Annotated in this window: 89 protein-coding genes and 2 pseudogenes; 55 read left to right on the top strand and 36 right to left on the bottom strand. The window is 44.7% G+C overall.

Annotation, left to right across the window (positions count from 1 at the left end):
- Positions 1-109: 109 nt before the first annotated feature.
- From hemG to OW495_RS19980, 3 genes are read right to left on the bottom strand one after another with little or no spacing between them, the layout of a single operon-like run.
- On the bottom strand, positions 110-637 hold the full coding sequence (gene hemG, locus OW495_RS19990; protein WP_065104235.1) for a menaquinone-dependent protoporphyrinogen IX dehydrogenase: 528 nt from the start codon (positions 635-637) through the stop codon (positions 110-112).
- 9 nt (positions 638-646) lie between these two features.
- Positions 647-2,104, bottom strand: coding sequence for a TrkH family potassium uptake protein (locus OW495_RS19985; protein WP_012602960.1), 1,458 nt, complete (start codon positions 2,102-2,104; stop codon positions 647-649).
- Between the two features lie 34 nt (positions 2,105-2,138).
- Positions 2,139-2,762: a YigZ family protein gene (locus OW495_RS19980; RefSeq protein ID WP_102514250.1), complete on the bottom strand. Its 624-nt coding sequence runs from the start codon at positions 2,760-2,762 to the stop codon at positions 2,139-2,141.
- A gap of 227 nt (positions 2,763-2,989) precedes the next feature.
- Here OW495_RS19980 and fadB point away from each other — a divergent pair, with 227 nt between their 5' ends.
- The 3 genes from fadB (at position 2,990) to OW495_RS19965 (ending at position 7,574) form a co-directional block, all read left to right on the top strand.
- A complete protein-coding gene (gene fadB / locus OW495_RS19975; RefSeq protein ID WP_102514251.1) occupies positions 2,990-5,161 on the top strand; it encodes a fatty acid oxidation complex subunit alpha FadB in 2,172 nt (723 codons plus the stop codon).
- Positions 5,162-5,187: 26 nt separating this feature from the next.
- Positions 5,188-6,351, top strand: coding sequence for an acetyl-CoA C-acyltransferase FadA (fadA, locus tag OW495_RS19970; protein ID WP_009848166.1), 1,164 nt, complete (start codon positions 5,188-5,190; stop codon positions 6,349-6,351).
- A gap of 242 nt (positions 6,352-6,593) precedes the next feature.
- Complete coding sequence (locus tag OW495_RS19965; RefSeq protein ID WP_017103120.1) at positions 6,594-7,574, top strand: MDR family oxidoreductase; 981 nt, start codon at positions 6,594-6,596, stop codon at positions 7,572-7,574.
- A gap of 103 nt (positions 7,575-7,677) precedes the next feature.
- Here the strand turns inward: OW495_RS19965 and OW495_RS19960 are convergent, their stop codons facing one another.
- Together OW495_RS19960 and OW495_RS19955 are read right to left on the bottom strand one after the other, a co-directional pair.
- The gene (locus OW495_RS19960) at positions 7,678-8,619 is read right to left on the bottom strand and encodes a LysR family transcriptional regulator (RefSeq protein WP_004736673.1); all 942 of its coding nucleotides are present in this window, start codon (positions 8,617-8,619) and stop codon (positions 7,678-7,680) included.
- 156 nt (positions 8,620-8,775) lie between these two features.
- Positions 8,776-8,961, bottom strand: coding sequence for a hypothetical protein (locus OW495_RS19955; RefSeq protein ID WP_004736674.1), 186 nt, complete (start codon positions 8,959-8,961; stop codon positions 8,776-8,778).
- A 149-nt stretch (positions 8,962-9,110) separates the two neighbouring features.
- On the opposite strand from OW495_RS19955, the gene tusA reads away from it, so the two are divergent.
- The gene (gene tusA, locus OW495_RS19950; protein ID WP_017055492.1) at positions 9,111-9,362 is read left to right on the top strand and encodes a sulfurtransferase TusA; all 252 of its coding nucleotides are present in this window, start codon (positions 9,111-9,113) and stop codon (positions 9,360-9,362) included.
- Between the two features lie 83 nt (positions 9,363-9,445).
- Here tusA and OW495_RS19945 read toward each other — a convergent pair whose 3' ends face one another.
- Positions 9,446-9,700 (bottom strand): hypothetical protein, encoded by a 255-nt coding sequence (locus OW495_RS19945; RefSeq protein ID WP_004736676.1) that lies wholly within the window; start codon positions 9,698-9,700, stop codon positions 9,446-9,448.
- Positions 9,701-9,851: 151 nt separating this feature from the next.
- Positions 9,852-10,406, bottom strand: a complete 555-nt coding sequence (locus tag OW495_RS19940) for a TMEM165/GDT1 family protein (RefSeq protein WP_009848160.1) — start codon at positions 10,404-10,406, stop codon at positions 9,852-9,854.
- Positions 10,407-10,826: 420 nt separating this feature from the next.
- On the opposite strand from OW495_RS19940, the gene glyQ reads away from it, so the two are divergent.
- The 4 genes from glyQ (at position 10,827) to OW495_RS19920 (ending at position 17,609) form a co-directional block, all read left to right on the top strand.
- Positions 10,827-11,741 (top strand): glycine--tRNA ligase subunit alpha, encoded by a 915-nt coding sequence (gene glyQ / locus OW495_RS19935; RefSeq protein ID WP_009848159.1) that lies wholly within the window; start codon positions 10,827-10,829, stop codon positions 11,739-11,741.
- 2 nt (positions 11,742-11,743) lie between these two features.
- Positions 11,744-13,810, top strand: a complete 2,067-nt coding sequence (glyS, locus tag OW495_RS19930; RefSeq protein ID WP_102514252.1) for a glycine--tRNA ligase subunit beta — start codon at positions 11,744-11,746, stop codon at positions 13,808-13,810.
- A 202-nt stretch (positions 13,811-14,012) separates the two neighbouring features.
- Positions 14,013-16,100, top strand: coding sequence for an alpha-amylase (locus OW495_RS19925; RefSeq protein ID WP_102514253.1), 2,088 nt, complete (start codon positions 14,013-14,015; stop codon positions 16,098-16,100).
- Positions 16,101-16,355: 255 nt separating this feature from the next.
- On the top strand, positions 16,356-17,609 hold the full coding sequence (locus tag OW495_RS19920; RefSeq protein ID WP_102514254.1) for a valine--pyruvate transaminase: 1,254 nt from the start codon (positions 16,356-16,358) through the stop codon (positions 17,607-17,609).
- Positions 17,610-17,738: 129 nt separating this feature from the next.
- Here the strand turns inward: OW495_RS19920 and OW495_RS19915 are convergent, their stop codons facing one another.
- From OW495_RS19915 to dnaA, 5 genes are all read right to left on the bottom strand, one after another.
- Positions 17,739-18,173, bottom strand: a complete 435-nt coding sequence (locus tag OW495_RS19915; RefSeq protein WP_017107513.1) for an Hsp20 family protein — start codon at positions 18,171-18,173, stop codon at positions 17,739-17,741.
- Between the two features lie 505 nt (positions 18,174-18,678).
- The gene (gene gyrB / locus OW495_RS19910; RefSeq protein ID WP_017081727.1) at positions 18,679-21,096 is read right to left on the bottom strand and encodes a DNA topoisomerase (ATP-hydrolyzing) subunit B; all 2,418 of its coding nucleotides are present in this window, start codon (positions 21,094-21,096) and stop codon (positions 18,679-18,681) included.
- Positions 21,097-21,113: 17 nt separating this feature from the next.
- A complete protein-coding gene (gene recF, locus OW495_RS19905; RefSeq protein ID WP_017080844.1) occupies positions 21,114-22,193 on the bottom strand; it encodes a DNA replication/repair protein RecF in 1,080 nt (359 codons plus the stop codon).
- Positions 22,194-22,275: 82 nt separating this feature from the next.
- Positions 22,276-23,376 (bottom strand): DNA polymerase III subunit beta, encoded by a 1,101-nt coding sequence (dnaN, locus tag OW495_RS19900; RefSeq protein ID WP_017107516.1) that lies wholly within the window; start codon positions 23,374-23,376, stop codon positions 22,276-22,278.
- An 81-nt stretch (positions 23,377-23,457) separates the two neighbouring features.
- The gene (dnaA, locus tag OW495_RS19895) at positions 23,458-24,879 is read right to left on the bottom strand and encodes a chromosomal replication initiator protein DnaA (protein ID WP_289887917.1); all 1,422 of its coding nucleotides are present in this window, start codon (positions 24,877-24,879) and stop codon (positions 23,458-23,460) included.
- 309 nt (positions 24,880-25,188) lie between these two features.
- On the opposite strand from dnaA, the gene OW495_RS19890 reads away from it, so the two are divergent.
- The 23 genes from OW495_RS19890 to glmU all read left to right on the top strand — a co-directional run bounded on the left by OW495_RS19890 (position 25,189) and on the right by glmU (position 45,372).
- Positions 25,189-25,938, top strand: a complete 750-nt coding sequence (locus OW495_RS19890) for an amino acid ABC transporter substrate-binding protein (RefSeq protein WP_065104230.1) — start codon at positions 25,189-25,191, stop codon at positions 25,936-25,938.
- 129 nt (positions 25,939-26,067) lie between these two features.
- Entirely contained in the window at positions 26,068-26,739 is a 672-nt protein-coding gene (locus tag OW495_RS19885) for an amino acid ABC transporter permease (protein WP_004735796.1), read from the top strand.
- Positions 26,736-27,473, top strand: coding sequence for an amino acid ABC transporter ATP-binding protein (locus tag OW495_RS19880; RefSeq protein ID WP_017111750.1), 738 nt, complete (start codon positions 26,736-26,738; stop codon positions 27,471-27,473). Before OW495_RS19885 ends, OW495_RS19880 begins: the two co-directional genes overlap by 4 nt.
- 206 nt (positions 27,474-27,679) lie before the next feature.
- A complete protein-coding gene (gene rpmH / locus OW495_RS19875) occupies positions 27,680-27,814 on the top strand; it encodes a 50S ribosomal protein L34 (protein WP_004735800.1) in 135 nt (44 codons plus the stop codon).
- 45 nt (positions 27,815-27,859) lie between these two features.
- Entirely contained in the window at positions 27,860-28,183 is a 324-nt protein-coding gene (gene rnpA / locus OW495_RS19870) for a ribonuclease P protein component (protein WP_017055478.1), read from the top strand.
- Positions 28,150-28,407, top strand: a complete 258-nt coding sequence (gene yidD / locus OW495_RS19865) for a membrane protein insertion efficiency factor YidD (protein WP_004735802.1) — start codon at positions 28,150-28,152, stop codon at positions 28,405-28,407. Before rnpA ends, yidD begins: the two co-directional genes overlap by 34 nt.
- 2 nt (positions 28,408-28,409) lie before the next feature.
- Positions 28,410-30,029, top strand: coding sequence for a membrane protein insertase YidC (yidC, locus tag OW495_RS19860; RefSeq protein WP_065104229.1), 1,620 nt, complete (start codon positions 28,410-28,412; stop codon positions 30,027-30,029).
- A gap of 130 nt (positions 30,030-30,159) precedes the next feature.
- Positions 30,160-31,521: a tRNA uridine-5-carboxymethylaminomethyl(34) synthesis GTPase MnmE gene (gene mnmE / locus OW495_RS19855; protein ID WP_289887915.1), complete on the top strand. Its 1,362-nt coding sequence runs from the start codon at positions 30,160-30,162 to the stop codon at positions 31,519-31,521.
- A gap of 48 nt (positions 31,522-31,569) precedes the next feature.
- On the top strand, positions 31,570-32,004 hold the full coding sequence (mioC, locus tag OW495_RS19850; protein WP_017111747.1) for an FMN-binding protein MioC: 435 nt from the start codon (positions 31,570-31,572) through the stop codon (positions 32,002-32,004).
- A 480-nt stretch (positions 32,005-32,484) separates the two neighbouring features.
- Complete coding sequence (gene mnmG / locus OW495_RS19845) at positions 32,485-34,380, top strand: tRNA uridine-5-carboxymethylaminomethyl(34) synthesis enzyme MnmG (protein WP_289887912.1); 1,896 nt, start codon at positions 32,485-32,487, stop codon at positions 34,378-34,380.
- Positions 34,380-35,012, top strand: a complete 633-nt coding sequence (rsmG, locus tag OW495_RS19840) for a 16S rRNA (guanine(527)-N(7))-methyltransferase RsmG (RefSeq protein ID WP_017107525.1) — start codon at positions 34,380-34,382, stop codon at positions 35,010-35,012. Before mnmG ends, rsmG begins: the two co-directional genes overlap by 1 nt.
- A 14-nt stretch (positions 35,013-35,026) precedes the next feature.
- Positions 35,027-35,800, top strand: coding sequence for a ParA family protein (locus OW495_RS19835; RefSeq protein ID WP_017111746.1), 774 nt, complete (start codon positions 35,027-35,029; stop codon positions 35,798-35,800).
- Positions 35,801-35,823: 23 nt separating this feature from the next.
- The gene (locus OW495_RS19830) at positions 35,824-36,705 is read left to right on the top strand and encodes a ParB/RepB/Spo0J family partition protein (protein ID WP_017111745.1); all 882 of its coding nucleotides are present in this window, start codon (positions 35,824-35,826) and stop codon (positions 36,703-36,705) included.
- Between the two features lie 191 nt (positions 36,706-36,896).
- Positions 36,897-37,286 (top strand): F0F1 ATP synthase subunit I, encoded by a 390-nt coding sequence (locus OW495_RS19825; RefSeq protein ID WP_004735732.1) that lies wholly within the window; start codon positions 36,897-36,899, stop codon positions 37,284-37,286.
- Between the two features lie 8 nt (positions 37,287-37,294).
- Entirely contained in the window at positions 37,295-38,092 is a 798-nt protein-coding gene (gene atpB, locus OW495_RS19820) for a F0F1 ATP synthase subunit A (RefSeq protein ID WP_004735733.1), read from the top strand.
- 50 nt (positions 38,093-38,142) lie between these two features.
- The gene (gene atpE / locus OW495_RS19815) at positions 38,143-38,400 is read left to right on the top strand and encodes a F0F1 ATP synthase subunit C (RefSeq protein ID WP_004735734.1); all 258 of its coding nucleotides are present in this window, start codon (positions 38,143-38,145) and stop codon (positions 38,398-38,400) included.
- A 58-nt stretch (positions 38,401-38,458) separates the two neighbouring features.
- Entirely contained in the window at positions 38,459-38,929 is a 471-nt protein-coding gene (gene atpF / locus OW495_RS19810; protein WP_017077303.1) for a F0F1 ATP synthase subunit B, read from the top strand.
- A 15-nt stretch (positions 38,930-38,944) separates the two neighbouring features.
- On the top strand, positions 38,945-39,478 hold the full coding sequence (gene atpH, locus OW495_RS19805; protein WP_017107529.1) for a F0F1 ATP synthase subunit delta: 534 nt from the start codon (positions 38,945-38,947) through the stop codon (positions 39,476-39,478).
- Between the two features lie 13 nt (positions 39,479-39,491).
- Complete coding sequence (atpA, locus tag OW495_RS19800) at positions 39,492-41,033, top strand: F0F1 ATP synthase subunit alpha (protein WP_004735737.1); 1,542 nt, start codon at positions 39,492-39,494, stop codon at positions 41,031-41,033.
- 48 nt (positions 41,034-41,081) lie between these two features.
- On the top strand, positions 41,082-41,948 hold the full coding sequence (gene atpG / locus OW495_RS19795; protein WP_017107530.1) for a F0F1 ATP synthase subunit gamma: 867 nt from the start codon (positions 41,082-41,084) through the stop codon (positions 41,946-41,948).
- A 34-nt stretch (positions 41,949-41,982) separates the two neighbouring features.
- Positions 41,983-43,386 carry a F0F1 ATP synthase subunit beta gene (gene atpD, locus OW495_RS19790; RefSeq protein WP_017107531.1) on the top strand — a complete coding sequence of 468 codons (1,404 nt, stop codon included), beginning with the start codon at positions 41,983-41,985 and terminating at the stop codon, positions 43,384-43,386.
- 18 nt (positions 43,387-43,404) lie between these two features.
- Entirely contained in the window at positions 43,405-43,827 is a 423-nt protein-coding gene (locus OW495_RS19785; protein WP_017107532.1) for a F0F1 ATP synthase subunit epsilon, read from the top strand.
- A gap of 183 nt (positions 43,828-44,010) precedes the next feature.
- On the top strand, positions 44,011-45,372 hold the full coding sequence (glmU, locus tag OW495_RS19780) for a bifunctional UDP-N-acetylglucosamine diphosphorylase/glucosamine-1-phosphate N-acetyltransferase GlmU (RefSeq protein WP_102514349.1): 1,362 nt from the start codon (positions 44,011-44,013) through the stop codon (positions 45,370-45,372).
- Positions 45,373-45,492: 120 nt separating this feature from the next.
- On the opposite strand, the gene punC is transcribed toward glmU, so the two are convergent.
- Positions 45,493-46,704 carry a purine nucleoside transporter PunC gene (gene punC, locus OW495_RS19775; protein ID WP_076669272.1) on the bottom strand — a complete coding sequence of 404 codons (1,212 nt, stop codon included), beginning with the start codon at positions 46,702-46,704 and terminating at the stop codon, positions 45,493-45,495.
- Between the two features lie 163 nt (positions 46,705-46,867).
- Here punC and punR point away from each other — a divergent pair, with 163 nt between their 5' ends.
- Positions 46,868-47,782, top strand: coding sequence for a DNA-binding transcriptional activator PunR (gene punR / locus OW495_RS19770; RefSeq protein WP_012605101.1), 915 nt, complete (start codon positions 46,868-46,870; stop codon positions 47,780-47,782).
- A gap of 100 nt (positions 47,783-47,882) precedes the next feature.
- Here punR and ilvA read toward each other — a convergent pair whose 3' ends face one another.
- From ilvA to ilvG, 5 genes are read right to left on the bottom strand one after another with little or no spacing between them, the layout of a single operon-like run.
- The gene (ilvA, locus tag OW495_RS19765) at positions 47,883-49,427 is read right to left on the bottom strand and encodes a threonine ammonia-lyase, biosynthetic (protein WP_102281297.1); all 1,545 of its coding nucleotides are present in this window, start codon (positions 49,425-49,427) and stop codon (positions 47,883-47,885) included.
- A 2-nt stretch (positions 49,428-49,429) separates the two neighbouring features.
- Complete coding sequence (gene ilvD, locus OW495_RS19760; protein ID WP_017107537.1) at positions 49,430-51,271, bottom strand: dihydroxy-acid dehydratase; 1,842 nt, start codon at positions 51,269-51,271, stop codon at positions 49,430-49,432.
- A 33-nt stretch (positions 51,272-51,304) separates the two neighbouring features.
- Complete coding sequence (locus OW495_RS19755) at positions 51,305-52,273, bottom strand: branched-chain amino acid transaminase (RefSeq protein WP_102361773.1); 969 nt, start codon at positions 52,271-52,273, stop codon at positions 51,305-51,307.
- 12 nt (positions 52,274-52,285) lie between these two features.
- A complete protein-coding gene (gene ilvM, locus OW495_RS19750; protein WP_017111739.1) occupies positions 52,286-52,570 on the bottom strand; it encodes an acetolactate synthase 2 small subunit in 285 nt (94 codons plus the stop codon).
- A 1-nt stretch (position 52,571) separates the two neighbouring features.
- Complete coding sequence (gene ilvG / locus OW495_RS19745) at positions 52,572-54,218, bottom strand: acetolactate synthase 2 catalytic subunit (protein ID WP_289887903.1); 1,647 nt, start codon at positions 54,216-54,218, stop codon at positions 52,572-52,574.
- A 471-nt stretch (positions 54,219-54,689) separates the two neighbouring features.
- Between ilvG and OW495_RS19740 the strand changes: the two are divergent.
- From OW495_RS19740 to OW495_RS19720, 5 genes and pseudogenes are all read left to right on the top strand, one after another.
- Positions 54,690-55,334: pseudogene (locus OW495_RS19740) on the top strand (magnesium chelatase domain-containing protein); the annotation flags it as partial.
- An 84-nt stretch (positions 55,335-55,418) separates the two neighbouring features.
- Entirely contained in the window at positions 55,419-57,089 is a 1,671-nt protein-coding gene (locus tag OW495_RS19735) for a recombinase family protein (protein ID WP_289887901.1), read from the top strand.
- Positions 57,090-57,182: 93 nt separating this feature from the next.
- Positions 57,183-58,205 carry a hypothetical protein gene (locus OW495_RS19730; RefSeq protein ID WP_289887899.1) on the top strand — a complete coding sequence of 341 codons (1,023 nt, stop codon included), beginning with the start codon at positions 57,183-57,185 and terminating at the stop codon, positions 58,203-58,205.
- A gap of 5 nt (positions 58,206-58,210) precedes the next feature.
- Positions 58,211-58,675 (top strand): hypothetical protein, encoded by a 465-nt coding sequence (locus tag OW495_RS19725; protein ID WP_289887898.1) that lies wholly within the window; start codon positions 58,211-58,213, stop codon positions 58,673-58,675.
- A 188-nt stretch (positions 58,676-58,863) separates the two neighbouring features.
- Positions 58,864-59,439 (top strand): recombinase family protein, encoded by a 576-nt coding sequence (locus OW495_RS19720; RefSeq protein ID WP_108151497.1) that lies wholly within the window; start codon positions 58,864-58,866, stop codon positions 59,437-59,439.
- Between the two features lie 13 nt (positions 59,440-59,452).
- On the opposite strand, the gene OW495_RS19715 is transcribed toward OW495_RS19720, so the two are convergent.
- Positions 59,453-60,577 (bottom strand): hypothetical protein, encoded by a 1,125-nt coding sequence (locus tag OW495_RS19715; RefSeq protein ID WP_289887897.1) that lies wholly within the window; start codon positions 60,575-60,577, stop codon positions 59,453-59,455.
- 262 nt (positions 60,578-60,839) lie between these two features.
- Here OW495_RS19715 and OW495_RS19710 point away from each other — a divergent pair, with 262 nt between their 5' ends.
- The 7 genes from OW495_RS19710 to OW495_RS19680 all read left to right on the top strand — a co-directional run bounded on the left by OW495_RS19710 (position 60,840) and on the right by OW495_RS19680 (position 65,704).
- Positions 60,840-61,103, top strand: coding sequence for a hypothetical protein (locus tag OW495_RS19710; protein WP_108151493.1), 264 nt, complete (start codon positions 60,840-60,842; stop codon positions 61,101-61,103).
- A gap of 159 nt (positions 61,104-61,262) precedes the next feature.
- Positions 61,263-61,793, top strand: coding sequence for a hypothetical protein (locus tag OW495_RS19705; protein ID WP_108151491.1), 531 nt, complete (start codon positions 61,263-61,265; stop codon positions 61,791-61,793).
- Positions 61,794-61,868: 75 nt separating this feature from the next.
- On the top strand, positions 61,869-63,392 hold the full coding sequence (locus OW495_RS19700) for a hypothetical protein (RefSeq protein ID WP_289887896.1): 1,524 nt from the start codon (positions 61,869-61,871) through the stop codon (positions 63,390-63,392).
- Positions 63,385-63,711: a hypothetical protein gene (locus tag OW495_RS19695; protein ID WP_280555603.1), complete on the top strand. Its 327-nt coding sequence runs from the start codon at positions 63,385-63,387 to the stop codon at positions 63,709-63,711. The genes OW495_RS19700 and OW495_RS19695 overlap by 8 nt, the downstream gene beginning before the upstream one ends.
- Before the next feature lie 352 nt (positions 63,712-64,063).
- Complete coding sequence (locus OW495_RS19690; RefSeq protein WP_289887890.1) at positions 64,064-64,723, top strand: hypothetical protein; 660 nt, start codon at positions 64,064-64,066, stop codon at positions 64,721-64,723.
- A 164-nt stretch (positions 64,724-64,887) separates the two neighbouring features.
- Complete coding sequence (locus OW495_RS19685; protein ID WP_108151483.1) at positions 64,888-65,160, top strand: hypothetical protein; 273 nt, start codon at positions 64,888-64,890, stop codon at positions 65,158-65,160.
- Between the two features lie 64 nt (positions 65,161-65,224).
- Complete coding sequence (locus OW495_RS19680) at positions 65,225-65,704, top strand: hypothetical protein (RefSeq protein ID WP_108151481.1); 480 nt, start codon at positions 65,225-65,227, stop codon at positions 65,702-65,704.
- A gap of 88 nt (positions 65,705-65,792) precedes the next feature.
- On the opposite strand, the gene OW495_RS19675 is transcribed toward OW495_RS19680, so the two are convergent.
- Positions 65,793-66,764, bottom strand: coding sequence for a DUF4917 family protein (locus OW495_RS19675; RefSeq protein WP_108151479.1), 972 nt, complete (start codon positions 66,762-66,764; stop codon positions 65,793-65,795).
- 206 nt (positions 66,765-66,970) lie between these two features.
- On the bottom strand, positions 66,971-67,123 hold the full coding sequence (locus OW495_RS19670) for a hypothetical protein (RefSeq protein WP_181360267.1): 153 nt from the start codon (positions 67,121-67,123) through the stop codon (positions 66,971-66,973).
- A 1,479-nt stretch (positions 67,124-68,602) separates the two neighbouring features.
- Between OW495_RS19670 and OW495_RS19665 the strand changes: the two are divergent.
- Positions 68,603-69,496, top strand: a pseudogene (locus tag OW495_RS19665) (YifB family Mg chelatase-like AAA ATPase); the annotation flags it as partial.
- Positions 69,497-69,623: 127 nt separating this feature from the next.
- Here OW495_RS19665 and OW495_RS19660 read toward each other — a convergent pair.
- The 6 genes from OW495_RS19660 to OW495_RS19635 form a co-directional block, all read right to left on the bottom strand.
- Positions 69,624-70,580: a DUF2860 domain-containing protein gene (locus OW495_RS19660; RefSeq protein ID WP_289887889.1), complete on the bottom strand. Its 957-nt coding sequence runs from the start codon at positions 70,578-70,580 to the stop codon at positions 69,624-69,626.
- A 236-nt stretch (positions 70,581-70,816) separates the two neighbouring features.
- The gene (locus tag OW495_RS19655) at positions 70,817-71,416 is read right to left on the bottom strand and encodes a thiol:disulfide interchange protein DsbA/DsbL (RefSeq protein ID WP_017109674.1); all 600 of its coding nucleotides are present in this window, start codon (positions 71,414-71,416) and stop codon (positions 70,817-70,819) included.
- Between the two features lie 55 nt (positions 71,417-71,471).
- Positions 71,472-72,458, bottom strand: coding sequence for a serine/threonine protein kinase (locus OW495_RS19650; RefSeq protein WP_289887936.1), 987 nt, complete (start codon positions 72,456-72,458; stop codon positions 71,472-71,474).
- 74 nt (positions 72,459-72,532) lie between these two features.
- Positions 72,533-73,951 (bottom strand): cytochrome c oxidase accessory protein CcoG, encoded by a 1,419-nt coding sequence (gene ccoG / locus OW495_RS19645; RefSeq protein ID WP_289887887.1) that lies wholly within the window; start codon positions 73,949-73,951, stop codon positions 72,533-72,535.
- A 300-nt stretch (positions 73,952-74,251) separates the two neighbouring features.
- Positions 74,252-74,515 (bottom strand): YihD family protein, encoded by a 264-nt coding sequence (locus tag OW495_RS19640; protein WP_017109664.1) that lies wholly within the window; start codon positions 74,513-74,515, stop codon positions 74,252-74,254.
- A gap of 131 nt (positions 74,516-74,646) precedes the next feature.
- Positions 74,647-74,814 carry a hypothetical protein gene (locus OW495_RS19635; protein WP_004735761.1) on the bottom strand — a complete coding sequence of 56 codons (168 nt, stop codon included), beginning with the start codon at positions 74,812-74,814 and terminating at the stop codon, positions 74,647-74,649.
- Positions 74,815-75,097: 283 nt separating this feature from the next.
- On the opposite strand from OW495_RS19635, the gene OW495_RS19630 reads away from it, so the two are divergent.
- On the top strand, positions 75,098-75,889 hold the full coding sequence (locus OW495_RS19630; protein WP_289887886.1) for a sporulation protein: 792 nt from the start codon (positions 75,098-75,100) through the stop codon (positions 75,887-75,889).
- A gap of 143 nt (positions 75,890-76,032) precedes the next feature.
- Complete coding sequence (locus OW495_RS19625) at positions 76,033-76,686, top strand: hemolysin III family protein (RefSeq protein ID WP_289887885.1); 654 nt, start codon at positions 76,033-76,035, stop codon at positions 76,684-76,686.
- On the opposite strand, the gene OW495_RS19620 is transcribed toward OW495_RS19625, so the two are convergent.
- The 6 genes from OW495_RS19620 to def form a co-directional block, all read right to left on the bottom strand.
- Positions 76,683-77,255 carry a DUF3157 family protein gene (locus OW495_RS19620; RefSeq protein ID WP_289887884.1) on the bottom strand — a complete coding sequence of 191 codons (573 nt, stop codon included), beginning with the start codon at positions 77,253-77,255 and terminating at the stop codon, positions 76,683-76,685. The genes OW495_RS19625 and OW495_RS19620 overlap by 4 nt on opposite strands.
- Before the next feature lie 26 nt (positions 77,256-77,281).
- Positions 77,282-78,727, bottom strand: coding sequence for a TrkH family potassium uptake protein (locus OW495_RS19615; protein ID WP_017109660.1), 1,446 nt, complete (start codon positions 78,725-78,727; stop codon positions 77,282-77,284).
- Between the two features lie 81 nt (positions 78,728-78,808).
- A complete protein-coding gene (gene trkA, locus OW495_RS19610) occupies positions 78,809-80,215 on the bottom strand; it encodes a Trk system potassium transporter TrkA (RefSeq protein WP_122056048.1) in 1,407 nt (468 codons plus the stop codon).
- A gap of 80 nt (positions 80,216-80,295) precedes the next feature.
- The gene (gene rsmB / locus OW495_RS19605) at positions 80,296-81,576 is read right to left on the bottom strand and encodes a 16S rRNA (cytosine(967)-C(5))-methyltransferase RsmB (protein ID WP_009848098.1); all 1,281 of its coding nucleotides are present in this window, start codon (positions 81,574-81,576) and stop codon (positions 80,296-80,298) included.
- A gap of 118 nt (positions 81,577-81,694) precedes the next feature.
- Positions 81,695-82,660, bottom strand: a complete 966-nt coding sequence (gene fmt, locus OW495_RS19600; RefSeq protein ID WP_289887881.1) for a methionyl-tRNA formyltransferase — start codon at positions 82,658-82,660, stop codon at positions 81,695-81,697.
- A gap of 38 nt (positions 82,661-82,698) precedes the next feature.
- Complete coding sequence (def, locus tag OW495_RS19595) at positions 82,699-83,211, bottom strand: peptide deformylase (protein ID WP_004735769.1); 513 nt, start codon at positions 83,209-83,211, stop codon at positions 82,699-82,701.
- A 140-nt stretch (positions 83,212-83,351) separates the two neighbouring features.
- Here def and OW495_RS19590 point away from each other — a divergent pair, with 140 nt between their 5' ends.
- Genes OW495_RS19590 through OW495_RS19575 form a run of 4 tightly spaced genes read left to right on the top strand, consistent with a single transcriptional unit; the run spans position 83,352 to position 86,614 of the window.
- Positions 83,352-84,443 carry a LysM peptidoglycan-binding domain-containing protein gene (locus OW495_RS19590; protein WP_289887880.1) on the top strand — a complete coding sequence of 364 codons (1,092 nt, stop codon included), beginning with the start codon at positions 83,352-83,354 and terminating at the stop codon, positions 84,441-84,443.
- Positions 84,440-85,552 carry a DNA-processing protein DprA gene (dprA, locus tag OW495_RS19585; protein WP_289887879.1) on the top strand — a complete coding sequence of 371 codons (1,113 nt, stop codon included), beginning with the start codon at positions 84,440-84,442 and terminating at the stop codon, positions 85,550-85,552. Before OW495_RS19590 ends, dprA begins: the two co-directional genes overlap by 4 nt.
- Before the next feature lie 3 nt (positions 85,553-85,555).
- Positions 85,556-86,032 (top strand): DUF494 family protein, encoded by a 477-nt coding sequence (locus tag OW495_RS19580; protein ID WP_009848094.1) that lies wholly within the window; start codon positions 85,556-85,558, stop codon positions 86,030-86,032.
- Positions 86,033-86,044: 12 nt separating this feature from the next.
- Complete coding sequence (locus OW495_RS19575) at positions 86,045-86,614, top strand: topoisomerase DNA-binding C4 zinc finger domain-containing protein (protein ID WP_289887878.1); 570 nt, start codon at positions 86,045-86,047, stop codon at positions 86,612-86,614.
- Between the two features lie 68 nt (positions 86,615-86,682).
- Here the strand turns inward: OW495_RS19575 and OW495_RS19570 are convergent, their stop codons facing one another.
- Both OW495_RS19570 and purE read right to left on the bottom strand, forming a co-directional pair.
- Entirely contained in the window at positions 86,683-87,813 is a 1,131-nt protein-coding gene (locus OW495_RS19570; RefSeq protein WP_102513663.1) for a 5-(carboxyamino)imidazole ribonucleotide synthase, read from the bottom strand.
- 5 nt (positions 87,814-87,818) lie between these two features.
- Entirely contained in the window at positions 87,819-88,304 is a 486-nt protein-coding gene (gene purE, locus OW495_RS19565) for a 5-(carboxyamino)imidazole ribonucleotide mutase (RefSeq protein ID WP_004735777.1), read from the bottom strand.
- A 195-nt stretch (positions 88,305-88,499) separates the two neighbouring features.
- Here purE and OW495_RS19560 point away from each other — a divergent pair, with 195 nt between their 5' ends.
- The 4 genes from OW495_RS19560 (at position 88,500) to OW495_RS19545 (ending at position 91,189) form a co-directional block, all read left to right on the top strand.
- Positions 88,500-89,057, top strand: coding sequence for an L-threonylcarbamoyladenylate synthase (locus tag OW495_RS19560; RefSeq protein WP_289887876.1), 558 nt, complete (start codon positions 88,500-88,502; stop codon positions 89,055-89,057).
- A 19-nt stretch (positions 89,058-89,076) separates the two neighbouring features.
- Positions 89,077-89,994, top strand: coding sequence for an oxygen-dependent coproporphyrinogen oxidase (hemF, locus tag OW495_RS19555; RefSeq protein WP_102513661.1), 918 nt, complete (start codon positions 89,077-89,079; stop codon positions 89,992-89,994).
- A 77-nt stretch (positions 89,995-90,071) separates the two neighbouring features.
- On the top strand, positions 90,072-90,902 hold the full coding sequence (gene aroE, locus OW495_RS19550) for a shikimate dehydrogenase (RefSeq protein ID WP_102513660.1): 831 nt from the start codon (positions 90,072-90,074) through the stop codon (positions 90,900-90,902).
- A 17-nt stretch (positions 90,903-90,919) separates the two neighbouring features.
- The gene (locus OW495_RS19545) at positions 90,920-91,189 is read left to right on the top strand and encodes a DUF1488 domain-containing protein (protein ID WP_065104207.1); all 270 of its coding nucleotides are present in this window, start codon (positions 90,920-90,922) and stop codon (positions 91,187-91,189) included.
- Here OW495_RS19545 and OW495_RS19540 read toward each other — a convergent pair.
- A complete protein-coding gene (locus tag OW495_RS19540) occupies positions 91,186-91,731 on the bottom strand; it encodes a gamma carbonic anhydrase family protein (protein ID WP_012605080.1) in 546 nt (181 codons plus the stop codon). The two genes, OW495_RS19545 and OW495_RS19540, sit on opposite strands and share 4 nt — an antisense overlap.
- Positions 91,732-92,315: the final 584 nt, after the last annotated feature.

Raw genomic sequence — 92,315 nt, 5'->3', positions numbered from 1 at the left:
GCATTATAGAGATTTCGATCACACTGGCAAGCCCTTTTTGAAGTTTTTCTCGTTTTTTTATTCGTTCGATTAAAAAGAGCACAAAACGCCTCAAAAGTAGGCTTTTCTCTTACATCTCTTGCAGTTTCTTAGAGAATAAAGAGACTTTTTCCCAGTTCGTGTACTCAACTTCCTTGGTTGTATCCGTTTCTCCACCTGTCATATTCATAATGAAACGAATCATGGTTTTATCGAACCAGTTATAACGAGGGTAATAGAGGGCGCCAGCAAACACACCGATCAAAGTAGGTTGCCACGGGGACTTAAGAAGGAACTTCTTAATATAGGCGCTACCTTCAGGAGTATCTTTGCCTTGGTCTTCTTTACGAGCTGTTAAGTTAACGCAAAAGAAAGCAACCTTGTTTGATTGCAACTGAGCAAGGTTGGCATCAATAAACTGATATAGCTTCTTATTAAGGTGGCCGTAACGAATAGATGCGCCAATCAAAACTCGGTCGTATTGAGCAAAGTCGACATTACTAACGGTGTGCAGATCTTGAAGCTCACATTCGAACTCATTCATTTCTTCTTTTATATAGTTCAAGATTTTCTTGGTCTGCCCTTCACGGCTTGAATACAAAAATAGAGCTTTTGCCACAATATGTCCTTAGCTACGCCAAAACGTAGGGGTCAATAAAATTAATAAGGTGAATATCTCTAAACGGCCAAACAGCATGGATACGATCAACACCCATTTAGCCTTGTCATTCACATCGCCGAAGTGCATTGCCACTTCACCTAAGCCTGGACCAAGGTTATTCAATGTTGCCGCTACAGCAGAGAAAGCGCTTAGCTCATCCATCCCCGTAGCAATAAGAGCCAACATACAAACCACAAAAACCAATGCGTATGCAGAGAAGAAGCCCCAAACCGCATCAACGACACGTTGTGGTAGTGCCGAACCACCAACCTTGATGGTATAGACAGCACGCGGGTGAACAAGACGCTTCATTTCACGAGCACCCTGTAAGGTAAGTAGTAATATTCGAATGACTTTCATACCACCACCCGTTGAACCTGCACAACCCCCTATAAAAGAAGAGAACAAAAGCAGCACAGGTAAGAATAACGGCCATTCAGAAAAACCGGTGGTGGTGAAGCCTGCGGTTGTTGAAATTGATACTGTCTGGAACAACGCTTGATCGAAAGCATCATAATACGAATCGTAAGAGTGATGATTCAGTAGTAACAAGAAACAAACTAAAAACAGCACGACCTGAATAAAGATAAAGGCGCGGAACTCAGGATCTTTCCAGTAATACTTAGGATGCACACCACCAGAAGCAAAGGCCGCAAAGTGAAGAGAATAGTTACACGCAGATATAAGAAGGAACACGACCGTAATCATGTTGATAGCAGGGCTATTGAAGTAGCCCATACTTGCATCGTGAGTCGAGAATCCACCAATAGCAATGGTTGAGAAACTATGGCTGATTGCATCAAAGAAACTCATGCCAGCAAGCCAAAACGCCACCGCACAAGCAATAGTTAAGCTGAGATAGATGTACCAAAGCGCTTTTGCCGTTTCAGCAATACGCGGAGTCATCTTGCTATCTTTTACTGGACCCGGGATTTCAGCACGATATAGCTGCATACCACCGATACCCAGAACAGGAAGGATGGCTACCGCCAATACGATGATACCCATACCACCAAACCATTGCAGGAACTGGCGGTAAAATAGAATTGCCTTAGGTAGGTCATCGAGTCCAACAATAACCGTTGCACCTGTCGTCGTTAATGCAGAAAACGATTCAAAAAAGGCATCAGTAACGGAAACGCTCGGATTATCCGCAATCAAAAACGGCAATGCGCCTGCACTGCCGATTACCGTCCAGAACAACACCACAATGAGAAAGCCATCTCGCGCCTTCAATTCATGTTTATAGCGTCGGTTTGGAAACCAGCAAGTTGCTCCACAAAATAATAGAACGAAGAAAGTCGTCACAAATGGCACACCCGCACCATCTCTATAGATCAGTGCGACGAGCGCAGGTGCGAGCATTGATACACTAAAAAGTGCTAATAATAATCCGACGATTCGAATAATTGAGCGAAATTGCATGAGCTATTGAACGAAGCGAAATGCTTCACACTTCCTAGTTGTCTTTGACTTTCGTTACCAGTGCCTTGGCACCGCTTTTATTGATCATGGTTTGGGTAAACGAATCTACCTGAAGGAGCTCTATTTCAATAATAAGCTCAACTTGAACACCATAATCCGCTTGGACTTCAACAGCCTGATGCTGAGCCATGATGGATTGCGCAATTGGCACAAAGCCATAGTCTAACTCTAGCCGTAATTTTGTGGTTATTTTTTTCTCGATTGTTTGAAGCAGCTTGAGAGCTTGTTGCACTCCTCCGCCATAGGCCTTAACTAAACCACCCGTTCCAAGCTTAATTCCACCTGAATAACGAGTCACCACAGCCGTTAACTCACCCACACCAGAACCAGACAGTTGTGCCAAGATCGGCTTACCCGCTGTACCTGAGGGTTCACCATCATCGCTAAAACCCCAAAGCATTGAATCTTCAGGTCGCCCTGCCACAAAACCCCAACAATTATGTCGCGCTGAAGAATGCTCTTTTTTTACCTGCTCTACGAACTGTTTGGCAGCTTCTACACTTGAAGTATGAGCAAGATGAGTAATAAAGACGCTCTTTTTTATCTCTTCTTCAAACAGAGCCGACGCAGACGGTATTAAATAGGGCTGTTCATTCATATCGTTAACTTAATTAATAAGAGCGGCGAAGTGTATCACGCGTGAATAATAAGGGTTAGAGGATCTGTGCTATCGCACAATGTTAAACAATTGTTTAAAAAATGTATTGAAATTCACCAAGCAGAGGTACAGACTAGAATAACTGGTCTTACCAGGTGTTCTACAATAATAGAAAGATAACAAGATTCTCTCAAACAATCGTGGATTGTATGTCATGGAGATAGACAATGATTTACCAAGCTAACACCCTACAGGTAAAGGAATTACAAGATGGTATTGCGGAATTAAGCTTCTGCGCTCCGGCCTCTGTAAACAAACTCGACCTTGCTACTTTAGAATCACTAGACAAAGCGTTAGACGCTCTTAATGCTCACGCAGGATTACGTGGTTTAATCTTAACTTCAAACAAAGACGCGTTCATTGTAGGCGCAGACATCACTGAATTTCTTGGCCTATTCGCTAAGCCAGAAGCAGAACTTGATGAATGGTTAAGATTCGCGAATTCAATCTTCAGCAAGCTCGAAGACCTTCCTGTCCCAACTCTTTCAATGATGCGTGGCCATGCCCTTGGCGGCGGCTGTGAATGTGTACTGGCTACCGATTTCCGTATCGGTGACAAGACCACCAGCATTGGCCTACCTGAAACCAAACTTGGCATAATGCCAGGCTTTGGTGGTTGTGTGCGCTTGCCTCGTGTTATCGGTGCTGACAGCGCAATGGAAATTATCACTCAAGGCAAAGCATGCCGTGCTGATGAAGCGCTTAAGGTTGGCTTGCTAGATGCCATTGTAGATACAGACCAGTTATTAGAATCGGCGATCAACACCGTTTCTCTGGCAGCCAATGAAAAACTCGATTGGCAGCTACGCCGTAAACAAAAAACATCAGCACTTTCACTAAGCAAACTAGAAGCGATGATGAGCTTTACCATGGCTAAAGGCCTAGTCGCTCAAAAAGCAGGACCTCATTACCCAGCGCCAATCACTTCTGTGATTGCGATTGAAGAAGCAGCACGTAGCGATCGCGATGCAGCACTCGACATCGAACGTAAGCACTTCGTTAAGCTAGCGAAATCGGAAGAAGCAAAAGCATTGGTTGGCTTATTCTTGAATGACCAGTACATCAAAGGCCTAGCGAAACAAGCGGGTAAGTCAGCAAACAAAGCAACTGAGCGTGCAGCCGTACTTGGCGCAGGTATCATGGGCGGCGGTATTGCTTACCAATCAGCATTGAAAGGCGTGCCTGTGATGATGAAAGACATCGCACAAGCATCGCTGGATCTAGGCATGAACGAAGCATCTAAGCTATTGAATAAACGCTTATCACGCGGTCGCCTAGATGGATTCAAGATGGCAGGCATTCTGTCTTCTATTACTCCAAGTCTGCATTATGCAGGTGTTGAACAATCAGATGTGATTGTGGAAGCCGTTGTAGAAAACCCTAAAGTAAAAGCAGCAGTATTAAGCGAAGTGGAAGGTTTGGTGGGTGAAGACACAGTTCTTACATCAAACACCTCAACGATTCCGATCAACCTGTTAGCGAAATCTCTAAAACGCCCAGAAAACTTCTGTGGCATGCACTTCTTTAACCCTGTACACCGTATGCCTCTGGTTGAGATCATCCGTGGCGAGCATACTTCAGAAGAAACCATTAATCGCGTAGTCGCTTACGCAGCGAAGATGGGTAAATCTCCTATCGTTGTTAACGACTGCCCAGGCTTCTTCGTTAACCGTGTACTTTTCCCTTACTTTGGCGGTTTCAGCATGTTGCTACGTGACGGTGCTGACTTCACGAAGATCGATAAAGTCATGGAGCGTAAGTTCGGTTGGCCAATGGGCCCTGCTTACTTGCTAGACGTTGTGGGTTTAGACACAGCACATCATGCACAAGCAGTAATGGCGCAAGGTTTCCCAGAGCGTATGGGTAAAGAAGGCCGTGATGCAATTGACGCACTTTACGTCGCTGAAAAATACGGCCAGAAGAACGGCAGTGGTTTCTACACGTACAGCGTAGACAAACGTGGTCGCCCGAAGAAAACCTTCTCTGAAGACATTCTTCCTATCTTGGCTGACGTATGCCAACAGCCACAAGACTTTGATGACCAGACAATTATCCAACGTGTGATGATTCCTATGATCAATGAAGTGGTGCTTTGTTTAGAAGAAGGCATCATCGCAACACCGCAAGAAGCGGATATGGCACTGGTTTACGGTTTAGGCTTCCCTCCATTCAGAGGCGGCGTATTCCGCTACTTAGACAGTGTGGGTATTGGTAACTTCGTTGAAATGGCGAAGAGCTACCAAGACTTAGGTGCAATGTACCAAGTTCCTCAACTATTGCTTGATATGGCAGCGAAAGGCGAAAGCTTTTACGACGGCCAACAAGCCAGTTCTCTGTAACCCACATTTGGAAAAGGAATAGCAAAATGAATAATGTAGTTGTTGTTGATTGCCTTCGTACCCCAATGGGACGTTCCAAAGGTGGAGCTTTCCGTCACACTCGTGCTGAAGATCTGTCGGCACATTTGATGAAAGGCATTTTAGAGCGCAACCCAGAAGTAAACCCTGTCGAGATTGAAGACATTTACTGGGGTTGTGTGCAACAAACACTAGAGCAAGGCTTCAACGTGGCTCGTAACGCCGCTTTACTTGCTGGCCTACCGATTGAGATTGGTGCAGTAACGGTGAACCGTTTATGTGGTTCATCTATGCAAGCTCTGCATGATGCAACCCGCTCTATCATGGTTGGTGATGCTGAAATCTGCCTGATTGGTGGTGTCGAACACATGGGTCATGTACCAATGAACCACGGTGTTGATTTTCACCCAGGCATGTCTAAGCACGTAGCGAAAGCGGCGGGTATGATGGGCCTAACGGCTGAGATGCTAGGCAAAATGCACGGTATCAGCCGTGAAGACCAAGATGCCTTCGCCGCTCGTTCACACGCTAGAGCACAAGCTGCAACAGTAGAAGGTCGCTTCAAAAACGAAATCCTACCAACAGAAGCTCACGCGGCAGACGGCTCGCTGTTCACTCTGGATTACGATGAAGTTATTCGCCCAGAAACAACAGTTGAAGGTCTATCTCAGCTGCGTCCTGTATTCGACCCAGCAAACGGAACGGTAACAGCAGGTACTTCATCAGCACTGTCTGATGGTGCATCGGCAATGCTTATCATGAGTGAAGAGAAAGCCAACGCACTTGGCCTTAAGATTCGCGCTCGCGTGAAGTCGATGGCTATCGCAGGCTGCGATCCTTCAATCATGGGTTACGGCCCAGTACCGGCCACCCAAAAAGCTCTTAAGCGTGCAGGCCTAACCATTGAAGATATGGGTGTAATTGAGCTTAACGAAGCGTTTGCAGCTCAATCTCTTCCATGTGCTAAAGATCTCGGTCTATTGGATGTAGTTGACGAGAAAGTTAACCTTAACGGCGGTGCGATTGCACTCGGTCACCCACTGGGTTGTTCTGGCTCTCGTATCTCAACAACCCTAATCAACCTAATGGAAGCACAAGACGTGAAATACGGCTTAGCGACCATGTGTATTGGTTTAGGCCAAGGTATTGCAACGGTATTTGAACGCCCTTAGCGCTCTTTGGTTGTAAAACTTGTCGGGTAATCTTATGTGCAGCTATCTTTATATAGCTGCACTTTTTATATCTGACTATAACGTCATGTACAGATTCGTTCAGCAAGTCTAGTCAAAGAAAAGCACCCAATGACATGTATGCATAGAACGCATAGATTCAATGTTGATGTTTCATTATTTTTTCTCGGATGATTCAACTAAAGTTACTTCAGTTTCCTAATATTCCTCCTACGGAGCAGATCATGTTTAAAGCACTTGTACTAAACCAAGAAGACAAAAAAACTATCGCATCAGTTTCTCAAATTGATGAGTCTCAATTACCAGAAGGTAACGTGAAGGTTGATGTGAGCTACTCTTCTTTGAACTACAAAGATGGTTTGGCGATAACAGGTAAAGGGCGCATTGTTCGCAACTTCCCTATGGTTCCTGGTATCGACCTTTCTGGTGTGGTTTCACAATCTGATGACCCGCGCTACAAAGCAGGCGACGAAGTTGTTCTGACGGGTTGGGGTGTTGGTGAAGGCCACTGGGGCGGTATGGCTGAGAAAGCGAGCCTAAATGGTGACTGGTTAGTGCCAATGCCTGCAGGTCTTGACGCTAAGAAAGTCATGGCGATTGGTACAGCTGGTTTCACTGCAATGCTTTGTGTGCAAGCTATCGTAGATGCAGGCATCAAACCAGAAGACGGTGAAATCCTAGTAACGGGTGCAAGTGGCGGCGTAGGCAGCGTGTCTATTACGCTACTAAACCAACTCGGCTACAAAGTAGCAGCGGTTACTGGCCGAGCTTCAGAAAATGGCGAGCTTCTAAAATCACTAGGTGCAACACGCATTGTAGAGCGTGCTGAACTAGAAGAACCAGCGAAACCACTTGAGAAACAACTGTGGGCTGGTGCTATCGATACAGTAGGTAGCAAAGTACTTGCGAAAGTATTGGCACAAATTGATTACAACGGCGCGGTTGCAATGTGTGGCCTAGCAGGTGGTTTTGATTTACCAACTACAGTAATGCCATTCATTCTGCGTAACGTTCGCCTACAAGGTGTGGATTCAGTAATGTGCCCTCGTGAAAAACGTATTAAAGCGTGGGAACAACTGGCTGAATTACTACCTGAGTCTTTCTACGGCCAAGCGACTAAAGAAGTGTCTTTAGATGGCGCAATTCAAGCTGCAGAAGATATCACTAACGGTCAAATTACTGGTCGCGTAGTTATTAAACTGTAATTGTGAATTAAACTTCCGTAACCCTGAATAACAAAGGGCTGATAGTAATCAGCCCTTTTGCATTTTTGTCATTTGGATCGAGTAAACTAAAGCGAGATCTCAGTTAACCCAAGCCAACATCCGCAATACGCTTCTGGATCAACTCACCACACTCCTCTTTTACCACTCTTCTTAACCATTGTTGCGAGGCAGAAGAATCACAGCGCGAGTGCCAGATCAATGAGTAATCAAACGGCATAAACTCGAATGGCAGCGGTTTAACGACTAAGTCATAACGCTCAGCCACCAAATAAGCCAAATCAGCAGGTACAGTAATCACCAACGGCATTCTATCGACAATCGCCAATGCAGCTTCAAGGTGATAAGCACGCAACACCATTTTGCGAGGCTGTTGATTGGCTAACGCGTTGTCTAATAAAGCCTTAACACCATCACTGATCGCAATCATCGCATGCGGGAGTGAAACATAGTCTTCAAGGCTTAAAGGTTGATCCGCCAACGGGTGGTTTTTAGATAACAGACACGACACACCAACCGGCCCCAAGACCTCTTGATGAAGTGGTGCAATGCTGCCACTCGGGCGACAAATCGCCATATCCACACGTTCGGTGCTGAGCTGTTTAAACAAATGCTCATGCTGCAACGGAGCAAACTCCAAAGAGATATTAGGAGCTTGTTCATAAATCTTCGGCAGAGCATAAGGCAAGATGGTTTGCATCGCGTAGTCAGTGGTCGCAATTAAAAAACGCTCACTGCAATAGTAAGGATCGAAATCACTCGGACTAAGCAACTGACGGAATGATTCTAAAGGCTGATCAATGCGCTGGCTGATCTCGAGTGCTTTTTTGGTGGGAATAAGATGCTGACCTTGACGTGTAAACAGGGGATCGTTGAGTAGTTCTCTTAAGCGCCCTAATACTCGGCTAGTTGCCGATTGACTTAGGTTAAGACGAAGCGCAGCCTGGCTTACACTTCCTTCTTCAATCAATACCTTTAAGGCGACCAGTAAATTCAGGTCTCTACGATAGATGTCTTCTAATTCCACGCCACTTACCTAGCTGTATACAATTATCATTGGTCACTAAGTTGTTTATAGCATGCTTTAGATAAAAAAAATCCCGCAATTACGCGGGGAAGCCCAAGAAAATCTGGGGATAGTGTCGGAATGTTGTCGTATTGGAATTTGCTTGTTGTATTCGGGTTAGTGCTCTTGCTCCTCGGCTATGCCTTGCCAACGGCGCATCTCTACCCAAATACCAATAATCGTTGCTACTATGCCAAAAATTGGCATTAGAGAGGTCTCTGTCGATGAGCGTAGTACTAACGCACAAAAAGAAATAAAACAGAGAACTGAATAAATTGTTAATCTATCTAATCCTGTCAACATCGCCACTCCTTAGCTAGTTGCCTTTGTTACAAGTTGTTATCAACTTGTAAACTAAGTTATAGGAAATGATTCTGTTTGCCAAGCACTTATTGCATATTTTTTCTGCAGACGTATTATTCACTCGTTAGATAGATATAGAGATACAAACCATGACATTCAAACCTGAACTGGCAACCCACACTTTAGAAGCTGAAGGCCTGCGTTGCCCAGAGCCAGTAATGATGGTCAGGAAGACAATTAGAAACATGCAGGATGGCGATGTGTTACTGGTAAAAGCTGACGACCCTTCTACAACTCGCGATATTCCGAGCTTTTGTCGTTTTATGGATCATCAGTTAGTCGGCCAAGCGACTGAAGCTTTGCCTTACCAATATTTGATAAGAAAAGGGTTGGAGGCATAAGCCTCACCTAAATATCAAGCATCAAAAAAGCCGCTCGTACCTTATGTTCTTCAACAGAACTCAGAGTACGAGCGGCTTTTTGTTTATTCGTTTCTAGATTTATTTTGCAGATGCTCAAGCTGATGCTGAATTTCTCGGATATCTTTTCGCATAGGAATAATATGCGCAACCCGAATCCAAGCCTCTACCGCAAGCCCAGTCATGATCATCGAACCAGCCACCATTGGTAGCCACATGTCCGTCAACACCATGCCTAATAGTGTAAGTGCAAGACCAAAGGTAAATAGATAACTTTGGCTTTGTGGAGTAATACCCATATAACGCGTCAACATAATCATGCCCTCGTGTTCTTAACTCACAAGGTTAAAATATCATGACAAGTATGACAGTTATATGTCCATTTGCTCGATAAACCCCACAATACTGTAAGAGTATGACCTACAACACATTACTCCACTGGTTGAGTATAATGAAACTCAATACTACCGCTTAATAGAAAGCCGCTGCGATAGCCAAACCCACGAATAACAAGGCTGTGATCTTGCGAATCAGGTCAAGTGGCATCTTATCTGCTGATAGCTTACCAATGATCACCACAGGCACATTCGCCAACAACATACCAATGGTAGTACCGAGAATGACCCACGTTAATGCATCCGAATATTGAGCCCCTAGAATCGATGTTGCAATCTGAGTCTTATCACCGATCTCAGCAATGAAGAAAGCGATAAAACTGGCGACAAACGGCCCTCGGTTCGAGATCTGCTCATCATCGTCTAATTTATCAGGAATCAGAATCCAACCCGCCATCGCAATGAAACTGACCACCAGCACCCACTTAAGCACTTCGGGAGATAAATAATCGGCGACCACAACCCCAAGCCACGCAGCAAGGGCATGATTGGCAATGGTGGCAAAGAAAATAGCCGCAATGATAGGTAACGGTTTTCGATATCGACTGGCTAATAAAAGGGATAGCAACTGAGTCTTATCACCGATCTCGGCTAAGGCGACAGTTGTAATTGAAATTGCTAAAACGCTCACGACATGCTCATTTGGGATGAGGATTATTATATTTAACCAAAGACAAACCTCGCGCCCCATCCCGGTTCACGATGCTTGTCTAAGGTCTTGCTAGGCGCCACCAAGGTGGTGGTTGCCTCGAACGCCATGATGATTTTGCATCAATTATGTTGACGAACGAACTCATTCAATAGGATATGAATAAGCAAGCTACTCCCCAAAGACCGCGAGATTTTAATCACCCATGCTTTCAAACACAAGTGTCAAAGTTATCAAAATATCTACTTGTACCGAAAAACAAACATTAAAGGCAAAAAAATCCACTAAACGATATTTTAGACCACTAATTAAACAAGATTACCCCTACTCGCTTTACCAATATCTCGGTATACTCAGAGGTTATTTTTATCATTCATTTAAAAGAATCGCGCGAACCTGACTATGCAAAAATACGATATCAAAACCTTCCAGGGAATGATCCTCGCGCTGCAGGATTACTGGGCACAAAACGGTTGTACCATTGTTCAACCACTAGATATGGAAGTAGGTGCTGGCACCTCTCACCCAATGACATGTCTACGTGCACTTGGCCCAGAGCCAATGTCTACGGCATACGTTCAACCTTCTCGTCGTCCGACCGATGGTCGTTACGGTGAAAACCCGAACCGCCTGCAGCACTACTATCAATTCCAAGTAGCCCTAAAACCTTCTCCAGATAACATCCAGGAGTTGTACTTAGGCTCGCTTGAAGTTCTTGGTGTCGACCCACTTGTTCACGATATTCGCTTCGTAGAAGACAACTGGGAAAACCCAACGCTAGGCGCATGGGGTCTTGGTTGGGAAGTATGGCTAAACGGTATGGAAGTGACTCAATTCACTTACTTCCAACAAGTTGGCGGTCTTGAGTGTAAGCCTGTAACGGGTGAGATCACTTACGGTATCGAGCGTCTAGCAATGTACATCCAAGAAGTAGACTCCGTTTACGACCTTGTATGGAATGTAGCACCAGACGGTTCTAACGTGACTTACGGTGACATCTTCCACCAAAACGAAGTTGAGCAATCAACATACAACTTCGAGCACGCAGACGTAGATTTCCTATTCACTTTCTTCGACCAGTGCGAAAAAGAGTGTAAAGAGCTACTTGAGCTTGAGAAGCCACTGCCGCTTCCAGCTTACGAGCGCATTCTAAAAGCAGGTCACGCATTCAACATTCTTGATGCGCGCAAAGCTATCTCTGTAACAGAGCGTCAACGTTACATCCTTCGTATCCGCAACCTGACTAAAGCTGTTGCAGAGGCGTACTACGCGTCACGTGAAGCGCTTGGCTTCCCAATGTGTAAGAAGGATAAATAATCATGGCGAAGAATTTTCTAATTGAACTGGGTACGGAAGAGCTTCCACCAACGGCACTTCGTTCTCTAGCAGAAGCCTTTGCTTCTAACTTTGAAGCGGGTCTTAAAACGGCTGAGCTTTCTCACGAAGGCATCAAGTGGTACGCAGCACCTCGTCGTCTAGCACTTAAAGTGACTGCACTGGCTGAAGGCCAAGCAGACAAAGTAGTTGAGAAGCGCGGTCCTGCAATTTCTGTCGCATTCGATGCTGAAGGCAACGCGACTAAAGCTGCACAAGGTTGGGCTCGTGGTAACGGTATCACTGTTGAGCAAGCTGACCGTCTGAAAACAGACAAAGGCGAGTGGCTTCTTTTCAAACAAGAAGTAGCTGGCAAACCTGTTCAAGAATTGGTGATGGACATCGCTGCAAAAGCTCTCGCTGGCCTACCAATTCCTAAAGCAATGCGCTGGGGTAACTCCGACATTCAATTTATCCGTCCAGTGAAAACACTGACAGTACTACTAGGTGATGAGCTTGTTGAAGGCAAAATCCTAGGCGTAGCTTCTGCTCGTACTATCCGTGGCCACCGTTTCATGGGCGAACAAGAGTTCACAATCGACTCTGCTGACCAATACCCTGCGATCTTAGAAGAGCGCGGTAAAGTAATGGCAGATTACGATGCGCGTAAAGCGATCATTCTTGCTGATGCTAAAAAAGCAGCAGACGCGGTTGGCGGTATTGCTGACCTAGAAGATGACCTTGTTGAAGAAGTTACCTCTTTGGTTGAATGGCCAGTGGTGCTTACTGCTAAGTTTGAGCAAGAGTTCCTAAAAGTGCCTTCTGAAGCATTGGTTTACACCATGAAAGGCGACCAGAAGTACTTCCCAGTGTATGACGCTGATAAGAACCTTCTGCCAAACTTCATCTTCGTTTCGAACATCGAGTCTAAAGAGCCTCGTCACGTAATCGAAGGTAACGAGAAAGTTGTACGTCCACGTCTTGCTGATGCTGAGTTCTTCTTCAACACAGACCGTAAGCGCCCGCTGATCGACCGTCTTGCTGAACTAGACCAAGCTATCTTCCAGAAGCAGCTGGGCACGATCAAAGACAAGACAGACCGCATCACAGAACTTGCTGGCTACATTGCTGAGCAAATCGATGCTGACGTTGAGAAATCTAAGCGTGCAGGCCTACTGGCTAAGTGTGACCTAATGACATCAATGGTATTCGAATTTACGGATACTCAAGGTGTGATGGGCATGCACTACGCGACTCACGATGGTGAAGACGAGCAAGTAGCACTAGCACTTTACGAGCAGTACATGCCTCGTTTCGCGGGTGACACACTGCCAAGCACTGGTATTTCATCAGCAGTAGCAATGGCAGACAAGCTAGACACTATCGTAGGTATCTTCGGTATTGGCCAAGCTCCAAAAGGTTCTGACCCATTCGCTCTACGTCGTGCATCACTCGGTGTGCTACGTATCATCGTTGAAAACGGCTACAACCTAGACCTAACCGATCTAATCGGTAAAGCGAAAGGGCTACTAGGCGACAAGCTAACTAACGACAACGTAGAAGCTGATGTTATCGACTTCATGTTAGGTCGTTTCCGCGCATGGTACCAAGATGCTGGTTTCAGCGTTGATATCATCCAAGCGGTACTAGCACGTCGTCCAACTAAGCCTGCTGACTTTGACCAACGTGTTAAAGCAGTTTCTCACTTCCGTGAACTGGAAGCAGCAGAAGCACTAGCTGCAGCGAACAAGCGTGTAGGTAACATCCTTGCGAAATTCGATGGCGAACTACCAGCAGAAATCGACCTAACTCTTCTTCAAGAAGACGCAGAGAAAGCACTGGCTGAGAACGTTGAAGTCATGACGGAAGCACTAGAACCAGCATTCGCAACAGGCAACTACCAAGAAGCCCTAAGCAAGCTTGCCGATCTACGTGAACCAGTAGATGCATTCTTCGATAACGTAATGGTTATGGCTGATGATGAAGCGCTTAAGAAGAACCGTCTAACGCTACTGAACAACCTACGTAACCTGTTCCTACAGATTGCTGATATCTCTCTACTGCAAAAATAAGCACGAGTGAGACTGTTGCTCTAATTCATGTTCTGAGCAACAACAGGTAAACACCCAAAGGGAAGCGAAAGCTTCCCTTTTTGTTTTTGTGAACCAAGCATTTGTTTGTAGAGGTGTTATTGATTAACTGAATGAATCAGCACTCAGACTGTAGAGGGCATTGTTTGCTATAACTGACCTGTTTATTCAGGGGAAGGGAACAATGAAAAAAACAGTACTCGCGCTTTCAATACTCGCACTCAGCGCATGCAGCCAAACCAGTGATGACAGCTTATTACTGACGATTGATAACAACACTGTCGTATTTGAATCGACAGGAAAAGGCACTGTTATCGCTGAACAGGAACTCGCTAAAGGTAGCTATACCTTCTCTATCAGCGATACTAAAAATACCTGTGGCACCAACTATGCGCTGGCTGAAGAAAACCGCATCAAATTCAATAAACCCCTTCGCCTAGACGACTGCGCCGAGAAGTCTGAATTAGATATCAAGGTCTTTCGCGCTAACACCTATCAGTTTACGCTCAACCCACAAACCAATGAGCTGACGGTTCAAATAAAGCCGAAGCAACAACAAGTACAAAGTTTTGCTTGTCCGATTCCTAGTGACGAGCCAACGACCATCGACGTTGCTCAAACCTTTGATGATGGCACCGTGGTAAGAGACGCTCTTTCAGGCAAACAAGCCACAGTAACTAATGGCAGCGTCACCATGCAGCCAGCAGAAAATAGCCAAGGTGTCTTGTTGCTAGAAAAGGTTGAGCCCGAAACCAAAGCTGAATTTAGTTGGGATAACGCCACGGTTTATTTCGTGATGACCGACCGCTTCCACAACGGCAACCCTGACAACGACAACAGTTACGGTCGCAGCCAAGACGGACAAGACGAAATCGGCACCTTTCATGGTGGCGATTTAGCAGGCTTAACCGAAAAGCTCGATTACATCGAATCACTCGGTGCTAATGCTATCTGGATAACGTCTCCGTTAGAACAGATCCACGGCTGGGTTGGCGGTGGTGACAGAGGTGATTTCAAGCATTATGGCTACCATGGTTACTACCACCAAGATTGGACCAAGCTTGATGACAACATGGGTACCGAAGACGAGCTGAAAACCTTCATCGATACCGCGCATAGCAAAGGCATTCGTGTCGTCTGGGACGTGGTAATGAACCACACTGGTTACGCTACCCTTGCCGACATGCAAGAGTTCGACTTTGGTAAGCTCAACCTCACCGATGAAGAAGCAACAAAAACACTTGGCGAAAACTGGACTGACTGGCAACCCGCTAAAGGTCAAAACTGGCACTACTTCAACAACTACATCTCTTACAGCGATAAAGAAGCGTGGGAGAAGTGGTGGGGCAAAGCATGGCTACGCAGCGATATCGGCGCTTATGATTCTCCGGGTTATAACAACCTGACCATGTCTTTAGCGCACCTGCCCGATTTCAAAACAGAATCGACAGAAACCACTGGGCTACCGAACTTCTATCGCAACAAATCCACCAGCGCGACCGATGAACTTAAAACACCTCGTGAACATCTGATCACTTGGTTGTCTGATTGGGTGCGCGAATACGGTGTGGATGGCTTTAGGGTTGATACCGCCAAGCACGTTGAGTTAGATGCGTGGGCAGAGCTTAAAGAGAGCACTAACCAAGCGCTTGCAGAATGGAAGCAAAACAACCCAGACAAAGCGTTGGATGACCTACCATTCTGGATGACGGGTGAAGTATGGGCACACAGCGTAGTGAAATCAGACTATTTCGCTAACGGGTTTGATTCGATCATCAACTTTGAATTCCAGAGTGATATCGCCCCCAAAGCACTTAAGTGTCTATCCGATCTCGATGCTGACTACCTGCGCTACGCAGACAAGATCAACAATGACAGCGAGTTCAACGTGTTGAGTTACCTATCGTCTCACGACACCTCGCTATTCTGGACGCAGCACGGCAGTGACTTTGCTCAACAGGCCAAAGCAGCGAATGCATTAATGCTGGCTCCCGGTGCAGTTCAGATCTATTACGGTGATGAAATCGCTCGTGATTTCGGCCCAACAGGATCAGATCCGATGCAGGGCACCCGTTCAGACATGCCTTGGGATCAAATCACAGGCGAACGAGCGCAACTGTTAGAACACTGGCAGACCCTTGGCCAATTCCGCCAACGCCACCCTGCCGTTGCCCAAGGTAAGCACATCATCCGCAACAGCAAGGGCTACTATGCGTTCGAACGACAATACCAAGATGACAAGGTATTAGTCGTTTATACCGGCTCAAAGTAAGCGCTGATTGAAATAACCCGCAGAAATTAAAAGGAGAAGCTTAGGCTTCTCCTTTTTTGATCACGAAACACTCGTCCAATAAGAAAGCAGACACTCATTAGTTAAACTTTATAGAAGTTTTTTTCGTGTTAGAGCATTTGGCGCTATGCGTCGCAAAAACATTGCGGTATGTTCAAGGAACACACTGATGGTAGACATAAGGTCTGCCTTAATGACACATAACAAGCAATCACAATGAATTAGGTAAAATAAGTAATGCAGTTCTCTAAGTTTGGTGAAAAGTTTAATCGATACTCTGGAATCACTCGTTTAATGGATGATTTGAATGATGGCCTGCGCACTCCTGGCGCAATCATGCTCGGTGGTGGTAACCCAGCCGCTATCCCAGCCATGCTCGATTACTTTAACCAAGCCAGTGCCGACATGCTCGCCAGTGGAGAACTCATTGCCGCCCTCGCCAACTACGATGGTCCACAAGGTAAAGACAGCTTCATTAAATCATTAGCGGCGATGCTAAAAGAGACCTATGGCTGGGACATCAGCGAGAAGAACATCAGCCTGACTAATGGCAGTCAGAGCGGCTTCTTTTACCTATTCAACCTGTTAGCGGGTCAACAGCCAGACGGTTCACACAAGAAAATCCTACTGCCGATCGCACCGGAATACATCGGTTATGGCGATGCAGGCATTGACGACGATATCTTTATCTCTTACCACCCAGAGATCGAGCTGCTTGAAAACAGACAGTTCAAATACCACGTCGATTTTGAACAGCTAAAAGTTGATGACTCGGTTGCCGCTATCTGCGCCTCTCGTCCAACCAACCCAACGGGTAACGTACTGACCGACGAAGAAGTGCGTAAACTGGATAAGCTGGCGCGTGAAAACAACATCCCACTGCTGATCGACAATGCTTACGGCCTGCCGTTTCCAAACATCATCTTTGAAGATGTCGAACCATTCTGGAATGAAAATACGATTCTGTGCATGAGCTTATCTAAGCTTGGTTTGCCGGGTGTGCGTTGCGGTATCGTAATTGCGAGTGAAGAAGTAACACAAGCATTGACCAACATGAATGGCATCATTAGCTTAGCGCCAAACAGTGTTGGCCCTGCAATTGCCAATCACATGATTGAAAAAGGCGATTTACTGCGCTTGAGTAGCGAGGTAATCAAACCTTTCTATAAAGACAAATCTCTACGTGCGGTTGAGCTTTTACAAGAAGCGATCGATGACCCTCGTTTCCGTATCCACAAGCCTGAAGGTGCGATTTTCTTATGGCTATGGTTTGATGAGCTGCCGATTACCACCATGGAGCTGTACGACCGCCTCAAAGCTCGTGGCGTATTGATTGTTCCGGGTGAATACTTCTTTATCGGCCAAGAAGACGAGTGGGATCATGCCCATCAATGTCTACGCATGAACTATGTGCAAGATGATGAGGCGATGCAGAAAGGCATTAATATTATTGCAGAAGAAGTGAAAAAGGCTTACAGCGAAAGTAAATAGAGATTCCCTACTCGGTCGTTCCTCCCTCTATGGAATGACGGTGATAGGACAAACAAAAAAGAGCACCTCATGAGGTGCTCTTTCACTTTTACTTCCCGATATTTATTAGCTCAAATGAGCTAATAACGCTTAACCTTCTAGAAGACTATTACCATTAATAGCAATCTTACGTGGTTGCATCGCTTCTGGAATTTCACGTTCTAGGTCGATGTGAAGAAGACCATTTTCCATGCTTGCGCCCACCACCTTTACATAGTCAGCCAGTTGGAATTTACGCTCGAAATCGCGCTCTGCAATACCTTGGTATACGAAAGTTTTCTCGGCTTCAGCTTTACGCTCACCTTTAACAATTAGCATGTTCTCTTTTTGAGTAAGGTCTAATTGATCATCTGCAAAACCAGCGACTGCCATAGTAATACGGTAGTTGTTCTCGTCTTTCTGCTCGATATTGTAAGGAGGGTAACCGCCAGAAGTATTTTTCGACGTGTTCGATTCCATCATGTTGAATAGACGATCGAAGCCGATTGCGTTGCGGTAAAGTGGAGTGAAATCTACAGTTCTCATAATGCTATCCTTTTAGTAAGCAATAGTCTTAGCTGTAATTTTTACTGAGATCGAACCTGTGAATGATTCAGTAAACAGCTAAGGGATTCAATTCGCATTCCACGGGTTTCACCTCGTTTGGCGACAACTCTGGGACATGACAATGAATCAATTCTTAAATTGTGTGCTGCCAAAGTTATCCTCTATTGAGCGATACTCTAGCAACGATTATGAAGGTTCTGTTTCTTCTCTTGTAGAGCAAGACAGTCATCCTCTTCATAACTAGATATGTGGATTGAGCAAATCAGTTTCAAGCGTTTATTTTCAATTATTTTTCCAATCCAATATTTTTCAATCACTTAAAAATAAAAAAAGACCGTCATTTCTGACAGTCTTTTCAATAAGATATTGAGTTTTTTGAGACGAAGCTATTTCGTTTTAGTTCAAAGAAGAGACGCGGAGCATACGAATGTATGTGAGCACCTCTGACACAGAAATTAAGCGAAAGAGCGAAGTATCAAAGGTACTAAACGTCTAGGTTAGCTACTTTAAGTGCGTTTTCTTCGATGAAGTTACGACGCGGTTCTACTTGGTCGCCCATCAACGTTGTAAACAACAGATCAGCACCAACAGCATCTTCAATCGTTACTTGCATCATACGACGAGTTTCAGGATCCATTGTTGTTTCCCAAAGCTGATCAGGGTTCATCTCACCTAGACCTTTGTATCGTTGTAGGCTCAGGCCACGACGAGACTCTTTCACTAACCAGTTCAGAGCTTCAACGAAGCTAGACACTTCTTGAGTACGCTCGCCACGCTTAATGTAAGCACCTTCTTCAATCAGGCCATCAAGTGCTTCAGAAAGATCCGCTAGCTTGCCAAACTCTTTCGAGTTGATAAGGTCAATGCTCAGTACGTGCTCATGAGTTACACCATGAGTACGAACCACAATCTTAGGAACGCTTAAACCTAGCTCTTCGTGTTTTTCAACTTCAAGAGAATATTGGCTCGCACCCGCTTCTTTACCGTTTAACTGCTCTACAAGCTGCTTACCCCAAGCTTCAACTACCGCGTCATCATGACACTGCTCAGCGGTTAGGCGAGGAACGTAAATCAGTTCGTGAACCAATGCGCGTGGGTAGCGGCGGCTCATACGGTCAACTAGCTTGATGCCTGCATTGTATTGCTGAACAAGCTTCTCTAAGCCTTCACCAGCAAACGCAGGTGCTTCAGGATTTACGTGCAGTTCTGCATTGTCTAAAGCCAAAGATACTTGATACTGGTTCATCGCATCTTCATCTTTGATGTACTGCTCTTGCTTACCCTTCTTCACTTTGTAAAGTGGCGGTTGAGCAATGTAGATGTAACCACGTTCAATCAACTCTGGCATTTGACGGTAGAAGAACGTCAGTAGCAGAGTACGGATGTGAGAACCATCGACATCGGCATCGGTCATGATGATGATGTTGTGGTAACGCAGTTTATCTGGGTTGTATTCATCACGGCCAATACCACAACCAAGGGCTGTGATTAGCGTTGCGACTTCTTGAGAAGACAGCATTTTATCGAAACGCGCTTTCTCTACGTTAAGGATTTTACCTTTAAGCGGTAGGATTGCTTGGTTCTTACGGTTACGCCCCTGCTTAGCTGATCCGCCAGCAGAGTCTCCTTCCACAATATATAGTTCAGACTGTGCAGGATCTTTTTCCTGACAGTCAGCTAGTTTACCTGGAAGACCTGCTAAATCTAATGCGCCTTTACGACGAGTCATCTCACGAGCTTTACGCGCTGCATCACGAGCACGCGCTGCATCGATAATTTTAGAACAAACGATTTTAGCTTCACCTGGGTTCTCAATTAGGAACTCAGATAGCTTCTCACCCATCGTAGACTCAACGGCAGACTTCACTTCTGAAGAAACCAGCTTGTCTTTAGTTTGGCTTGAGAACTTAGGATCTGGCACTTTCACTGAAACAATCGCCGTCAAACCTTCACGAGCATCATCACCTGATGTTGAAGTCTTCGCTTTCTTCGAAAAGCCTTCTTTATCCATGAAGCTGTTCAAGGTACGCGTTAATGCAGCACGGAAACCCGCTAAGTGAGCACCACCATCGCGTTGAGGGATGTTGTTGGTGAAACAGTAGATGTTTTCTTGGTAACCATCGTTCCACTGCATTGCAACTTCAACGGTAATGCCGTCATCACGCTCTGAATCAAAGTGGAAAATCTTTTGGATGATTGGTGTTTTGTTGGTATTAAGGTGTTCAACAAACGCTTGGATGCCGCCTTCGTATTCGAAGTGATCCATTTTGTCTTCTTCGCGCTTATCAATTAGCTTAATTGATACACCTGAGTTCAAGAATGATAGCTCGCGTAGACGCTTAGCTAAAATATCGTAATGGAACTCGATGTTAGTGAAGGTTTCTTCACTCGGCCAGAAACGAATCTCTGTACCTGTTTTGTCCGTATCACCCACAACCGCTAGTGGCGCTTGAGGCTCACCGTGGCAGTATGTTTGAGTGTGGATTTTGCCACCGCGGTGGATAGTAAGAGTAACTTGCTTAGAAAGTGCGTTAACTACTGAAACACCAACACCGTGCAAGCCACCAGATACTTTGTACGAGTTATCATCGAACTTACCACCAGCGTGAAGAACCGTCATGATTACTTCTGCTGCTGATACTTTTTCTTCTGGGTGCAATTCTGTTGGAATACCACGGCCGTCATCGCTTACTGACACAGAACTATCTTCGTGGATAGTTACAATGATGTCATTACAGTGACCAGCGAGTGCTTCATCAATAGAGTTATCTACCACCTCAAAAACCATGTGGTGCAGACCGGTACCATCATCCGTGTCGCCAATGTACATTCCAGGACGCTTACGTACCGCATCCAGACCCTTCAGTACTTTAATACTCGATGAATCGTAATTATCTGACATAGTTACTCTCTGACTAATTATCCTTGCTCTATTTTGCCATGTTCCACATGAAACATCCTGCTATTTTCGTCATGCATATCTGCAATCTGATCAGCGGTAATAGAGCTTACAAAAACTTGAGCCTGGGTCGCCTTTAAACACTCAGCAAGACGTGCTCGGCGTTGGCTATCTAATTCGGAAGCGAAGTCATCTATCAAATAGATGCACTGCTTACCTGTCATTTGAGTGAGGTGTTGCCCTTGTGCTACTCGCAACGCGCACACCATCAACTTCAACTGACCTCGTGACAAGACATCTTCCACTGGAGTGCCGTTCACTTTTATCTTTAGATCCGCTTTGTTTGGCCCACTAAAGGTGTAACCAAGCTGCTGATCCCTTTCAAAATTCTTTTCTAAAATCTCAGCGTATGGGGTGTCTTTATCCCAGCCACGATAATAGTTAATCTTTATCTCAAACTCAGGTAAGAAGGTCGCGCAGATTTCTTCAGCGACTTCTTTTAGTTGTTCAACGTAAGTGGCACGCCACTGGCTGATGCTTTCCGCTAAACGGGCCAATTCTTGATCCCAATAGCTCAGCTCTCGATAGTTCGTCGCCGTTTTCAATAATGCATTACGCTGTTTATTGAGGCGCTTTACCCTGCCCCAAGCATCATAAAAACCCGACTCACTATGGAAGACTCCCCAATCAATGAATGCGCGGCGATGCTTAGGTCCATCGGTTAGTAAATCAAACCCTTCCGGGTGAATCAACTGCAAAGGTAAGACTTGAGCTAACTGAGCCAATTTTTGCCCAGTTTGACCGCTTATTTTAACCTCTGTGGTGCCATCGCGCTGCTTATTAATGCCAATTGGCAGCTCAAATTGATCCGAGGTCATAAAACGGCCATGGACAAACAGTTCGCTACACTCATTTTGAATGATACGACCGGTTAAGGAGCTTTTGAACGAGCGACCATGTCCGAGCAGATACACCGCTTCAAGGACACTGGTTTTGCCGCTTCCGTTAGCCCCTATAAGAAAGTTAAAGCCTGATGACGGTTGAATGTCACAGGCTTCAATATTTCTAAACTGCTTTACGATTAAGCGCGATAAAGGCATAACGTCTTCATATTAATCTTCAATCACGGCTCGATAGACAAACGTTGTTGATAAGCAAACATAATGTATAAACAAACACGGCTTACAAACGAATCGGCATAACAACGTACATCGCGCTGTCATCTTGTGCATTCTCAATCAAGGCACTCGCATTCGCGTCTGACATTGAGATACGAACTTGTTCACAACGCAGCGTATTCAATACATCCAATACGTAGCTTACGTTAAAGCCAATCTCTAGTGCGTCACCATCAAAGGTTACGTCTAACACTTCTTCCGCTTCTTCTTGCTCTGGGTTGTTCGCGGTAATACGCATCTCGCTATCTACAAGATTAACGCGAACACCACGGAATTTTTCATTCGAAAGAATCGCAGCACGAGAAAACGCTGAACGTAACTCATCACAGCCAGCTTCTAATGTCTTGGTGGTATTTTGCGGCATTACGCGGCGATAATCAGGGAAACGACCATCAACGAGTTTAGAAGTGAATACATAGTTGTTCACTTCAGCGCGCACATTAGAGTTACCAATTTGCAGCGTTACTGGCTGTTCAGGTGCATCCAGTAGCTTTACTAGCTCTTGAACCCCCTTACGAGGAACAATGATCTGCTTTTGAGCAAAATCGGCACCCAGTTGCGCTTGTGATACCGCCATACGGTGACCATCAGTTGCGACACTACGTAGGATAGAACCTTCAATCTCAAACAACATACCGTTGAGGTAGTAACGAACGTCTTGGTTCGCCATTGAGAATTGTGTTTTCTCGATCAGACCGCGCAATTCAGCTTGTGTCACTGACACTTCAACTTCACTGCTCCAGTCTTCAATGTTTGGAAAATCTGCCGCAGGTAATGTTGCCAATGAGAAACGGCTACGACCAGAACGAACCTGAACACGGTCACCATCCAATACCACGGTAATCACTGAGCTGTCTGGCAAGCCACGACAAATATCTAGGAACTTACGTGAAGGTACGGTAATGCTGCCCGCTTCGAAATCACCTTCAAGCGTTACACGGCTGATCAATTCAACTTCTAGATCCGTCGCTGTCATCGACAACACGTTATCTTCTACTTTAATCAGTAGGTTTCCTAGAATTGGAAGCGTTGGCCTGCCACCGAGTGCGCCAGATACTTGTTGTAATGGCTTTATCAGGTGACTACGTTCAATGGTAAATTTCATATCTTGCTCTTACGGTCTAATTGGCACTGCGTAATAGTACGTGGCCAAGATTCTGCTTATTAAGGTTAAGAATACTGTGTATTAAGAAGAAAGGGTACGAATCAAGTTCGAATAATCTTCTTTAATGTCGTGGCTCTCTTCACGCAGCTGAGCAATCTTACGACAAGCGTGCAACACGGTCGTGTGGTCACGGCCACCGAATGCATCGCCAATCTCAGGCAAGCTGTGGTTAGTCAGCTCTTTAGCCAATGCCATCGCCAGTTGGCGTGGACGAGCAACAGAGCGAGAACGACGTTTAGATAATAGATCAGCAACTTTGATTTTGTAGTATTCAGCGACTGTCTTTTGAATGTTATCAATGGTGACCAGTTTTTCTTGCAGAGCAAGTAAGTCACGCAGTGCTTCACGCACGAAATCGATCGTGATCGGACGGCCAGTGAAGTTTGCATTCGCAATAACACGGTTCAATGCGCCTTCAAGCTCACGAACGTTAGAGCGTAAACGCTTAGCAATAAAGAATGCCACTTCATCCGCAAGATGAATTTGGTGGTCTTCTGCTTTCTTCATCAAGATCGCCACACGAGTCTCAAGCTCTGGTGGCTCAATCGCAACCGTCAAACCCCAACCGAAGCGAGATTTAAGACGATCTTCTACCCCGTTGATCTCTTTTGGATAACGGTCAGACGTTAGGATGATCTGTTGATTGCCTTCAAGCAGCGCGTTAAAGGTATGGAAGAACTCTTCTTGAGAACGCTCTTTATTCGCGAAGAATTGGATATCATCGATAAGCAAGGCATCAACACTACGGTAGTAGCGCTTAAATTCTTCAATCGCGTTATTTTGTAGCGCCTTCACCATATCCTGAACAAAACGCTCAGAATGCATGTAAACCACTTTCGCATTCGGTTTGTTGTCAACAATGGCATTACCCACCGCATGCAACAAGTGCGTCTTACCTAAACCAGTTCCACCGTATAAAAACAACGGGTTATAGGCTGTTCCTGGATTATCAGAAACCTGACGTGCCGCCGCTAAACCCAATTGGTTTGATTTACCCTCAACAAAGTTATTGAACTTATGTTTTGGGTTTACGTTTGAACGGTGGTTAAGGTCAACCGCTACAGGCTCTTCATCACGCCATATATTGTGAACAGGCTTACGAGCTTGTAACTGCGCAGGTGCTGACGATTCAGCGGCCACATCAGCGGCTGTACGTGTACGAGCTGGGGCGATAGTCTCAGGTTTTGGAGCAGTAACTCGTTTACTTCCAATCTCAAAATGAAGATGTGGAATATCATTACCACAATATTCTTGTAGCAAACGGTTGATGCTATTTAGGTACTTATCGCGCACCCAATCGAGTACAAATCGGTTTGGTGCAAATAGAGTTAGAGTATTACCATTGAGCTCCGCTTGTAACGGACGTACCCACATACTGAATTCTGTAGCTGGTAATTCTTCTTGAAGCTGTTGCAAGCATTGCAACCAAAGCGAAGATGACACGGTGCCCCACTCTATTTAAGTTATATGAAATGACCGCTAATTTTACCTGTTGATAAGTCAGATCACCAGCAATTGATCACAGATCCAGTGAATAAGATCCAAGTTATTCACAATAAATAGGGCAAAATTGGCTGGATCCACACATCTTGCCCCTACTTTACTCACACAACGATCCACTTATGCCCGGATCCTTGCTAGTTATCCCCAAATCGAGAATGCGATCTGGTTATGGTTAATAACATCTGGTTATTTATTCTATTGAGCAATTTCCCAGTAACATCCAACCCTATAAATATAAGGAGTTACCAAATGAATAACTGGATTAAGGCTGCAATTGCGGCTATCGCACTCTCTGCTGCTACTGTTCAAGCTGCGACTGAAGTTAAAGTCGGCATGTCTGGTCGCTACTTCCCATTCACTTTCGTAAAACAGGACCAACTACAAGGTTTTGAAGTGGATTTATGGGATGAGATCGGTAAACGTAATGACTATAGCGTTGAATACGTGACTGCAAACTTCTCTGGTCTGTTTGGTCTTCTTGAAACGGGTCGAATCGATACGATTTCAAACCAAATTACAATCACGGATGCACGTAAAGCGAAATACCTATTCGCAGACCCATACGTAGTAGACGGCGCACAAATTACCGTTCGTAAAGGTAATGACAGCATTCAAGGCATCGAAGACCTTGATGGCAAGACGGTTGCAGTAAACCTTGGTTCAAACTTTGAGCAACTATTACGCAGCTACGATAAAGATGGCAAAATCAATGTGAAAACCTACGATACGGGTATTGAGCATGATGTTGCACTGGGTCGTGCCGATGCATTCGTTATGGATCGCCTATCAGCACTAGAGCTTATTAAGAAGACTGGTCTACCATTACAGCTAGCAGGACAACCATTCGAGACTATCGAGAATGCATGGCCTTTCGTAAACAACGACAACGGCAAAAAACTGCAAGCTGAAGTAAACCAAGCACTCGCAGCAATGCGTGAAGATGGTACGCTAGAGAGCATCTCTCAAAAATGGTTCGGTGCGGACATTACTAAGAAGTAATTACTCACTCAACGCATTCAGAGCCCACTGCTTATACAGCGGTGGGCTTTTTGCTTTTGTGTACTGATTAAAAAGCCTGATATAACAGTATTTCCAAACAATACTTCCAATAAAAATATGAGATAGATTATGGGATTTGACTTTAACTACATGCTAGGTCTGTTGCCAATACTGCTGAAGTATTTAGGCACCACTATGGAGATGGCAATCTGGGGCTTATTTTTCGCTCTGATTCTATCTTTGATACTGGCGAACATTCGTGTATTCAAAATCCCAGTACTCGACCAACTGAGTCAGCTGTATATTAGCTTCTTCCGAGGCACGCCACTGCTGGTACAACTGTTCCTTCTTTATTACGGTCTACCCCAGGTATTTCCGTGGATGGTTGGACTCGATGCGTTTGGCGCTGCGGTTATCGGCTTAACCTTGCACTTTGCTGCCTACATGGCTGAAAGTATTCGTGCTGCCATAATCGGTATCGATCGTAGCCAAATGGAAGCCAGCCTCTCAGTCGGTATGACAACCAGCCAAGCGATGCGTCGAGTGATCTTGCCGCAGGCTACCCGTGTGGCACTGCCGTCTTTGATGAACTATTTCATCGACATGATCAAGTCAACTTCCCTTGCCTTCACCTTAGGTGTGGCTGAAATCATGGCCAAAGCTCAAATGGAAGCATCTTCAAGTTTCCGCTTCTTTGAGGCTTTCCTAGCGGTTGCGCTGATTTATTGGGGCGTGGTGGTTATCCTCACTCGCATTCAAATCTGGGCCGAAGTAAAACTGAATAAGGCATATGTACGATGATCAAATTAGAAAATATCCACAAGCAGTTTGGTGACACCGAAGTTCTTAAAGGGATCGACCTAGAAATCAATCAAGGTGAGATAATTGTCATCATAGGTTCAAGTGGTACGGGTAAGTCTACACTGCTGCGCTGCGTTAACTTTCTCGAGCAAGCTGATCAAGGCAAGATTTCCATCGATGATATTAACGTCGATGTAAAAAAACACACCAAAGCCGAGGTACTCGCACTACGTCGTAAGACCGGTTTTGTGTTCCAAAACTACGCGCTGTTTGCTCACCAAACGGCAAAGCAGAATATTGCCGAAGGCTTGATTACCGTTCGTGGTTGGAAAAAGCAGCAAGCTCATGAAAAAGCACAACAAATATTAGATGATATCGGTTTAGGTGACAGAGCAGATAGCTACCCAGCAGCGCTTTCTGGTGGGCAGCAACAACGTGTTGGTATTGGCCGAGCAATGGCCCTTCAACCGGAGCTTTTATTGTTCGATGAGCCGACTTCAGCGCTCGATCCTGAGTGGGTTGGTGAAGTACTTAACCTAATGAAAAAATTGGCAAATCAGCATCAAACCATGCTGGTGGTCACCCATGAAATGCAATTTGCTAAAGAGGTTGCTGACCGAGTGATCTTCATGGCTGATGGCCATATTGTCGAACAGGGATCTCCACAGGATATTTTTGGTAATCCACAGGATCCTAAATTACAAAAATTCTTAAATAAGGTCGGGATCGACTAAGGATCCTTGTGATTTTAGTTATTCTACGTATAATCCCCCGACCGGAATTTTAGTTAACCCAATCATTGACACTTTTTGTGACAGTGATTACAATTCCGCCTCTTTGTTGAGAGGCGTCGGTTTTCCTTTCTTATATAAAGAAGAGAAAAAATGCCCACGCCGGGTTTAACAAAAACCTAAAACTACTGATCAGTAAGGTAATTACAATGAAACGCACTTTTCAACCTACAGTTCTAAAGCGTAAGCGTACACACGGTTTCCGTGCTCGCATGGCTACTAAGAACGGTCGCGCAACAATCAATGCACGTCGTGCAAAAGGCCGTAAGCGTCTTTCTAAGTAATCTTTGATTATTTTGAATAAGCTAGCCTTCGGTCGGGAGTTACGCTTGTTAACTCCCGAACATTATCAGAATGTCTTCAAGCAAGCTCATCGAGCCGGCTCCCCTCATTTCACCATCATTGCCCGAAATAACTCTCTTTCAAATCCTCGCCTTGGATTAGCTGTTCCGAAAAAGCAGATTAAAACCGCCGTGGGTCGTAACCGATTCAAGCGTCTTACTCGTGAAAGCTTTCGTAACACTCAACACAAACTTCCTAACAAAGATTTTGTTGTAATCGCTAAAAAGAGCGCGCAAGATTTAAGCAATGAAGAAATGTTCAAGCTACTCGACAAATTATGGCTTCGCCTGTCTCGCCCTTCGCGTGGATAGCGCTAATACCCATCTATTTTTATAGATGGTTTATTAGTCCACTCATCGGCCCACGCTGCCGATTTACTCCAACCTGCTCTTTATATGCGATAGAAGCGTTGAAAGCTCACGGTTTTGTAAAAGGGTGTTGGTTATCAGGCAAACGTCTATTAAAATGCCATCCTTTGAACGAAGGGGGCTTCGACCCCGTTCCACCGGTCCAAAAACAAGACAGAGATAAATAACGATGGATTCTCAACGTAATATCCTGTTAATCGCACTGGCATTGGTTTCTTTTCTACTGTTCCAACAATGGAACGTAGCTCAGAACCCAGCACCACAAGCGGTTGAGCAGGCACAATCTGGCAGCACCCTACCAGCGCCATCTTATGCAGATGATCTAGACCCAACTCCGGGCCAAGTTGCTTCTGCAAAAACTATCACAGTAACAACTGATGTACTGACTCTGTCAATTGATACGGTTGGTGGTGATGTCGTTAAAGCAAATCTAAATGATTACTCTGCTGAGTTTGATTCTGAAGATACGTTTGTTCTTCTTAAGAACGAACCAGGTCACCAATTTATCGCACAAAGCGGTCTAGTGGGTCCTCAAGGTATCGACCTAAGCAGCACAAACCGCCCAAGCTACTCAGTTTCAGCAGACAGCTTCACGCTTGCTGATGGTCAGGATGAACTACGCATCCCGATGACTTACCAAGCGAACGGCCTTGATTACACGAAAACATTCATCCTTAAGCGTGGCAGCTACGCAATGGATGTTGAATACGATGTAGTCAACAACTCTGGTAACAACGCGACATTCGGCATGTACGCTCACCTACGTCAGAACGTAATGGATGACGGCGGTAGCTTAACAATGCCAACTTACCGTGGTGGTGCTTACTCTACGGAAGATACGCGTTACAAAAAATACAGCTTCGACGACATGCAAGATCGCAACCTGTCTCTTAACCTAGCAAATGGTCAAGGTTGGGCAGCGATGATTCAGCACTACTTTGCAAGTGCATGGATCCCACGCGACGAAGCAGGCAGCAACCTTTACACTCGTGTAATTGGTAACCTTGGCGACATTGGTGTTCGTATGCCGAACAAAACCATCGCTACTGGCGACGAAGCAAGCTTTAAAGCAACGCTTTGGGTTGGTCCTAAACTTCAAGACCAAATGGCTGCTGTTGCACCAAACCTAGACCTAGTAGTTGACTACGGTTGGTTATGGTTCATTGCGAAACCACTTCATACTCTGCTTTCGTTCATTCAAGGCATCGTTGTGAACTGGGGTCTGGCAATCATCTGTCTAACGTTTATCGTTCGTGGTGCTATGTACCCACTAACGAAAGCTCAGTACACGTCTATGGCGAAAATGCGTATGCTTCAGCCTAAGCTGACAGCAATGCGTGAGCGTATTGGCGACGACCGTCAACGCATGAGCCAAGAAATGATGGAGCTGTACAAGAAAGAGAAAGTAAACCCACTTGGTGGCTGTTTACCTATCGTCTTGCAAATGCCGATCTTCATTTCGCTATACTGGGCACTAATGGAGTCTGTTGAACTGCGTCACTCACCGTTCTTCGGTTGGATTACTGACCTTTCAGCACAAGACCCGTACTACATCTTGCCACTTCTGATGGGTGCTTCAATGTTCCTAATCCAGAAGATGAGCCCGACAACTGTAACGGATCCAATGCAGCAGAAAATCATGACCTTTATGCCGGTTATGTTTACTTTCTTCTTCTTGTTCTTCCCTTCAGGTCTGGTTCTTTACTGGCTAGTATCGAACATCGTAACTCTGATTCAGCAAACGCTTATCTACCGCGCGCTGGAAAAGAAAGGCTTACACTCTAAGTAAGTTCGATAACAGAAAGAGATAAAAGAAAGGCGACCAAAAGGTCGCCTTTTTGTTTTGAGCTGATTACAATTCAGCTAATTGATTAATCGTGAACGCCCCCTTTGGCCTTCACATGCTAGCAGGCACAACTATGACTACAGATACGATTGTTGCTCAAGCGACTGCGCCAGGGCGTGGTGGCGTCGGTATTATCCGCGTTTCAGGCCCACAAGCTGCTCAAGTCGCGCTTGAAGTAACAGGCAAAGTACTAAAACCGCGCTATGCCGAGTACCTGCCTTTTAAATCTCACAACGGCACCGAACTCGACCAAGGCATTGCACTTTACTTCCCTAACCCACATTCGTTCACTGGCGAAGATGTGTTAGAGCTGCAAGGCCACGGTGGTCCTGTGGTTATGGACATGCTGATCAAACGTATCCTATCCATCTCAGGTGTACGTGCCGCGCGTCCTGGTGAGTTCTCTGAACGTGCGTTCTTGAACGACAAGATGGACTTAACACAAGCAGAAGCGATTGCCGACCTGATTGACGCAAGCTCAGAAGAAGCGGCGAAATCTGCATTACAATCCCTGCAAGGTGAATTCTCTAAACGCATTAATACACTGGTAGATTCTCTGATTTACTTAAGAATCTACGTTGAAGCGGCGATTGATTTCCCAGAAGAAGAAATTGATTTTCTGGCTGACGGTAAAGTAAGTACTGACTTACAAGCTATCATTGATAACCTAGAAGCTGTGCGCCAAGAAGCCAATCAGGGCTCCATTATGCGTGAAGGCATGAAGGTCGTGATTGCAGGCCGCCCAAATGCGGGTAAATCAAGCCTATTGAATGCGCTGTCGGGTAAAGAGTCTGCCATTGTGACCGATATTGCGGGAACGACACGTGATGTACTGCGTGAACATATCCATATTGATGGCATGCCACTGCACATTATTGATACCGCAGGCCTGCGTGACGCCTCCGATGAAGTAGAAAAAATCGGTATTGAACGCGCTTGGGAAGAAATTGCACAAGCAGACCGCGTATTATTTATGGTGGATGGCACAACAACAACGGCAACGGACCCCAAAGAAATTTGGCCAGATTTCGTTGATCGTCTACCCAATAACATAGGTATGACGGTGATCCGCAATAAAGCGGATCAAACCAGTGAAGATCTCGGGATCTGCCATGTAAATGATCCGACTCTCATCCGCCTATCTGCAAAAACTGGTGAAGGTGTCGATGCCCTACGTAGCCATCTTAAAGAGTGCATGGGCTTTGCTGGTGGCAACGAAGGTGGCTTTATGGCACGTCGCCGCCACTTAGATGCCCTAGAACGCGCATCAGAACACCTTGATATTGGGCAAAAACAACTTGAAGGCTACATGGCCGGAGAGATATTAGCGGAAGAGCTTCGAATCACCCAACAGCACCTCAATGAGATCACTGGCGAGTTCAGTTCAGATGATTTATTAGGTCGTATATTTTCTTCATTCTGTATCGGTAAATAACCATAAAGGCTGGCTTACGCTGGCCTTTTCTTTTGTAAGGACAGCTTAATGATCCACATTATTACTGGCAGCACCTTAGGTGGCGCTGAATACGTTGGCGATCACCTTAACGATCTTCTAGAGGCTCAAGGGCACGAGATCGAGCTTCATAATCAGCCTGAATACGACAATATTCCGCAGCAAGGTACTTGGTTATTGGTGACATCGACGCATGGTGCGGGTGAGTTTCCTGATAATATCCAGCCTTTGATCAAGTCATTGAACCAAGAGTCTCCCGATTTAAGCGCGATTCGCTTTGCTGTGGTTGCTCTTGGTGACTCAAGCTACGACACCTTCTGTTCTGCAGGCCAGTCTGCTTATTCGCTTCTAGAAAAGCTTGGAGCTCAGCCTATTTCAGCGTGTTTTACCATCGATGTTCTGGAAACACCGGTTCCTGAGGATGCTGCAGAGGATTGGTTTAACGATCATAGTGACCAGTTTTAACACCTTAATCTTCTAAAAAGCGGCTTATGCCGCTTTTTTTGTCTCTGAATATCGTGATTGTGAATAACTTTTTTGAAAATAAATCGAAATACATGTCATTTTTTTCAATTTTCTCTGTGGATAAGATCATACATATACGGTGATTAACCTATAGTTATCCAAATAACAACTTTCTAGGTAATTTCCCCTTGTGTATAAGTAGCCATTTTGATCCCAGCTAATCCTCATCATGATCAAAGTTAGATCACATCCTTTGATCCAAAAAAGATCCATGATCTTGTTGATCATTTTTGACTTATCCACAGATGACCTCGATCCTAATAATAGATCTAATAAAAGATCTCTTTAAAGATCTTATCTATATTAATTAAAAACAGCTTTCTCGAAAAATTCCAAAAACGTTTTCTCAAGCTATGAAAACAGGTAGAATATCGCTCCTTTTTATCAATCTAGAAACGTTTGAGTACCTGAGGTCGGTTCATGCTTTATCACGAAAAATTTGACGTCATCGTTGTTGGTGGTGGCCATGCAGGAACGGAAGCCGCACTCGCATCTGCACGTACTGGTCAAAGTACGTTATTACTAACTCATAATATCGATACGTTGGGACAGATGTCCTGCAACCCAGCCATTGGCGGGATCGGTAAGGGCCACTTGGTAAAAGAGGTCGATGCTATGGGTGGATTAATGGCGCAAGCTATTGATCATGCAGGTATTCAGTTCAGAACATTAAACGCATCAAAAGGCCCTGCGGTACGTGCAACTCGTGCACAAGCTGACCGCGCACTTTACAAAGCCTTTGTCCGTAATGTTCTTGAAAACACACCAAACCTAACTCTGTTCCAACAGTCGGTTGATGACTTGATCGTTGAACAAGATCAAGTGGTGGGTGTGGTTACGCAAATGGGCCTCAAATTCCGCGCTAACGCTGTGGTCTTAACGGTAGGCACATTCCTAGGCGGTAAGATCCATATTGGTATGGAAAGTTCATCGGGTGGACGTGCGGGTGATCCACCATCGATCGCGCTTGCTGACCGTCTTCGTGATCTTCCATTTCGTGTTGATCGCCTGAAAACGGGTACACCTCCTCGCATCGATGCACGCAGCGTTGATTTTTCTGAGCTTGAGGTTCAACACGGCGATAACCCGACTCCGGTTTTCTCATTCATGGGTAACCGAGCTCAGCAGCCGCGTCAGATTCCATGTTACATCACGCACACTAACGAAAATACGCATGACGTTATTCGTGCCAATCTCGATCGCAGCCCGATGTACGCTGGTGTGATTGAAGGTATTGGCCCTCGTTACTGTCCGTCGATTGAAGACAAAGTGATGCGCTTTGCTGATAAAAACAGTCACCAAATTTTCATTGAGCCCGAAGGCCTAACGACGCACGAGTTATACCCGAATGGTATTTCAACCAGTTTGCCGTTTGATGTTCAGGTAAAAATCGTTCACTCAATGAAAGGTTTTGAGAACGCACACATCGTTCGTCCTGGCTACGCGATTGAGTACGATTTCTTTGACCCTCGCGATCTCAAGCTGACTTACGAGACCAAATTTATTAAGGGTTTGTTCTTTGCGGGGCAAATCAATGGCACCACTGGTTACGAAGAAGCTGCAGCACAAGGCTTAATGGCCGGTTTGAATGCGAGTTTGTTTACGCAAGGCAAAGAGGGCTGGAGCCCACGCCGCGATCAAGCTTACATGGGTGTACTTATCGATGACTTGTCGACAATGGGTACCAAAGAACCGTACCGCATGTTTACATCTCGCGCCGAATACCGCTTGTTGCTACGTGAAGACAACGCCGATATCCGTTTGACTGAAAAGTCACGTGAACTTGGCTTGGTCGACGATGCTCGTTGGATGCGATTCAACGAGAAGATGGAAAACATGGAGAAAGAGCGTCAACGTCTTAAAGAAACATGGATTAATCCAAAATCTGAAGATATTGATCAATTGAACCAGATCCTTAAAACACCTATGTCTCGTGAAGCGAGTGGTGAAGATCTTCTTCGTCGTCCTGAAATGACTTATTCACAGCTAACGTCGTTGGATCGTTTTGGTCCTGCACTGGAAGATCAACAAGCCTCAGAGCAAGTTGAGATTCAAGTTAAGTACGACGGCTATATCCAGCGTCAACAAGATGAAATTGAAAAATCACTGCGTCATGAAAACACCAAACTGCCGGCTGACATCGATTACAGCAAGGTAAAAGGACTTTCTAACGAAGTGGTTCTAAAACTAACTACCGCTAAACCTGACTCGATCGGTATTGCATCGCGTATCTCTGGTATTACGCCTGCTGCAATCTCGATTTTGTTGGTTTATCTGAAAAAGCACGGCCTATTGAAAAAAGGTGAGGAAGCATAATGAGCGTATTACGCGAAAAACTGGATCACCTGATTGGCCAGACTGAACTTGAAGTATCGGAAAAACAACGTGGCCAATTAGTGGGCTACGTTGAGTTACTCAATAAATGGAACAAGGCTTATAATTTAACGTCTGTTCGTGACCCGCAAGAAATGATGGTGAAACATATCTTAGATAGCATCATTGTTAGCACTCACTTACAAGGCAAGCGCTTTATTGATGTAGGTACAGGCCCTGGTCTTCCTGGGATTCCGCTCTCAATCATGAACCCTGACTGCGAGTTTTACTTGCTCGATAGCCTAGGCAAGCGTATTCGTTTTATTAAACAAGTGATTCACGAATTGGGCATCGACAACGTTGTTCCAGTACAAAGCCGTGTTGAAGAATTTCAACCAGAAGAAAAGTTTGATGCAGTGCTCAGCCGTGCGTTTGCTTCAATGACAGACATGGTAGAGTGGTGTCATCATTTACCTAAAGAGCAATCCGGTGTATTTTTGGCTCTTAAGGGACAACATCCTAGAGACGAAATCGACCTGTTACCTGAATGGTGTTCAGTGACAGACATCAAAGCTTTGCAAGTGCCAGAGCTTGATGGAGAGCGTCATTTAGTTACTTTATCGCGTCAGGGATAATCAGCGAGGCCATAGTGGGTAGAATTGTAGCAATTGCCAACCAGAAAGGTGGCGTAGGAAAAACAACAACTTGTGTTAACTTAGCAGCATCAATGGCGGCAACTAAACGCAAGATATTGGTTGTTGACCTCGACCCTCAAGGTAATGCCACTATGGCGAGTGGTGTCGACAAATATCAGGTTGAAGCAACTGCTTACGATTTGCTAGTTGAAGACAGCCCATTTGATGAGGTAGTTTGCCGAAGTACATCTGGTAATTACGATCTCATCGCCGCAAACGGTGACGTTACGGCAGCAGAAATTAAGCTAATGGAAGTGTTTGCTCGCGAAGTTCGCCTAAAGAATGCGCTGGCATCCATTCGCAGTAACTATGATTTCATCTTTATTGATTGCCCACCGTCATTGAATCTTCTTACAATCAATGCGATGGCTGCGGCCGATTCCGTTTTGGTTCCTATGCAATGTGAATACTTTGCTCTAGAAGGTTTGACTGCATTGATGGATACCATCAGTAAACTTGCAGCTGTAGTAAACGAGGATCTGAAGATCGAAGGTCTTCTACGTACAATGTATGATCCTCGTAACCGCTTATCGAATGAAGTCTCTGATCAACTCAAAAAACACTTCGGTAATAAAGTCTACCGAACTGTGATCCCTCGTAATGTGCGTCTGGCAGAAGCGCCAAGTCATGGCAAGCCAGCAATGTACTACGACAAATATTCCGCAGGTGCTAAAGCATACCTTGCTCTGGCAGGCGAAATGTTGCGTCGTGAAGAAGTCCCAGTATAAGTCTAACCAAAGGAATTCGCTCAATGTCTAAGCGTGGTTTAGGAAAAGGGCTAGATGCATTGCTTGCAACTAGCTCGTTGGCTCGTGAAAAACAACAAGTTGCTTCTCATAGCCAGGCTTTGTCTGCTGATGGAGAACTGATCGAGATTGCTGTTGGTTGTTTAAAGCCAGGTGTATATCAACCGCGTAAGGATATTGCGCCAGAAGCGCTAGAAGAGTTGGCTGCTTCAATCCAATCTCAAGGCATTATTCAGCCGATTGTTGTGCGTCATTTAACGCAGGACCAGTTTGAGATTATCGCTGGTGAACGCCGTTGGAGAGCCGCTCGTCAAGCTGGTCTTAAGCAGGTTCCATGTCTGGTCAAGAAAGTTGCAGACAAGGCCGCTATTGCTATGGCATTGATCGAGAATATTCAGCGTGAAGACCTGAATGTGATCGAGGAAGCGCAGGCTTTAGAACGTTTACAGAATGAATTTGAACTGACGCACCAGAAAGTAGCTGATGTGATAGGTAAATCTCGCGCAACCGTGAGTAACCTACTGCGTCTTAACCAATTGGCTGAGCCGGTAAAGGCGTTGGTCGTGTCAAAGCAGCTTGAAATGGGCCATGCTCGTGCATTACTAGCACTTGAAGGCGATGTTCAGGTAGAAGCGGCTAACACCGCGGCAAGCAAACAAATGACCGTGCGTCAAACTGAGCAACTCGTCAAAAAGTGCTTAAAACCAGAGGTTGAGTCTGAATCGAAGCCCGAGGACAAAGAAGCCATCGAACTTTCACGAAGACTCACGGAAAAATTGCAAGCAAACGTTTCAGTTACTCGTTCTGTTAGCGGTAAGTCAAAAGTAACAATTACTCTTGATGAGCCTCACAAATTAGAGCAACTTATTGCTAAACTAGAGTACTAAATGAGATAATTGATTTAGGTCAATTATGTAATAAACAAGTAATTTCGTACAAAAGTTGTCGGTTTGTATGCAAAAATGTAAATGATTGCTGCATTGTGATTGCAATCAATTTGGCTGAACGTATAATTTTCGCCAATTTCTCAGCACGCTTTGAAGCGAGTGGTAAAGTGGGCTTAAAGAGGAACGAATACATGGTAGCGGCGTTAGCAAGACCAGGACGAGTGCTTGCAAAGCAAATGTTATTGATCGAGCTTAGCGCGGTTATATTAGTGGCGATAGGGTTAGGTTTAGCTGTTAATCCTGATTGGGGTTTTGCTGCATTAATCGGTGGCGGTATTTTTGTCATCGCGAATGTAGTTTTTTGTGTGTGTGCTTTCCTATTTTGTGGAGCTCGCGCAACTAAGTTAGTTGCGGCGTCGTTCTATGCTGGTGAAGTGCTCAAAATCTTAATCACAGTTTTACTATTCTCTATTGTCTACATGTATATGCAGGTGGAATTAATTCCCCTCAAACTGACCTATTTACTGGTTCTAGGTATTAATATCTTTGCGCCAGTGCTTTTCATTAACAATAAAAAATAGGATGAGTTATGGCTGCGCCAACAGCATCCGGATACATTGAACACCATTTACAAAACCTTTCTTTAGCTAAGTTTGGTCTTGTAGAGGAAACAAGTTTCTGGAACGTACATATAGACAGTCTGTTTTTTTCTGTGCTGACAGGGGTGTTATTCCTTTGGGTTTTTCGCTCAGTCGCTAAGAAAGCAACAGTAGGTGTACCTGGTAAGCTTCAGTGTTTTGTTGAAATGGTAGTGGAATTCGTTGGCGACAACGTTAAAGAAACTTTCCATGGCCGCAATCCTCTGGTAGCTCCATTAGCACTGACTATATTCTGCTGGATTATCATAATGAACTTGATGGACTTAGTGCCTATCGATTTCTTACCGTATCCTGCAGAGCATTGGCTAGGTATCCCTTACTTGAAAGTGGTTCCTACAGCTGATGTAAATATAACAATGGCAATGGCTTTAGGTGTTTTTGCTCTGATGATCTACTACAGCATCAAAGTGAAAGGCTTGGGCGGATTTGCTAAAGAATTGGCACTGCATCCATTTAATCACCCAATCATGATTCCATTTAACTTGGTACTTGAGGTAATTTCGTTATTAGCGAAGCCACTATCTCTAGGTATGCGTTTATTTGGTAATATGTTTGCGGGTGAGGTGGTGTTTATTCTTATCGCGGCAATGCTACCGTGGTACTTACAATGGGTAGGTGCACTACCTTGGGCTATCTTCCATATCTTGGTTATTTTGATTCAAGCGTTTGTTTTCATGATGTTGACAATCGTTTATCTATCAATGGCCCATGAAGATAGTGATCACTAAAAAAATTTTTAAGCTTTATTCTAACTATTAATGTTAATCGGAGAACGTAAATGGAAACTGTACTAAGTTTTTCAGCAATCGCTGTTGCTATCATTGTTGGTCTTTGTGCCGTAGGTACTGCAATTGGTTTTGCTATTCTTGGTGGTAAATTCCTAGAAGGCGCTGCGCGTCAACCTGAAATGGCTCCAATGCTACAAGTTAAGATGTTCATCATCGCTGGTCTACTGGATGCTGTTCCAATGATCGGTATCGTAATCGCACTACTATTCACGTTTGCTAACCCATTTGTAAGTCAGCTAGCAGGCTAATTAACTCTCAATAGTTAATTAAATTTTTGTAGTTGATTCTTAACGAGGAGTAGCTGTTGTGAATATGAACGCAACTCTGTTAGGTCAAGCAATTGCTTTTTCGCTGTTTGTTTGGTTCTGCATGAAATATGTATGGCCACCAATTATGCAAGCAATTGAAGAACGTCAGAAAAAAATTGCTGACGGTCTTGTAGCCGCTGAACGCGCTGCTAAAGACTTGAACCTGGCACAAGCCAACGCTTCTGAGCAAATGAAGGAAGCGAAGCGCACTGCAACTGAGGTTATTGATCAGGCAAACAAACGTAAAGCTCAGATTATTGATGAAGCGCGCGAAGAGGCTCAGGCAGAACGCCAGAAGATCTTAACGCAAGCTGAAGCTGAAATTGAAGCTGAACGCACACGTGCCCGTGATGACCTGCGCAAACAAGTCGCAACTCTGGCTATAGCTGGTGCTGAGAAAATCCTTGAGCGTACTATCGATAAAGATGTACACAATGATCTTCTTAACAACATTACTGCAAAACTTTAAAGCAAGGGGCTGTATATGTCTGATTTGACTACAATCGCACGCCCCTATGCTAAAGCAGCGTTTGACTTTGCGGTAGATAAAGGTGAGCTAGACCAATGGGGTCAAATGCTTACTTTTGCTGCCGAAGTGGCACAAAATGATGATGTTCATAATTTATTAAGCAGTTCTATGACTGCTGAAAAGTTAGCTGAAGTATTCATTGTAATTTGTGGCGAACAATTTGATGAATTCGGTCAGAACTTGATTAAAGTGATGGCAGAGAATGGTCGTTTAATGGCCTTTCCTGATGTTTGCAAACAGTTCTTATTGCTTAAACAAGAGCATGAGAAAGAAATCGACGTTGAAGTAACTTCAGCCGTTGAGCTTTCTGAAGAACAACGTTCAAGCATCATCAGCAAATTGGAACTGCGCCTAGCGCGCAAAGTTCAGCTGAATTGCAGTATAGATGAGACTCTACTTAGTGGAGTTATTATTCGAGCCGGAGACCTAGTCATCGATAACTCAGCGCGCAGTCGTTTAGACCGCCTGAGCGATGCATTGCAGTCTTAATGGGGATTGGAGCATGCAACTTAATTCCACTGAAATTAGCGATCTAATTAAACAACGTATTGAATCTTTCGACGTTGTTAGTGAAGCTCGCAATGAAGGTACTATCGTTTCTGTAAGCGATGGCATCCTTAGCATCCACGGCCTAGCGGACGTGATGCAAGGTGAAATGATCGAACTACCGGGTGGCCGTTACGCGCTAGCACTAAACTTGAACCGTGATTCGGTTGGTGCTGTTGTAATGGGCCCGTATGCTGACCTACAGGAAGGCATGAAAGTTACAGGTACTGGTCGTATTCTTGAAGTACCAGTAGGTCCTGAAATGCTTGGTCGTGTTGTAAACACGCTAGGTGAGCCAATTGATGGTAAAGGTCCTATCGAAGCGAAATTAACTTCGCCTGTAGAAATTATCGCACCAGGTGTAATCGACCGTAAATCGGTAGATCAACCTGTTCAAACTGGTTACAAGTCAGTTGACTCAATGATCCCTATCGGTCGTGGTCAACGTGAACTAGTAATCGGTGACCGTCAGACTGGTAAAACAGCAATGGCGATCGATGCGATTATCAACCAGAAAGACTCTGGTATTTTCTCTATCTACGTAGCTATCGGCCAAAAAGCGTCGACTATTGCTAACGTAGTTCGCAAACTAGAAGAGCACGGCGCACTGGCTAACACTGTTGTTGTTGTTGCATCGGCTTCTGAATCTGCAGCGCTGCAATACCTTGCACCGTATGCTGGTTGTGCGATGGGTGAATACTTCCGTGATCGCGGCGAAGATGCACTGATTGTTTATGATGATCTATCTAAGCAAGCGGTAGCTTACCGTCAAATTTCACTACTACTTAAGCGTCCACCTGGCCGTGAAGCGTTCCCTGGTGATGTTTTCTACCTTCACTCTCGTCTACTAGAGCGTGCTGCTCGTGTAAGCGAAGCATACGTAGAAAAGTTCACTAACGGTGAAGTGACAGGTAAGACTGGTTCTTTAACTGCTCTACCTATCATCGAAACGCAAGCTGGTGACGTATCTGCATTCGTACCAACGAACGTAATCTCGATTACTGATGGTCAGATCTTCCTACAAACTGAACTATTCAACGCGGGCGTACGTCCAGCTGTTGACCCTGGTATCTCAGTTTCTCGTGTAGGTGGTTCGGCGCAGACTAAAATCATCAAGAAGCTATCTGGCGGTATCCGTACTGCTCTAGCTCAATACCGTGAACTTGCAGCATTTGCACAGTTCTCATCGGATCTTGATGAAGCGACCAAAAAGCAACTAGACCACGGTCAAAAAGTTACAGAACTGATGAAGCAGAAACAATATGCTCCTATGTCTGTATTTGACCAAGCTCTAGTAATCTTCGCTGCAGAGCGTGGATACCTTCAAGACGTAGAACTTTCTAAAGTTCTAGATTTTGAAGCTGCTTTACTGTCGTTTGCTCGTGGTCAATACGCTGATCTAGCAACACAGATCGACGCAACGGGTGCTTTCAACAAAGAAATCGAAGCTGAGCTGAAGAAGCTTGTTGACGATTTCAAGGCAACCCAGACCTGGTAATTGGTAGGTGGTCTTAGGGCCACCTCATACCATTAACGGAGAGTAACGATGGCCGGCGCAAAAGAGATACGTAATAAAATCGGTAGTGTTAAAAGCACACAGAAGATTACGAAAGCAATGGAAATGGTAGCAGCTTCAAAAATGCGTCGTTCTCAAGACGCAATGGAAGCTACTCGTCCATATGCAGAAACAATGCGTAAAGTGATCGGTCATTTGGCTAATGGTAGCCTCGAGTATAAGCATCCTTATCTTGAGGAACGTGAAGCCAAACGTGTTGGTTACATCATCGTTTCTACAGACCGTGGTCTTTGTGGTGGTTTGAACATTAACTTGTTCAAGAAAGCTATGAATGACATGAAAGATTGGTCTGAGAAAGGTGCTGATGTAGAGCTTGCAATTGTAGGTTCTAAAGCAACAGCATTTTTCAATAACAGCGGCGCGAAAGTAGCAGCTCAAGTTTCTGGTCTGGGCGATCGTCCAAGCCTTGAAGACTTGATTGGCTCTGTAAGCGTTATGCTGAAGAAATATGATGAAGGTGAATTGGATCGCCTGTTCGTAGTGTTTAACAGATTTGAAAACACTATGGTTCAAGAACCAACGATCGATCAATTACTTCCTTTGCCTAAATCAGACAGCGAAGACATGAAACGCGATCATGCTTGGGACTACATTTATGAGCCTGAGCCAAAACCATTACTAGATGCACTATTAGTTCGATACGTCGAATCTCAAGTGTATCAAGGTGTGGTAGAGAATCTTGCTTGTGAGCAAGCGGCTCGAATGATTGCAATGAAATCAGCAACAGATAACGCTGGTGACATTATTGATGACTTAGAACTTGTGTATAACAAAGCCCGTCAATCGGCGATTACACAAGAACTTTCTGAGATCGTTTCAGGCGCAGCTGCGGTTTAAGCTTAGGTAAAACTAAATAGTTAGAGGATTAACGATGGCTACAGGTAAGATCGTACAGATCATTGGTGCGGTAGTCGACGTAGAGTTCCCACAGGGCGAAGTACCTCGTGTATACGATGCTCTGAATGTTAATGAAGTGAAAGAGCGTCTAGTTCTTGAAGTTCAGCAACAACTTGGCGGTGGCGTAGTACGCGCAATCGTAATGGGTAGCTCTGATGGTTTACGTCGTGGTTTGACAGTTGAAAATACTGGCGCTCCAATCTCGGTACCAGTAGGTACTAAGACACTTGGTCGTATCATGAACGTCCTAGGTGACGCAATTGATGAGTGTGGTGAAATCGGTGCTGAAGAGCATTACGCAATTCACCGTGAAGCTCCAAGCTACGAAGAGCAGTCTAATGAGACTTCTCTTCTAGAAACTGGTGTTAAAGTAATCGACTTGATTTGTCCATTCGCTAAGGGTGGTAAAATCGGTCTATTCGGTGGTGCTGGTGTAGGTAAGACCGTTAACATGATGGAACTTATCAACAACATCGCACTTCAACACTCAGGCCTATCTGTATTTGCAGGTGTAGGTGAGCGTACTCGTGAAGGTAACGATTTCTACTTTGAGATGCAGGAAGCTGGTGTTGTAAACATCGAAAAACCTGAAGAATCAAAAGTAGCGATGGTTTACGGTCAGATGAACGAGCCACCAGGTAACCGTCTACGTGTTGCACTGACTGGTCTAACAATGGCAGAACGCTTCCGTGACGAAGGTCGTGACGTTCTACTGTTCGTTGATAACATCTACCGTTACACACTAGCAGGTACTGAAGTATCAGCACTTCTAGGTCGTATGCCTTCTGCGGTAGGTTACCAACCTACGCTAGCTGAAGAAATGGGTGTTCTACAAGAGCGTATCACGTCAACTAAAGCTGGTTCTATCACGTCTGTACAGGCGGTATACGTACCTGCGGATGACTTGACTGACCCGTCTCCAGCAACAACGTTCGCTCACTTAGATGCAACGGTAGTACTTAACCGTAATATCGCATCTATGGGTCTATACCCAGCGATCGACCCGCTAGATTCTACTTCACGTCAACTGGATCCATTGGTAGTTGGACAAGAACACTACGACATCGCTCGTGGCGTTCAGTCTACACTTCAGCGCTATAAAGAGCTGAAAGATATCATTGCTATCCTAGGTATGGATGAGCTATCTGAAGAAGATAAGCAAGTCGTATCTCGTGCTCGTAAGATTGAGAAGTTCCTAACTCAGCCTTACCACGTAGCGGAAGTATTTACAGGTGACCCAGGCGTTTACGTACCTCTTAAAGAGACTCTACGTGGCTTCCAAGGTCTTCTATCTGGTGAATACGATGACATTCCAGAGCAAGCGTTCATGTACTGTGGTGCAATTGACGAAGCTATTGAGAATGCTAAGAAGCTATAAGGCTAACTAGGAGGCGATATGGCAGCAATAACCTTTCACCTAGACGTTGTAAGCGCAGAGAAACAACTTTTCTCTGGTCTTGTTGAAACGTTTCAGGTGACCGGTAGTGAGGGTGAGCTTGGTATTTTCCATGGTCACACTCCACTGCTGACCGCTATCAAGCCTGGTATGGTGCGTATTGTTAAGCAGCACGGCCACGAAGAAATCATTTATGTTTCTGGTGGTATGGTAGAAGTTCAGCCTGGTACAGCGACTGTACTGGCTGATACAGCTATCCGTGGTGAAGAACTAGACGCAGCAAAGGCGGAAGAAGCTAAACGCAAGGCTGTGGAGAATATCCAAAATCAGCATGGCGACATAGACTTCGCACAAGCGGCCGGTGAACTGGCTAAAGCCATTGCTCAGTTACGAGTTATCGAACTGACAAAACAGCGTCGTTAATCTTTTTAAGATTATAGACTCTGAGATAAAGGCGACCTAAGGGTCGCCTTTTTGCATTTTTAGATTCTCAAAAATGCTTCTTTTACGTATCACTACTGGTTAAATGGTTATTGCGATTTAATTTTTTGGCCAAAAACGGTTACAATATCGGCTTAATAAAAAATAATGTTGGATAGGTTTACAATGAAGTTTAGCGCGGTAATTCTCGCAGCGGGCAAAGGCACTCGCATGTATTCAAACACACCAAAGGTTCTGCACACGCTTGCGGGTAAGCCGATGGTGAAGCATGTTATTGACACCTGTAACGGCTTAGGCGCTCAAAACATTCACTTGGTCTACGGCCATGGTGGTGATCAGATGAAGTCTACGCTAGTGAGCGAGACGGTTAACTGGGCGCTGCAAGCTGAACAGCTAGGCACTGGCCACGCGGTCGATCAGGCTTCTGCGCATTTTGCTGATGATGAAAAAGTATTGGTGCTATACGGTGATGTTCCACTGATCTCACCTGAAACCATTGAAAACCTATTAGACGCTCAACCAAACGGTGGTATCGCACTACTTACTGTCGTTCTAGATAACCCTATGGGTTACGGTCGTATCATTCGTCGCAATGGCCCTGTTGTGGCAATCGTTGAGCAGAAAGATGCAACCGATGAGCAGAAGCTTATCAAAGAGATCAACACTGGCGTTATGGTCGCAACAGGTGGCGATCTTAAGCGTTGGCTATCAGGTTTAAGCAATGACAACGCTCAGGGTGAATATTACTTAACTGACGTTATCGCAGCGGCTCACGATGAAGGTCGTGCGGTCGAAGCGGTTCATCCTGTCAACCCAATTGAAGTTGAAGGCGTTAACGATCGCTCTCAACTGGCTCGTCTAGAGCGCGCTTACCAAGCTGAGCAAGCTGACAAACTATTAAAGCAAGGCGTAATGCTGCGCGACCCAAGCCGCTTTGACCTACGTGGTGAGCTTCAATGTGGTATGGATGTTGAGATTGATACCAACGTAATCATTGAAGGCAGCGTAAGCATTGGTGATAACGTGGTTATCGGCACTGGTTGTGTACTGAAAGATTGTGAGATCGATGACAACACTATCGTTCGCCCATACAGCGTAATCGAAGGTGCGACAATTGGTGAAGACTGTACGGTTGGTCCATTCACTCGCTTACGTCCAGGTGCTGACATGCGTAACAATTCGCATGTAGGTAACTTTGTTGAAGTGAAGAACACCCGTCTTGGTGAGGGTTCGAAAGCGAATCACCTTACTTACCTAGGTGATGCTGAGATCGGTCAACGTGTAAATGTGGGTGCGGGTGCGATTACTTGTAACTACGATGGCGCGAACAAGTTTAAGACCATCATTGGCGATGACGTATTTGTTGGCTCAGACAGCCAATTAATCGCACCTGTTACTATTGGCAACGGCGCAACTGTCGGTGCGGGCTCAACGGTGACTCGTGATGTTTCAGAGAACGAGCTTGTTATTAGCCGAGCGAAAGAGCGTAAGATTGCGAACTGGCAGCGTCCAACTAAGAAAAAGTAATCTCGCTATAAGATGATTTTAATGAAAGCCAGTAGTACCACTACTGGCTTTTTCTTATTTATCTAGATATAAAAAAAGAGCGAGTAATCTCGCTCTTTTTTTGTTTTCTTAAGCTAGAAGCTAGTCTTGCTTGTCTTCTGCCACTACGCGAGAGTTATCTGGCGCAACAAAGTGTTCAGACAATTCTTTGTTTGAAACGATGTAACCAATCCACAAAGTCCCTAAACAAATCACCACAGCAATACCCGTAGCGCTCAGTGCTTGGCTCGCCATTGCTGCAACTAATGCGCTTGATAGGCTGCTAATGCTGATTTGAAGGCTGTTCTGTAGGCCTGCAGCCGTTGCTGGACTCTGTTTTGCGCTTGATAGGGCACGGTTTACTACGATTGGGTAAAGTGCGCCGTTTGCTACTGCAATCAGACAGAACGGTGCTAGTAGAGGCCAAATTGAAGTCAGTTCCCATTGTGATGCGATGAAAATCAATAACGCAGCAACGCTAAACAAACCAATCAGATTTCGTAATACGATACCATCACCGTATTTTTTCACTGCTTGCTTACCGAAGTAACCACCAGCCATAAAGGCAATTGTCTGTGGAATGAAGCTCAGGCCAATGTCTTTTGCTTCATAACCTAGCTGTGCCATGATTTCAGGCATACCCGTTAGGTAAGCGAAGAACGCTGCTGACGCCGATGCAAACATCAACACATTGCCCATGTATGGCTTAGACTTAAGTAGCGTTTTAATATCAGTCTTGATCGATGTCTGTTTTACTTCCGGCGCTTCTTTTGGTTGAGCCATTGTCGTTGCGATCAACAATGCGCCCATTAGCGTCAATGTGATAAAGATACTGTGCCAACCAAAGCTGTCTGCTAGCAACACACCCAGTTGAGGTGCTAATGCTGGAGATAGCGCTACTAGAGGCATTATAGTCGCAAAAATTTGCTGGCTACTGCTCTGAGAGTAACGCTTGATAACCATTGCTTGCCAAATTACCGCAGGCGCACATACACCGATCGCTTGAATGAAGCGTAGTGTCAGTAGATGCCATACTTCGGTACTGAATGCTAAGCCAAATGAAGCGGCGGTGAATATGACTAGACCGACTGCCAGCGTATTGCGGTGACCATATTTGTCACTTGCCAGACCCCAAAGAAGCTGACCCAGTGCCATACCGCCAAGGAATACGGTTAGAGACAAGGCGATCTGCTCTGGTCCCGTTGCAAAGTCGACTTCCATTGCTTTAAACGCTGGAAGGTACATATCAGTCGCGATGAAACCAAGCATTGAAAGTACTGCAAGGTAGACCAATTGAAATTTAGAAATATTCATAAGATGCCATTAAGCTAAAAGTAGTGATGTTTTTATCATCAAAAAAATTGTTAGATAATCAGGAGTGAAAGTCCTTGTTTATTTATGCTGACATTCTATTTTTCAGAGCTGATAAAATAAAACGCTAAAATATGTAGTTATCAATCAAAAAATTTGAAGGCTTATGTTCTCTAAATCCTCGTTAGAAATGCTTGATACCGTTGCTCGCTTGGGCAGCTTTACTGCGGCTGCAGAGCAATTGCACAAAGTACCATCGGCGATCAGCTATGGGGTTAGACAGGTAGAGCAAGAGCTTGATGTTTTACTTTTCAGACGCTTACCAAGAAAAGTAGAGCTGACGCCTGCTGGGGAGTTGTTTATTGAAGAGGCTCGCCAACTGCTGAGACAAATGGAAGAACTCAGTGCGCAAACTCGCCGAGCTGCGCGTGGTTGGAAGAAAACCTTACGTCTAACCCTTGATAACGTGGTTAAGCTCGACAAGATGAAGCCAATGATTGAAGAGTTTTATCAAACCTTTGAGTTTGCTGAGCTGCAGATCAACATGGAAGTGTTTAACGGCTCTTGGGAAGCCATTGCTCAGGGCAGGGCGGATGTCGTGATTGGTGCCACTTCAGCGATTCCGGTTGGCGGTGACTTTGAAGTTAAGGATATGGGGCGGTTAGATTGGGCATTTGTCATGTCACCTAGTCATCCTTGTGTGCGAGAGCAAAACCTCAATGAAGCCTTTGTCAGTCAATATCCAGCGATCTGTTTGGATGATACCTCTAGCGTGCTGCCTAAGCGTCACACTGGCCACTACGCGAGTCAGAGACGTCTTCTATTACCTAACTGGTACAGCGCAATAGAGTGTCTTAAAAATGGTGTAGGGGTGGGTTACATGCCAAGGCATATCGCCGCACCTATTATTGAGCAAGGTTTGCTGGTGGAAAAAATATTGCCTGAGCCAAGCCCGCAGAGTCATTGCTGCTTAGTGTGGCGTAAAGACGACAACCATAAGTTGATCGAGTGGATGGTTAAGTATTTAGGATCGAGTGAACAGCTTCATCAAGATTGGTTGGATCATCGCAAAGCGATCTAATGATGCGATCCGTTGAAGATCATTCGGGTTAGGTTTGAATCCGCCCAATAAAAAGAGCGAGTTATCATAACTCGCTCTTTTTCATGCTTAGGCCGAACTCTTAAGACAAGAAGAACTTGTAGGAAGGGTTATCGGTTTCATCTTTGCATTGGTAGCCGAGTTCTTCTAGGTGCGTAGAGAACTGAGCCAAATCGTCATCACCAAGCTCAAAACCACACAGCACACGACCGTAATCAGCACCATGGTTACGATAGTTGAACAAGCTGATATTCCAGTGAGTCCCTAAGGTATCAAGGAATTTAATCAATGCCCCTGGGTATTCAGGAAACTCAAAGCTGTAAAGACGCTCTTTCAATGGCTTCGATGGTTTGCCGCCAATCATGTAACGAATATGAAGTTTTGCCATCTCGTCATCAGACAAGTCGACAACCGCATAGTCACCCTCACGTAAGTCATTGATGATGTGTTCGAGTTCTTCTTGTCCACCTTGTAGACGTACACCAACGAAGATATTCGCCAGGCTTTCGTCGTTGTGGCGGTAGTTAAACTCAGTCACCGCTCGACCACCAATAATGTTACAGAACTCTAGGAACGCACCTTGTCGCTCTGGAATCGTCACCGCAAGTAGACCTTCTCGCTTCTCACCCAATTCACAACGTTCAGAGACATAACGCAGACCGTGGAAGTTGGTGTTCGCACCAGACAGTACCGTTGCTAGTTGCTTATTTTGCAGTTGGTTTTGTTCTGCAAACTTCTTCAAGCCAGCCAGAGCAAGTGCTCCTGAAGGCTCAGCAATTGCGCGGGTGTCTTCAAAGATGTCCTTTACCGCAGAGCAGATTTCATCGCTAGAGACTGTAATATGACCATCAATGTACTGTTGGCAAAGACGGAAGGTTTCTTCACCAATGCGTTTAACCGCAACACCATCAGCAAACATGCTGACCTGATCCAGTACCACTGGTTCACCCGCATCCAGTGCTGCTTTCAAGCAAGCCGAGTCTTCAGGCTCTACCGCAATCACTTTAATCTCTGGCATCAGTTGTTTGATAAGCACTGCAACACCAGCGGCTAAGCCACCACCACCAACCGGCACAAAGATATAATCCATGTGACCGTTTTGCTGCAGCATCTCCATGCCCATAGTACCTTGCCCTGCAATCACCAGTGGGTGATCGAAAGGAGGTACAAAGGTGAAGCCATGTTCAGCCGATAGGCGTTCCGCTTCCGCTTTTGCTTCATCGAAATTACTGCCGTGCAGAACCACGTTACCACCAAATCCGCGTACCGCATCAACCTTGATATCCGGCGTCGTTTTTGGCATCACAATCGTGGTCTGAATACCAAGCTTAGAACCGGACAGCGCCATACCTTGAGCATGGTTACCTGCCGATGCAGCAATCACACCTGCGGCTTTCTGTTGTTCAGAAAGGCTTGAAACCATGTTGTAGGCACCGCGCAGCTTAAAGGAGTGTACCGGCTGGCGGTCTTCTCGTTTTAGCTGAACCTGATTACCGATACGAGCGCTTAAGCGTGGCATATCTTGCAGAGGTGTCACAATCGCCGCTTCGTAAACCGGCGCTCTCAGGATCTGGCGCAGATAATCTGCGCCACTTTGTTTTTTGGGACTGGAGGTGTCGTCACTCATAGTTAGCCCTCAAGCTTAGACTTATCACGCACAGCGCCTTTGTCGGCACTGGTTGCCATGCTCGCGTAAGCTTTCAGTGCGAATGACACTTCACGCTGACGGTTTTCTGGTTTCCAGCCTAATGCATCTTGTTTTTCACGACGTGCTGTTAGTTCAGCTTCTGGTACATCAAGCGTGATTGAACGGCTAGGGATGTCGATAGTGATGATATCGCCCGTGTTAACTAGACCAATCACACCGCCACTTGCTGCTTCTGGAGAAGCGTGGCCGATAGACAGACCCGATGTACCACCAGAGAAGCGACCATCAGTCAGTAGAGCACATGACTTGCCTAAGCCCATTGATTTCAAGTAAGTCGTTGGGTACAGCATTTCTTGCATACCTGGACCACCTTTTGGACCTTCGTAGCGAATAACAACGACTTCACCTGCTTTAACTTTACCCGCTAAGATACCTTCTACCGCTGTATCTTGGCTTTCAAATACGATCGCTGGACCTTGGAATTTAAGGTTTTCTTCATCAACACCCGCAGTCTTAACGATACAACCATCAACCGCGATGTTGCCTGAAAGTACCGCTAGGCCACCTTCTTGGCTGAATGCGTTCTCTTTGGTACGAATACAACCTTCTTTGCGATCGTCATCAAGGCGATCCCAACGGCAATCTTGTGAGAAAGCTTTAGTTGTACGGATGCCTGCAGGGCCAGCACGGAAGAACTTAAGCACCGCTTCGTCTTCTGTCTGCATGATGTCGTACTGCGCAAGTTGCTCTTGCATGCTTAGACCAAGCACGGTACGAGTTTGGTTGTTTAGTAGACCTGCACGGTCAAGTTCACCAAGGATCGCCATCACACCACCAGCGCGGTGAACGTCTTCCATATGGTATTTCGGAGTTGAAGGTGCCACTTTACATAGGTGTGGAACACGGCGAGACATCGCATCGATATCATCCATATCGAAATCAATGTCGCCTTCTTGAGCTGCTGCTAAAAGGTGAAGAACGGTGTTACTAGAACCACCCATTGCGATATCAAGCGCCATCGCATTATCAAATGCAGCGCGGTTTGCAATGTTGCGTGGCAGTGCTGACTCGTCGTCTTGCTCGTAGTAACGCTTGGTTAGATCAACGATGCGCTTACCGGCATTGATGAACAGTTCTTCGCGGTCTGCGTGTGTCGCCAGCATAGAACCGTTACCAGGCTGAGATAGGCCAAGTGCTTCTGTTAGACAGTTCATTGAGTTAGCTGTGAACATACCTGAACATGAACCACAGGTTGGACATGCAGAACGTTCTACTTGCTCACTTTGCTCATCTGAAATCGTTGGATCGGCACCTTGGATCATTGCGTCAACAAGGTCGAGCTTGATGATCTGATCTGAAAGCTTGGTTTTACCTGCTTCCATTGGGCCGCCTGATACAAAGATCACTGGGATGTTAAGGCGCATTGCAGCCATCATCATTCCCGGAGTGATTTTGTCACAGTTAGAGATACACACCATTGCGTCCGCACAGTGTGCATTGACCATGTATTCTACTGAGTCTGCAATAAGCTCACGTGATGGCAATGAGTACAGCATGCCGCCGTGGCCCATTGCGATACCATCATCGACTGCGATGGTGTTGAATTCTTTAGCGATACCGCCCGCTTTCTCGATTTCACCCGCAACCAGTTGACCCATATCTTTAAGGTGAACGTGGCCTGGTACGAATTGAGTGAAAGAGTTTACAACCGCGATGATTGGCTTACCGAAGTCATCATCTTTAACGCCAGTTGCACGCCATAAAGCGCGCGCACCAGCCATGTTGCGTCCGTGGGTAGTCGTTGCTGAACGATAGATTGGCATTGCTTAAATCCTTATAAAATATTTGGCTGTTGCTTACTTAGTGGTTTGTGTTTGGCTTTCTGACGCGTGGTCTGCTGGGTAAACGTAGTCTAACCAGCCCCACTTATCTTCAGTCGTGCCATTGAATAAACCAAAGTAAGCTGCTTGAACTTTTTCAGTGATAGGACCGCGTTTTCCTTCACCTACTGTAATTTTGTCTACGCTGCGAACCGGAACGATCTCTGCAGCTGTGCCGGTCATGAAGACTTCGTCAGCAAGGTATAGCGCTTCACGAGCAATGTTCTCTTCACGGATTTCATAACCCATGTCTTTTGCTAGCGTCATGATCGAGTCACGAGTGATACCTGGCAGAATCGCGCTGGTTGCTGGTGGTGTAGAGAGAATGCCGTTACGAATAACAAAAATGTTCTCGCCCGCGCCCTCTGAAAGGTAACCATCAACACTTAGGGCAATACCTTCATCGTAACCATGACGACGAGCTTCACCACCAACTAGCAGTGAAGATAGGTAGTTACCGCCAGCCTTTGCTGAGGTTGGGATAGTATTTGGCGCTGCACGGTTCCAGCTTGAGATCATCGCATCTACGCCATTTTCTAGCGCTTCTTCACCAAGGTAAGAACCCCATGGGAAAGCAGCGATGATCAGATCCATCTCTGTGTTTTCAGGAGGGCAAACACCTAAACCAACGTTGCCGACAAAGCCGAGAGGGCGGATGTACGCTGACTCTAGCTTATTTTGGCGTAGCGTTTCGCGAGTCGCTTCCATAATTTCTTCCTCAGTGAAAGGAATTGGGAAGCGATAGATTTTCGCTGAGTCTTTTAGGCGTCTTGCGTGCTCTGGGTGACGGAAGATAACCGGACCCTTTGGCGTGTTGTAGCAACGAACGCCTTCAAATACAGAAGTACCGTAGTGCATTGCGTGAGTCAGGACGTGAACGTTCGCCTCTGCCCAAGGAACCATTTCACCGTTAAACCAAATATAGTCTGCTGTTTTAGCTGTCATGTTTGCGGTTCCTTATGCACTTATTTTTTGTTGTAAGTTATTGTTTGGCAATTCATTACGACTGATAGAAATAACGTCAACGGTACGTACATCCCACAGCTTTTCGATCTGATTAACTAAGAAAGAAATCGGGCGGTCACTGTCGACAATGATCTCAACGCTCGCGACTTTACTTTCGTGGTTTTGGGTGCCAGCCACTTGCTTAACGATGAAGCCACGGTGGCGAATAACACGAAGAACACGTTCTAACAGTACTGGTTTATCATCGGCTTTGATGTCTAATAAGTATCTTTTCATGTTATGTGTTCTCCAACATTTCGCTGTTTGAAGCACCTGGCGGTACTAGTGGCCATACGTTTTCTTCTTCATCGATAAGGACATGAAGTAGGTAAGCGGTTTTGCTCTCAAGCATCTCTTTTAATGCAGGCTCTACTTCTTCTTTACGAGTGATGGTTTTGCCCGGGATATCGAACGCTTTTGCCAGCATGACGAAATCTGGGTTGTCATCCAAGATAGTTTCACTGTGTCGGCCATCAAAGAACAGAGATTGCCATTGGCGAACCATGCCTAAGCGCGAGTTGTTAAGCAGCACCATTTTTACTGGGATTTGGCGACGTTTCAGCGTACCAAGCTCTTGCACGTTCATCATGAATGAGCCGTCACCTGAGATAAGTATAGATTGGTCATCAGGACGACCAACCGATGCACCCATAGCTGCAGGTAGGCCAAAGCCCATAGTGCCCAAGCCCGCTGACGTGATGAAGTTTTGTGGTTCGCGAGGTTGAATATGTTGAGCTGCCCACATCTGGTGTTGGCCAACATCAGTCGAAACCATAGAACTCGCAGGCATCATGTCTGACAGTTGTTTCAACAACAGAGGTGCGAAGATAAGATCGCCTGGGTGGTCGTAGCGCCACTTGAATGAACTGCGTAGCCCTTCAGAGTGGTGAACCCAAGAAGAGATGTCTTGGCTTAGTTCCAGTTGAGGCATGATCTTGTTGATGTCACCGCGAATCGGCGCATTGGCCAGACGCAGTTTACTGAACTCTGCCGCATCGATATCGATATGGATAACTTTCGCGTGTGGTGCAAATGTATCAAGCTTGCCGGTTACTCGGTCATCAAAACGAGCGCCAACAACAATCAACAGGTCACTTTCTTGAACCACTAGGTTAGCGGCTTTGGTGCCGTGCATACCCAGCATACCCAAGTAGTGTGGGTCGTCACGTTCAATGGTGCCTAGGCCTTTTAGTGTGCTTACTGCAGGCATTGGATTTAGACGTAAAAACTCGCGAACTGCATCGGTTGCTTTCGCCAGTTGAACGCCACCACCTACGTATAAAACAGGACGAGTCGCTTGAGACAAGAAGTACTGAGCTTGTTCAATAGCATCCGTTGTCACAACAGGAATAGCTGGTGGTGTAAATTCAGGAAGAATTTTTACAGGGGACTCTGCTAGCTGAACATCTTTAGCGATATCGACAATAACCGGACCGGGACGCCCTGCTTTTGCAACGATAAATGCTTCAGCCAGTGTTGGAGCAAGCTCTTCAATATCGGTAACGAGGTAACTGTGTTTAGTACATGACAGAGACATACCAATCACATCCATTTCTTGGAATGCATCGGTACCAATGTGGGAGCTAGCAACTTGACCAGTGATAGCGACGAGTGGGATGGAGTCCATAAAGGCATCAGCAAGACCTGTGACTAGGTTAGTCGCGCCTGGGCCTGAGGTTGCCATACAAACAGCGACGTCTTGTGTAGCACGTGCCATACCGATAGCTGCCATTGCAGCACCTTGCTCATGGCGACACAGGATATGCTCAACCCCGCCGTCATAAAGTGCGTCGTAGATTGGCATGATGGCACCACCTGGGTAACCAAATACGGTTTCAATACCCTGCTGTTTTAGTGCGGATACAACTAGTTCTGCGCCTTTCATCGGAATTTCCCCGTATTACCTATATTTTGGTAACTGTTTCCATTGTCTATGCACATCTTGTGCTCCCATTCTTCCTGTAAATCGGCAAAGCCGAAAATGTTTCAAATATAAAAATCGAATCGTTAAATTAGAAAAAACCCCCGGACTTTTCAGTGCGGGGGTTTTTTCTAATTCGTGGTTACTTTTTTCCCACTCGCCCCCGCGTAGTCTCAATAATGACTACGATAATCAGGTTAATCAGTGCGTAAATGCGAGCGTTAAACATCATAAAATTCGAGTTTTCTCGTTTATTGTCTTAAGTAATTGTCTACATCTCTAGTGTTATCACACAAATCTGCCGCATGACAAGGAAAATGTCATTCTTTTTTCACATTAAAACACCATTCCACCACGCTATATAACAACCTTATCGCTTTGGTGAGCAATGAATATCCAGAGTGAATACTTTTAAATCAAAGACAAAGGAAAGTTATGGGACTCGCGATAATTCATAGCCGAGCTAGTGTGGGTGTAGAGGCGCCAGAAGTGACCGTTGAGGTGCATATAAGCAACGGAATGCCCGGTTTTACGCTGGTGGGTTTACCTGAGACTACGGTTAAAGAATCGAAAGACCGAGTGAGGAGTGCCATCATCAATTCTCGCTTTGAATTCCCATCAAAAAGAATCACCGTCAATCTTGCTCCTGCCGATTTACCCAAAGAAGGAGGGCGTTTTGACTTACCAATTGCTCTGGGTATTCTGGTAGCGTCCGATCAACTACCCACATCAAAAATAGCTCAACATGAGTTTATTGGTGAGTTGGCGTTATCGGGAGAATTACGTTCAGTCAAAGGAGTTCTACCAGCGACATTAGCGGCGGATAGTGTTGAGCGATGCTTGGTGGTACCGCATCACAATGGCGATCAGGCAGCCCTAGTTGGCAAGGGGGCGCACAAGTCAGCGCAAACATTGTTGGAGGTTTGTGCCGATATGTGTGGTCAGGCTCAGCTTGGGTTGTATCGTACAGAGCAACATCAGATCGACGCAGTCGAACATCGTGATTTGCAGGACATCATTGGTCAACAGCAAGGTAAGCGAGCATTGGAGATAGCAGCGGCTGGTAATCACAATTTACTAATCAAATATCTGGAATAACCCTGACTTGAATACGCAGACCGAAGCTCCTAGAGTGCAATAAATTTTATTGGAAGAGGTTGGCTTGTGAGTCTTGCGTATAGCTACATTAGATTTAGTTCACTGGAACAGGCAAAGGGTGATTCGTTTCGGAGGCAGACAGCTTTAGCTAAAAGTTACTGTGATAAACATGGGCTCAACCTAGCTGATTTAACTCTTAGAGATCTCGGAAAGTCTGCATACCACGGAACCCATTTTAAAGATGGGGCTTTGGGTGAATTCATTGGGGCAGTTAAAGACGGTACTATTCCTAGAGGCTCGTACTTGCTTGTAGAGTCTATGGATAGGCTTAGTAGGGAAAAGATATCTATAGCTCTTCGCCGGTTTATGGAATTGCTAGAGCTAGGTGTTAGCATTGTTACTTTGCAAGACAGTCGTACATACACGACTGAATCATTAGATCGAATTGAAGACTTGATGTTGTCTCTCGTCTTTATGATGCGAGCACATGAAGAGTCTCTTACTAAGTCTAAGCGTTTAAAAGCAGCTCATGCAGAGAAGAGAAAGCAAGCAAGAGAAAATCTAAAGCCTACTGGCTATAACATGCCTCATTGGATAACTCTCACTGATACAGGATATGAACTGATGCCTGATAGAGTTGAACTGATTAAGCGCATCTTTCAGATGACTATTGATGGTCTCGGATCTATCGCGATTCATAAGCAGCTTAATAAAGAGGGGATAAAGCCATGGGGGCGTTCTAAAACTGGTTGGCACACTACCTATATAAAGAAGATATTAAGAGCTAGAACCGTTCTAGGTGAGTATCAGCCATTCAAATCGGAGAATGGCAAGCGAGTAGAGGATGGTGAGCCAATACAAAGTTATTACCCTGCCGCTATTGATATAGATACCTTTAAAAGAGCTAGCCTGGCTATTGAACGTCGCCACGGAAAATCTAGTGGGACCCGAAAGAATGCCATTAATAACCTGTTTACGGGGCTAGTTGTCTGTAAGAACTGCGGTGCGACAATGCATTACCTAAATAAAGGTAGTGGAAGTAAAGGTGGTCAGTACCTAGTTTGTAGTAGAGCTCGCCAAGGTGCTCATCATGATGGCGTTAGTTGTAAGTACGCTTCAATGCGTTATCCGGTAATAGAAGATGCGATATTAGGTGTTGCGGCAACTTTGAATCTAAGGTTGCAGACGGCCAACCATGAAGAAGAATCAGCACATATTAAAGAGCAGTTGTCCAACATATTTCGGAATTTGAAAACGGCTGAAGCTTCTGTAATACGCTTGGTTGATTTGCTTGATTCAAGTACTGGAAGTAAGGCATTGCTCAATAAGTTAGAACAAAGAGAAGCAGAGCAAAAAGAGCTTGAACAACGTTATAGAGAGCTTGAGAAGCAATTAGATGAGATAGAGCTTACTCCGAAATCTAACAACGTCTGGAAAGAATTAAGAAGCACGCTTAAGGTGCTGAAAGTAGAAGCAGCAGATAGAACCAACGTAACTTTAAGGGCCAAGATAAACTCCCAGCTAGTGCGATGTATTGAGAAGATAGAATTTGACTCTATGGGCAAAATTATCACTATCCGCATAGACAAAGAGCGAACCATCGAATTGCGGTTTAATGAGAAACAAACGAGCCACATGATTAAAACATCGTGGGATAGTCGAGAGTTTCCACCTAGCACGTTTAGGGTTAGAACTATGGCCAATAAAGCTGCAACCGTATTTTGCGATAAGTCATAAAACGCATTGAAACTTAGCTTATATCATTCAAACTCATACTACTATAAGGTAAAATAAACCAAACACTTATAAATACCGCACAAGGGAACACTGATGAAGCTACGCTATTTTGGCTATTATTTGCGTGAGTTTGATTCTCAAGAAACCTTTCTATACAACATCAAACCTATTATTGATGCATTTGTTAGCGCAAACAATATAGAGCTTAAAAGTAGCTTCAAGCGTGGTGATGAAAAACTGTATCTAACCAAGGTCGCAGCACAAAAGAATCTATACTATTTTGTTCGTACTAGCGATGACGATATCATCAAGCGCGTTAATGAACAGAGTATCACGGTCGGTGAAATTTCAGATAATCTAGCTGCAAACGAGAAAGTAGCATTTGCCTCTTACGTCTACATTTGCCCTGAACGACAAGTGATAGCATGTGCAAGCGGCATGAGCTGCCCAAGATTTGATGACTTAGCTGATTACATCAATGAGATGTTTAAAAAAGTTGGTCTGAACAAATATGAAGTGGGCTTGAGCGCTCTTACAACTACTAGTAGTAAAACAGACTTGCTAGAGATGGAAGTGGTTAACAGCATCTATATCGATGTAGCTGCGGATAGGGATATCAGTCGATACCTATGTAAAAAGCTAACTGGTTCAGAGTCTGGCAGTCTTGGTAACTTGCGTATCACGATTGAGCCTAGTGGATCTAATATGCGTGATGTTTTCAGGAAGATTGTGCATAGACACGATACTACTGGTAATAGTCAGAGCAGTGATGGCATCACGCAGATTGGTGCTAAAGCAAAGCATGATGAGCTGAAAGGTCAGTTAATGGATCATTGGTTAGACAATGAGAATAATTTAGTAGACTCATTGAATCCAAAAGCGAAGCGAAGAAAATTGCCCGATCAGATCAGTGAAAAGTTCGACCAAAACGAGCAGCTAGCACTTCTCTTTAGAGACTATGTATCGAACAATCGATATAAAGAGAAAAGCGTTCCTTTACTTGACCAGTATAAAGAGGTAAAACCGTTCGCCGCTAAGAAGAGCGAAGTTGTTCTAAACAAAGAAGCCGACAATGATGACAATGTGGCTTCCATAGTAGAGGCAGAGAAGGCTTAAAAGTCATGACTAATACAGAGATTGCAAGGGTTAAGAAGCTTATATGGTTAACACCGTTGATTGGTGTAGCTATTGGTTTCGCATACCTTGGAATTAAGCATTACGCTAATTGGTCGGTTGGCTTTAAAGAAGTAAGAACCCTTGCAACAGTAGTAGCTGGCTTTAGCTTTACTATGATGGGCTTCCTTGCTGCGATAGCTGCATTCTTGTTTTCTCTTCAAAAGTACCGTTTCTTTAAGCGTTGGATTCAAGACGGGTACTCAGATATTTTCTTCACTCTATTCAAAGTAACGTTTGCGTGCTTATTCGTTACTTTTGGGTGTAGCTTGTTTGTTTTTACATCTCAAGCAGTAGGCTTTGCATTCAAGCTTATGATGATGTCAGTCACTAACAATATCTTGCAACTTGGTGTGGTGACTTTGATTATCATGGATAAAGTTGCAAAAGCGAAACACAGCGAAGAATCCTAGAAAAGAGGTCGGTTTATCCGGCCTTTTTCATATCTGCAATATCCCCCTTTACTCTAGTATCAAAAAACACTCGTTAAACGATACTAGCTGAACAGCACCACCACTAGTATCATAAAAATAGCGTTGACAATAAATGATACTATCAGTATTATGATGCTACGTTTTTGATACTGATATTGAGATACACAATGACTACTGGTCGCATTTTCGCTTATTGCCGAGTTTCTACTGTAGAGCAAACAACTGATAACCAAATTCTAGCTATACGCAATGCAGGATATGATATTCAAGAAAGCAGAGTAATTTCTGAGACGGTATCAGGCAGTGTTAGGGCAATGGAACGTAAAGAGTTCAAAACTCTAATAGAGCATAAGCTAGAAGCCGGAGATACATTGGTTGTTCTTAAGCTAGACCGCTTAGGTCGTGACAACATCGATGTACAGCAGACAATAGAACAACTAACAGTTAAGCAAATCAAAGTAGTTTCTCTAGACCTGCCTGTATCTGATCTAAGTAGTGCTGAAGGTAAGCTTATGCTGCAAATGTTCTCAGCTTTCGCAGAGTTCGAAAGAAACCGCATCAGAGAGCGCACTCAAGAAGGGCTTAACAGAGCTAAAGCTGAAGGTAAGAAGCTAGGTCGACCTGCTGCAAAGGGAACTACCGAAAATGTACAGCGATGCAAAGCAGAGGGGTTATCTCAAAGTGCTACTGCTAAAGATCTAAGTATCGGTATAGCAACAGTTAAGCGTCATTGGAATAAGTAAGAGAAAGCTAGGGTTACCTAGCTTCTTTCATTTCATACTCTTTCATCATTTCTTCAAACACCCTTGGGACGTACCCGTCCATAATCAGTTTGTCACGTAAAGCCGCATAGCATGATTCATCTGATAGCTCATCGCTAGATACAATAGCTGTACCTTGAGGCGGGTTTGCTTTAAATGTTGCCTTGCTTGGCTCTGGTAGCTCATCGCAAAAGATAGTGCATTGCATATCAATAGGCTTATCAGTCTTCACTAATACATATTCGTCCGCTTCTAGTTCAGTTTGTGCTTGAATACGGTCAACTCTCCACTTGATGTAGTAGTTCTTAGCATCAGATGACACTCTTAAGTCCGGTCTTGATACGTTGTGATAGTTGGGCATGATATGTGAGAACCTATCATTGTATTCATTTTTCGTCTTAGGTTCTGGCGGATACTTATTATCAGGTACTTTGATTGATAGCCCCTTGTGACGTGGGATAGTAAGTTCTACAGAAACCCCACTAGCTAAGATACGACTACTATTCGAGATGTTTAGATATAGAATTTCAGCCCCTGCCCATTCTCTCAGTACATCGGCTCGTTCTCGATATAAGCTACTATTTAATTGGTCACCAAAATGATGGGACCTTTGGATTGACTGCACCGTCCGGTAAATAGAAGCATGATGACCAAGGATAGATTCATCAAATGTCGGTTCTTCTTGATCTGGAATACTATCTCTATCAGGAAGAGATACCAATTGACCACGTATAGTGAACTCTGAATCTAGCTTCTCCTTGTCACCATTAAGTAGAAAGAAACTGAGAACGGGGTACTTTGGAAGCTCAGCTTTCTTAGTCTCAATGAAGTCTTTACCAAGAGTTACAGTTACGTGATACACCATACCGGTAATGACGAGTAAGACGCCCACTATGGGATCACTAGATGCACTAAGAACAGAGCGAAGAATCTCTGATTTACCTATGTACTCTTCGAATAATGCCACTACTACAGCATGAAGAAAGTTAACCTGTGATTCGACTATTAGACCTATACCAGTAAGAACAACAGCCTTAGCGATAGTGTTGTAAGCCTTGGGTCTGATTAGATTTAGGAAACGTTCAACAGTATCTAGCCAGCCATTTACTTTCTCTTGCATTGAGCCTCTATGACATCATGTTCAATTCGATGAGTATAGATTACCCCAGAAAGAATGATTGATCACTTATTGTTCTATCGATCGCAAAGTGAGTTTGTCATTTCCCCTATAGGGAAACGCTTTCTTTGACCCTCATGGTTCCTGAGTGTAGGAGGGAATATAGGCTTGATTCTTATACTAGTTCCTATTAGCTCTATTATGTCTTGTAAGTCATTACTTTACGGCCTAACGTTTAAATTCCTTATTAACGTAGTAAAAAGATATGTTTATAGACTTACCTAAAGAGACACTTTCTATTCTTCACAGTCATTTACACCCAATCAATGATGAACTTGCTATTGAGTATTTGAACCTGATAGATGCTATGAATAAACAAGTCTTAAGTGATGCAGAGATACCAAGAAGCTATCTTCCAGTCAGAGTTCAGATGGTGCTTAGACCTTGCTTAAAACCGCTAGGTTATCGTTTCGGTTTTTGTAGTAAAGGTGATGAAAAACTATGGGGATTTAAGAGAAATTACGCTTAAATAGTTATATAAATATGATGGTTGTCTAGAAAAAATGAATTAGTTCTTTGTTTTCTTATAGTAGTTATCTTTGAGGCCTTATAAAACAGTGGTTGTTAGGTTTTCAATGTGTAACATTAATGGGAACTGATGTGTAGTAGATAACAGGAAGTAACAAGGATGTGCACAGAAAATAAAAAAATCGACCCCAAACAGTACAACTATGCTTGCTACTTACTTCAGAGCGGAGAGTGCTCTACTGCAAAAGAAGTTGCAGAGATAGTAGATGTACCAGTAGCTACACTTCGCGCTAGATTCCGTAAGGATGGAATTACCAAACCCGTAACGCTACAAACTGAAGATCTAAATGACTCAGATAGCTCCAAGAAGCTGAAAGCTGAGTACCTCAACTGGCTCAATGCATTAACCAAGAGAGGACTCATGTTTGCTCAGAAGAGTGCTACAGAGAATATCCCCTTAGGTAATTTCAAAGATGACCTTCGTTCGCTGAAGTACATTACAGACATAGCCAATAAAAACTACGCTACTTGCGCAAAAATCCTAAATGCTGACGAGACTGTTGATGCCGAAGAACTACCGGAATTTAAAGTAGTAGAAATGACAGCGAGTGATGTTGAAGGTGTACGGCAAGCTCAGCGAGAACAATTTCGAGAGCTATCAACTACTGACGAAATCGAAAGTCATCATTAGAGCCTATCTATGAAGAATTGATTTAAAGAAGAGATGGAGTCTCTTCTTGTAATGAAAGAAAAATAAGGAAGTTACATGTTTAACAAATCGCGTATTCAAGATGCCATGACTAATAAAACCAAGTTATGGACAAATCTCGTTACCTCAGATACCGCTTCTGAGTACTTGGCTAGCGGGAATCAGGCAAGGAGCTCTATTAGCCCATTAACTCCCAGTACAAGAGCACCGTTAGGTGGCTATCTTCTAAAGTCATATTTAGCCCCAAATGGTGCTTCAATGATTAGATTGCCAGATGGTGATTTCGTCATTATTGATACCCTTGAGTCATCTGATACCAAGATAAAAATTGAGTCTGCAATATCCAGTGAACTATCCATTTCTTCTGACTTTCTTAATCAACAAAAAGCTAATAAGAAAAAGTTACCACATGATGAGTACACTGGTTCAAGTCGCGGCATAGATAAACAAAATGAGATTGAAGATGCTTATCACCTAAAGCAAAAACGCTACGATGAATACTTATCAGAGCTAGAGGGTGGTGGCTCAACTATCATGAACCTAGTAACGTTTGAAGAATGGTACGGCAATAAGTACGGCATTGGGCTGAGTGAAGAAGAAACAAAAATCTGGAAAGCCGAAAGGGAAGAAGAGAGACGCTTAGAATCTGAAAAGATTCAGTATCTACGGGAGCTAGAAAGCGGTTCCATTGGTGCTATGACTCATGATGAATGGCTGTCTAAAAGGAAGATTTCGGCTCTCACTGGTGAAGACAAATCCGCATATGAGCGTTCTCAAATGCGCCAGTCTATGGAGATTCAGTTAGGCTTTGCAAAGCAGGGAATTGGTCTGGAATCGCAGTTAAAACTTAGAGATCTTGAGAAAGCTATTCAGGAATATGACGATAGATATAAACCAAATGGCTATCTTCTTGATCATATTCGTGAAGCTATGGAGATTGAGGCAAATAAGACGGATGAAGATAGGGAAGCTGAGAAAGTCGTTGCTGAGCTTTTAGAAATCCAGTCAGCTTTAGTCGGTAATAGGGAAATTAAAGCCGGTATTACCTCAAAGATGAATGAAAGAGAGCTTTTGGATAGATACATTTTCCTCACTGAAAACTTTGATGACCAAGGTTACCAGTGCAAAGGCCCTAGTATCGAAGAGCAAATTGCGAAGCGTGTAGTCGCTGCTAGAGCAAAGGCACATGAAACACTTGATGCTATGCAAGAAGCAACGAAGAATGGTGAAAGGCTAAACCCTAAAGAGCTTCTCAAGGCAAAGAAGATATTAGGCTCTTTTGATAAGTACGATGAAGATGGTTATGAATTCGAACTAGTCATCAAGAAAGACTACCTTGGTAATGACGCAAAAGACGAAGATGGTAATCCAATACAAATCAAACGTAGACTTCGTGGTGAAAACAAGATAGCCAAGGCTTTGAACCAGCAAGTTCATGACGCTGAAAAGAAGAAAAGGAATGATGCAGCTAAGAGCGAAGAAGAAGCCGAGATAGATGCTGAAATCAAGAGCATTACAAACCCCACATTTGATGAGCTAACTAGGCCTGAAAGCAGCGGAGAGGTTGTGATTGATGACTAGTGAGTCTGTGTTTGCTCATTTGCCATCTGAAGTGATTGAGTCTGTAGCCGAGGAGCTACAGACCACTCGTTCTAAAGTGGCAAAGCGAATCTTCAATTGTATGACGCCATTAACTGGTACTTTCCCGTATAAATCTACTATGGAATTAGCTCTTGAGATAGATAGCCTATGCTTTGGGCAAGCGGTGAAGAAGCATCTAAACCCAATATTGGCAGCGCATGGTTATTACATGGCAGCATTACGGCCAGAACTTCCTATTATTGATTCCCATGGTGAAAAGTCTCGTCAGAGGTATTGGGGTTTTGTTAAGCATGGCTAGAACAGAGAAAAGCATAAAGAAACCAACTTTTTCCTGTTTATTCATATGAACCTTATACATGACAATTTTCGATTAAGAATCTTTTAGTAATCGTTTTTTTAGATTGAACGGTTCAAGTTCTGATCAATCTTGCGTGATTTGTTCTTATATTTGCGTTTTGTGCATCTGTAACAGAATCATGTTGTAAAAAATGCACTTACAGAGAGGCTATTAATCCAGTAAATATCATCTCTACTAACCCTTCCGAGCGACTGTGAACGGGTTGGATTTAAAGCATGTAGCGAAGACGTCTAACCGTGGTGGTCGGACTGAAACAGCAAATAGCTGAAAATCTGACTAACAGTGGCTCGGTATGGATACTAAGACTCGTACAATTACACATAAGATGATGGCAACCACCAGCAAAGATGAATTGTTGGCGGCTATCACTGTCCGTATCGAGAAAAGTACCTACCAAGCTGCTGTTAACTCAGGTAACCCCATTGATTACCTCGCAAAGAATCTCAAACGTCATCTCAAAGCTCACGGTATTAACTCCGATGAGCTTTGGTTCTCACTAGAGTTGGCATACGAAAATGACTGTCTCAAAAATCCGCATATACACGGCACAATAAAAATAAAACGAGATCAGCACCAGGCTCTACTAGATGCTCTTTTGGTGTCACTTGGTAAACCAAAAATCAAAAGTGCGGCACGTAAGAGACAGGTCAATGAAGTCTACTCTCTAGGGTGGGCTGATTACTGTCTAAAAAACATTAAAAAAACTAGTGATTCTATAGGAAGAAGAGCTGTTTTCATCGCTCGTTCACTTGCCAAAACAGACCCTCAAGTTTTCGGTAAAAATGATTACCCCAAAAACGCCCAGAGTCCTTGCTCTGATTGGTCTGAGAGCAGTTCTGAGAAAGTGTTGTCTAGTTATGTATTTAATACTTCTAAAACCAGCACTAAAAACCCTCAAATAACACACCAAAAAAACTACACAGCCCGAACGGGTAAAAGTGCATTCAGATAGCACTCTAAAACACCTCAACAATCACCACATCTATGGCAATGATTTGGATGCAAAAGCAGGATTACCGCCCGCTAAGTATCACCCCAAAAAGGGGAACGAGAAAATTTTGGCGTGCCACCAGCAATCTCCCCCGAATGGGCTAGATGAACAGCTAAGGAAAGCTAATGGAACAAGAATACAATGCAGGCAGCATCAAGATACTGAGACCTGAAGAAGTTAACCAATTTGATTGGGTTTTACTGTCAGAGCTAGCAGGGCAATACAAACAGCCTGTTGAATGGCTACAGAGAGGCTTCGAGGCATCGAGAAGGCTCAATCTAGACCCTAGAGAGTACTTTGTACCAAGGTATGTTCTAAAGCAGCCTGTAAAGCCCTATCCGGAGTTTGCTGAGGTGTTTAAGGAAGTAATGATAGAGCATCGAGCTACCAAGCATTAAAACACCCGACACCGACTAAATGCCGTCCTAGTATTCGCACCTCACTACACAAAGAGGAATAAAAATGAGAAACACGATTATTGGTTTATTTGGGGCGGCAATTCTATCTGGCTGTGCTAACCCTATGGTTGAGCAGTATCGAGCAGATACAACAAAACCGATTATCATCACTGATTACTATCAGGCTTATCCAAATAGTGCAGGCGGTATTAAGGTGTATCTAACTGCATTCAATATGACAGGTAAACCTATCAAGTACTTCGATTTTTGGGCTAAGCATTATGACCGAGTTGGAGAGGTTCAATCTGACGATATCAGTGGAGATATTTCCAAGGGCTATCGGTTTACGGGTCCATACCTAAAAGAGAAAGCTATATCCGGTAATTTTGGTCCATCGTTTTATGATTTTGGTGCTAACTGTATGACGTTAGACAGAGTTGAGGTGACTTATATGGATAACACTAAGCAAGTTCTTGATGGTGAAGCTCTTGAAAACATTATCGTAGCTAAGGGTGCAAGCTGCCGGAACTTGATGAATAGATAATCACTGTGCGGAATCACACTACAGATCTGTAGTGTGATTAACAGAATCGTTATTCGAAAAACTCTCAATCAATTTGAGAGTTTTTTCTTTACTGCCAAATCGGTGCTGTACTAGCATCATAAAACTCTATATCGGCATCAATGAAACGTCTGGCATTTGCCATCGTTTCTTTGTTTGCATCTGAGTTTTCGTCGCCAAAAATACTAATGAATACCTTATCAACATCACTTTCGTTAATTTGGTCAAAAATATGCTTGTCGTTCTCAGCCATAGAGTGACCATGGATGAATAGTGGACCACTAAGTTTTTTCAGAGCTTTGAAGCAAGAGTTCAAATATGGGTTGTGCTCAATGCGGGATCGTTTCTTTTGGTGCGTCGGTTCTGATACGAACAAAGGAAATTTTCCTTGATTTAGATTGTCCCTTACTTGGTCGACAATACTTTCATCAGCCTGACCCCTGAATGCTTGCTTCTTGATTCGTGTTTCAGTGTCATAGATATGAAGCCCACCATGTAGGAAGAATACATTTTGGTCATCCATGTTTTCCCAAGTTGTTCGGCGAAACCCATCATCTGTAAAGTAGCCTTCAGGGTCGATATCAGACTTATTAACAATCCAGTAAAGAAGTAAGTCATAGTTCAGCGTAAAAATGTTCTCGAACTGAATGATGAATGGTTTTGCTGCTTCATACTGAGCGACTGTTACGGAGCTAGATCTCAAAGGGTGAGTTTGCGAAATAACTTGGATGAGTGAATTTTTCAGTTGTTCTTGATCTGCTCTGATTTCATCAATTTTTGCGCGGTTGACACCGTAGCTTTCACATACAGTTTCAGCTGCTTCAAGCGCTCTCATTACCTGCTCGAAGTCGAAGGTTTCAAACTTATTAAAAATACCTTTGATATTCCTATTACGAGCACCGAAGTTAGCTCTTTGAAGTAAGTTTTCATAATTGAAAATATTGTGATTCCAAGCTTGTGAGAATCCGTTTGCTAAGAGTACGGAGGGGGTTTCCTCAACTTCAAGTGAGTCCAACTTTTCTTCAAATGTTTCTAATGGCATGATTTTCTCTTTGTGTATAGATGTTATGCAACTGTATTAGCTTTAAATGCGTCGGTCTACATATCTAATTCACACAAACAGAAAAACGATCTGTAACGCTCTCTAACAGCTTTAATCAACAATAAAGCTACAACGAGTTATCTCAATGTGTAAAAGCTTCTCAGAAGATCGCTCAGATCGATTTAGAGTTATATATGAGTTAAGTTTTAACTGCTTTTTCTATCAATGAGAAAACAATACTCCCCTTTTACAATCAAAACACGCTCATCATCTAGTCGATGAACCGTCAGGTCATCTATATCAAAAAGAATTTCAGAATCATGAGCTATCAAGATGTCAGAGGCGGTATTCAAATCCATATTCAGCAAGTTCCTATACAAGTAATTTGTGCACATTATCTTGAATATTATTTTTTTGTCGATGCTTCATTAGTTACTTAAACTCAAGTAATTAAAAGAGAAATAAGTCACTGGTGACTGAACTGAACACGGTTTGTACTGGTTTGATCAATTACTGATCAGTCAGTCATTAGAAGAGTAGATCTTGATTGATAATCGAAGAGAATCTGTAGATAGTCGCGCGTGATGTTGATGTGTTTCATTTTCAACAGATACAAAAAAACCCGCTAGTGAAGCGGGTTTCCTGTCACAAGAAAGAGCGCCAACTCGTTCTTGTAGATCGGTAACAGTTAGCACCTGTCACCAGTTGCCCAAGCGATCAAGATTGGGCTTGTTCGGAAGTGTCCAACAACCGAACGAGTCGGATTAAATCATTTATGGGCTACGAATGGCAATAGATTGTTCTTATATCAGGAACTAAGCGATCACTTAATGTCCGACCTCACCCCATATTCCAACTTTGAAATAAAAAACCATCACGGTTTAGTTCACCTCACAAGATACCTTGCTGAAGAAATGTCGGGTTCTGAAAAGAGATATCTATTCGTTGCATCTGCGATTTTCGAATTCATTAACTACAAATCTGAAGAATGCACCGTTTATGTAGATACCATCATCGATAGAGTCATCGAGTCCGGCTTGGATGAGTATGTGACCCTGCCTGAAAAGTTAGAAAGCTGCAAAAGACTAGTTAGTCGAGTTATTCAGTGGATGGTTAAACAGTTTCCGTGCTTTTCAAGAAAGCTGAACAGCAAAATGGATGATATTGGAAACTATGAAGGGCGAGGTGCTTCTACATACGCTATTTGCATGAAAAGTATGGAAGTGCTTTTGAAGCTGAAGTTGTATGAGGTACGCCAAGAAAAGAAGTTCAAAGCTGAGGGTAAAAGAAGAGCTGAACTTGCGAAATCGAAGAAGACGTCAACGTTACAACATAAGCTTGATGAGAAAAAAATAGTGTCATCTAGCGAAGTGTCATCTAGATATATAAAGAATAACAGTAATATAAATACATATATAACAGAGTCAGAGACTGAAAAAACGAATCTAGATACGTCTACAAGAACCCCAACAGAGCGAGCACTAGTTGCATCACGAGACTGTGAGATTGTAGGGCTAAGAAAACTGCTTAAGAAATTTGTTCGTGGTCGTAAGAAGCAACCTAAAGTCAAAAATGAGTATGCGCGCCTAGAAGAAGAGCATGTAAAACGTAAAACACGTCAAAGAGCACATACGGCAGCTTTGGAGCGTTACAAAGCGTCAGAGCTTGATGAGGACTTAAATGCTTACCTTCGTGATTTAGGGGAGCGGGAGGAGCTATTGAGAGATGAGATGTATCTTCATACTCGACGTCTATACAAAGCTGACTTGCTTGGAGCAATGCAGAGCCAAGAGATTTTGAGTTTTGCAAAAGCTACTAGTGTAACTAGGGGTTATTCAAGTCATAACACTTTATTCCTTGGCCCGCCCGGAACCGGCAAGACTATGCTCGCTTCTCGATTGCGCGACCTATTACCTGAAATGAGTGATGACGAGGCGATGGAAACTGCTTCGGTGGCCTCGCTAACACAACAAGAGATTAATCAATACAACTGGAAGCAAAGGCCTTTTCGATCACCTCATCATTCCAGTTCGATGGCGGCATTGGTCGGTGGTGGTTCCGTACCTCGTCCCGGAGAGATCTCTTTGGCGCACAATGGATTATTGTTTCTTGATGAGATGCCTGAGTTTGAGCGCAAGGTGCTCGATTCACTACGAGAGCCTCTGGAGTCAGGTGAGATCATTATTTCACGCGTGGCTGGCAAAACTCGTTTCCCAGCTCGCTTTCAATTGGTGGGTGCGCTGAACCCAAGTCCGACAGGCTATTACGAAGGTAATCGAGCGCGAGCTAATCCGCAGATTATATTGCGCTATCTCAATCGATTATCGGGGCCACTGCTTGATCGGTTCGATATGTCATTGGAGATCCCATTGCTTCCCAAAGGGATGTTGGCTGAAGGTGGCGATCGTGGTGAAACCACTCAAGTGGTAAAGCAAAGAGTTAAACAAGCGCGCCAGTTGATGCTGTCTAGGAACCATAAATCGAATGCGCTGTTAGGCAGCCGAGAAATTGAAAAGTATTGCCCATTGCGACGCGAGGATGCGGAGTTTTTAGAAACGGCACTGCATCGATTGGGTTTATCGATCCGTGCCTATCATCGCATTATTAAGGTAGCGCGAACCATTGCTGACCTTGACGGTAATGAGCAGATTGAAAAGAAGCACTTATCAGAGGCACTTGGCTACCGAGCGATGGATCGACTGTTGAAACAACTCACTGCTCAAGCTGTGTAGTCATACCAATCGTAGTAAACAACGGGTCATTTATTTACTGTGATTGGTATAAAAACAAGAATGCCTGCTTTTTACGCAGGCTTTCGTTGTTATGAACTGATGGTTATGAGCGAGCAGTGAAGCCTAACTAGAACTTGTAGTTCAAGCCAACTGAGACGATGTATTGTGATTCATCGTAGAAGGTAATGTTCGAGTCGCTGGTGCCGTAGCCCGCAAGCGAAACAAACGACCAGTTTTCCCAGTCCATGAATTGATCATATTCATACGCGGCAAATAGGTTGATGTTGTCGTCGCTGCGCTTCTTGTTGTAGATAGGGTTGCTTGCATCGTAAGAGCGTTGGTTATAGCCCGCTGTTAGTGCGTATTGGTGACGACCCATACCGCCAAACAAACTCACTTCACCGCCAAACTGTTCATAAGAGGCAGCTTTGCCATCGGCAGAACTTGATTGGTAAATCAATGATGGCACTAACATCATGGTGCGACTGATCGGCTGACGATACTGCCCTTTCAGATAGAAGGTGTCCGCATCGCGCTTTAATTCTGGATCTTTAACCAGATCGTTTTCTACATCTTTGGTTGCGAAAGCCATGTCCAATGAGAACGGAGAGCCAGCAATGCTGCTTAATTTCAAACGAAACGCATTACCCGTTTCGTCTGTTTTACTTCGAGCTGTACCAACCTCGTATGGGTTTGCCCAAGTCTCACCAGACATGATGGTTGGCAGAAGTGAAGCGTCGATGGTCATGCCTGACTCTAGTTGGTATTTATAACCCAATTCAAGTACCACAGTACCCGTTGCTACGTCATCTCGCGCTGTACCTGTGTAAACCTGGTGGTTTAGTTTTTCACCGAAGGTGTAAGCAACGCTGCCTAAAGGTGCAACAAGGAATGAGCTTTCCGAAGAAGCCTTCTGTTGGTTAGATGAAATAGTGCTGTCAGCATCGGTATTAAAATTTGAGGTTGAAGAAGTAAAACCGGTGTTGATAGATATTTCACCACTAAAACCTGCTTCATCAGCAAGCTTGGCAAAAGCAGGTGCTGCGGCAACGCTCAGTGCTAATAACGTATATTTAATTTTCATTCAGAGGCTCCTTGCCCCAGTGAGTGGTAGCAACAAATAGCTGTTAATAAAAAGTTATAGAAAACAGCATAATCTAAAGGTTCACTTTATCGCGCACCTTATAAAGGTTTATTAGATAAATGGGAAGTAGAACCGTATCGCGGCCTAAAAATTATGTGTTTGCTGAAGATGATTAAAAAGCGTCAGGCACAAAAAAGGAAGCCGAAGCTCCCTTAATATGGTTTTTTGATTGTTTTTTACTTCTTCAGTAAGAAGTTAACCAATTCAAAATATTCGTCTAGGCTGTTGATGCCTTGTGCTTCTACCAAGTAACGGTTATTCACTACTACTGCTGGTACGCCAGAAAGGCCGCTGTCTTTGAATGCTTTGTCGAAACGACGAACCATTGAATCGACTGCAAAGCCATTGTATGCCGCATCGAATTTCTTAGCATCAACGCCTTCATCTAGGAAGATTTGACGTAGTTCTGCTTCATCGCGTGGTGGCTTGTTCATGTTGTGAATGCGGTTAAACATCACTGGCACCATTTTGTCTTCCACTTTAAGCGCAATCATTGTCGCGTAAGCTTTGCTCATTGGCAGACCCATGTTGCCGCCCATGAATGAAACATGGTTCTTCTGTAGCTTCGCGTCAGCTGGTAGCTGTTGTTTTAGCTGCTGGATGATAGGCTCAAAGCTATTACAGTGTGGGCAGTAGAAAGAGAAAAACTCTGTCACCATTGGTTTCTTTGATGCTTCTAGATCGAGAACCTTGTAGTGTTCACCTTCGTTAAATTTCGCAGCGTGAGCTGAAAGGCTCAACATGATCAATGAGAAAAATGCGAATAGCTTTTTCATTTATCCAATCTCCATTATGTTTGAATTTTTATCTAGTTGTATGTTGCGATTGCGTTTACCACTGAGGCATTAACGAAAGTGGTGGCTCTTGCAGGGTAGCAATTTGCTCTTTACAAGCAAGTACTTGTTGCTCCCAATATTTCGGGTCATTAAACCATGGGAAAGCCAAAGGAAACGCCGGATCGTGCCATCGCTTCGCCAACCATGCCATGTAATGCACCATACGTAGACCGCGTAGTGGCTCGATAAGTTTCAGTTGCGAGGGATTAAAATCACAAAACTCTTGATAGCTCTCTAGCAGAATATCCAGTTGCATCAGCTTATCTTGGCGCTCACCGTTAAGCAGCATCCACAGGTCTTGAACCGCAGGGCCATTACGCGCGTCATCAAGGTCAACGAACATTGGTCCGTCGCGCCATAGAATATTACCCGGGTGGCAATCGCCATGCAGGCGGATATTCTCAGTATTGCTCGGCCACTGGCTCTCTAATTCTTTAATTAGAAGGTCGACGTCATTGAAGAACGCGTTTTCTAGATGCGTTGGGATAAACTGAGAGTTTTCTAATATCTTGCGTGGCTGATACAAATACTCATCTAGGCTGATGGTTGGACGATGTTGGAATGTTCTTCCTGCACTCGCCTTGTGAATTCTGCCAAGGAAACGACCTACACCTTTCAATTGGTCTAGGTTATCCACTTCATACTGTCGGCCACCGACACTTTCAAACAGTGCAAACAGGTAGCCTTGGTATTCGTGTAAGGTCGCACCATTGATACGCATTGGCGGAGCGATTGGCATCTCTTGTTCGATCAGTTCTAACGCGAAGTCGTGTTCTTCTTGGATCTGTGCTTTGTTCCAACGCTGCGGGCGATAAAACTTAACAACGTAGCGTTTGCGATCTTCATCGGTGAATTGGTAGACCCGATTTTCGTAACTGTTAAGAGCGAGAAGCCCGGATTCAGCGCGAACCCCAATGCTCTCCAGTGCGTACCACATGAAGTCAGGGGTTAGGTTATCAAAGTTAAAGGCTTGCATCGTCATATAATAAAAAAGGCTCATTACTGAGCCTTTTTCCATTTATTGGGTTGTTATACCTAGCACTAAGGTGACTGGTATCAGAGCTTCTTGATAAAGCGGCTTTCGACTTCCATCGTAAACTCTTCATTATCCGAGAGTATAAACTGAATTGTCGAAACTGGTGAGCTGAGTTTTTCTGGATCGACGCCCAAACTGATAGGAAGGTTTAAAACCTCACCTGGCTCTACGGTAATGGTTTGTTTACCGTACCAGATAGAATCGGGTAGCCCGCTGACATCAAGCTTGTACTCTTGCTCTTGCTGAGTTTTGTTGATGACTTTCAAGTTGTAAGTATTTTCGACAAGCCCTTGGCTGTTGATTCTAAATAGCTGGTTTCTATCACGAAGAACGCTTAAACCTGCAGGATCAACACTCGCGATTTGTGCGAAAAATAGCCCCAACATAACGATCAGTATTACGCCATAGCCCAAGAGCTTAGGACGCATGACCTTGGTTGAGTGCCCCTCAAGCCTATGCTCTGTGGTGTAGTTGATCAGGCCTTTCTCATAACCCATACGTTCCATGGTGTTGTCACAGGCATCAATACACGCGCCACAGTTAATACACTCGTATTGTAGGCCGTCACGAATATCAATCCCCGTAGGGCACACTTGCACACATAAATTACAGTCAATACAGTCACCCAAGCCGAGTTGCTTGTGGTCGACTTTACGTGAACGAGGGCCACGGCTTTCACCACGTTCGGTGTCGTAGCCTACGATGAAGGTATCTTTATCGAACATAGCCGATTGGAAACGCGCATACGGACACATGTGCAGACAAACAATCGAGCGCATCCAACCTGCATTGGCATAAGTACAACCTGCGAAGAACAGTACCCAAAACACAGGCCAAAAAGTGGAATTAAAGGTAAAGAAGCCAACCACTAACTCTTTGATTGGAATGAAGTAGCCAACAAAAGTGAGACCGGTTGCGATAGCAATAGCCCACCATGCGATGTGTTTGAGTGTTTTCCTGATCGCCAAGTTGGCGGTGAGTTTGTTTGAATCTTGCTTCTTACGTTTGTTAGCCGCACCTTCCAGTTTCTCTTCGAACCAGATGTACATGAAGGTCCAGACGGTTTGCGGGCACAAATAGCCACACCAGACACGTCCTAAGAAGGTGGTTATGAAGAACAAGCCAAACGCCGCTATCATAAAGAGGATGGCGAGTAGCGTCAGATCTTGTGGGTATAGGGTTGTACCAAAGAAGTTGAACTGTTGGCTGCCGATATCGAGCAAGATCGCTTGTCGCTCACCAAATGGGATCCATGGGATAAGCGCAAAAAGTAAAAGTAAGAACCAACCGCCATAACGGCGCAGTTGTTGGAATTTACCTTTGCTTTCTCGAACATAGATTCGGTTACTTGGGTTAAATCGATCTCCATTACCTTTATGTGTCTTGGGATTAAAGGTTTTAGGAGTCACATCTTTGATATCGATTTTATCCTGACTCATGGACTATCCTTTTGGTGGCTATACCCTTCTGCGAGAGTATTGACGACATTGCTTTAAAATATGGTGTTAGAGAACCTAAGCTTCGAGCTTGGTGCATGGGCTGACTTAGCACTGACTCTTATTATTTTAGAAGATTCTTATGGGTGGCGATTATAGCGGCAATCTTGTTGTCATTTCTTTAACGCTATCAACCTTTAACAACAAAAGTGGTAACAGTTGTGACGAAAAAATAGCGAACAGAAACAAAATAAGCGACCGAGTGGTCGCTTATTGAAAGTTTGGGTGATCGTTTTAAGCCGGTTAGATGATACCGCGCGCTTTAAGAATCGCTGTTTTGAAGTCATCTTCTTGGTCTTTTTTCAGACCTGGGATCATTTCATCTTTCTCGCTGTTACGCATTTTTAGATGATAGATAAGAACATCATCAGTCAGATCTTCTAGCTTACCTTGGTAGCCCGCTTCTTTTGATAGCTTAATAATGAACTCTAATAAGTTAAGCTCTTGATCTTTCTGCCACTCAGGCTCCATCAGTTCAAGCAGTTCTTCAATGCGGTGACACTTCATACTTTACTTCTCCACAAATTTTATAATGATTTGTGGCTAAGGTATCAAATCGGGTAGGGAATACCAATGTGTAAAGACATTTCAAGGTGGGACAGGGCAAGAAAAAAGCGCAGTAAAAACTGCGCTTTTCGTTAAGCGGCTTTAATTACTTTTGTTGCAGTCGGTGCTAATAAAGCAGTCTTCTGAACGAGAGTCATTGTAGGAGCCAATTTCTTAGCCGTTGGAGCAGCAACAAAGCCACTACGACGACGCATCGCACTACGGTTGGTGTGCGAGAACCTGACAGCTGTTGGGCGCATTAATTTACCTAACGGTCAGGCATATCCATTGCCAATCTAATGGCCTGATTTATCATGAGCTTCGCTTCAATTACTTGAAGAGTCACTCTTCTGGCTTTCGCCAATCCGAAAAATAAATCAGGATAATGATATGCATGCATATCAAGGCTTAGATTATCACTATCTCAGTTATCGATCGACGCCTGAGTGATAATTAAACGATATTAGAGCTAAAATAGTGTGAGCAGTATATTTGAGTTTGAACCTCTTTCAGGCTTAAGATGATGCTTTAAAGGAGGTGCATATGTCGTTCTTGAAGAAAACGTTAGCAAGTTTTGGAATTGGGTCTGCCAAGGTGGACTCTGTATTGCAACAGGAAGTGCTTTACCCAGGTAAGAAGGCGAGCATTATTGTGCATGTCTACGGTGGTGCCCAGCCACAGGAGATCGACAATATCGATCTCAATCTGTGTTGCCGTTATGTCAAAGAAGTCACTATGAATTCCCAAAGGCAAGAAGGCGGTCATAAACGCCGAATGCACCAGACATACTCGTTGGCTAAATGGAGTCTACCGTATGCTTTTGTTATTCAGCCGGGTGAAACTCGCGATTTTGAATGTGAGTTCGATGTGCCATTGAATACCCCAGTGACAATTGGTGATTCCAAGGTTTGGCTGGAGACAGGACTCGATATTGCGATGGCGATTGATCCGTCTGATAAGGATGTTTTAACGGTTCGTCCTGATCCTTTGCTCGATGGCATCTTTAACGCACTTGAAGCTCAAGGGCTACGTATTCGCCAAGTCGAGTGTGAAGCGGTGGAAGGTTTCGAGTTACCGTTTGTGCAAGAGTTCGAATTTGTTCCGACGACTGGCCCTTATCATGGCCGTTGGCGTGAATTGGAGGTGGTTGCACACCACGATGAAACAGAACTCAAGCTGTGGTTTGAGATTGATAGAAATCGCGATGGTGCCAAAGGCATGTTAGCGAGCTTGCTTGGTATTGGTCAGCTACAGCGTCAATTGAGCGTTTCGCTTGATACCTCACCAGAAGATGCCGGTAAGATGGTGGTCGAGTATTTAGAAAGCGCGTCTTAGTTGAATCGCATATATTCACCTAGTCACAACGGTTAGCTTATCGCACATCTTAGAAGCCATTTTGTCATAAAAATTTAAGCTTACACGTGTAAGCTTAATGTGCAATACTAGTCTAATCGAACATTTACTCTAGTAGGATAATCATGTCTGCATCATCGGCGAGCGAATACAGTGACATCGAAGAACGCGCTAATGCGATAACTCATGGCTTAGGCGTGGTGCTTGGTGTGGTTGGTTTAATCCTGCTACTGATTCGTGCGTTTGACTATCGAGCTGACATGCTGACTATTACCAGCATGACGGTCTATGGCAGCAGCATTATCCTTCTGTTTCTTGCTTCTACGCTTTACCACTCGATCACCACAGAAAAAACCAAGCGCTTGCTGAAAACCCTCGATCATTGTGCGATTTACTTACTGATCGCAGGTAGCTACACACCTTTTTTATTGGTCGGATTAAGAACCCCACTGGCAATGGGCTTGATGGCGGTTATCTGGGGAATTGCGTTGGTCGGTATTATCATGAAGATAGCATTCGTGTACCGATTTAAGCGTCTATCGCTGTTCATTTACTTAGCGATGGGTTGGCTATCTTTGATTGTGGTTTATCAATTGGCGATGAACATCGATATAGGTGGTTTGGTGTTACTGGCCGTTGGCGGGGTGATTTACTCGCTGGGTGTAATTTTCTATGTGGCAAAACGCATCCCTTATAACCATGCCATCTGGCACTTGTTTGTGTTGGCGGGCTGCGCTTGCCATTTCTTTGCTATCTATCTGTACGTGACACCAGTTTAGCGAGTCAGCACTTCAACGATTTCAGCTTTGATTTGATACTCTGGGTATTGATCAACAGCTAGGTTAAGCGACGTACCTTCGGCATCGGTTTTTGGTCGAAGGTAGGTATCTGCCATACGCTTTATTGACTTCCAAACCGCTACTGTTTTCTCTTCTAATAACTCACCATTTGGTGAATATACACCTAATTTCAAAGACACTAAGATCACAGCCTGTGTGCCTTGGTTAGTAATAGCCGTAGGGATGATCAGCTCGCCGTCTTCATAGCGACTGGCACCTAGTACAACATCCACTCCTGATTGAGACAGCTGTAAGCTTGGCTTCTTGCTATCAACGACAATTGTAGTACCACGCACATTCGTCGCGATTGGGACAGCTACAACCGGCGCTGCTGCAACAGGCACTGCGATTTCTGATGTTGTTGCCGTTTCCGTTTGTTCCTGTGCCACGTATTGCCATGTGAAATCGTCTTTCAGTAAGATTTCTTTACCATCAGGCAGAGTCACCATTTGGTCGGCGAATGCAGAGCTGCTAAGCAGTGCGCTTGCGATAAGTAGGTATGATTTCATCTGTGTTTCCTTAAATATTCGCGTAATTAGCGTCGCCAAAAGGCTGGGAAAAATAGAACAATTAACGTCAGTATCTCAAGTCGGCCCATCAGCATCCCTAAACTTAATAACCACTTAGCGGCGTCTGGTAGTGGTGCAAAGTTCCCCGTTGGACCGATCACGCTGCCCATGCCTGGACCAACGTTGGCAACGGCTGTGATAGCGCCAGATATACTGGTCACAGGATCAAGTCCCATTGCGCTCAAGCCGCCTGCAATTAAGATAATCGTGATAAAGAACATCAAACCAAATGCCACGAGTGAACGTACAATATCGTCATTCACAGGTCGCTGATTGTAGCGCTGAACAAACACGCCCGATGGGTGAATTAGCTTCATCATTTGTTTGTGGAGCATGGTCATCGCGATCTGGAAGCGGAAGATTTTGATACCGCCAGAGGTTGAACCCGAGCAAGCTCCCGCCATCATTAGGAATGCAAACAAGGTAGTTGGTAGTGCACCCCACGCGGTGAAGTCTTCTAAGCCAAAACCGGTTGTGGTGACGACTGATACGATGTTGAACATCGAAACACGCATCGCATCCATGACTGTGTAGCCATCTCTCATGACCAACCATGTGGAGATCACGGCACTGGTGACTAAGAACAGGTAAGTGAAGCCTCTAACTTGTGCATCTTTGTAGAGTATTGAGAGTTTTCGGCCCCGCAGTGCGCTAACAAACAGTAAGAACGGCAGACCGCCAAGGAACATGAACAGGGTTCCGACCCAGTGAGCACTGTTAGAGAAGTGGTTCATCGAGCCATCTGATGTTGAGTAACCACCCGTCGACAGTGTTGTGAAGGCATGATTGATCGCATCGAAGATGCCCATGCCTGCAAACAGATAGCTAATGATGCATAAGCCAGTCAGAACCAAATAAACCGCCACGATGTTCTTCGCGACTGTTTTCGCTCGTGGGCTGCTTTTATCTGACCAATCGGATGACTCGGTTTGGAACAGGCGCATACCACCAACGTTGAGCATTGGCAGAACCGCTACCGCCATAACGATGAAGCCGATGCCGCCTAACCATTGCAGTATTGAACGCCATAACAGAATGCTTGGTGCCATGCTGTCTAAGCCGCTTAATACGGTTGAGCCTGTCGTGGTGATACCTGACATGGTTTCGAAGTAGGCGTCCGTAAAGCTGATGTGATTAATGAACACAAACGGCAATGCAGCGAAGGCACTGGCAATGGTCCAGACCAGAGAGGTGATCAGGAACATGTCCCGCACCCCAAGTCGGAACTTAGCTGAACGGCCTAAACTCAAGCAGATAAACGCCACTATGTGCGTGATCACTACCGACTGACCAAACTCGAGGAAGCCACCGGTGCCTGTGAAAAAGGCAACCAATGTAGGGATGTACATGAAAAGGGCGAGTTTTGATAACACTAACCCTATCACTAATAATATCGGACGAAAGTTGACCATAGCTTAATAGACCATCGCTTTGTGCCGGAGCGTCGTTCTCATAAAAAGAAAGTTGCGAGAACGATGCTTACGAGAACAAGGCTATAAGAAGAACGGGCTCGGTTGGAATAGAGACTCAACATCAGGTACGTATTTCTTGTCCACTAGGAACATCACTACGTGGTCATCTTGTTCTATTACGGTTCTATCGTGCGCGATAAGTACTTCTTCTCCGCGAACAATCGCACCAATAGTGGTACCCGGTGGCAGTTTGATATCGCCAATCGCTCGACCAACAACCTTAGAGGTGGTTTCGTCACCGTGAGCAATGGCTTCGATCGCTTCAGCAGCGCCGCGACGTAGAGATGATACGTTTACGATATCAGCACGACGAACGTGAGTAAGCAGCGCAGAAATGGTCGCTTGCTGTGGAGAGATCGCAATATCAATCACGCCACCCTGAACAAGGTCTACGTAAGCACCACGCTGAATCAGTACCATTACCTTCTTGGCGCCCATTCGCTTCGCCAGCATTGCTGACATGATGTTGGTTTCATCTTCATTGGTTAGAGCGATGAACACATCAACTTGATCGATGTTCTCTTCGGTCAGCAGTTCTTGGTCGGCTGCATCACCACAGAATACGATGGTGTTTTCTAATTCTTCAGATAGCTTCTCGGCGCGAGTGTAGCTGCGCTCGATAAGCTTGATGCTGTAGCTTTGCTCTAGGCGTTTTGCCAAGCTTGCACCAATGTTACCACCGCCAACAATCATGATGCGTCGGTACGGTTTCTCGAGGCGTTGCAGTTCACTCATTACTGAGCGGATGTGGTTACTTGCTGCCACAAAGAAAACCTCATCATCGGCTTCAATGATGGTAGTGCCTTGTGGGCGAATAGGGCGACCTTGACGGAATATAGCGGCTACACGAGTATCAATGTGCGGCATGTGTTCACGCAAAGCAGACAGTGCGTTACCAACCAATGGCCCACCGTAGTAAGCTTTTACTGCTACTAGGCTAACTTTCTGTTCAGCAAAACTCACAACCTGCAATGCACCTGGATATTGAATCAGGCGCTCGATGTAGCTGGTCACTAGCTCTTCGGGTGCGATCAGATGATCGACTGGGATAGCACCTGATTTGAATAGCGCTTCTTTCTCTTCTAGATATTGAGGAGAACGAATACGAGCAATTCTGTTCGGCGTATTAAACAGAGAGAAGGCAACCTGACATGCGGCCATGTTGGTTTCATCCATGTTGGTTACGGCAACCAACATGTCGGCATCTTGCGCGCCCGCTTCACGTAGTGTGTTCGGGTGGCTGGCATAACCGTTTACAACCCTAAGGTCGTATTTGTCCTGAAGTTCACGCAGTCGGTCGGCATTACGGTCGACGATTGTGATGTCATTGTTTTCACCCACTAGGTTTTCAGCAAGGGTACCGCCAACTTGTCCAGCACCTAGAATAATGATCTTCATAGCCTTTCTCTTATTTTTTGCCGTTGTAATTCTAGTGCTCTCATTTCGCTTTGATAATGCACTAGAAAGAAACAGCGGCTAAGAAATAAATTCTTAGCCGCTGTTAGTTGTTATGCCTGTTTTACTAGAACTGCGTAGTAGAAGCCATCCATATCTTCTTCACCAGGCAGTATTTGACGACCCGGTTTTTCGATATCAGACCCAACTAGCGTTGCGTTCTCGGTACGCTCTAAGAATGCTTTCACTTGCAGCACGTTTTCTTGCGGCGTGATAGAGCATGTCGCATAAACCATGGTGCCGCCTTCTTTTAGCTGGCGCCACATTGCATCCAAAATCTCACTTTGCAGCTCTGCTAGTGCATCAATATCAGAGGCACGGCGTAGCCACTTAATGTCAGGGTGACGGCGGATTACACCGGTCGCTGAACATGGAGCATCAAGTAGGATGCGATCGAACTGACTGCCCGTCCACCACTCTTCAGGGTAGCGAGCATCACCACAGATTACGTCGGCACGTAGTTGTAGGCGTTCAAGGTTATCGTAAACTCGGTCTAGGCGTTTAATATCACTGTCGATTGCAACCACTTCAGTGTCTTGAGTATGTTCAAGAATGTGTGCAGTTTTACCGCCAGGTGCTGCGCAGCAGTCTAGGATTAGCTCACCATCTTTTGGTGTTAGGAAATCAACGGAAAGCTGAGCTGCAGCGTCTTGTACTGATACCCAGCCTCGGTCGAAACCAGGAAGCAAAGTAACATCACAAGGTGACGCTAATTTTATGGCATCAGCCGCTTCAGGGTGCAGTGTGTATTCAATGTTTTCGTTTTTAAGCAGTTCAACATACTCGTCACGAGTGTGGTGTTGGCGGTTTACACGCAGCCACATTGGTGCCTTGCTGTTGTTTGCTTCAACCAATTGCTCCCACTGATCTGGGTAGCTTTCTTGAAGCATTTTTAGGATCCAGCTTGGATGGCTGTATTTGCCCGCATTGTGGCTAACGGCTTTCTCATCTAGCTCTTCTTGATCGCGCAGGTAGCTGCGAAGTACTGCGTTGATCAAACCACTGAGGCTTGGGCCGCGCAGTGTTTTGGTTGCTTCAACTGTTTCAGCAACGGCAGCATGCGAAGGAATACGCATAAAGCTCAACTGGTAAATGCCTACTAAGATCAGGTGGTGGAATACGCGCTTTTTACCTTTAAGCGAGTTTTCCATCAGTTCGTTAGCGATTGACTCTAAGCGAGGCAGGTAACGAAGTGCGCCGTAGCAAATCTCTTGCAGTAGAGCATGGTCTCGCGGGCGGATCGTTTTTTGAGCCGCAGGGAGAGCGTGTGAAAGAGAGTGGCCTTTATCGACAACTTGGAATAGGACATTTGCAGCAGCAGCGCGAACATTCATGAGGGGTACCGAATATTTATTTGAATACATGAGGGCATCTCTGCCCTCGTAAAGGTTTTCTAAACAGTGTTTTGCAAGCTACACATTTTTAAGTACATATTGAGTAGCTTTAAAGCGGTTAAGAAAGTTGAGTACCAACTTCAAACCAGCTTGCACGTGAGTTCAAGATGTCCTGAACTGACATGGCTTTTTTGCCTGGAACTTGTAGCTGTTCCAATACTAGTACTTTGTCGCCAGTCGCAACATAAATACCAGTCTTATCTGCTTTGATGATTGAGCCAGCTGGCGCAGATGTCGATTCTTCATCAACACGTGTCTGCCAAACTTTAATGCTTTTTTCATCATTAGAGCTGCTATCAACAATCGCAAAGTGACTCATTGGCCACGGGTTGAAAGCGCGCACACAACGTTCGATGTGTTCTGCACTGTCATTCCAATCAATTTTTGCTTCTTCTTTGCTCAGCTTCTTCGCGTAGTTAGCAAGTTCGTCGTCTTGCGTCTCAGCAACAGCCTTACCAGAAGCTATGTCTGCTAAACACTCAACAAGAGCATCAGGACCAAGGCCCGCCAACTTCTCGTACATTGACGCGCTGGTGTCTGTTGCTTCGATTGGTAGCGTCGCGATACTTAACATATCACCGGTATCTAGGCCGATATCCATCTGCATGATCGTCACGCCAGTCTCTTTATCGCCCGCCCAGATAGAGCGTTGAATCGGAGCAGCACCACGCCAGCGCGGTAGGATAGAACCATGCACGTTAATACAACCCAAGCGAGGCGTATCTAGTACAGCTTGTGGAAGAAGCAAGCCGTAAGCGACAACAACCATGATGTCAGCATTCAAATTTGCTAGCTCTTGCTTAGCTTCATCTGACTTGAAATTTTCTGGTTGGTAAACCGGAATATTGTTTTCAAGTGCGATGTTTTTTACTGGGCTCGCAGTCAGTTTTTTACCGCGGCCTGCTGGACGATCTGGCTGTGTGTAAACAGCAATAACTTCATGCTCCGAAGACAACAACGCCGCCAAGTGACGGGCGGCGAAATCCGGAGTACCTGCGAAGACAATTCTTAAAGATTGACCCAAGGTAGACTTCCTTCTTAATTTAGTAATAGCAGCGGTTATTAACCTTGTTTCTCGTTGAAACGTTTAATCTTCGCTAGCTTATCTTGAATACGTTTACGCTTTAGTGGCGATAGGTAATCAACAAACAACTTGCCTTCTAGGTGGTCAAGTTCGTGCTGCACACAGATAGCCAGAAGGTCGTCAGCGTCGAATGTGAATTCGTTGCCTTCACGGTCTAAAGCTTTAACCGTTACTTCTGCAGCGCGAGGTACTAGAGCTCGAGCGCCTGGTACAGATAGACAGCCTTCTTCGATACCATCTTCGCCACGTTTGTCGGTAATTTCAGGGTTGATCAGAACCATAGGCTCGTCACGTGTTTCTGAAATATCGATAACAACGATGCGCTGGTGGAAATCTACTTGCGTTGCAGCAAGGCCGATACCTTCTTCGTCGTACATGGTTTCAATCATGTCATCAACGAACTTTTGAATCTCTGGGGTAACTTCTTTTACCGGTTTCGCCACGGTACGTAGACGATCATCTGGTAATGTTAATACTTGTAATACAGACATATACACTCGAAATATTGAACTGTGCCGAAACAGCTTAAACCTTGTTGGCTCAATTCTAGACATTTTAGAGGTCAAATGACAGCATCCTGAAGGTAATTCTCTAATCAGATGTCATATATTCAGACCAAGGAACCTAGGTCATGCGTCATTTTTTCCCCGCTTTATCTCTTATTTGTGCCTCGCTTTCGTTCGCCACTATGGCTGAAAACAGTGAACAACCTTTAACCATTAAACAAGGCGCACCCGAAGCGTATGTGGTGGTGAAGGGCGATACTTTGTGGGATATCTCCGCGATGTATCTTGATAGCCCATGGCTGTGGCCGAGGTTGTGGCAGGTAAATCCTGAGATAGAAAACCCTCACCTTATTTACCCCGGAGATAAATTGTCTCTGGTTTGGATTAATGGCGAGCCTGTATTGAGCCTCAAACCCGTCATCAAGCTAAGTCCTAAGATTCGTGTCTCTGAGAAGAAAGCAGTACCTACCGTCAATGAGGGGCTGGTTTTGCCGTATCTACAATCTGATCGCTTGGTTGAGCAGCAAGATATTCAATCGGCTCAACGAGTGTTGGGGACAAGTGATGGTAAACGTTTCTTATCAGGTGAAGACCGACTATTTATCTCGGGCAATCAGCAACATCAAAAATGGGGTATTTACCGTTCTGTCGAAACTTACCAACGACAGCAACCTCAAGCGAGTATGACTTCTTTGCGTTTGGTCGCCACGGCGCGCTTGAAAGAGGTGGATGCTGAGTTCAGTAGTTTGCAAATAGAGACTCAGCTGCAAGAGGTACTGCTCAACGACCTCGTGTTACCAGAACTTGGCGTTGGTCAGGTGAAGCTCTCAACCACGTTTTATCCTGCGCCTAGTGCTGCGGGTCAGTTTGCTAATATCTTGGGTTCGTTAGATGGCAGCCAATACAGTGCAAAGAATCAGGTCGTGGTTATTAACAAAGGCTCACAAGACAATCTTCGCCAAGGCTCTATGTTTACGCTTAGTGAAAGCGGCGCGGTGGTGTTTGGTAAGCAGGGTGAATATAGCTATAAAGAGTCAGCGGCGAGCGATAAGGTGCAGTTGCCAAGTACCTCACTCGGTAGCTTGATGGTCATTCGTCCTTACGAGTATTTTAGCTTGGCCTTGATCACTCAGAGCTCTAAGCCAGTAAGTAATGACATTTTGGCGGTATCGCCTTTGGACCTTACTTTGACGGAAGAGCTTAAGGGCACCGAGTGAATGAGCAACAACTGAGTGCTTGGCTAACTCTAAGTTTTGTACCGCAATTGGGTGGCAAGCGACTTTCTCGACTGCTGAGCATTGATTCCCCTTCGAACATTGTTGGCTACTCAAGTCAGCAACTGCAAGCGCTTGGTTTGTCTGCCAAGCAAATTTCCTATCTAAGAGAGCAAGCCCCAAGAGAAGTGGAGGCTTGCTTAGCATGGCAAGCAAAACAAACTAACCATCACATCATTACCCCTAATTGCTCACATTATCCCAAACTACTGAACGAGATCGCCTCTGCGCCAAGCGTACTTTTCGTTAAAGGTCACGTCGAAAAACTGATTGAGCCTCAAATCGCAATGGTTGGCAGTCGTAATGCCAGCATCGAAGGGCTGCAGACAGCGAAGTCCTTCGCCAAAGAGTTCGTCCAAAACGGTTTGATTGTCACGAGTGGCTTAGCGTTGGGCATTGACGGTTACGCTCATGATGGTGCTCTGGATAAAGGAGGGGAGACTTTCGCGGTTTTAGGTTCAGGTTTGGATTCAATTTACCCAGCGCGGTACAGAAACTTAGCCGATAGAATCTGTGAAAATGGGGCGCTGATTTCAGAGTTTCGCCCAAACGCAAAACCACGACCTGAACATTTCCCTCGGCGTAACCGTATTATAAGTGGGTTATCGCTCGGAACCTTGGTAGTTGAAGCGGCTGAGAAGAGTGGCTCTTTGATTACAGCTCGCTATGCCATGGAGCAAGGCCGAGAGGTGTTTGCGTTACCAGGCTCTATTCATAGTCCAACCAGCCGTGGCGGCAATAGCTTAATTAAAGCTGGTGCATGTTTGGTGCAAAATGCTCAAGATGTTCTGATCGAAATAAAGAGTCTGTTAGACTGGTCTATAGATCTGCAGCCCAGCTTGTTCGAGCCTACGTCGAATGAGGGTGAAAATGAACAATTGCCATTTCCACAGCTGTTAGCTAACGTAGGATTAGAGGCGACACCCGTTGATATTTTGGCACAGAGAACCCATATACCTGTGCATGAGGTCATGATGCAGCTTTTAGAGCTTGAGCTCTCTGGGCATGTTGTTGCAGTTTCCGGTGGCTATATTCGAAAGGGGAGAGGCTAAGCTATGATGATGGACATACTGATGTACTTGTTTGAAACCTACATCCATAGCGATTCTGAATTGCAGGTGGATCAAGATGAGCTGGAAGATGAGCTTCTTCGAGCAGGGTTTCACCAAGATGATATTTATAAGGCCCTCCATTGGTTAGAAGATCTTGCTGCATTGCAAGATACTGAGAACCAAGCGGCGATTAGTGTGTGTTCCAATACCTCGATGCGTATTTATACCAGTCGAGAGATTTCACGTATTAATATGGAGTGTCGAGGTTTCTTACTGTTCCTTGAACAGATCAATGTACTCACGACAGAGATTCGTGAAATGGTGATTGATCGTGTGATGGGGCTTGAGACAAACGAATTTGAATTGGATGATCTGAAATGGATTATCTTAATGGTGCTATTTAATGTACCGGGTAATGAAAGTGCTTACACGCAAATGGAAGAGCTGTTGTACACCAAAGAGCAAGGTATCTTGCATTAATACAGGCTTGTCATGAGTAGTAAGATTGATAATCAGCTTTTTTCAGCACATGAACATGCATTAGAGCATGAACCATGTCCACAGTGTGGTGGAGAGCTTCAGCTTCGCCATGGTAAGCACGGCCCATTTTTAGGCTGTAAGCAGTATCCGAGCTGTGATTACATCAAGCCTTTGCATCAAAACGATGGCCATGTGGTGAAAGAGTTGGGTGTACCGTGCCCTAAATGCCAAAACGAATTGGTATTAAGACAAGGTCGCTTTGGCATGTTCATTGGTTGTAGCAGCTACCCAACGTGTAATCACATCGAATCTTTGGACCAACCAAAAGAACAACCTGAAGATCAGCCACTTGTTGCTTGCCCTGAGTGTGGCAGAGGCCATTTGGTTGAGCGTAAATCTCGCTATGGCAAAACCTTCTATGCTTGTGATAACTACCCTAAGTGTAAGTTCGCAGTAAACCAACCACCTATTATCGGTCGTTGTGAAGAGTGTCAGTTCCCGTTGTTACTTGAGAAGAAAACAGCCAATGGAACCAAGAAACAATGTGCTGATCGCAAGTGTCACCACATTCAATCTCAATAACCTGATGTTATAGACAAAAAAACGGCGCTTACTGAGCGCCATTTTTATATCAAATCCACGATGTAGGTTTACTTCATCTGCTCAGCAAACTCATGCACAGCTGGATATGCTTGTTTGTCGAGAATGTCTGCCAGTGAGCATAACGCTCTTTGCAGCTCTGCGTTGTAGTCAGCGCTCACGTTAATGTGGCCCATCTTACGACCTGCACGCTTCTCTTTGCCATACCAATGAACATGACAGCCACCTTGAGCCAGAATAGCCTCAGGTAGGGTATCTTCACCAAGAATGTTGATCATTGCGGTTGGGCGAATCAGTTTGGTGCTGCCTAGTGGCATCCCACATACGGCACGCAGGTGGTTTTCAAACTGACAAGTTTCAGCGCCTTGCTGTGTCCAGTGGCCAGAGTTATGAACGCGTGGTGCAATCTCATTAACCAGCAGTGAACCTTGAACATCAAAGAACTCAAGTGCTAGTACACCAACGTAATCTAAGCGCTTAGCAATGGCAGTGAACATGGTTTTCGCTTGCTCTTGCAGTTCAATGTCATCAATGGCTGTTGATAAGCTCAACACGCCGTCGGTGTGAACATTTTCAGCCAGTGGGTACACTTGAATCTCACCATTGGCGCCACGAGCACCAACCAGTGATACTTCACGGTCAAACGGAACGAACTCTTCAGCCACAATCGCTTGGTTGTCTGTTGCTGCAATGCACTCAGCCATTTCTGTCCAAGTTGACTCAACATTATCTAATGTCTTTAAGCGCCACTGGCCTTTGCCATCGTAGCCGCCAAGTGTGCTCTTCAAGACCATTGGCAAGCCTACGTGAGCAATCGCAGCGTCAAAGTCTTCGCGAGAGTTAATCACGTAGTACTTAGCATTTTTTACGTTTGCTTCGTCTAACAGGGCTTTTTCAAGACGACGGTCACCGCCAGCTTTGATTGCTTCTGTTGTCGGTAAGAACTTACCGCTGCGCTCACATACCTCAAGCACGTCGTGAGGGATATGTTCGAACTCTGCAGTAATGACGTCCGCACGCTCAATCGCATTGTCTAAGCCGTTGCCTAGAATCGCTTGCGTTAATGGGTGAACAATATTTTTGCTGCCAACATCAAAAGCAGAAATTTCAATATTCAGCGGTGCCCCAGCTAGGGACATCATGCGAGCAAGTTGGCCCGCGCCTAACACAAGAACATGCATGGGAATTAGTCCTCTGCAGGGTTTGGGTTAGCAAGAACCGTTTCTGTTTGCTCAGAGCGGAATGCTTCTACTTTCGCCATCACTTCTTCATTGTGTGTACCAATGATTTGAGCGGCTAGGATACCAGCGTTAGCAGCGCCAGCTTCACCGATAGCCAAAGTACCTACCGCAATGCCTTTTGGCATCTGTACGATAGAAAGCAGAGAATCCATGCCCTTCAGTGCTTTAGACTGAACAGGAACACCTAAAACAGGTACGCTTGTGAAAGCTGCAGCCATGCCCGGAAGATGCGCAGCACCGCCAGCACCAGCAATAATCACTTTAATACCGCGCTCTTTCGCACTGGTTGCGTAGTCAGCAAGCAACTGAGGTGTGCGGTGAGCAGAAACCACTTTTGTTTCGTACGCCACGCCAAACTGATCCAACATTTCTGCAGCTAGCTTCATTGTTGGCCAATCAGATTTAGAACCCATGATAATACCGACAGTCATCTCAAACTCCTTCAGGTACGATTTAATTAGTGATTAGATATTTTGCGCGCATTATACGGGTAAAATTGCTTAAGGAAAACGTTTGCGTCAGTCTAAGTTGTTAATTGATACGTTTTATAAACAAATAGCTTTAGTCACAGTGAATGATAATTTGTACACTTAGCGAGTTCGATAACAGAATTAATGAGGCAACCCTTGGATAACTTTCAACATACTTTGCAGGCATTACAACAAGGTGAAGTCATTGCTTACCCGACAGAAGGCGTTTTTGGGGTCGGTTGTGATCCCGATAATCCACAAGCCATTAAGAAACTGCTCGACTTAAAACAACGACCGATGGAAAAAGGGTTGATCCTAATTGCTGCAAGTTACGAGCAGTTGTTGCCTTATATTGACGAAAGCCAACTAACCGATGACCAATTAGCGACGGTTAAAGCGACATGGCCAGGCCCGGTCACTTGGATTATGCCAACCAGCAGTAAAGTTACTGACTGGGTCAGTGGTCAATTTGATTCGATCGCGGTACGCGTGACGGATCACCCTTTGGTTCAAAGAATGTGTAATGAGTTCGGCAAGCCGTTAACCTCGACTAGTGCCAACCTGACTGGCGAGCCGCCTTGTATGACGACTGAAGAAGTTCAGCTGCAACTGGGTCAACATTTGGTGGCCATTCTCGAAGGTCAAACGGGTGGTCGTGAGAAGCCAAGCGAAATTAGAGATGCAAAAACGTCGAAAATATTAAGACAGGGTTAAACCCTGCAAAGGAAGAAAGATGTCAGCAATTGATAAAGAAGCAGTAAAACAGTTTTTACTGAGCCTACAAGATTCGATTTGCCAACAGCTTGAGCAAGCTGATGGCACAGCACTGTTTGAAGAAGATGCATGGGAGCGTGAACCTGGCGAACGCCTTGGTGGCGGTGGTCGAACTCGCGTGATGACCAATGGTGCAGTATTCGAGCAAGGTGGGGTTAATTTCTCTCACGTAGCGGGTAAGGCAATGCCTGCCTCTGCAACCGCTCATCGCCCTGAATTAGCTGGGCGTAAGTTTGAAGCGATGGGTGTTTCATTAGTGATCCACCCTAAAAATCCATACATCCCAACCTCACACGCGAACGTTCGATTCTTTGTTGCGGAAAAAGAAGGGGAAGACCCGATTTGGTGGTTTGGTGGTGGTTTTGACTTAACGCCATTTTATCCTTTCGATGAAGACTGCCAATCTTGGCATCAAACCGCTAAAGATCTTTGTGCGCCGTTTGGTGATGATGTCTATCAAGAACATAAAGAGTGGTGTGATAAATACTTCTATCTGCCTCACCGAGACGAAACACGCGGTGTTGGTGGTCTGTTCTTTGATGATCTTAATGAGTGGGGCTTTGAAAAGAGCTTTGCTTATATGCAGGCGGTCGGTGAAGGTTTTGCAGCCGCTTATTTACCAATTGTAGAACGACGCAAAGAGACGTCTTATGGTGAGCGCGAGCGTGACTTCCAGCTATATCGTCGTGGCCGCTATGTTGAATTTAATCTAGTTTACGACCGTGGCACCTTATTTGGTCTGCAAAGCGGTGGGCGCACAGAGTCTATATTAATGTCGATGCCGCCATTGGCTCGCTGGGAATACCGCTATGAACCACAAGCAGGCTCACCAGAAGCTCTGCTTTATAGTGACTACCTAAAACCTCGAGTTTGGTAGTTCTTCCTTCCTTATAGGGATAGTGATAGGGTCATCTATATAGATGACCCTTTTTATTATTTCTGTTAGGTAAGGATATGACACAGCAAGTAGATCGTTATGCCGTTTTCGGTAATCCTATTGGGCAAAGCAAATCGCCATTCATTCACACATTATTTGCTCGCCAAACCAGCCAACAACTTACCTATACAGCTCTCCAGCCAGAACAAGGTGAATTCATCATTGCTGCTCAAGCTTTTTTTAGTGAAGGTGGTAGAGGGTGTAATGTCACAGCACCTTTTAAAGAAGATGCCTATCAGTTTGCTAATCGCCTAACTGAGAGGGCTGAACTGGCCGGTGCCGTAAATACCCTTAAGAAATTAGATGACGGAGAAATCATTGGTGATAACACCGATGGTGAGGGCTTAGTTCAAGACCTGCTTCAACATCAAGTTGCTCTAAAAGGAGCACGTGTTCTTCTTCTTGGCGCTGGTGGTGCTGCAAGAGGAGTGATTCAACCCCTTCTCGACCAAAAGCCACAACAGTTGGTAGTCGCTAATCGAACCAGTTCAAAGGCTGAACTTCTGGCCGAGATGTTTTCTTCACATGGAAACATCAAAGGAATGGGGTTAAGCGATGTTAATGAAGGGTTTGATGTCATCATTAACTCGACCTCGTCTGGTCTAAGTGGTCAACTTCCTGAAGTTTCTGAGATTATCTTCAATTCGAATAGCGCCGTTTATGACATGGTTTACGGATCGGGCACCACTGTATTCAATCAGTGGGCATTAGATAATGGTGTTCATGCTGCTTATGATGGCTTGGGTATGTTAGTGGGGCAGGCAGCAGAGAGCTTTATGCTTTGGCGTGGCCTTCGTCCGGGAACAAAACAGATTTTAAGAGAACTACGTAAAAACCTAGAGATGTAATGAGGTATTTATAAAAAATGAATCAATCAATTCTATTTCCTGATATCCAAGATTGGGATGAAGAAAATCAATCAATCATCTTCCCAGCACAGCAGTCTGGCGCACTGATCGAGTGTGTTATGTCTATTGAAGAGCTGTCTCGATTGGCAGGTAAAGATATAGAAGAAGGCGATCAAGCTTTAGTTATCTTTTCAGAGTTACGTTTTGATATTGAAGAGTTAGCTGAAGAGTTAATAGAAGAAGAGGAGTATGACTCCTCTAATCGGATTCAGATCAAAGTGTTTTAGACTGGCAACACAGAGTCTAGATAGTCGTTTTTATTCTGAACATAGTTGTCAGCTGACTTCTGTAAAAAGGCACGCTCTTTATCATTTAATGGGCGTGCTTGTTTTACTGGGCTTCCGACATATAGATAACCGCTTTCAAGTACCTTATTAGGCGGAACCAAGCTACCAGCACCAATCATCACATCTTCTTTAATAACCACACCATCGAGCACGATTGCTCCCATACCAACAAGTACACGATCTTCAATGGTGCAGCCATGCAGCATTACTTTATGCCCGATAGTGACATCATTACCTATTAGTAGAGGATAACCCTCTGGGTTTTCTGCATTCTTATGGGTGACGTGCAAAACGCTGCCGTCTTGGATATTCGTTCTATCTCCAATATGAATGTGGTTCACATCTCCTCGAGCTGCAACTAAAGGCCACACACTAGAGTCGTCACCGATTTTGATATCACCAACCAGTACAGAACTTGTATCTATATAGACACCTTGTCCAATCTGAGGGGATATTCCTTTATAACTGCGTATTGAACTCATAAATCCTCCTTTATATAGGCACCTTAAGCCCTTAATTAAGGGGAATACTAGTGAAAATGAGGTGTTTTGAACAAAAAACGCTCGAACAATCAAAAAAGTAAGAAAAACTTCAAAAAGGGCTTGCCAGTGTGATCGAAATCTCTATAATGCGACCTCGTTGAAACGGGAAGGCTTCGTAAGAAACCAAAACGAATCAACAGGTCAAATTAGCCAAGCTAAGCGCTTGAAAAAAGTTTTGAAAATAGTGGTTGACACTAAAACTTAAATCGCTAAAATGGCCGTCCGATTTGAGCGAAGCTCAAAAAGGAAAAGCTCTTTAACAATTTAAACCTATCAATCTGTGTGGGCACTCGTTGATGAATATCAAAACGTTATTACTTAGGTAGTAACAGTTACTTCGGTAACAAAATTGATTTCAATGAACTGAGTGACCAATACGAATAACTTCGGTTATTTGGCACAGTCAATTCATTACCATTCTGTTGGAATGGTAATAGCTTTAGAATTACATGTTTACTTCGGTAAATATTAGTTTTGAAGTCAGTATTCGTTGAGTCACAAAATCTTAAATTGAAGAGTTTGAT

The organism is Vibrio sp. 14N.309.X.WAT.E.F5 (assembly GCF_030397615.1).
In the GTDB taxonomy this organism is placed as follows: Bacteria; Pseudomonadota; Gammaproteobacteria; order Enterobacterales; family Vibrionaceae; genus Vibrio; species Vibrio lentus.
The sequence above is the reverse complement of the archived record's forward strand: the minus strand, read 5'-3'. Positions and strand labels throughout refer to the sequence as shown.

Excerpts from the sequence above, each read along its gene's own strand:
- OW495_RS19985 (WP_012602960.1), bottom strand. The coding sequence starts at position 2,104 with ATGCAATTTCGCTCAATTATTCGAATCGTCGGATTATTATTAGCACTT.
- OW495_RS19980 (WP_102514250.1), bottom strand. The coding sequence starts at position 2,762 with ATGAATGAACAGCCCTATTTAATACCGTCTGCGTCGGCTCTGTTTGAA.
- fadB (WP_102514251.1), top strand. The coding sequence starts at position 2,990 with ATGATTTACCAAGCTAACACCCTACAGGTAAAGGAATTACAAGATGGT.
- fadA (WP_009848166.1), top strand. The coding sequence starts at position 5,188 with ATGAATAATGTAGTTGTTGTTGATTGCCTTCGTACCCCAATGGGACGT.
- OW495_RS19965 (WP_017103120.1), top strand. The coding sequence starts at position 6,594 with ATGTTTAAAGCACTTGTACTAAACCAAGAAGACAAAAAAACTATCGCA.
- OW495_RS19955 (WP_004736674.1), bottom strand. The coding sequence starts at position 8,961 with ATGTTGACAGGATTAGATAGATTAACAATTTATTCAGTTCTCTGTTTT.
- tusA (WP_017055492.1), top strand. The coding sequence starts at position 9,111 with ATGACATTCAAACCTGAACTGGCAACCCACACTTTAGAAGCTGAAGGC.
- OW495_RS19945 (WP_004736676.1), bottom strand. The coding sequence starts at position 9,700 with ATGATTATGTTGACGCGTTATATGGGTATTACTCCACAAAGCCAAAGT.
- glyQ (WP_009848159.1), top strand. The coding sequence starts at position 10,827 with ATGCAAAAATACGATATCAAAACCTTCCAGGGAATGATCCTCGCGCTG.
- glyS (WP_102514252.1), top strand. The coding sequence starts at position 11,744 with ATGGCGAAGAATTTTCTAATTGAACTGGGTACGGAAGAGCTTCCACCA.
- OW495_RS19925 (WP_102514253.1), top strand. The coding sequence starts at position 14,013 with ATGAAAAAAACAGTACTCGCGCTTTCAATACTCGCACTCAGCGCATGC.
- OW495_RS19920 (WP_102514254.1), top strand. The coding sequence starts at position 16,356 with ATGCAGTTCTCTAAGTTTGGTGAAAAGTTTAATCGATACTCTGGAATC.
- OW495_RS19915 (WP_017107513.1), bottom strand. The coding sequence starts at position 18,173 with ATGAGAACTGTAGATTTCACTCCACTTTACCGCAACGCAATCGGCTTC.
- gyrB (WP_017081727.1), bottom strand. The coding sequence starts at position 21,096 with ATGTCAGATAATTACGATTCATCGAGTATTAAAGTACTGAAGGGTCTG.
- recF (WP_017080844.1), bottom strand. The coding sequence starts at position 22,193 with ATGCCTTTATCGCGCTTAATCGTAAAGCAGTTTAGAAATATTGAAGCC.
- dnaN (WP_017107516.1), bottom strand. The coding sequence starts at position 23,376 with ATGAAATTTACCATTGAACGTAGTCACCTGATAAAGCCATTACAACAA.
- OW495_RS19890 (WP_065104230.1), top strand. The coding sequence starts at position 25,189 with ATGAATAACTGGATTAAGGCTGCAATTGCGGCTATCGCACTCTCTGCT.
- OW495_RS19885 (WP_004735796.1), top strand. The coding sequence starts at position 26,068 with ATGGGATTTGACTTTAACTACATGCTAGGTCTGTTGCCAATACTGCTG.
- OW495_RS19880 (WP_017111750.1), top strand. The coding sequence starts at position 26,736 with ATGATCAAATTAGAAAATATCCACAAGCAGTTTGGTGACACCGAAGTT.
- rpmH (WP_004735800.1), top strand. The coding sequence starts at position 27,680 with ATGAAACGCACTTTTCAACCTACAGTTCTAAAGCGTAAGCGTACACAC.
- yidD (WP_004735802.1), top strand. The coding sequence starts at position 28,150 with ATGGCTTCGCCTGTCTCGCCCTTCGCGTGGATAGCGCTAATACCCATC.
- yidC (WP_065104229.1), top strand. The coding sequence starts at position 28,410 with ATGGATTCTCAACGTAATATCCTGTTAATCGCACTGGCATTGGTTTCT.
- mnmE (WP_289887915.1), top strand. The coding sequence starts at position 30,160 with ATGACTACAGATACGATTGTTGCTCAAGCGACTGCGCCAGGGCGTGGT.
- mioC (WP_017111747.1), top strand. The coding sequence starts at position 31,570 with ATGATCCACATTATTACTGGCAGCACCTTAGGTGGCGCTGAATACGTT.
- mnmG (WP_289887912.1), top strand. The coding sequence starts at position 32,485 with ATGCTTTATCACGAAAAATTTGACGTCATCGTTGTTGGTGGTGGCCAT.
- rsmG (WP_017107525.1), top strand. The coding sequence starts at position 34,380 with ATGAGCGTATTACGCGAAAAACTGGATCACCTGATTGGCCAGACTGAA.
- OW495_RS19830 (WP_017111745.1), top strand. The coding sequence starts at position 35,824 with ATGTCTAAGCGTGGTTTAGGAAAAGGGCTAGATGCATTGCTTGCAACT.
- OW495_RS19825 (WP_004735732.1), top strand. The coding sequence starts at position 36,897 with ATGGTAGCGGCGTTAGCAAGACCAGGACGAGTGCTTGCAAAGCAAATG.
- atpB (WP_004735733.1), top strand. The coding sequence starts at position 37,295 with ATGGCTGCGCCAACAGCATCCGGATACATTGAACACCATTTACAAAAC.
- atpE (WP_004735734.1), top strand. The coding sequence starts at position 38,143 with ATGGAAACTGTACTAAGTTTTTCAGCAATCGCTGTTGCTATCATTGTT.
- atpH (WP_017107529.1), top strand. The coding sequence starts at position 38,945 with ATGTCTGATTTGACTACAATCGCACGCCCCTATGCTAAAGCAGCGTTT.
- atpA (WP_004735737.1), top strand. The coding sequence starts at position 39,492 with ATGCAACTTAATTCCACTGAAATTAGCGATCTAATTAAACAACGTATT.
- atpG (WP_017107530.1), top strand. The coding sequence starts at position 41,082 with ATGGCCGGCGCAAAAGAGATACGTAATAAAATCGGTAGTGTTAAAAGC.
- atpD (WP_017107531.1), top strand. The coding sequence starts at position 41,983 with ATGGCTACAGGTAAGATCGTACAGATCATTGGTGCGGTAGTCGACGTA.
- OW495_RS19785 (WP_017107532.1), top strand. The coding sequence starts at position 43,405 with ATGGCAGCAATAACCTTTCACCTAGACGTTGTAAGCGCAGAGAAACAA.
- glmU (WP_102514349.1), top strand. The coding sequence starts at position 44,011 with ATGAAGTTTAGCGCGGTAATTCTCGCAGCGGGCAAAGGCACTCGCATG.
- punC (WP_076669272.1), bottom strand. The coding sequence starts at position 46,704 with ATGAATATTTCTAAATTTCAATTGGTCTACCTTGCAGTACTTTCAATG.
- punR (WP_012605101.1), top strand. The coding sequence starts at position 46,868 with ATGTTCTCTAAATCCTCGTTAGAAATGCTTGATACCGTTGCTCGCTTG.
- ilvA (WP_102281297.1), bottom strand. The coding sequence starts at position 49,427 with ATGAGTGACGACACCTCCAGTCCCAAAAAACAAAGTGGCGCAGATTAT.
- ilvD (WP_017107537.1), bottom strand. The coding sequence starts at position 51,271 with ATGCCAATCTATCGTTCAGCAACGACTACCCACGGACGCAACATGGCT.
- OW495_RS19755 (WP_102361773.1), bottom strand. The coding sequence starts at position 52,273 with ATGACAGCTAAAACAGCAGACTATATTTGGTTTAACGGTGAAATGGTT.
- ilvM (WP_017111739.1), bottom strand. The coding sequence starts at position 52,570 with ATGAAAAGATACTTATTAGACATCAAAGCCGATGATAAACCAGTACTG.
- ilvG (WP_289887903.1), bottom strand. The coding sequence starts at position 54,218 with ATGAAAGGCGCAGAACTAGTTGTATCCGCACTAAAACAGCAGGGTATT.
- OW495_RS19730 (WP_289887899.1), top strand. The coding sequence starts at position 57,183 with ATGAAGCTACGCTATTTTGGCTATTATTTGCGTGAGTTTGATTCTCAA.
- OW495_RS19725 (WP_289887898.1), top strand. The coding sequence starts at position 58,211 with ATGACTAATACAGAGATTGCAAGGGTTAAGAAGCTTATATGGTTAACA.
- OW495_RS19720 (WP_108151497.1), top strand. The coding sequence starts at position 58,864 with ATGACTACTGGTCGCATTTTCGCTTATTGCCGAGTTTCTACTGTAGAG.
- OW495_RS19715 (WP_289887897.1), bottom strand. The coding sequence starts at position 60,577 with ATGCAAGAGAAAGTAAATGGCTGGCTAGATACTGTTGAACGTTTCCTA.
- OW495_RS19710 (WP_108151493.1), top strand. The coding sequence starts at position 60,840 with ATGTTTATAGACTTACCTAAAGAGACACTTTCTATTCTTCACAGTCAT.
- OW495_RS19705 (WP_108151491.1), top strand. The coding sequence starts at position 61,263 with ATGTGCACAGAAAATAAAAAAATCGACCCCAAACAGTACAACTATGCT.
- OW495_RS19700 (WP_289887896.1), top strand. The coding sequence starts at position 61,869 with ATGTTTAACAAATCGCGTATTCAAGATGCCATGACTAATAAAACCAAG.
- OW495_RS19695 (WP_280555603.1), top strand. The coding sequence starts at position 63,385 with ATGACTAGTGAGTCTGTGTTTGCTCATTTGCCATCTGAAGTGATTGAG.
- OW495_RS19690 (WP_289887890.1), top strand. The coding sequence starts at position 64,064 with ATGGATACTAAGACTCGTACAATTACACATAAGATGATGGCAACCACC.
- OW495_RS19685 (WP_108151483.1), top strand. The coding sequence starts at position 64,888 with ATGGAACAAGAATACAATGCAGGCAGCATCAAGATACTGAGACCTGAA.
- OW495_RS19680 (WP_108151481.1), top strand. The coding sequence starts at position 65,225 with ATGAGAAACACGATTATTGGTTTATTTGGGGCGGCAATTCTATCTGGC.
- OW495_RS19675 (WP_108151479.1), bottom strand. The coding sequence starts at position 66,764 with ATGCCATTAGAAACATTTGAAGAAAAGTTGGACTCACTTGAAGTTGAG.
- OW495_RS19670 (WP_181360267.1), bottom strand. The coding sequence starts at position 67,123 with ATGGATTTGAATACCGCCTCTGACATCTTGATAGCTCATGATTCTGAA.
- OW495_RS19660 (WP_289887889.1), bottom strand. The coding sequence starts at position 70,580 with ATGAAAATTAAATATACGTTATTAGCACTGAGCGTTGCCGCAGCACCT.
- OW495_RS19655 (WP_017109674.1), bottom strand. The coding sequence starts at position 71,416 with ATGAAAAAGCTATTCGCATTTTTCTCATTGATCATGTTGAGCCTTTCA.
- OW495_RS19650 (WP_289887936.1), bottom strand. The coding sequence starts at position 72,458 with ATGACGATGCAAGCCTTTAACTTTGATAACCTAACCCCTGACTTCATG.
- ccoG (WP_289887887.1), bottom strand. The coding sequence starts at position 73,951 with ATGAGTCAGGATAAAATCGATATCAAAGATGTGACTCCTAAAACCTTT.
- OW495_RS19640 (WP_017109664.1), bottom strand. The coding sequence starts at position 74,515 with ATGAAGTGTCACCGCATTGAAGAACTGCTTGAACTGATGGAGCCTGAG.
- OW495_RS19635 (WP_004735761.1), bottom strand. The coding sequence starts at position 74,814 with ATGCGCCCAACAGCTGTCAGGTTCTCGCACACCAACCGTAGTGCGATG.
- OW495_RS19630 (WP_289887886.1), top strand. The coding sequence starts at position 75,098 with ATGTCGTTCTTGAAGAAAACGTTAGCAAGTTTTGGAATTGGGTCTGCC.
- OW495_RS19625 (WP_289887885.1), top strand. The coding sequence starts at position 76,033 with ATGTCTGCATCATCGGCGAGCGAATACAGTGACATCGAAGAACGCGCT.
- OW495_RS19620 (WP_289887884.1), bottom strand. The coding sequence starts at position 77,255 with ATGAAATCATACCTACTTATCGCAAGCGCACTGCTTAGCAGCTCTGCA.
- OW495_RS19615 (WP_017109660.1), bottom strand. The coding sequence starts at position 78,727 with ATGGTCAACTTTCGTCCGATATTATTAGTGATAGGGTTAGTGTTATCA.
- rsmB (WP_009848098.1), bottom strand. The coding sequence starts at position 81,576 with ATGAATGTTCGCGCTGCTGCTGCAAATGTCCTATTCCAAGTTGTCGAT.
- def (WP_004735769.1), bottom strand. The coding sequence starts at position 83,211 with ATGTCTGTATTACAAGTATTAACATTACCAGATGATCGTCTACGTACC.
- OW495_RS19590 (WP_289887880.1), top strand. The coding sequence starts at position 83,352 with ATGCGTCATTTTTTCCCCGCTTTATCTCTTATTTGTGCCTCGCTTTCG.
- OW495_RS19580 (WP_009848094.1), top strand. The coding sequence starts at position 85,556 with ATGATGATGGACATACTGATGTACTTGTTTGAAACCTACATCCATAGC.
- OW495_RS19575 (WP_289887878.1), top strand. The coding sequence starts at position 86,045 with ATGAGTAGTAAGATTGATAATCAGCTTTTTTCAGCACATGAACATGCA.
- OW495_RS19570 (WP_102513663.1), bottom strand. The coding sequence starts at position 87,813 with ATGCATGTTCTTGTGTTAGGCGCGGGCCAACTTGCTCGCATGATGTCC.
- purE (WP_004735777.1), bottom strand. The coding sequence starts at position 88,304 with ATGACTGTCGGTATTATCATGGGTTCTAAATCTGATTGGCCAACAATG.
- hemF (WP_102513661.1), top strand. The coding sequence starts at position 89,077 with ATGTCAGCAATTGATAAAGAAGCAGTAAAACAGTTTTTACTGAGCCTA.
- aroE (WP_102513660.1), top strand. The coding sequence starts at position 90,072 with ATGACACAGCAAGTAGATCGTTATGCCGTTTTCGGTAATCCTATTGGG.
- OW495_RS19545 (WP_065104207.1), top strand. The coding sequence starts at position 90,920 with ATGAATCAATCAATTCTATTTCCTGATATCCAAGATTGGGATGAAGAA.
- OW495_RS19540 (WP_012605080.1), bottom strand. The coding sequence starts at position 91,731 with ATGAGTTCAATACGCAGTTATAAAGGAATATCCCCTCAGATTGGACAA.